This window comes from Flavonifractor porci, assembly GCF_037572415.1.
GTDB lineage: Bacteria > Bacillota > Clostridia > Oscillospirales > Oscillospiraceae > Flavonifractor > Flavonifractor porci.
This window is the reverse complement of sequence record NZ_JBBHLB010000001.1, coordinates 1-114,703: the sequence shown is the minus strand read 5'-3', so window position 1 is coordinate 114,703 and position 114,703 is coordinate 1. Positions and strand designations below refer to the sequence as shown.

Annotated in this window: 110 protein-coding genes, 1 tRNA gene and 4 pseudogenes (1 of these 115 cut by a window edge); 29 read left to right on the top strand and 86 right to left on the bottom strand. The window is 57.6% G+C overall.

Translation table 11 applies throughout. From position 1 onward, the window contains the following. A protein-coding gene (locus WHJ28_RS00570) for an RNA polymerase sigma factor sigma-70 region 4 domain-containing protein (protein ID WP_154473831.1) crosses the window boundary here: on the top strand, positions 1-17 show its final stretch. The gene continues 439 nt to the left of window position 1, outside the view; only the last 17 of its 456 coding nucleotides appear in the window; its start codon lies off the left edge, out of view; the stop codon is at positions 15-17. 584 nt (positions 18-601) lie between these two features. Here WHJ28_RS00570 and WHJ28_RS16460 read toward each other — a convergent pair. Further along, positions 602-793, bottom strand: a complete 192-nt coding sequence (locus WHJ28_RS16460) for a hypothetical protein (RefSeq protein ID WP_412454493.1) — start codon at positions 791-793, stop codon at positions 602-604. A gap of 73 nt (positions 794-866) precedes the next feature. On the opposite strand from WHJ28_RS16460, the gene WHJ28_RS00560 reads away from it, so the two are divergent. Both WHJ28_RS00560 and WHJ28_RS00555 read left to right on the top strand, forming a co-directional pair. After that, positions 867-2,561, top strand: a complete 1,695-nt coding sequence (locus tag WHJ28_RS00560; protein ID WP_340039129.1) for a recombinase family protein — start codon at positions 867-869, stop codon at positions 2,559-2,561. Then, positions 2,545-4,185 (top strand): recombinase family protein, encoded by a 1,641-nt coding sequence (locus tag WHJ28_RS00555; protein ID WP_340039128.1) that lies wholly within the window; start codon positions 2,545-2,547, stop codon positions 4,183-4,185. The genes WHJ28_RS00560 and WHJ28_RS00555 overlap by 17 nt, the downstream gene beginning before the upstream one ends. Positions 4,186-4,357: 172 nt before the next feature. On the opposite strand, the pseudogene WHJ28_RS00550 reads toward WHJ28_RS00555, so the two are convergent. The 9 genes and pseudogenes from WHJ28_RS00550 to WHJ28_RS00510 form a co-directional block, all read right to left on the bottom strand. After that, a pseudogene (locus tag WHJ28_RS00550) lies at positions 4,358-5,839 on the bottom strand (recombinase family protein); the annotation flags it as partial. Further along, entirely contained in the window at positions 5,836-6,336 is a 501-nt protein-coding gene (locus tag WHJ28_RS00545) for a PcfB family protein (protein ID WP_169319131.1), read from the bottom strand. The gene WHJ28_RS00545 and the pseudogene WHJ28_RS00550, both read right to left, overlap by 4 nt. A 101-nt stretch (positions 6,337-6,437) precedes the next feature. Beyond that, positions 6,438-6,749, bottom strand: a complete 312-nt coding sequence (locus WHJ28_RS00540) for a DUF5720 family protein (RefSeq protein WP_087307671.1) — start codon at positions 6,747-6,749, stop codon at positions 6,438-6,440. Then, positions 6,742-7,104 (bottom strand): DUF7768 domain-containing protein, encoded by a 363-nt coding sequence (locus tag WHJ28_RS00535; protein ID WP_015537377.1) that lies wholly within the window; start codon positions 7,102-7,104, stop codon positions 6,742-6,744. The genes WHJ28_RS00540 and WHJ28_RS00535 overlap by 8 nt, the downstream gene beginning before the upstream one ends. Positions 7,105-7,152: 48 nt before the next feature. Next, positions 7,153-8,046 carry a DUF6017 domain-containing protein gene (locus WHJ28_RS00530; protein WP_169319133.1) on the bottom strand — a complete coding sequence of 298 codons (894 nt, stop codon included), beginning with the start codon at positions 8,044-8,046 and terminating at the stop codon, positions 7,153-7,155. Positions 8,047-8,115: 69 nt separating this feature from the next. Next, positions 8,116-8,313, bottom strand: a complete 198-nt coding sequence (locus WHJ28_RS00525; RefSeq protein WP_254175640.1) for a hypothetical protein — start codon at positions 8,311-8,313, stop codon at positions 8,116-8,118. A gap of 27 nt (positions 8,314-8,340) precedes the next feature. After that, the gene (locus WHJ28_RS00520; protein WP_169319135.1) at positions 8,341-8,613 is read right to left on the bottom strand and encodes a DUF5720 family protein; all 273 of its coding nucleotides are present in this window, start codon (positions 8,611-8,613) and stop codon (positions 8,341-8,343) included. Positions 8,614-8,625: 12 nt separating this feature from the next. After that, complete coding sequence (locus tag WHJ28_RS00515; protein WP_169319137.1) at positions 8,626-9,561, bottom strand: ParB/RepB/Spo0J family partition protein; 936 nt, start codon at positions 9,559-9,561, stop codon at positions 8,626-8,628. Next, on the bottom strand, positions 9,518-10,339 hold the full coding sequence (locus WHJ28_RS00510) for a ParA family protein (RefSeq protein WP_142412614.1): 822 nt from the start codon (positions 10,337-10,339) through the stop codon (positions 9,518-9,520). Before WHJ28_RS00510 ends, WHJ28_RS00515 begins: the two co-directional genes overlap by 44 nt. Positions 10,340-10,641: 302 nt before the next feature. On the opposite strand from WHJ28_RS00510, the pseudogene WHJ28_RS00505 reads away from it, so the two are divergent. Both WHJ28_RS00505 and WHJ28_RS00500 read left to right on the top strand, forming a co-directional pair. Next, positions 10,642-10,860, top strand: a pseudogene (locus tag WHJ28_RS00505) (tyrosine-type recombinase/integrase); the annotation flags it as partial. A 9-nt stretch (positions 10,861-10,869) separates the two neighbouring features. Beyond that, positions 10,870-11,466: a helix-turn-helix domain-containing protein gene (locus WHJ28_RS00500; protein ID WP_340039125.1), complete on the top strand. Its 597-nt coding sequence runs from the start codon at positions 10,870-10,872 to the stop codon at positions 11,464-11,466. A gap of 331 nt (positions 11,467-11,797) precedes the next feature. Here WHJ28_RS00500 and WHJ28_RS00495 read toward each other — a convergent pair whose 3' ends face one another. The 15 genes from WHJ28_RS00495 to WHJ28_RS00425 form a co-directional block, all read right to left on the bottom strand. Beyond that, complete coding sequence (locus WHJ28_RS00495) at positions 11,798-12,814, bottom strand: PDDEXK nuclease domain-containing protein (protein WP_340039124.1); 1,017 nt, start codon at positions 12,812-12,814, stop codon at positions 11,798-11,800. Then, positions 12,808-13,275 (bottom strand): low molecular weight protein-tyrosine-phosphatase, encoded by a 468-nt coding sequence (locus WHJ28_RS00490; protein WP_209345212.1) that lies wholly within the window; start codon positions 13,273-13,275, stop codon positions 12,808-12,810. Before WHJ28_RS00490 ends, WHJ28_RS00495 begins: the two co-directional genes overlap by 7 nt. A 263-nt stretch (positions 13,276-13,538) precedes the next feature. Next, positions 13,539-14,282, bottom strand: a complete 744-nt coding sequence (locus WHJ28_RS00485) for a metallophosphoesterase family protein (protein WP_209345214.1) — start codon at positions 14,280-14,282, stop codon at positions 13,539-13,541. Continuing rightward, positions 14,279-15,931 (bottom strand): recombinase family protein, encoded by a 1,653-nt coding sequence (locus WHJ28_RS00480; RefSeq protein ID WP_209345216.1) that lies wholly within the window; start codon positions 15,929-15,931, stop codon positions 14,279-14,281. Before WHJ28_RS00480 ends, WHJ28_RS00485 begins: the two co-directional genes overlap by 4 nt. Next, entirely contained in the window at positions 15,928-16,800 is an 873-nt protein-coding gene (locus WHJ28_RS00475) for a recombinase family protein (protein ID WP_209345218.1), read from the bottom strand. The genes WHJ28_RS00480 and WHJ28_RS00475 overlap by 4 nt, the downstream gene beginning before the upstream one ends. Continuing rightward, complete coding sequence (locus WHJ28_RS00470; RefSeq protein WP_209345220.1) at positions 16,801-18,393, bottom strand: recombinase family protein; 1,593 nt, start codon at positions 18,391-18,393, stop codon at positions 16,801-16,803. It lies immediately after the preceding gene. A gap of 123 nt (positions 18,394-18,516) precedes the next feature. Further along, on the bottom strand, positions 18,517-18,672 hold the full coding sequence (locus WHJ28_RS00465; RefSeq protein WP_209345221.1) for a hypothetical protein: 156 nt from the start codon (positions 18,670-18,672) through the stop codon (positions 18,517-18,519). A gap of 187 nt (positions 18,673-18,859) precedes the next feature. Then, the gene (locus tag WHJ28_RS00460; RefSeq protein ID WP_209345223.1) at positions 18,860-19,237 is read right to left on the bottom strand and encodes a type II toxin-antitoxin system PemK/MazF family toxin; all 378 of its coding nucleotides are present in this window, start codon (positions 19,235-19,237) and stop codon (positions 18,860-18,862) included. 523 nt (positions 19,238-19,760) lie between these two features. Continuing rightward, a complete protein-coding gene (locus WHJ28_RS00455) occupies positions 19,761-20,222 on the bottom strand; it encodes a sigma factor-like helix-turn-helix DNA-binding protein (RefSeq protein ID WP_209345225.1) in 462 nt (153 codons plus the stop codon). 716 nt (positions 20,223-20,938) lie between these two features. Further along, positions 20,939-21,346, bottom strand: coding sequence for a winged helix-turn-helix domain-containing protein (locus WHJ28_RS00450; protein WP_209345227.1), 408 nt, complete (start codon positions 21,344-21,346; stop codon positions 20,939-20,941). Positions 21,347-21,378: 32 nt separating this feature from the next. Beyond that, positions 21,379-22,482, bottom strand: a complete 1,104-nt coding sequence (gene hflK, locus WHJ28_RS00445; RefSeq protein ID WP_302643314.1) for an FtsH protease activity modulator HflK — start codon at positions 22,480-22,482, stop codon at positions 21,379-21,381. Between the two features lie 15 nt (positions 22,483-22,497). Continuing rightward, entirely contained in the window at positions 22,498-23,394 is an 897-nt protein-coding gene (hflC, locus tag WHJ28_RS00440; RefSeq protein ID WP_209345231.1) for a protease modulator HflC, read from the bottom strand. A gap of 39 nt (positions 23,395-23,433) precedes the next feature. Further along, positions 23,434-24,951, bottom strand: a complete 1,518-nt coding sequence (gene hflK / locus WHJ28_RS00435; RefSeq protein ID WP_209345233.1) for an FtsH protease activity modulator HflK — start codon at positions 24,949-24,951, stop codon at positions 23,434-23,436. A gap of 11 nt (positions 24,952-24,962) precedes the next feature. Further along, positions 24,963-25,868: a DUF1385 domain-containing protein gene (locus WHJ28_RS00430; protein ID WP_209345237.1), complete on the bottom strand. Its 906-nt coding sequence runs from the start codon at positions 25,866-25,868 to the stop codon at positions 24,963-24,965. Then, on the bottom strand, positions 25,865-28,027 hold the full coding sequence (locus WHJ28_RS00425) for a peptidylprolyl isomerase (RefSeq protein ID WP_209345241.1): 2,163 nt from the start codon (positions 28,025-28,027) through the stop codon (positions 25,865-25,867). The genes WHJ28_RS00430 and WHJ28_RS00425 overlap by 4 nt, the downstream gene beginning before the upstream one ends. 217 nt (positions 28,028-28,244) lie before the next feature. Here WHJ28_RS00425 and WHJ28_RS00420 point away from each other — a divergent pair, with 217 nt between their 5' ends. From WHJ28_RS00420 to WHJ28_RS00405, 4 genes are all read left to right on the top strand, one after another. Beyond that, complete coding sequence (locus WHJ28_RS00420) at positions 28,245-29,582, top strand: peptidoglycan DD-metalloendopeptidase family protein (RefSeq protein ID WP_340039122.1); 1,338 nt, start codon at positions 28,245-28,247, stop codon at positions 29,580-29,582. A gap of 17 nt (positions 29,583-29,599) precedes the next feature. After that, complete coding sequence (locus WHJ28_RS00415; protein WP_209345247.1) at positions 29,600-30,145, top strand: phosphatase PAP2 family protein; 546 nt, start codon at positions 29,600-29,602, stop codon at positions 30,143-30,145. A 185-nt stretch (positions 30,146-30,330) separates the two neighbouring features. Then, on the top strand, positions 30,331-30,723 hold the full coding sequence (locus tag WHJ28_RS00410) for a hypothetical protein (protein ID WP_209345249.1): 393 nt from the start codon (positions 30,331-30,333) through the stop codon (positions 30,721-30,723). An 80-nt stretch (positions 30,724-30,803) separates the two neighbouring features. Beyond that, entirely contained in the window at positions 30,804-31,943 is a 1,140-nt protein-coding gene (locus WHJ28_RS00405; protein WP_209345251.1) for a metallophosphoesterase, read from the top strand. Between the two features lie 9 nt (positions 31,944-31,952). Here WHJ28_RS00405 and WHJ28_RS16455 read toward each other — a convergent pair whose 3' ends face one another. The 3 genes from WHJ28_RS16455 to WHJ28_RS00395 form a co-directional block, all read right to left on the bottom strand. Further along, positions 31,953-32,213 (bottom strand): ArsR/SmtB family transcription factor, encoded by a 261-nt coding sequence (locus tag WHJ28_RS16455; protein WP_368076372.1) that lies wholly within the window; start codon positions 32,211-32,213, stop codon positions 31,953-31,955. Between the two features lie 112 nt (positions 32,214-32,325). Next, a complete protein-coding gene (locus tag WHJ28_RS00400) occupies positions 32,326-34,209 on the bottom strand; it encodes a heavy metal translocating P-type ATPase (RefSeq protein WP_209345255.1) in 1,884 nt (627 codons plus the stop codon). 96 nt (positions 34,210-34,305) lie between these two features. Continuing rightward, positions 34,306-34,524 (bottom strand): cation transporter, encoded by a 219-nt coding sequence (locus WHJ28_RS00395; RefSeq protein ID WP_209345257.1) that lies wholly within the window; start codon positions 34,522-34,524, stop codon positions 34,306-34,308. A 168-nt stretch (positions 34,525-34,692) separates the two neighbouring features. Between WHJ28_RS00395 and WHJ28_RS00390 the strand changes: the two genes are divergently transcribed. Together WHJ28_RS00390 and WHJ28_RS00385 are read left to right on the top strand one after the other, a co-directional pair. Then, a complete protein-coding gene (locus WHJ28_RS00390; RefSeq protein WP_209345259.1) occupies positions 34,693-35,058 on the top strand; it encodes an ArsR/SmtB family transcription factor in 366 nt (121 codons plus the stop codon). Between the two features lie 127 nt (positions 35,059-35,185). Beyond that, on the top strand, positions 35,186-36,097 hold the full coding sequence (locus WHJ28_RS00385) for a helix-turn-helix transcriptional regulator (RefSeq protein WP_340039121.1): 912 nt from the start codon (positions 35,186-35,188) through the stop codon (positions 36,095-36,097). Positions 36,098-36,137: 40 nt separating this feature from the next. On the opposite strand, the gene WHJ28_RS00380 is transcribed toward WHJ28_RS00385, so the two are convergent. The 3 genes from WHJ28_RS00380 to WHJ28_RS00370 form a co-directional block, all read right to left on the bottom strand. Next, a complete protein-coding gene (locus WHJ28_RS00380) occupies positions 36,138-37,541 on the bottom strand; it encodes an ATP-binding protein (protein ID WP_209345263.1) in 1,404 nt (467 codons plus the stop codon). 15 nt (positions 37,542-37,556) lie between these two features. Further along, positions 37,557-38,249, bottom strand: coding sequence for a response regulator transcription factor (locus tag WHJ28_RS00375; protein WP_302643299.1), 693 nt, complete (start codon positions 38,247-38,249; stop codon positions 37,557-37,559). 115 nt (positions 38,250-38,364) lie between these two features. Then, complete coding sequence (locus WHJ28_RS00370; RefSeq protein WP_209345267.1) at positions 38,365-38,919, bottom strand: SLOG family protein; 555 nt, start codon at positions 38,917-38,919, stop codon at positions 38,365-38,367. Positions 38,920-39,063: 144 nt separating this feature from the next. Between WHJ28_RS00370 and WHJ28_RS00365 the strand changes: the two genes are divergently transcribed. Beyond that, on the top strand, positions 39,064-39,414 hold the full coding sequence (locus tag WHJ28_RS00365; protein WP_209345269.1) for a helix-turn-helix transcriptional regulator: 351 nt from the start codon (positions 39,064-39,066) through the stop codon (positions 39,412-39,414). Between the two features lie 140 nt (positions 39,415-39,554). Here the strand turns inward: WHJ28_RS00365 and WHJ28_RS00360 are convergent, their stop codons facing one another. The 21 genes and pseudogenes from WHJ28_RS00360 to WHJ28_RS00260 all read right to left on the bottom strand — a co-directional run bounded on the left by WHJ28_RS00360 (position 39,555) and on the right by WHJ28_RS00260 (position 59,466). Beyond that, a complete protein-coding gene (locus tag WHJ28_RS00360) occupies positions 39,555-39,989 on the bottom strand; it encodes a YolD-like family protein (protein WP_209345270.1) in 435 nt (144 codons plus the stop codon). Next, entirely contained in the window at positions 39,986-41,509 is a 1,524-nt protein-coding gene (locus WHJ28_RS00355; protein WP_209345271.1) for a Y-family DNA polymerase, read from the bottom strand. The genes WHJ28_RS00360 and WHJ28_RS00355 overlap by 4 nt, the downstream gene beginning before the upstream one ends. Before the next feature lie 55 nt (positions 41,510-41,564). Then, entirely contained in the window at positions 41,565-42,287 is a 723-nt protein-coding gene (locus tag WHJ28_RS00350) for an AlkZ-related protein (protein ID WP_302643296.1), read from the bottom strand. Positions 42,288-42,476: 189 nt separating this feature from the next. After that, positions 42,477-42,731 carry a helix-turn-helix domain-containing protein gene (locus WHJ28_RS00345; RefSeq protein WP_209345275.1) on the bottom strand — a complete coding sequence of 85 codons (255 nt, stop codon included), beginning with the start codon at positions 42,729-42,731 and terminating at the stop codon, positions 42,477-42,479. 2 nt (positions 42,732-42,733) lie between these two features. Further along, positions 42,734-44,623: a type IV secretory system conjugative DNA transfer family protein gene (locus WHJ28_RS00340; RefSeq protein ID WP_209345277.1), complete on the bottom strand. Its 1,890-nt coding sequence runs from the start codon at positions 44,621-44,623 to the stop codon at positions 42,734-42,736. Positions 44,624-44,627: 4 nt separating this feature from the next. Beyond that, complete coding sequence (locus WHJ28_RS00335) at positions 44,628-45,551, bottom strand: DUF3991 and toprim domain-containing protein (protein ID WP_209345279.1); 924 nt, start codon at positions 45,549-45,551, stop codon at positions 44,628-44,630. A gap of 15 nt (positions 45,552-45,566) precedes the next feature. Then, positions 45,567-47,411: a MobP3 family relaxase gene (mobP3, locus tag WHJ28_RS00330; protein WP_209345281.1), complete on the bottom strand. Its 1,845-nt coding sequence runs from the start codon at positions 47,409-47,411 to the stop codon at positions 45,567-45,569. A 15-nt stretch (positions 47,412-47,426) separates the two neighbouring features. After that, the gene (locus WHJ28_RS00325) at positions 47,427-47,834 is read right to left on the bottom strand and encodes a hypothetical protein (RefSeq protein ID WP_209345283.1); all 408 of its coding nucleotides are present in this window, start codon (positions 47,832-47,834) and stop codon (positions 47,427-47,429) included. Between the two features lie 444 nt (positions 47,835-48,278). Next, complete coding sequence (locus WHJ28_RS00320) at positions 48,279-48,749, bottom strand: hypothetical protein (RefSeq protein ID WP_209345285.1); 471 nt, start codon at positions 48,747-48,749, stop codon at positions 48,279-48,281. 124 nt (positions 48,750-48,873) lie between these two features. Then, positions 48,874-49,911, bottom strand: a complete 1,038-nt coding sequence (locus WHJ28_RS00315; protein ID WP_209345287.1) for a hypothetical protein — start codon at positions 49,909-49,911, stop codon at positions 48,874-48,876. Continuing rightward, positions 49,901-50,176 (bottom strand): DUF6103 family protein, encoded by a 276-nt coding sequence (locus tag WHJ28_RS00310; protein ID WP_209345288.1) that lies wholly within the window; start codon positions 50,174-50,176, stop codon positions 49,901-49,903. The genes WHJ28_RS00315 and WHJ28_RS00310 overlap by 11 nt, the downstream gene beginning before the upstream one ends. Before the next feature lie 17 nt (positions 50,177-50,193). After that, positions 50,194-50,997, bottom strand: coding sequence for a hypothetical protein (locus WHJ28_RS00305; RefSeq protein WP_209345290.1), 804 nt, complete (start codon positions 50,995-50,997; stop codon positions 50,194-50,196). A gap of 169 nt (positions 50,998-51,166) precedes the next feature. Then, a complete protein-coding gene (locus WHJ28_RS00300; RefSeq protein ID WP_209345292.1) occupies positions 51,167-52,210 on the bottom strand; it encodes a DUF6329 domain-containing protein in 1,044 nt (347 codons plus the stop codon). A 21-nt stretch (positions 52,211-52,231) separates the two neighbouring features. After that, a complete protein-coding gene (locus WHJ28_RS00295; protein WP_209345294.1) occupies positions 52,232-53,299 on the bottom strand; it encodes a M23 family metallopeptidase in 1,068 nt (355 codons plus the stop codon). Further along, positions 53,296-54,690, bottom strand: a complete 1,395-nt coding sequence (locus WHJ28_RS00290) for an ankyrin repeat domain-containing protein (protein WP_209345296.1) — start codon at positions 54,688-54,690, stop codon at positions 53,296-53,298. Before WHJ28_RS00290 ends, WHJ28_RS00295 begins: the two co-directional genes overlap by 4 nt. An 18-nt stretch (positions 54,691-54,708) precedes the next feature. Beyond that, on the bottom strand, positions 54,709-55,497 hold the full coding sequence (locus tag WHJ28_RS00285; protein ID WP_209345298.1) for a phosphoadenosine phosphosulfate reductase domain-containing protein: 789 nt from the start codon (positions 55,495-55,497) through the stop codon (positions 54,709-54,711). A 10-nt stretch (positions 55,498-55,507) separates the two neighbouring features. After that, on the bottom strand, positions 55,508-56,608 hold the full coding sequence (locus WHJ28_RS00280; protein ID WP_340039119.1) for an S-layer homology domain-containing protein: 1,101 nt from the start codon (positions 56,606-56,608) through the stop codon (positions 55,508-55,510). A gap of 89 nt (positions 56,609-56,697) precedes the next feature. After that, positions 56,698-57,843: pseudogene (locus tag WHJ28_RS00275) on the bottom strand (TraG/VirB4 family ATPase); the annotation flags it as partial. A gap of 128 nt (positions 57,844-57,971) precedes the next feature. Beyond that, positions 57,972-58,577, bottom strand: coding sequence for a hypothetical protein (locus WHJ28_RS00270; protein ID WP_245185207.1), 606 nt, complete (start codon positions 58,575-58,577; stop codon positions 57,972-57,974). Continuing rightward, positions 58,552-58,818: a hypothetical protein gene (locus WHJ28_RS00265; RefSeq protein ID WP_209345508.1), complete on the bottom strand. Its 267-nt coding sequence runs from the start codon at positions 58,816-58,818 to the stop codon at positions 58,552-58,554. Before WHJ28_RS00265 ends, WHJ28_RS00270 begins: the two co-directional genes overlap by 26 nt. 90 nt (positions 58,819-58,908) lie before the next feature. Then, positions 58,909-59,466 carry a hypothetical protein gene (locus tag WHJ28_RS00260; RefSeq protein ID WP_209345304.1) on the bottom strand — a complete coding sequence of 186 codons (558 nt, stop codon included), beginning with the start codon at positions 59,464-59,466 and terminating at the stop codon, positions 58,909-58,911. 190 nt (positions 59,467-59,656) lie between these two features. On the opposite strand from WHJ28_RS00260, the gene WHJ28_RS00255 reads away from it, so the two are divergent. Continuing rightward, complete coding sequence (locus WHJ28_RS00255) at positions 59,657-60,211, top strand: DNA-3-methyladenine glycosylase I (RefSeq protein WP_209345306.1); 555 nt, start codon at positions 59,657-59,659, stop codon at positions 60,209-60,211. On the opposite strand, the gene WHJ28_RS00250 is transcribed toward WHJ28_RS00255, so the two are convergent. The 24 genes and pseudogenes from WHJ28_RS00250 to WHJ28_RS00135 all read right to left on the bottom strand — a co-directional run bounded on the left by WHJ28_RS00250 (position 60,205) and on the right by WHJ28_RS00135 (position 84,683). Further along, positions 60,205-61,938: a DNA cytosine methyltransferase gene (locus WHJ28_RS00250; protein WP_340039116.1), complete on the bottom strand. Its 1,734-nt coding sequence runs from the start codon at positions 61,936-61,938 to the stop codon at positions 60,205-60,207. The genes WHJ28_RS00255 and WHJ28_RS00250 overlap by 7 nt on opposite strands. A gap of 23 nt (positions 61,939-61,961) precedes the next feature. Next, positions 61,962-62,597: pseudogene (locus WHJ28_RS00245) on the bottom strand (DNA cytosine methyltransferase); the annotation flags it as partial. Positions 62,598-62,605: 8 nt separating this feature from the next. Beyond that, the gene (locus WHJ28_RS00240) at positions 62,606-63,745 is read right to left on the bottom strand and encodes a DUF7768 domain-containing protein (protein WP_235396115.1); all 1,140 of its coding nucleotides are present in this window, start codon (positions 63,743-63,745) and stop codon (positions 62,606-62,608) included. Positions 63,746-63,760: 15 nt separating this feature from the next. After that, complete coding sequence (locus WHJ28_RS00235; RefSeq protein ID WP_209345312.1) at positions 63,761-64,666, bottom strand: conjugal transfer protein TrbL family protein; 906 nt, start codon at positions 64,664-64,666, stop codon at positions 63,761-63,763. Between the two features lie 87 nt (positions 64,667-64,753). Beyond that, a complete protein-coding gene (locus WHJ28_RS00230) occupies positions 64,754-65,170 on the bottom strand; it encodes a hypothetical protein (RefSeq protein WP_209345314.1) in 417 nt (138 codons plus the stop codon). A gap of 9 nt (positions 65,171-65,179) precedes the next feature. Beyond that, positions 65,180-65,512, bottom strand: coding sequence for a DUF3852 domain-containing protein (locus WHJ28_RS00225; protein WP_209345316.1), 333 nt, complete (start codon positions 65,510-65,512; stop codon positions 65,180-65,182). 80 nt (positions 65,513-65,592) lie between these two features. After that, positions 65,593-70,800: a SpaA isopeptide-forming pilin-related protein gene (locus WHJ28_RS00220; protein WP_340039115.1), complete on the bottom strand. Its 5,208-nt coding sequence runs from the start codon at positions 70,798-70,800 to the stop codon at positions 65,593-65,595. A gap of 160 nt (positions 70,801-70,960) precedes the next feature. Continuing rightward, positions 70,961-71,779: a hypothetical protein gene (locus tag WHJ28_RS00215; protein ID WP_235396109.1), complete on the bottom strand. Its 819-nt coding sequence runs from the start codon at positions 71,777-71,779 to the stop codon at positions 70,961-70,963. Positions 71,780-71,929: 150 nt separating this feature from the next. Next, on the bottom strand, positions 71,930-72,724 hold the full coding sequence (locus tag WHJ28_RS00210; protein WP_235396107.1) for a class D sortase: 795 nt from the start codon (positions 72,722-72,724) through the stop codon (positions 71,930-71,932). Then, positions 72,721-73,635 carry a cell wall anchor protein gene (locus WHJ28_RS00205; RefSeq protein ID WP_235396106.1) on the bottom strand — a complete coding sequence of 305 codons (915 nt, stop codon included), beginning with the start codon at positions 73,633-73,635 and terminating at the stop codon, positions 72,721-72,723. Before WHJ28_RS00205 ends, WHJ28_RS00210 begins: the two co-directional genes overlap by 4 nt. 15 nt (positions 73,636-73,650) lie before the next feature. Then, positions 73,651-74,034, bottom strand: coding sequence for a SpoVG family protein (locus tag WHJ28_RS00200; protein WP_235396104.1), 384 nt, complete (start codon positions 74,032-74,034; stop codon positions 73,651-73,653). Between the two features lie 27 nt (positions 74,035-74,061). Beyond that, positions 74,062-74,415: a hypothetical protein gene (locus WHJ28_RS00195; protein ID WP_235396102.1), complete on the bottom strand. Its 354-nt coding sequence runs from the start codon at positions 74,413-74,415 to the stop codon at positions 74,062-74,064. Positions 74,416-74,427: 12 nt separating this feature from the next. Further along, complete coding sequence (locus tag WHJ28_RS00190; protein WP_235396100.1) at positions 74,428-74,931, bottom strand: hypothetical protein; 504 nt, start codon at positions 74,929-74,931, stop codon at positions 74,428-74,430. After that, complete coding sequence (locus WHJ28_RS00185) at positions 74,906-75,760, bottom strand: DNA adenine methylase (RefSeq protein ID WP_235396341.1); 855 nt, start codon at positions 75,758-75,760, stop codon at positions 74,906-74,908. The genes WHJ28_RS00190 and WHJ28_RS00185 overlap by 26 nt, the downstream gene beginning before the upstream one ends. An 8-nt stretch (positions 75,761-75,768) precedes the next feature. After that, positions 75,769-76,101 (bottom strand): hypothetical protein, encoded by a 333-nt coding sequence (locus tag WHJ28_RS00180; RefSeq protein WP_235396098.1) that lies wholly within the window; start codon positions 76,099-76,101, stop codon positions 75,769-75,771. Between the two features lie 95 nt (positions 76,102-76,196). After that, on the bottom strand, positions 76,197-77,216 hold the full coding sequence (locus WHJ28_RS00175) for a hypothetical protein (RefSeq protein WP_340039114.1): 1,020 nt from the start codon (positions 77,214-77,216) through the stop codon (positions 76,197-76,199). After that, on the bottom strand, positions 77,216-78,352 hold the full coding sequence (locus WHJ28_RS00170) for an antirestriction protein ArdA (protein WP_235396339.1): 1,137 nt from the start codon (positions 78,350-78,352) through the stop codon (positions 77,216-77,218). Before WHJ28_RS00170 ends, WHJ28_RS00175 begins: the two co-directional genes overlap by 1 nt. A gap of 1 nt (position 78,353) precedes the next feature. Beyond that, positions 78,354-79,340 carry a DUF4314 domain-containing protein gene (locus WHJ28_RS00165; protein ID WP_209345320.1) on the bottom strand — a complete coding sequence of 329 codons (987 nt, stop codon included), beginning with the start codon at positions 79,338-79,340 and terminating at the stop codon, positions 78,354-78,356. Beyond that, positions 79,337-80,356, bottom strand: coding sequence for an LPD28 domain-containing protein (locus WHJ28_RS00160; RefSeq protein ID WP_209345323.1), 1,020 nt, complete (start codon positions 80,354-80,356; stop codon positions 79,337-79,339). Before WHJ28_RS00160 ends, WHJ28_RS00165 begins: the two co-directional genes overlap by 4 nt. A gap of 179 nt (positions 80,357-80,535) precedes the next feature. Further along, positions 80,536-81,651 (bottom strand): DUF6329 domain-containing protein, encoded by a 1,116-nt coding sequence (locus WHJ28_RS00155; RefSeq protein ID WP_209345325.1) that lies wholly within the window; start codon positions 81,649-81,651, stop codon positions 80,536-80,538. Further along, complete coding sequence (locus WHJ28_RS00150) at positions 81,648-82,856, bottom strand: antirestriction protein ArdA (RefSeq protein WP_235396094.1); 1,209 nt, start codon at positions 82,854-82,856, stop codon at positions 81,648-81,650. The genes WHJ28_RS00155 and WHJ28_RS00150 overlap by 4 nt, the downstream gene beginning before the upstream one ends. Then, positions 82,856-83,566: a hypothetical protein gene (locus tag WHJ28_RS00145; RefSeq protein ID WP_209345327.1), complete on the bottom strand. Its 711-nt coding sequence runs from the start codon at positions 83,564-83,566 to the stop codon at positions 82,856-82,858. Before WHJ28_RS00145 ends, WHJ28_RS00150 begins: the two co-directional genes overlap by 1 nt. Before the next feature lie 97 nt (positions 83,567-83,663). After that, a complete protein-coding gene (locus WHJ28_RS00140; RefSeq protein WP_235396092.1) occupies positions 83,664-84,197 on the bottom strand; it encodes a hypothetical protein in 534 nt (177 codons plus the stop codon). Between the two features lie 394 nt (positions 84,198-84,591). Beyond that, positions 84,592-84,683, bottom strand: a tRNA-Ser gene (locus WHJ28_RS00135). Positions 84,684-85,217: 534 nt separating this feature from the next. On the opposite strand from WHJ28_RS00135, the gene WHJ28_RS00130 reads away from it, so the two are divergent. Both WHJ28_RS00130 and WHJ28_RS00125 read left to right on the top strand, forming a co-directional pair. Then, the gene (locus WHJ28_RS00130; RefSeq protein WP_340039110.1) at positions 85,218-85,787 is read left to right on the top strand and encodes a xanthine phosphoribosyltransferase; all 570 of its coding nucleotides are present in this window, start codon (positions 85,218-85,220) and stop codon (positions 85,785-85,787) included. A 10-nt stretch (positions 85,788-85,797) separates the two neighbouring features. Further along, complete coding sequence (locus WHJ28_RS00125; RefSeq protein WP_340039109.1) at positions 85,798-86,187, top strand: PaaI family thioesterase; 390 nt, start codon at positions 85,798-85,800, stop codon at positions 86,185-86,187. A 32-nt stretch (positions 86,188-86,219) separates the two neighbouring features. Here the strand turns inward: WHJ28_RS00125 and ytvI are convergent, their stop codons facing one another. Further along, entirely contained in the window at positions 86,220-87,302 is a 1,083-nt protein-coding gene (ytvI, locus tag WHJ28_RS00120; RefSeq protein WP_340039108.1) for a sporulation integral membrane protein YtvI, read from the bottom strand. A 174-nt stretch (positions 87,303-87,476) separates the two neighbouring features. Between ytvI and WHJ28_RS00115 the strand changes: the two genes are divergently transcribed. From WHJ28_RS00115 to WHJ28_RS00105, 3 genes are read left to right on the top strand one after another with little or no spacing between them, the layout of a single operon-like run. Then, the gene (locus WHJ28_RS00115; RefSeq protein WP_340039106.1) at positions 87,477-87,917 is read left to right on the top strand and encodes an ACT domain-containing protein; all 441 of its coding nucleotides are present in this window, start codon (positions 87,477-87,479) and stop codon (positions 87,915-87,917) included. 28 nt (positions 87,918-87,945) lie between these two features. Continuing rightward, positions 87,946-89,157 (top strand): homoserine dehydrogenase, encoded by a 1,212-nt coding sequence (locus WHJ28_RS00110; protein ID WP_340039105.1) that lies wholly within the window; start codon positions 87,946-87,948, stop codon positions 89,155-89,157. 52 nt (positions 89,158-89,209) lie between these two features. Further along, a complete protein-coding gene (locus WHJ28_RS00105) occupies positions 89,210-90,433 on the top strand; it encodes an aspartate kinase (RefSeq protein WP_340039103.1) in 1,224 nt (407 codons plus the stop codon). 52 nt (positions 90,434-90,485) lie between these two features. Here the strand turns inward: WHJ28_RS00105 and WHJ28_RS00100 are convergent, their stop codons facing one another. The 5 genes from WHJ28_RS00100 to WHJ28_RS00080 all read right to left on the bottom strand — a co-directional run bounded on the left by WHJ28_RS00100 (position 90,486) and on the right by WHJ28_RS00080 (position 96,746). After that, positions 90,486-91,826, bottom strand: coding sequence for an MATE family efflux transporter (locus WHJ28_RS00100; RefSeq protein WP_340039102.1), 1,341 nt, complete (start codon positions 91,824-91,826; stop codon positions 90,486-90,488). Between the two features lie 98 nt (positions 91,827-91,924). Then, positions 91,925-92,170, bottom strand: a complete 246-nt coding sequence (locus WHJ28_RS00095; protein ID WP_340039100.1) for a GNAT family N-acetyltransferase — start codon at positions 92,168-92,170, stop codon at positions 91,925-91,927. Positions 92,171-92,176: 6 nt separating this feature from the next. After that, a complete protein-coding gene (locus WHJ28_RS00090) occupies positions 92,177-92,488 on the bottom strand; it encodes a hypothetical protein (protein WP_340039098.1) in 312 nt (103 codons plus the stop codon). After that, positions 92,481-93,791: a 2-hydroxyglutaryl-CoA dehydratase gene (locus WHJ28_RS00085; RefSeq protein WP_340039096.1), complete on the bottom strand. Its 1,311-nt coding sequence runs from the start codon at positions 93,789-93,791 to the stop codon at positions 92,481-92,483. Before WHJ28_RS00085 ends, WHJ28_RS00090 begins: the two co-directional genes overlap by 8 nt. 18 nt (positions 93,792-93,809) lie before the next feature. Then, entirely contained in the window at positions 93,810-96,746 is a 2,937-nt protein-coding gene (locus WHJ28_RS00080) for an acyl-CoA dehydratase activase (protein ID WP_340039095.1), read from the bottom strand. 245 nt (positions 96,747-96,991) lie between these two features. Here WHJ28_RS00080 and WHJ28_RS00075 point away from each other — a divergent pair, with 245 nt between their 5' ends. Together WHJ28_RS00075 and WHJ28_RS00070 are read left to right on the top strand one after the other, a co-directional pair. Next, positions 96,992-97,318: a PadR family transcriptional regulator gene (locus tag WHJ28_RS00075; RefSeq protein WP_340039093.1), complete on the top strand. Its 327-nt coding sequence runs from the start codon at positions 96,992-96,994 to the stop codon at positions 97,316-97,318. Then, a complete protein-coding gene (locus WHJ28_RS00070; protein WP_340039091.1) occupies positions 97,311-98,303 on the top strand; it encodes an HAAS signaling domain-containing protein in 993 nt (330 codons plus the stop codon). Before WHJ28_RS00075 ends, WHJ28_RS00070 begins: the two co-directional genes overlap by 8 nt. A 52-nt stretch (positions 98,304-98,355) precedes the next feature. On the opposite strand, the gene malQ is transcribed toward WHJ28_RS00070, so the two are convergent. From malQ to WHJ28_RS00050, 4 genes are all read right to left on the bottom strand, one after another. Further along, on the bottom strand, positions 98,356-99,834 hold the full coding sequence (gene malQ / locus WHJ28_RS00065; protein ID WP_340039089.1) for a 4-alpha-glucanotransferase: 1,479 nt from the start codon (positions 99,832-99,834) through the stop codon (positions 98,356-98,358). A gap of 102 nt (positions 99,835-99,936) precedes the next feature. Then, positions 99,937-100,452 carry a DUF4358 domain-containing protein gene (locus WHJ28_RS00060; RefSeq protein ID WP_340039087.1) on the bottom strand — a complete coding sequence of 172 codons (516 nt, stop codon included), beginning with the start codon at positions 100,450-100,452 and terminating at the stop codon, positions 99,937-99,939. Then, the gene (locus tag WHJ28_RS00055) at positions 100,437-102,926 is read right to left on the bottom strand and encodes an ATP-dependent Clp protease ATP-binding subunit (protein ID WP_340039085.1); all 2,490 of its coding nucleotides are present in this window, start codon (positions 102,924-102,926) and stop codon (positions 100,437-100,439) included. The genes WHJ28_RS00060 and WHJ28_RS00055 overlap by 16 nt, the downstream gene beginning before the upstream one ends. Further along, complete coding sequence (locus WHJ28_RS00050; protein WP_340039083.1) at positions 102,919-103,110, bottom strand: hypothetical protein; 192 nt, start codon at positions 103,108-103,110, stop codon at positions 102,919-102,921. The genes WHJ28_RS00055 and WHJ28_RS00050 overlap by 8 nt, the downstream gene beginning before the upstream one ends. A gap of 144 nt (positions 103,111-103,254) precedes the next feature. Here WHJ28_RS00050 and fdxA point away from each other — a divergent pair, with 144 nt between their 5' ends. The 9 genes from fdxA to cls all read left to right on the top strand — a co-directional run bounded on the left by fdxA (position 103,255) and on the right by cls (position 114,560). Beyond that, entirely contained in the window at positions 103,255-103,425 is a 171-nt protein-coding gene (gene fdxA / locus WHJ28_RS00045; RefSeq protein WP_087189254.1) for a 4Fe-4S ferredoxin, read from the top strand. Positions 103,426-103,539: 114 nt separating this feature from the next. Then, positions 103,540-104,829, top strand: coding sequence for a branched-chain amino acid transport system II carrier protein (gene brnQ / locus WHJ28_RS00040; protein WP_340039076.1), 1,290 nt, complete (start codon positions 103,540-103,542; stop codon positions 104,827-104,829). Between the two features lie 115 nt (positions 104,830-104,944). Further along, a complete protein-coding gene (locus WHJ28_RS00035; RefSeq protein WP_340039075.1) occupies positions 104,945-105,694 on the top strand; it encodes a glycoside hydrolase family 25 protein in 750 nt (249 codons plus the stop codon). A gap of 63 nt (positions 105,695-105,757) precedes the next feature. Beyond that, the gene (gene murB / locus WHJ28_RS00030) at positions 105,758-106,672 is read left to right on the top strand and encodes a UDP-N-acetylmuramate dehydrogenase (RefSeq protein WP_340039074.1); all 915 of its coding nucleotides are present in this window, start codon (positions 105,758-105,760) and stop codon (positions 106,670-106,672) included. Positions 106,673-106,683: 11 nt separating this feature from the next. Then, a complete protein-coding gene (rapZ, locus tag WHJ28_RS00025) occupies positions 106,684-107,544 on the top strand; it encodes an RNase adapter RapZ (protein WP_340039073.1) in 861 nt (286 codons plus the stop codon). A gap of 13 nt (positions 107,545-107,557) precedes the next feature. Beyond that, the gene (locus tag WHJ28_RS00020; RefSeq protein ID WP_340039072.1) at positions 107,558-108,574 is read left to right on the top strand and encodes a gluconeogenesis factor YvcK family protein; all 1,017 of its coding nucleotides are present in this window, start codon (positions 107,558-107,560) and stop codon (positions 108,572-108,574) included. Between the two features lie 12 nt (positions 108,575-108,586). Next, entirely contained in the window at positions 108,587-109,480 is an 894-nt protein-coding gene (whiA, locus tag WHJ28_RS00015; RefSeq protein WP_340039071.1) for a DNA-binding protein WhiA, read from the top strand. Positions 109,481-109,513: 33 nt separating this feature from the next. After that, complete coding sequence (locus WHJ28_RS00010; protein WP_340039070.1) at positions 109,514-112,990, top strand: DNA polymerase III subunit alpha; 3,477 nt, start codon at positions 109,514-109,516, stop codon at positions 112,988-112,990. Between the two features lie 25 nt (positions 112,991-113,015). Continuing rightward, entirely contained in the window at positions 113,016-114,560 is a 1,545-nt protein-coding gene (cls, locus tag WHJ28_RS00005) for a cardiolipin synthase (RefSeq protein WP_340039069.1), read from the top strand. Positions 114,561-114,703 lie beyond the last annotated feature (143 nt).

Here is a 114,703-nt window from a genome sequence, read left to right as displayed (position 1 = left end):
ACATGGGAAAAGCATAGACCAAAACCACTCTCCCAACGGGGAAGTAAGTGAGAGGGTCTATCTCTCTCATGCAGCTTGACAACTGAATAGACGGCATTTCCGGTACATAACCCATGTACGAGCGAATATGAAACGCCGCGAAGATGGAGCAGTCAGGGAGGTGATGAAAGAACTGCTTCGGAGCGATCTACGATTTCATAAAACGGATTGTGGCAGATTCGGCGCGATGACTGCATGGGGGCTTAAAGATACTTCCTCACGGCCTCCTAAAGACTTGGGAGGAACCCTGCGGCGCACGAGTAAAACGACGCTGCGGAGTTATGACAGCCGCGCCAGCGGAGACCGGAATGTCCCCATCGTCAGGGGTGCGTGGCAAATGTGGCGAGCAATAACCAAACTACAATACAGCAGCCGTACCGATTAGCAGGTTCGCATATCCCCTCAACTTTATCGGTGCGGCTGCTTGTCTTTATATGAATTGAGACAACCTGTTTCCTCATATCTTATGAAGAAACAGGTTTTTTGACTGGAGGTGCGTCAATATGGATCAGAGGAATACCCCTATAACCTCCTACAAAGAGGTGAAAATCGGGAAAACCATTTACCGTGTGACCAGCTTTTTTTCGGGTGAAAAGGAACTGGGAAAGACTTTGGAGCAGCTGGCTGTCCGGCGCGCCATGTCGGAGGTTTCCACACCTGCCAGCTGCTCTGCACACACGGCTACATAGTCACACCATCCTCCCGGCTTTGCCGCATACTTGCGCGGCGATGGATTCTCCGCTACGATGTTCATACAGGGATATTCCCTGTGGAGCCATCACGCCGCACGAGGTATGGAATCTGGATAATCGGGAGGGAAAATAAAGATGGCTACAAAAACATACAACGTCGGCATCTACTGCCGTTTGAGTAACGACGATGAACGCGACGGCGAATCCGTCAGCATCGAGAACCAGAAACTGCTGCTTCAGAACTATGTGCGGCAGCGGGGCTGGAATGAAATTGATACCTATATCGACGATGGATATTCAGGTACGAATTTTGACCGTCCTGGGGTCAAGCGGCTGATTGAGGACGCCAAGGCCAAGCGGATCAATGTGATTCTGGTCAAGGACCTGTCCCGTTTTGGCCGTAACTACATTGAGTTCGGGCAATACACGGATTACTTATTCCCATCTCTGGGCTGTCGGTTTATCGCTCTGAACAACGGCATTGACACGGAAAGCACCAATGGCAGCACCGATGTCATGTGCTTTTTGAACTTATTTAACGAATTTTATAGCCGCGACACCAGTAAGAAGGTCAAAGCAGTCAAAAAAGCCTGTGCGGAAAACGGGAAATTCATGGGAACCTATCCCGCCTACGGCTATAAGCGGGACCCGGCGGATAAGCACCATCTGGTGATCGACGAGGACACCGCCCCGATTGTGCGCCGTATCTTTGAGATGCGGGCAGCCGGAACAGGGTTTCACGCCATCGCCGTCACGCTGAACGAGGAAGGCATCCCATCCCCCGGTGTGCTGTACTACCAGCGCAAAGGTCAGAGCGATCCGCGCCGGGTCAACCACAAATGGGCAGACCAGACGGTGAAAAACATTGTCCGCAGCGAGGTTTATATCGGCAACATGGTTCAGGGAAAGACCGGAACGCTGTCGTATAAATCCCGTAAACTCATCAATAAGCCGGAGGAAGAATGGATTCGTGTGGAAGGAACCCATGAACCGATTATCTCACAGCAGCTGTGGGATACCGTAGTCAGCATTGATAAAAAGAAGGTGCGGAAATCTTCTTCCGCTGACGGTTACAGGAGCATCTTCACCGGCCTTGTGTACTGTGCGGACTGCGGTTTCAAAATGAGAAATCAGGTGGAGCGATTCACCTATAAAGACGGGACGCCGGGGCGGTACAGCTCCTTTATCTGTGGGAACTACTCCCGCAGCGGCAAAGGTGCCTGTACTATCCACACCATCTATGAGAATGTGCTGACCCATCTGGTGCTGGAGGACATTCGGGAAAAGGCTCGTTTTGCGGAATATGACCCGGAACAGCTGGTCCAGCAGATTATCCGCTTAAAGGATAAGGAAGCCAAAAGCCGCCTTTCCTCCTGTGAACAGGAGCTGAAAACATACACGGCGCGGCTTTCCGAGCTGGAACGGCTGATGCAGAATCTCTATGAGGATAAATGCGCCGGAACCATCCCGCAGACCGTTTTTCAAACCCTGATGCACAAATATGAAGCAGAACGGGCAGAAAAGTCCGAAGCAATCCCGGAACTGGAACGCAAGGTCAAAAGCTACCTGGAAAACCGCACGGATGCGAACCGCTGGCTGGCTATTATCCGCCGGTACACAGAGATTACCGAGCTGGATGAATCCATTCTCTTTGAACTGGTAGACCGCATTGAGGTTGGAGAAACCAAAAAAGTGGGCGGCCAGCGGGTTTGTGACCTCCGCGTTTACTACCGCTATGTTGGAAATGTGGACGCGGCGCTGGCAAGGGATATTGCCGCAAGCGAAAATATCCCGGAAGAAAGGAGGCTGCCACTTGAAGAAGCAATATAAGGTCGGCATCTACTGCCGCCTGAGTGTGGACGATGCTTCCAATTCCGCAAAGGCAAAGAACTATATCCCCGGCGATGAATCCACCAGCATTGAAAATCAGTATGAAATCCTCTCCAGATTTGTTATGCTGAATGGCTGGATGGAGGTCAAGACTTATCGGGACGATGGGTACAGCGGTGGAAATTTTCAGCGGCCCGGATTTTTGAAAATGCTGGAGGATGCCCGCCACGGCCTGATTAACCTGATCCTGGTCAAAGACCTGTCCCGTTTGGGGCGTGACTTTGTAGAGGTAGGCCGCTATACGGATGTGATTTTCCCGTCCCTTGGCTGCCGGTTCGTGTCTGTGCTGGACTGTCTGGACAGCGAGGGCGACAACACCGATATGCTGCACTTCCGCAGTCTGATGAACGACTACCATCTGAAAGACTTGTCGGGAAAAATCAAATCAGTGCTGTACTCCAAAAAGAAAAGCGGCCAATACCTGACCGCCTATGCTCCTTACGGATACCGCAAGAGTGATGAGGACAAACACCGGCTGGTGGTGGATGAAGAAGCCGCCGCTGTGGTGCGGGAGATCTACCGGATGCGCTATTCAGGCATGGCCTACGGCAAGATTGCGGCGGTGCTGAACAAGAAAGACATCCTTTCTCCCCGCTGGCACTGGGAACTGCACTACGGAAAAAAAGGCATCTGCAAATACTCCAAACTTTGGACCTATGCCACGGTGAAAAACATCCTGAATGACACCGTTTATCTCGGCATAGTCACACAGAACCGCACCGGCTCCCGTTCCTACAAGGACAAAACCATGATACAGAAGCCGGAAACGGAATGGATTTGCCACGAGGATGCCCATGAAGCAATCATTGACCGGAAACTGTGGGAGGCGGTTCAGGAAAAGAACCGGGTAGTCAAACAGCAGGTAGCAAACCGTGCCGACCCTCTGCCTGCCCTGTTCACCGGCAAACTGGTCTGTGCTGATTGCGGGCATCCCCTGGTAGCCACCCGCGAGACCCAGCGCAGAAAAAACGGGACATCCAAGCGGTATGTTTCCTATATCTGCTCACACTTTGCCACCACCGGACACAGCGCCTGTTCCTGGCACCGGATTTATGAAATCTCTCTGAAAACGCTGGTACTGAATGAAATCCGGGCGCACAGTCAAGCGGTGGCACAGGATGAAAACGAGGTGCTGGACAAGCTGAAACAGCAGATTCTTTATGGAAGCACCGCAAAGCAGGAAGATTCCAAACTGGAAATCAGCCGACTGCGGCGGCGTATTGGAGAACTGGAACACATGACCGTCAAACTCTACGAGGATAAGGTCAGTGGCACGATCAATAGCGATACCTTTGCTATTCTGATTCAGAAAAGCGAACAGGAGCGCATACAAAAGACTGACCGCTTAGACACACTTCTGGCAGAGGAACGAAAAGCCCAGCAGGAGGTTGAAAATATCCGGCAATGGGCAGGCATCGTCCGCCGCTATCTGGATGTGCAGGAGCTTGACCGGGAAATCGTTGAGGAACTGATTGACCACATCGAGATCGGGGAACGCTCCGTTATAGACGGTCAGCGTCACCAGGACATTAAAATCTTTTACCGCTTCGTAGGTGTGGTATAATGGGAAAAAGAAAAGACCCGGCTGCGGTCCGGGCATATACCTGACAACATTCTATAAAAACGGTTTGCGATTGAACCGCATCGCTTTGTCGAAAAAGAGTGATTCAGCAGAACACCCTTCCCAAACAGCTTATGTTCTTCATAATGTTGCGGAAAGGGGTAAAATCATCGTCCCCTCTGGCACTATCCACGCCGTCATTGATGGCGATTAGTCGCACGCCACGCTGACGCAGGATTTCCATAATCTGACCGACTTTCAGATAGTCACGACCCATGCGGCTCATGTCCTTGATACACAGGTACTCCACATTTCCGGCTTCAACCTCTTTCATCATTGCCAAAAATCCGGGACGGTCAAAGCAAGTACCACTAATGCCATCGTCCGTGAAATGGACAATATTCGTAAACCCCTGCCGTGCGGCGAACTCCTCCAACATAGCCTTTTGATTGGAAATGGAATTGCTCTCACGCTGTTGGTCATCATCTTTGCCAAAGTCATCACGGCTCAGTCGTTCGTACAGAGCTGTTATTTTCTCGTTTTTTCTCATAACTTGCGCTCCTTTCTTCGGTTTTAGGTTGTGTGTTCTAAGAGACTTCTCAACCGCTTGATTAAGAAGTCTTTTAGAGCATACAACACCCGCAGCCAGCTTGTACTTTTTGTACTGGCGGACGGCGAAGTGGTTGGGCTTCTCCGCCTCCAGCGCGTCAAACATCAGGTCCACCGGGTTCTTGAACTCCTCGTCATCCTCCCGGACCTCCATCGCGTTGATGAACTCGATGAGGGTGGAGAAATTCTGTTCCTCCACCGGAGCCTCGTAGTGGATATACCCGATAAGGGCGCAGTACAGCAGCGTCTCCGCCTTGACCCAAAAATCGTCCCCGGCCTTGCCCTCTCCCTTGGTATTGGCGATCAGCGTCGTGACCAGCTTCAAAATGTCTTTCTCGCTGTGAATATACGAAAAAGGGTTGTAGTGCATACTTTTTTTGAAGTTGATGGTGTTGAGGACTTTGATCCGGTACGGCTCATAGATGACCTTGCCGCGCTTATCCTTCATGGGCTTGCCGTCCTTGCCCAGCTTGGGGGTGCCCCGCTGGAGCATCTTGCCGCACTCCACCAGGATGGTGCCTTTGGGGTCTGTCACCACATAGGAGCTGTGCATCTGCATCAGGTTCGGTTTCAGCCAGAAGCGGGTCTTGCCGGAACCGGAGCCACCGATCACCAGCACATTTTTGTTTCTGGCGGTCTTGGGGTCCTTGGGGCGGCTGTTCATGGTCAGGCTCTCGGTTTTCGTCAGAATCACATTGTTCTGGAACACCGGGTCGATGTAGGGCGCGATGTCCTCATGGGTTCCCCATCGGGCGGACCCGTACTCCATGCCGTGGCGATACTTCTTGGCGTTCTTGCTTCTGAGATAGACCGCCAGCCGCAGGCCAGCTCCGCAGCACAGGCCCACCAGCAGGTCCAGGGGGTGCAGGCTGGGCCACCAGCTGGCCAGCGCCACCGGCAGCGTGGAGAAGAACGAGAGCATTTTTGCCGAAGCGTCCGCACCCGCGGCCATCCGCCACGCTTCACCGAAGTTGGTGGCGAACAGCCCCATCAGGATATAGGGCAGGTTCAGCAAAAGGAGCTTCTTGATGTCCAGCTGCTTTTTCATCGTTCCAGCTCCTTCCGCTTGTTCCGGTCCACGACGGCGTGTTTCACCAGCTCTTTGAACTGGCTCAGCTTTGCCAGCACGGACGGGCGCTCGGATTTCTCCGCTTTTCTGACCTTTTTGCCGGTGTACTCGGTAAAGGCAGCGGTCAGGGCATCTGCGTCCCGGCCTTTGAAAAAGATCAGGTACTTGGGCGGGGAGCTGCTGCGGTCTTTTTTCACCGCATAGTCCACGCCGTACTTCCGGGCGATCCGATCAAACTCCTTGATGGAGGGGTCGGTGATCTCGATATTGGAAACGCCCTGGTTCTGCCCGATCAGCTGTTTCACGGTCTGCTTGCCGTGGGGAATCACGGGGGTATCCCGGCTTTTCTGCTTTTGCAGCTTCTTTTCCTTGCGGTGGGCAAGGTACTTGGTGATGGCGGCTTTCAACAGCCGCCCGGTGAACTTCGTTCCGCTGACTGCCAGCGTCAAAGTCCTGTTTTCCACTTCCTCCTGCATAGGTCATCGCCTCCTTTCCACGGATTTTGCAGGGGTGGCGCTTGATACTAAGGCGGGACCACCAGCCGCCGCAGCAGGTGTTTCAGCATGGCAGGCTCCTTTCAGCGCAGCTGGTCGGAGCGGTCATAGTACAGGTGGCCCTGGCGCACCTTGGCATGGCTGAGAATCTTGATGTGGCCCTTTTCCTGGTTCTCCAGGCTTTTCTGGTATCCGGCCTCCGTCAGAAACAGGCGGGTTCGTTCGCCTTTCCAGCCCACCGGGGAATCATAGGTCAGCACATCGAAAATAATCATGTGCCGGGTGTCCTCGGCAAACCGCTCCAAATCCATGTAATCATGGCCGTGATAGTTCTGCGCCCCGGCCTTGAGGCGCATTTCCTCCATCAGCTGGCCCACAGTCTTACGCTCAGGCATGGCGTGCGCCTCCTTTCCCGCGCCCCTGGCCCTTCACGGTCAAAATGCCGTCCAGGGTGGTGGCGGTGATCCGCAGGCGCTCGGCGGTGGCAATGTCATTCTTCACAGTCTCGTCGATACCGTGGCCGCAGACCACCAGCACATGGGACCGGCGCAGGTAGTCCCGCGCCATATCCAACCCGTCCTTGTGTTCCTGGGGGATTTCGTCCTTCAGAAAAGTAGGCAGGAACAGCACCGGGCAGATGGGCGAATACCCGGCGTCGTACACCTGGCGGCAGTAGGCCGCAGCGTTCTCGGCGTTCTCATACTGGCTGTTGCTCCAGGGAGCCGTAATGTAAGCAAGGGGTCGTTTCATGGCAAAATCCTTTCTCCCGGTGTGTCCGGGCAGCAGAAAAGCGACTGTTTACCAGCCGCCTGCGTACATATCGTGGTTGACTTGTGCGGTGTAGTGATTGCTGATCGTGGTCGGCGCATTGAACAGCACCGCAAGCAGATACTGCTTCATGTTGCGGATTTCGGTGGTATTGTTCCGCAGGCACTCCATGACAAACTCGATGTGGGAGCTGTCCAGCTTCAAAAACCGGGAGCGGACCACCTCATGGGGGAAGTCGCTGCCAGCGATCCGGGTGGTTTTCCGCTTGGCGCAGACGGTCTCCACCATCAGCTCAACAATCTCGTCCAGGTCCTCCCGGTAGGTGGTAAACTCCCGGCACAGGTGGTCATACTCGATGTTCTCCAGAATCAAATCCCGATAACTTTCCATCTCTGTGAGTGACATCGCATCCCTTCCTTTCCGTTCCGGCAGCTGTGCTGCCGCCGTCTCCCGGAAGGGAATGGAATCGGTACTTACTCCCTGGGTAATTGATTTTTGGGTATTTGATTTCTCTATATTTAATTCTGCGGGCTTTTCCGTATCCGGTTTATCCAGATACGGGTTTTCCGTATCTGGTGAAGCCGTATCCGGTACAGCCGTATCCGGCTGGGGCGTTTCCGGCTGCCGGGGCTGGGGCTGCTCATAGATGACATACTCGGTGTCGCTGATCCGGCCCTGCCGGTCACGCAGCTGGTGGCGCACGATGTAACCGGCGGTTTCCAGCTCCCGCAGCGCATTACCGATGGCGTCCACGCCCTCCTTGCAGATTTTCGCAAGGCCACGGGTGGTATAATTCCAGTCATCCGGCAGGGACAGCATCATGGAAAGCAGCCCCTTGGCCTTCAGCGACAATTCATGGTTCCGCAGGTGATGATTGCTCATTACCGTATAGTCGCGGGTTCTTTCAATCCGAAAGACCGCCATTGACTTCACTCCTTTCTGATCTCAGGGCATGAAAAAAGCCACAATCTTTCGTGAAAAAGACTGTGGCGTTCAGCTGTTCTTGGTTTTCGTGTTCTTCCGGGGCCGGTAGGGACGCTTGGGCAGCGGCGGCTGGTCGAACAACGATTCATGCCCCGAAAACGGGAGGGTCTGCAAAACCCGGTCAATGTCGGTGGATTCCATGTCATATTGGGACTGGCAGTTTTCTCGGATGGCATCCTTGATGCTCTGGACAGTACACATATTCATTCCTTTCCTTTCGTGGTAGTGGCAGGTTTACGGGTGGCGGCGCTTGCCCGGCTTGAAGTCGAGGACATGGCCCTCGATCACACGGGCATACCGCTTAATTTTGATTTCCCGGCGCTTCTGGCTTACGAGGGCGGCCTGATACCCGTCCTCGGTAAGAAACAGCCGCATTTCATCGCCGGGGCTGCCGTAGGAACAGGGACGCAGGATGGAAAACTCGATCATCCAACGGGTGTTGTCCTGAAAACGCTCCACGGCGAGAATATTGTGTCCTTTCAGCTCACGGGCTGAAATATCCCTCATAGGCGGCTCCTTTCATCGTTCCTGGTCTCTCTGGCGCTTTTTCTGCCACCCCTCCAGCAGCTTGATGATGGTCTCCTGCATCCGCTGGGGTGTGTAGCTCTTGGGAAAATACTTCCGCAGGATGTCAGCAGAAAGGGTCACTTTGTCGAGATCGCTTTTCTTTTCCTCGCCCATGATGACGCGCATCATATCGAGGGTCAAATGCCCCTCCTGGCTGTATTTCTTGAGCCGCTGGGCCTGGGAGAGAGAAGGGGTAGCCTGTTCGCTGTCCATCGCGTCCAGCAAGTCCCGCTGTTCCTCTTTTTTGAGGAAAGACAGCTCATAAGCCGGGTTGAGCGCAATTTTCTTTTCATCAACCATATCCAGCAGTTCGGGGATAAGCTCCGTCAGGCGGATATAGCGGAAAATCTGATTTTTACTCTGGCCGACCTGTTCAGCCAAAAGCTCGCTGGACTTCTTTCCAGCAGACTTGTTCCCAACTTGGGAACAAGTTAAATCCATGCGCTCACCTTGGTGCTTCATGGCCTCCAGCTTCATCTTGTAGGCAAAGGCCCTCTCGCTGGGGAGCAGGCTTTCCCGCTGCAAGTTGCTGTCCACCATGATGATGGTGGCGGCATCATCATCCAGATCCCGAACAATGACCGGCATGGTTTCTTTCTCGGCCAGCTCACTGGCCCGGTGCCGCCTGTGACCGGCCACCAGCTCATAGCCGCCCTCCGGGTCCGGGCGGGCAATCGCCGGAACCAGAACACCGTACTGCCGAACACTGTCGGCGGTCTCCATCATGGCCTCGTCATCCTTGACTTTGAAGGGGTGGTTCTTGAAAGGATGCAGCTCAGACAGCGGGATTTCCCGTACTTTTTCCAGCTTGGCATCCTGGCGGCTTTCCTCGGTGGAAAACAAGTCATCGTATGGAGCCAGCTCTACTTTTTTCGCGCTGCTTTTCAAGTTTTATCACCTCCTGGGTCAGATTTTTGTACCCCTCGGCCACCTTGCCATTGGGGTCATGGGCGAAAATGCTCTTGCCCTCGGCGCTGATCTCCTTGGCTCGGACAGAATGGGGAATCTCGGTGCCGAACACCTTGATTTTGCTGCCGTAGGTCTCCCGCAGCAGGGCAGCGATCTCTTTGGCAAAGTTGGTACGGTTGTCCACCATCGTCAGCAGGATGCCGTCGATCTGGAGCTTGGGATTGATCTGCCGCTTCACCTTGTTTACGGTCTGGAGCAGCTGTTCCAGGCCCTTGGCGGGCAGATACTCCGCCTGGACGGGGATTATGACCCTGTTGGCGGCGGCCAGGGCATTGACCGTGAGCATACCCAGGGAAGGCTGGCAGTCAATCAGGATATGGGAATACTGTCCCTTGAGCGTGTCCAGATACTGCCGCAGGATGGTCTCACGGCTCATGGCGTTCACCAGGGAGACCTCCATGCCGGAGAGCTGGATGTCGGCGGGCATCAGGTCAACGCCCTCCGGGTGGTGCAGGATACCCTCGCCGGGGCGCAGCGGCTCGTCCATCAGGATACGGCCCATCGCGTCGGACAGGGTAAAGGGCAGCTTGTCCGGCTGGGGGTGGCCCAGGCTGATGGTCAGGCTGCCTTGCGGGTCCCCGTCGATCAGCAGCACTTTCTTCCCGGCCTGTGCCAACCCAATCCCCAGGTTCGCGCAGGTGGTTGTCTTGCCAACGCCGCCTTTCTGGTTGGCAATGGCGATGATTTGCGTGTTCAATGACTTCACCTCATTTCTGATTGGTGTTGTCATGTGCCTGCACAGCAGTCCTGGAAATGACAAAAGCCGCCACTCGAAACAAGTGACGGCTTCGCCTAAATCCAATATTCTACTGTGCTTGAAATCAAAAGGCTTTGAGTTCCTTTCTGCTATTCATTTGTCGTTAATGAAACACCCCCTATAATTCGACTTATTTCAGTATGATTTTTCGGTTTGGAAAAGGATGAAAAAACCAGACTGAAAACCTCAAAACCCTTGATTCTACGGGGCTTTTCCGGTTTGTCGTAATTATACCGTAAGGGCATAGCTGCGCCAGTCTGCTGCTCAGTCAGGGCATCCCCATGAAGCAAATACAGGAGTGGCTGGGGCACTCTACCTTTGCCACCACCGCTGACATCTACTCCCATCTGGATTTCAACTCCAAGTTGGAATCGGCGGACGCCATCACCGCAGCCTTTGCTGAGGAGAAACCGGCAGAGGAGCAGGAAGAGGATGGCTTTGGCATGAGCCTATCTAGGTGAGGTGACGGAATGGACTATCGATATCTCCAGAGAGAATACCCTGAAACAATCTCCATGGATCAACTCTACCGGATCTGCCACATCAGCAAGCGGAAAGCCCGCTGGCTGTTGGAACATAGAGTAATTCCCTGTCAGGACTCCGGCAAACAGACACGGCGTTTTTCCATCCGCTTGGAGGATGTGATTTGCTTTCTGGAACAGCGGGATGCGGGACTGCTGGATGATGTCATTCCACAGGGGATCTTCTCCAGTGACAGCTCCCGCCCAGTCCGTCCGACCATTCCCTTGCTGGATGAGGCCGAGCTTTGCGCCTACCTGCTGGAGTGCTGGGAGGACTGGCCCGATATGTTGACAACCCGACAAGCATCGGAACTATGTGGGTACAGTGTGAATACTCTCAACCGCTGGTGGAACCTTGGGCAGATTCAGGGAGTGAAGTACCGAAATGAACTGCGGTACTCCAAGGAATCTCTGGCCTGCTGGCTGGCGTCCTCCAAAGGGCAGGCCATTGCCGTACCCTCCCAGCAGCATAAGGAATGGATGAAGGAGTTTCGGCCAGAGAAGTGGAATAGCGGCATGGAGCCAAACTCCATGCCGCTGTTATAGCGCAATATATAAATAAGCAGATGCTTCAAAAATCGTATGGGGATTCGAACCCCCGTCTACCTCTTCGCAAGGGAGGCGCTTTATCCAACTAAGCTAATACGGCTTGGGATAAATATATTATATCATGTTGGTATTGAGATTGCAAAAGAAAAAACTAAATTATCAAAAAAAGAAGGGCATTTCAATGCCCTTCTTTTTGTACCAATGCGTGAGAATTACTATTTTCTCCTAAAGCCTTGTACCACAATAGATTGGGCTTTTATAGATATATTATGTCAGACTTGCTGGTACAATGATAGAGCCGTGGGATAAATTCTGACTTATAATGCTGTCATTCTTTCGCCCCTTTGATCCGCTTCTGGATATCCTCCACGGACGGCAGTTGGTGCTCCAATTCTTCCGGCAGATTGCTGGTAATCTGATAGGCGCTGACACCGATGGGCTTGCTCATATCCTTCAGAGAATACTCTGCCACAAGGTCGTTTTTGCTCTTGCAGAGCAGCAAGCCGATTGAGGGATTATCCTGTTCTTTCTTCAGAATTCCATCTACCGCAGAGAGATAGAAGTTGAGCTGCCCAGCGTACTCCGGCTTGAACTCACCAGTCTTCAGTTCAATCACCACATAGCAGCGGAGATTCAGATTATAGAACAGCAAGTCAATGTAGAAATCATCTCCGCCCACATTGAGGTGGTACTGATTGCCGAGGAACGCAAAGCCGGTCCCCAGCTCCAGCAGTAGTTTCGTCACATCCTTGACCAGTGCCCGCTCAATGTCGCGCTCTACCATATCCTCTTTGAACGGAATGAAGTCGAAGATATACGGATCTTTCATTGTTTGCGTGGCGAGTTCGCTCTGCGGGGACGGAAGGCGGTTTTCGAAGTTAGACACTTTTTCTGCCAGCACCTGCCGTTGATATAGACCGCTCTCAATTTGATGAATCAGCACATTGCGGGACCACCCGTTCTCTGCGATTTTTCTCGCATACCAGAGGCGTTCTTCCATATCCGAGAGTTTGTCCAGCAGAGCAACATTGTGTCCCCACGGGATTTGTGCAACAGGCTGTTGCACAAATCCATCACCCGGATAAGCTGCCGCGAACTTTGCCATATATTTTAGGTTTCTCACAGAGTAGCCAGTGGCATCCGGAAAAGAAATCTTGATGTCGGCGGCAAGGTTTTCTATGAACTTGCTCCCCCATGTCTTGTGCGCGTTGATGACTTCACCGATGGAGTGGTAGAGGAGCAGCAATTCCCGATTGACGCTGACTGTCGCACGGTATTGCGCTGTGCGGATCTCCTGCTTGATCGATTCGACGATATTCAGATATTCGTTGGAATTCATCAACATTGTGTTTTCGCCTCCGTCAATTTATGCAGCAACCCCTGACACCCTTCCAGCACATCCCGCCATGTGGCCTCGAAATCGCCGGTGTACCACGGGTCGGCCACATCGCCGGGGCGCTCGGTGTATTCCATCAAGAGGTGCATCTTGTCCTCGAAGTCCCCGCCACAGATGCGATGCATATTGCGGAGATTGGCCTGATCCATGCCGATCAGGAGGTCGTATTCCTCGTAATCATCGTTCTGGAGCTGCCGGGCGGTCTTGCCGGAGCAGTCGATCCCATGCTCCGTCAGCTTGCGCCGTGCCGGGGGATAGACCGGATTGCCGATCTCCTCGGTGCTGGTCGCCGCGGACTCAATGTGGAACCAGGCTTCCAGCCCCGCCTTTTTCACCAGATCTTTCATCACGAATTCAGCCATTGGGCTGCGGCAGATATTGCCGTGGCAGATAAAAAGTATCCTCGTCATTTGTGCGCTCCTATATTGTTTCGGTAGGCTCAGTATAGCATACAGGCTCCGGATAGTCGAGGGGCATCTCAAATGTGCCATAAGGAGGCGCTGTTCCATTGACTCTGTTATCAATGCTTCCGCATAGGCTGTGGGCTTCTTGATATTCATGGGATCCTCCCTCCCGGCGCTGCCGCCTGCTTATAAAGAGAAGGCACGGCATCTGCCGTGTCTTCCCCTGCGTCAGAACCTTGATATCGTCTGGCAATCTCTCCGGTATATACTCAAAGCAGTTGGACGATTTGTTCCCAGAGCAGGATATGCCTATCATCGACAGCCTGGTTGTCATGATAGTGTCCGAAGAACCAATATTGAAACTCCAGCCGCTGGTCGACCATGTCCAGGAAGTCGTTCAGGCGGTCCGTCGTATAATCGGGGTTCAGCCTTCTGACGATCCTCGACGGGGCGCAGTGCGTGATCACACAGTCCGCCCGCCAGCCGATCCGTTCCAGAGTTGCCAGCGCGGTGAGATATTCCTCATCGGAGGGCAGCTCATCCGGCCACCAGCTATGTCCCAGGACGCGGAACCGCTGTCGGGTCCTTCGTTTCCACCAGTATTCCCGCTCAAAGTCCGGGGCGCTGGGATCAAGGATGCCGTCCTGAATGTCGTGGGAGGACGCGCCGCCCATGGTGAAGAAGGTCAGGCCGTCTATTTCATAAGCCTGCCCGCGCAGCAGCCGCAGGATATGGGGCCGTATCCGCTGCACCCGGCCATTTTTCCATTCCTCCACGGGGAGTCGCTTCAGCATATCAAAGTTTTCGTGGTTCCCATCCACCCACAGGGTCGTCCAGGGCTTGTCCTCCAGCCAGTTCAGCCAGTAGTTCTCCTCAGCCGAGCCATCCCATAAGCCGCCGAAGTCGCCTGAAATAATCATGTAGTCATCCCGGCTCATCTCCCGCTGCTGGGGGAAGTATTTGTTTCCAAACCGCTGGAATCCTCCATGGGTATCTCCCGTGATACAGATCATGACGCCCTGGCCCCTTTCTCATTCTCTATGCGCTGTTCGATCTCCGTCCCATCCTTAAACAGAATGAGCAGCTTGTCCCGTCCCAGCACCTTGATGCTGCTGATGAGTTGGCGTACCGTGACCTCGTCGAAATCCGTGAGGGCGGCGCTGGTCTGCTCCAGTTCGTGTTCGATCTGCTCCATGCGCCGGTCAAATTCGGCGGCGGTCTGCCCCTGGCGCTCCAGTTCCGCCTTCTTTGCCATGAGACGGGTCTTGGCCATGTTGATCTGCCGGATCTCCTCGTCGTATTCCACACAGTCCGCTCCGGCTCCCACCGCCAGCTGGAACAGCTCCAGCTGGCGCTCCTGCAAGGCCCGGATCTGGTTCTCCACAGCAGGGAGCGTCAATGGATCACTGCTGCCCGCCAGAGCCGCCTGGATGCTGTCTCTGAGCGTCTGCTTGGCCGTGCGCATCTGGAACATCTCGTTCATGGCGGAGAGGATGGCGGCGTGCAGGGCAGGCTCCTCCAGCGTGGGCGAGTCCTTACAGACCCGCCTGCCCTTTTCCAGCCGGTTCAGGCACCGCCACACATACCGCTTTTCGCCGTTGGGCATCCAGAGCCGCCTGCGGTACGGGCTGCCGCACTCCCCGCAGACCAATATCTCGTTCAGCGCGTATCTGCCGCTGTATTTGCCAAGCTCCGTCCTGGTCTTGGAAGAAGTCTTTTTCAGGCCGGCCCGCCGCGCCAGTTCCTCCTGCACCTTTTGAAATGTCTCCCGGTCAATGATGGCGGGGTGGCATTCGTGGACATAGTATTTGGGCAGCTCTCCAATGTTCTTCTTTTGCTGGTGGGTGAACAGGTCCGCCATGTAGGTCTTCTGGAGCAGGGCGTCCCCAATGTATTTTTCGTTCCGCAGCATACTCTGGATCACGCTGTCGTGCCAGGTCGTTTTGCCCCGTGCCGTTTTGACGCCGTCCGCCATCAGATCCTTGCAGATCCGGCAGGTGCTGTGGCCCATCAGATAGCGGGCAAAGATCCTGCGCACCACAGCGGCCTGCTCCTCATCAATTTCCGGCTGGCCGTCCGGACCTTTGCGGTATCCAAGGAAGCTGTCAAATTGATAGTACACCTTTCCATCCTTGAAATTCTTGCGGTGGCCCCACTTGACGCTGCCGCTGAGAGACTCGCTCTCCGCCTGGGCCTGTGAGAAGAAGAATGTCAGGATCATCTCATTGTCCATGTAGAGGGTGTTGACATTCTCTTTTTCAAAGTAGACGCCCACACCCAGCCGCTTCAGACGGCGGACATAGTTGAGGCCGTCCAGCGTGTTGCGTCCGAACCGGGAGACGGATTTGGTAATGACCAGATCGATCTTTCCCTTTTCACAGTCCCGAATCATTTGCAGGAACTCCTTGCGTTTCTTGGTGGAGGTGCCGGTCTTGCCCTCATCGGCGTACAGGCGGACCATGGTCCAGTCCTGGTTGCTGTCGATCTTCTCGGTATAGTATTCGATCTGCGCCTCATAGCTGGAGAGCTGCTCGTCCTTGTCCGTGGAGACACGGCAATAGGGAGCCACACGCAGATGCTGTTTCCGAAAGTCCCGGTTGACCATCTGCGGGTCAGCGGGGATGACTGTTATTTTCTTGGGTGTTTTTGGCGTGGTACTCATGCCGTTCTCTCCTCTCTGTCAGATGTGAAGATGGTCCCGTTGATCAGCTCCAGTTCCAACGCGCCGCCGTTTCCCAGGCGGATTGCTTTGACGGCTGTATCCATCAGTTCCTGAAGGACACCTTCATCTGCCGGTCCCGCATCCAGGCGCTTACGCAGACAATCCAGCCTGCAGCCGGGAGTGGGGTCCGGGATGGCGCTGTAGCTCTCCGCGGCGGCGGCAAAGATAAGCGCGCGGATCAGCTCGGCGCTTTCCGCGCCGCGGTTAAAGGCCAGATTCAGTTCATTCTGGATGCGGATGGCGTCCATGGACGGGCCGTCCTGCCGCCTGGTATCCGGCGGTATCAGCAGGGAGGGTTTCTCAGCCAGCGCCTGGAGCCGCTGCGTCAGGCTGTCCCGCAGGACAGGATCCTCCACACGGACGGTTTGAGCGCAGTCGGGATTTTCACACCGCCAACGGGGAACTCCGTAGGACTTGGTGTCTCGCGCCATCGCTGCTCCGCAGCGGGCGCATACGGCTTTCCTGCGGATGGGAGCTATATGATCCGGACAGGGGGTACCGGAGGCTTTACCAGCCCGCTGGAGACAAACCTTCATAAAAACCTCGCTGGTGATCAGGCGGGGATACATCCCCGTGCCGAGATATGTTTCATTTTCCAGCATCCGCTTGACCATGTGCTTATTCCAGCGGTCCGTGTGCTGGTGGTATTTGACGCCCTGGCGCTCCATTTCATTGGCGATCTGCTGGTAGGAGAGGCCGTCGAGATACATCTGGTAGATGCGCTTTACTGCGTCGGCCTCTACCGGGTGAAGACCGGCCTTTCCGTTCCGGATCATATAGCCGAAAGGGATCTTTCTCTGCCACGCCATTTACCGCACCGCCCTTTCCATCGTCTCCGCCAACTCCAGCCCGTTGTACAGGCGGAATTTGACTGTCTCCGCTGAGTAAACGGTGAGGCGCTGGATCAGGAACTCGAACAGCTCCTCGTCTACCGTTTCCCGCTGGAACGGTCTGCCGCTGTCCTCCAGATATTCCAGGATCGCTTCTGTGTTCTGGAGCTGCTGGTCCTCTCCGGATGCTTCCAGCGCCCGCCGGCGGAGCTTTTTCAACTCCTTCAGCTTGTGCGTGATCTCATCCTGCTGGGATAAGTAAAGAGCAGGATCCACATACCCTTTCGACTTCAGCCGAACCAGTACGAGATTCTGCTCTGATAAACGCGCAATCTCTTTGTCGATATCGGTGATCTTCCGGTTGGAGCGCAGCTCCAGTTCCCGAAGCTCCCGGAGCCGCTCCGCCATGGGGCGGAATATCCTGGCGGGATCCTGTGCCAGCTTGTGGTACAGGCGGAGTACCGCTGATGTGATCTCCGCCTCCGGCACCTGGGGCACGGGGCAGCGGCTTTTCTCCTGATCGTGCCGGTGGCATACCCAGTAGACCTTGCCGCGGATATCCTTCCTGCGGCACATGGAGCCGCACACCCCGCAGAAGACGCGCCTGCTGTATACAGACGGCCGGCGCTGCGCGTGGGAGAGGAATTGCTCCCTGCGCCGTGCCATCAGCTCCCGCACGCGCTGAAAGTCCTCCTGGCTGACAATGGCCGGATGGGAATCCTCCACGAAGTATTGGGGCTTCTGGCCCGTGTTCCTGATCTGACGGAAGGGGAAGGTATCGGTGGCGCAGGTCTTCTGCCAGATCATGTTCCCGGTATAGGAGATGTTGGTCAGAATGTAATGAATGGTGCTGGGATACCAGCGTTCCCGGCCATGACCCCTGACCACGCCCAGTTCGTTGAGTTCCTTTGCGATATCCTCCTTGCCCTGTCCGTCCAGATAGGCGCGGAAGATATACCGCACCACATCGGCCTCATCCCGGTCAATCTCCAGCTCCCGCTCGACCAAGCGGTAGCCGTAGGGCGGCGTGGGTGGTGTGAAGATGCCCTTCTCCATGCGGATACGGTTGCTGACGCGCATATTGCTGGAATGGTTGGTGGACTCCATCTGGGCGAAAGCCCCGTAGAGGTCCGCCGCCTGCTCCGAGGTCATCTTTGCGGTATCCAGATTCTCCTTCTCGAAGTAGATGGAAATGCCCAGCCGGAGCAACTCCCGCATGAACTGGATGTATTCCCCGGTGTTCCTCGCAAACCGGGAGACGGACTTGACCAGCAGCCGGTCAATTTTTCCGGCCCGGCAGTCATTGATCATGCGGTTGAAGTCGTCCCGTTTCTGGGCCTCCGTGCCTGTGAGCCCCTCGTCGGCATAGATGTCCACCATCTCCCAGTCCTCCTTGGAGGAGATGTATTTGGTGTAGAAGTCCACCTGGGCGATGTAGGAGTTGAGCTGATCCTCTGAGTCGCTGCTGACGCGGGCATAGGCCGCTACACGGAGCTTGGCCTGTTCCGGCGGCCGGGGATCGATGACTGTGATCCGGGGCGCCGCTTTCATGATGCTTTGTGCTTGTACCATAGTCATATTGACCTCCTTTCAGCAACGACAATACCACAGGTTTGGCAGGATAGCTATTCACCAAAGCCAATAAGAAACCGGCGGGAAACCCGCGCAAATTGACAAAGGGAACGGGACGGGATATTATCCAAGGATCAGGGTGGGGCGGAGCCTTCGGGCCAGCTCCCGGTGGGTCACTTCCGCCTCCTCCGTGGTCAGGAGCTCCCGCTCCACCAACTGCTCCAGCAGCTTCAGAGCAGAGAGAAAAGTCAGGTTATCCGATAATTCTTTTCCTGTCATACATAGCCCTCCTTGTCAGGAAGGCCGCCCACCGCGGGCCGGTGAACGGCCCATGATGATATGAAACGCCGGCCATCTCAACAGCAGATGGCCGGCGCTATGTATAACTATTTTCCGCCTGTTGGGTTATTAATTTCAGTTGGATACAGTTTGTAACCGACTGGTTTTTCAGCTTTGATGCGCTCATTCAACAGCTATCTGAGTTTCCAAGCCCAACGCTGATGCCCAGCGCCGCGTCGATCTGGCGCAGCTTTTCCGCGCCTACATTGCCCATGTACTCTCCCAGCCGGGACTTGTCCAGTGTCCGGAGCTGCTCCAGCAGAACGGTGGAGTCCCGGAACAGGCCGCAGGCGGATCCACGCAGTTGTACATGGGTAGGCAGATGCTGTCCCTTTCGCCGTGCTGTGATAGCCGCCGCGATCACCGTGGGGCTGTGGAGGTTGCCTGTATCATTCTGGATGATCACCACAGGCCGGATGCCGCCCTGTTCCGATCCGGTGACTGGCATGAGGTCAGCATAATAAATATCCCCACGCTGGATGGCGCGTTGTTTCTGTGATCTCAACCTTTTTGCCTCCTTACTTCTGAGCAAAAACGGGGGCCGCTCCAGTGCGTGCAAAAGTATGACTAACTCTTTGCTGGAATGCGGCCCCCGCCGCTTCTGAAATTTGTATCATTGGCCCTATTCGACACTACTTCCCAGGCCATGGGCAGTCAAGTGAACCGCAGCTGGCGCCGCGCTCCGGGAATCTCACCCCTCCGAGGATCTCTCCGAGCTGCCCCCATTGCTTGAGGCTGTGGCTGGGCAGGGGTACCATTGTGGGCGGACAAGGTCATTGCAAAACAGCTTGCCAGGGCTGCTTTCGTCTGGACGGGGACCGCTGGGCACCTTATTTGGCCGTCTTTGATGCGGGAAAGCCCGCACAGGTGGTCTTGGCGCGTCCGACTCATCGCTTTTCCTCTTTTGGAGGCTTGTCCGCTGATGTTATTCACTCGCTGGATATTCACTTTTCAAGCTGCACAGGGAGAAACGAAAGAACCCCCTCACTCTCTTTGCCGTTGAGCGAGGGGGTTGAGCGGAAATTTTTTTAATTTTCCATAAGTTTGTGCAATTTGACGAGTATCCGCCTTTTGCGGTCATGGATCGTCCGCTGCGGGATGCCGGTTCGCTTGGAGAGCTGACGCTCGCTCAGCCCCTCATAGAACAGGGCGTGGATCAGGGACGCCTCGTCATGCTCCAACTTCCCCATGGCGTTCCGAAGCCGCTGGAGCATATCCTTGTGGGCCAGTTCTTCTTCCAGGGAAGAATCATCAGAGGCAAACTGGATGTGTTCATCTTCACACAGCCGTTCAAAGGAATCCTCCCGGCTGGGCCGGAATATGATGCGGCCAGCTTTTTTGCTGTAGACGGGACGCTCCGTCTTGAGGTCTACCTCTATGTATTTCATCTTACGGTCGCTTTGCTTCAGCACGGCGAGTATCTCGGGCCGGCTCTCGATCCCAGGGTAGAGTTTCGAGTAGTCTGGGTGGTACTTATCATGCTTCGCCATACGGCGTTCCTCCATTCTTCTGAAATTTGAGAAAAATCAAATTTCAGAAGCGGAGGAGAGCGGCACCGTGGACGGTACCGTAAAACAGAAAAAGAGCGGCCGGTTTCGCGCTGATGCGCAAAATCGGCCGCTCTTACAGTCTGTGCATTAAGAAGTCCGCAGAGATTTAGCGGAGCACCACCAGGAGGAGGTTTATCTTTCTGCCTGGTATGGTGTTTATGCCCACTATGATGATGGTGGGGGCTTCTCCCTCTCTTTGTCTTAAAAGCGGTGTGTCTCGGCTGGGTCAGACGGCAGAACAGCTTAATGCGATCAATGGTGTCACCCAAATCGCACCTCTTTCCTTTGTCCGCTCACGCGGCCGGCACACAGGCGGCTACATCATCCCCTTTCTAAACTTGTGGCAGCCCGCTGCTGCCGCCTTGCCGATTCAGAATATTTAATTCATCCGTTGTTTGGTTCCTTCCTTCGCTTTCAGAATCAATGTTTGATAAGAGCTGCTCAACTCGAATTGAAAATAACGCTCATATACTCACAAAAAACAATCCATATTGCACCTCATTTCATGGTATTCGGGGAGATGCTGCCATAGATCCATTGTAACTGGTATATTTCCACTCCCCTTGGAATTACGATGAAATACGCTCAAAAAGGGGAAAACTTATCGACGCAAACCGACAGAAAATCCCCCGAAGCGGTTGCTCCGGGGGATCGACTTATTCTGGGGCTTCAAATTTGTATCCGCCGCCGATGACTGTGCGGATATATCCGCCTTTCGGATCATCCGGTGTCAGCTTGCGTCGGAGCTGGCTGATAATGTTGGCAACCGCTGTCCCGCAGTTTTCGCCGTCTTCCCGCCAGACCGCTTCGTAAATCTGTTCTGCGGTAAACACCCACTTTGGATGACGGGCAAGGTAGGACAGAGTGGCAAATTCCCGATGGGTCAGAAAGATTTCCCTGTCATCCCTGTAAACAATATGTTCGTTTAATCGGATCTCTATGCCGGGAAAGGACAGGACAGATTCCATAGGCTTAATCTTGATCAGAGGCTCCTCATCAATAGAAACCAGTACCGTTTCTGTGATTTTTCCGTCCACCTCACGCCGCATTATAATTTCTACCATTTGAAAGCATTCACTCCTGTGGGATCATCGGTTTATCCTTGTGAATTGGCCGTAATAGCCGCTCCGCTTATGCTGGGATCAAAGAGCTTCACATCCACGCTGCCGTCAGAGGAGTCCACGATATACAGCTTGACGGTAGGCAGGATCTTGTCCAGCGTTTCCAGCAGCAGACGGTACTTTGTGGTGTCCGCCGTGTAGATGGAGGAATTGCTCTGATACTCCTTCAGCATACTGAGGAATTTCTCGGTATCGCCGGTGGCGCGGGACACCTGCTCCTGCTTGTAGGCTTCCGCATTGGAGATCATGCGGTTGGCCTCTGCTCTGGCCTGGGGGATCAGGCTATTGTAATAGCCGTTTGCCTCGTTGATGGAGGTCTCCCGCTCGGACATGGCGTTGGTCACATCCAGAAAGGCGGAGGAGACGGGGTCGGGCGGCACCACATTCTGAATATTGAAGGCTGTGATCTGGATACCGGCATCGTAGCGGTCCAGCGCCTCCTGCGCCAACTCCATCACGCCGTTTTGGGCGGCCACCTTATCAGTGCTGAGGATATTATCCACCGGGACGCTGGCCATGAGCTGCACCAGCGCCGCCTCCACGCTGTACCGCACCAGCTGCTCACTGTTGCCATTCACATTGTAGAGGAACTTTGCCGCATTGCTCACCCGGTAGTGGACGATGGCCTGAGTGGTGATAATGTTTTCATCGGCGGTGAGCAGCTGGATCGCCTGGGGCTCGTCATCGGGCTGGTGGATATGCTCCGGCAGGGTCATTCCGATGTCCGCCCGGCGAACTTCAGAAACATTGACGGTCTGCACCTTGTCAATGGGCCAGGGCAGGCGGTAGTGCAGGCCCTCCGTCACCGTCTGATCCAGTACCGCTCCGAAACGGCGCACCACGGCCTGTTCACCGGGATTGACGACATAGATGCCGGAGAGCAGGTAGACCGCAATCACGCCGCCCAGCACGCCCAGGCCAGCCTTCTTGGGGTTGATATGCCGGAAAGCGTTTTTCAGATCATTTCGGACGGAACCTTCTTTCTTGCCGCCCTTTCCACTTCCCTGGGGTATGGCCGCAAGCCGCAGGAAAAAGCGGTTGACGGTTTCCCGCAGCTGGTCAAGAGAAAATTTCTTCATAGACTGTTCTCCTTGTTAGTTGCCGCTTCCACCGAGATACTTCAAAATCTCCGAGGTAGAAGGCAGGATCAGCGTCGTGTTGCCATCAATGGTCTTTTCGTAGGTTTCCAGAGTGCGGATGAACTCATAAAATTCCGGGTCCTTCTGGAACGCTTCGCCGTAAATGCGGATGGCCTCGGCATCGCCTTCGCCCATGATCTCCTGAACCTTCTGATAGGCTTCCGCCAAAATGAGCTGCTGCTCCTTTTCTGCGTTCGCACGGATGTTAGAGGCTTCCTCGCTGCCCTCGGAGCGGTAACGCTGCGCCATCTGCTCACGCTCGGCGCTCATACGGTCGTAAACGCTCTGCTTGTTAGCCTCCGGGAAGTTGAGGACCCGGATCTGGGCGTCCACCACCTCAATGCCGTACTCCGCAGCCCGCTCCTTGGCATAGGCCACGGTATCAGCGATCATGGTGTCCAGCTCCAGTTTCTCCGCATCTGTATTGACCAACTGCTCCAGCTTATACTGGCCCAACTGGACGCTCAGGCTGGAGGAGAACACATCCAGCAGTCGGGCCTCGGCGCCGATATTGTCCCGCACCGTCTGCAAAAAGAGAATGGGGTCTACGATCTTCCATGTGCCATAGTAGTCCAGAGAGACATTCAGCCGATCCAGGGTCAGCAGCTCGATGGACGAGGTCTGATAGACCTGCACCCGCTTATCCAGCCGCTGGACGGACTGAATGGGATCGGGAAGCTTTATCTTCAAGCCGGCATCCTCCACCACCCGGACAGGCTGTCCAAACTGGGTGACCACCGCATATTCCGTGCTGTCCACCTGATAGATCACGAGAGTCAGAAGCAACAGAATGATCGCCGCTCCGATACCAAAGAGAACCGTCTTCTTGGGTGCGCCTTTTGCCTTTGTCATAAAATCATTCCTCCAAATGATGAAATTGTTCGATGGTGCTTATTTGGAACCGTTGCCCAGCCAGAGTTCCGCATTGTCGACGGAGACATTGCCGCCCAGCAGGAGCTTCTGCACATTGGGCAGGACTTCCTCCATGGCCTCCATATAGAGCCGGAACCGGGTCACACGGGGATAGGAGGCGTAGGCTTCCTGCCGCTGGGAGAAGAGGTCGGCATCACCCTGGGCGGTCTTGATGGTTTCCTCCCGGTAGCCCTCGGCCTCAGCGACCTGCTGGTAGGCGTCGGCCCGCGCCTGGGGGACGATGGTGTTTTGATAGGCTGTGGCTTCGTTGATGTAGATGACGCTGTCCTGCCGGGCGGTGGCCAGATCCTCAAAGCTGGAAAGCACAGCCTCCGGCGGAGCGGCCTCCACAAGCTGGACGCTTACAATCTCCAAGCCAGTCCCGTTCCTGTCCATCGTCTCCTGCAGCGCCTGTTGGACGCTCGATTCGATCTCCGGCTTGCCGTCTGTCAAGGTATAGTCGATGGTGTTCTCTCCCACGATCTGCCGGATACTGGTGGTGGCGCTGGACTGCAGCAGGGCTTCGGAGTTGCTGACATTCAGCAGATAGTCCGCACTGTTTTCTATCTTGTAATGGACAGACAGGTTCACATTGACCAAGTTGGTATCCCCGGTCAGCAGCTCCTGCACGCCAGTCTCTACCTGGCTCACATTCTCCGCCTTCACCAGCGTCACCGTTTCGATGGGTGCGGGGAGCTTATAGTGGATGCCTGGTGTAACGGCGTCATTGACCACGCTTCCGAAACGGCGGACAATGCCGCTCTCGTCCATCTGCACCACATAGATGCCGGAGAGCAGCCAGGCGCACGCCAGTACGCCGCCTATCCCGGCATAGAGCTTTTTGCCTCCGGGGAGTCCATGATGGTGGTGGCCGTGTTCGGCGCCGGTGTCCTCCTCCGGATGGAGCAGCAGATGGAGGTTGGAAGATAGGATCTCATAACCTGCGATCATCAGCAGCACCATGGCGATAATGGCGGCGATTTTGTCCAGGCTCGGCATCCCGAACAGGGAGCCCAGCAGACCTACCAGCACCGCCACGGAACAGTACATATCCATTTTTGAGTGATAGCCGTCCGCAATCAGGCTCTGGGAGCCGGTCTGCTGGCCTACATAGATTTTATAGCGGGCCATGAAGTAGTTGATTCCGATGCCCAGAAAAGCGCCCGCTGCCGCAAAGGGAACATAGCGCAGCTCCGTTGTCTCGCCGCTCAGTGCGTCGGACAGGATCTCCAGTCCCATGTAGAAAATGAATACGGCAACAAAGATCGCCAGGATATGCTCCACCTTTTTGCTGGCCAGCCGCAGTTTTTCCGCACCGTACCGGGCTATCATCAGGCCGATGAACACCACGCTGGTCACGAAGGCGTCGGTCATGGAGTGCCATGCGTTGGCGGCCAGTCCAACACTCCCGGACAGATCAGCCAGGAAAAAGCGCAGAGCGATCAAAATCACATTGGCAATGATCGTAATGAGCAGAGTTTTTTCTTTTCGTCCCATATGGGCCTCCTTCATTGATTTTCAAGCGAATTGCGCAAAGCCGTAATCGCCACCTCCAGCTGTTCCAGCGAAGGCTCTCTGGTGGTGATGTGCTGCAGCCACAGCCCCGGCGCAGTCAATATACGCAGCAGGAGATTGCCGGGATGTCTCCCGGAGAATCGGATGATCTCATAGCCGACACCGGAAATCACAGGGAAAAAGAGCAGTTTCGTCAGTACCCGCTCCCAAACACTGTTCCATGAAAAGATTGGGAGCGAGTAAAACAGGATACCGACAAAGATCATCATAAACAGAAAGCTGGTGCCGCAGCGGGGATGGAACCGGGTATGCCGGGCGGCGTTTTCCGGCGTCAATGGCTCTCCCGCCTCGTAGCAGGCCACCGATTTGTGTTCCGCCCCATGGTATTCAAATGTCCGGCGCATATCGGGCATCAGAGAGGTCAGGAGCAGATAGGTCAGCAGGACGCATATCCGAACCAGTCCCTCCACGATGTTTTTCAGCCAAACGCTGTCCAAAGGCAGCAACCGGCCTCCCAGCTTGACGACCGATGCGGGCAAAAGCATAAAAAGCCCCACGCTCAGCACAACGGCAAATATCCAGACAGCGGCAGTGAACAGCCGTTCCGATACGTGAGAAGCTGTTTGCTCCGGCTCCGGGTCGGTCAATACAACTGAAATGGAAAGGACGCGCTGGCCCAAGGCAAGCATTTGACAAAAGTTGATAAAGCCCCGGATGAGCGGAAGTCCTAAAATGGGGTGCCGCTTTCCCAACGGCTGGAACAGAACGAGCTCCGTCTGGATGCTCCCGTCCGGGCAGCGCACAGAAACTGCGCAGCGGCCCTCCGCTTTCATCATCACGCCGTCCAGTACGGCTTGACCGCCCACGGCTCCCAGCCTCGGATTTTGCGGATTGCTCACGATGCCGCCCCCTGTTCCGTCTCCTTGACCAGCCGCCGCAGGGTTTTGTCGTAGATCACCAGATTGGCCCGCTCCAGCAGGGTGTTTTGCATATCCGCCTCCAGCTGCTCATGCTGCTGGGCCTGCAAATGGGCCTTGATGGTATCGGCTACTTCCTCAAAGGTCTGCTGGCGTTCTTCGGTGCGATCCCGCACCTGAATGATATAGTAACCGCCGTCGTACTCTACAATGGGACTGGTCTCACCAGCGGCCAGCGGCTCAATGGCCTGCGCCAGCGGCTCGACCAGATCCTCCGCGTGGAAGGAACCGGAGATCTGCCCGCCGTTGGAGGCGGCGGAGGAGTCATCGGAATACTGCCGCGCAACCGCGGCAAAGTCCATGCCGCCCGTCAGAGCGTCCAGGGCGCTGTTTGCCTTGGTGCGGGCATCCTCCTTCTTCTCTCCGTTTGTTCCCTGGTCGATCCAGATCAGATTTAACTGGAAGGTAGCGGGAACGACCATGTCTGCCTGGTTTTCCTCATAGAATTGGCGGACTTCCTCCTCTGTCGGCTCGATCAACTGGTCGTCCACCTCGTCTTGATGCAGGATCTGAGCCAGATAGCGGATACGAAGTTCCTCCATGCTGTGATCCTCTCCTGTGTCGGAGCCGTCGCCGCTTTTCTCCAAAAGCAGTTCCTGTGCGATAATCTGCTCCAAAAGCTGCTGTTTCATCTCAAAGCTGGAGAACTGCCGCTGGTAGGCCGGAGACAGCTCCTGAAACTCGGTATAGAAGTCTCCCAGTGTGTAACGGCGGCTGTGGATGCTGAACAGAGTCTCGGTCTTTCGCGTCTCATATTCACGCGCCGTATTCTCCGATAACAGCGTCCATGTGATCTCTTCCTGGACTTCGGACAGGGGCCGCACTCCCGCGCTGGACAACTCCTGCAGCTCCAAAATACTCCAAGTCCCATCGCCGTTGTCAATGGGGTCACTGGTTTGACCGGCTTTCAACCGCCATAAGGCGGTTTCCTTTGCCTGCGGACCGGCCCCCTTTTCTATGGAGCCGTCAACCGCACCGCCGTTGGAGGCGGCCACACTGTCAAAGCTCTCGCCGGAGCGCAGCTTGCGGCCGGCTGCGGTGGCCTGGGATCCAGCATCATCGCCGGAAAATTTGATCTCACGGAATTTTGCGGCAGGGGCCGTTTCATAAGAGGACTGATTGGCCTGGTAGTAGGCGTCGATCTCCGCCTGTGTAGGCTGGGCCACTTTCAGCAGATCAAAGTTTACCTGCAAGCCCGCCGTTTTCTTCAGCTCATCCAGATATTCGGCAAAAAAGTCCTCGTCCTTCTGCGCTGCCAGCGTCTGCCGGATCTCGTTCTCCACCTCCGACAGCGTCTTTCCGGCGTATTCGCTCTGATTGCTGTCGTAGTATTTCTGCACCTCCCAGCTGGAAATGGACTCTGGGGAGATGTTCTCCTCATGGAGCTGGGAGACATATTGGGTGACCATGGCGTCGTTAAGCAGGTCAGACATCCCATGCCGCACATCGGAACGCTGGGTGATCCCGCTGCTCTCTGCCCAGGAAACGATCATCTGCTCCGTGGCCAGCCTGGAAACCATCTCCCGATAGCCCTCCAAGGTGTGGACGGGGTGGGCCTCGCACTCCTCGTCCGGCGTACATTTTGAATGGTCATAGCCGTGGGTGGGGCAGATGATATGCTCCCGCTCTTTGGCGTTTTCCACTGCGATAAAGGCGTTTAGTTCATCCACCGTGATGATCTTTCCATCATAGGAGGCCACCACATCGGGGCTGGGTGGTTCCGGCTCCCGCGTGAAAAGGAATCCGGTCCCCACAACGGCCACCGCCGCAACGCCAATCATGGGGAATATCCAGCGCCGCTTTTTTCTGGGGGGTGGCGGGCTTTTTTTAGGTGAGATCTCTGCGGGAACACTGCTCAGTTCATCGGGTTGTTCCGCCCGGCCCCACTCTGATTCTCTGACTTCCCGCTCCAGTTGAGTTTCTCCATCTGGAGAAACATCCTCCTCTGTTCCGTCCCGAATGTTCTCCTGCTTGCCGGCACGCTGAGATTTCGATTTGAAGCCCAGCGCCCCCAGCATATCGGACAGCGCGGAGGGCTGTTCCTCCTCCTGGGGCTGCCGAGGTCTGTTTTTTTCTTCCATATTGCTCCTCCAAATCCTGGTGGCTTTCTACCAGAAAGTTTAAGGAACAAATGTGGGGATTTTATGAGGATGAAAAATCTTCATAAAATCCCCACATTTCGCGGGTAAACTTCAAACCGTACATCCAGGAAGGGGCGCCCCGCCTCCAGACTGGTATTTTTCTTACAGGTTGATTGTTACCGTTTTGTAACTATTGAAAGGAGGACTTCTCTCGCATATGCCCTTCAAGAAAAAGAAATTGATGATCTCGGCAGCTTCCATTGCATCGTTTGCGCTTATAATGACTTTGACCTTCGGACTTCTCTATACGCCTGCCTATGCGGTCAGCATGGATGGCGAACAGTTGGGCGTTGTATCCGACACGGAGACTGCACAACGGGCTGTGGAATCCGCACAGGCCGAGGTGGAAAATGCCATAGGCGTGTCCGCTGTCATTACGGATGACATCTCCATCGGCTGGACAATGGCCAGCAAAAATGATCTTGTTTCGGAAGAAGAACTGACCGAGCGCCTGTTGGAGCAGGTGGAGGAGATCCGGGAGGGCTATGTCCTCTCTGTAGGTGGACAAGCGGTAGGATTTTCCCCAGACCGGGAAACTTTAGATTCCATGCTGGACGAGTTCTCCGCCCCATATCAGAATGAAAGTACCAAGGAGGTGCGCTTCGAGCCAGAGGTTTCCATTGAATATGGTCACGCATCCACTGAAATTCCCGATGACCCGGAGCAGATTTATGCGGCGCTTACCGCAAACTCTGTGGAGGCGGCCTCTTATACTGTAGCGGCCGGAGACACCTTTTCGGAGATCGCCGCAGGTCTGGATATGCGGCAGAGGGAGTTGTCCGAACTGAATCCATCCGTTGACCCGGATGTGCTGATGATCGGGGATGTGCTGAATATCCGGCGGGCAGTCCCGTTCCTCGCCGTTGTTACAGTGGATGAGGTCACCTATACGGAGCCGATCCCGGCTCCGGTAGAGTATGTGGAGGACGATTCCCTCTATGAAGGCGACTCCAATGTACTGTCTGAGGGCGAGGAAGGCGAGAACTGGATCCGTGCCGAGGTGACTTATCAGAATGGCACGGAGATCGCACGGACGGTTTTGGAGGCCGTGGTCCAGAAAGAGCCGGAAAAGAAAGTGGTAGCCACTGGGACAAAGGAGCGGCCTGCCACGGCATCCAAAGGCACCTACATCTGGCCGGTAGACGGTACCGTCACCTCGTCCCCTGGCAGTCGGACTCTGTTTGGAAGCACGAATTATCACTCCGGACTGGACATTGCCGTTCCTTATGGCACGAAGGTCAAGGCCGCTGACGGCGGAACCGTCAGCTTTGCCGGCTGGAAAGGGGACTACGGCAATCTGGTCATCATTACCCATGACGATGGAACTCAGACCTACTACGCCCACAACTCCAACCTGTTGGTTTCCGAGGGCGATTCTGTTTATCAGGGACAAGCCATTGCGGAGGCGGGTTCTACCGGGCGCTCCACCGGGAGCCATTGTCATTTTGAGGTGCGGGTGAACGGAGAGGTGCAAAATCCCTATGATTATCTCTGAATGTGAGATGAACAAAAATGGTTTCCTTTGAACTGTCCATTTTGGACTGGATACAGACATCCCTGCGCTCCGGCTTTGGCGATGTGTTTTTCCCAATCATCACAACTTTTGCGGATGAGGGGATCGGCTGGGTGCTTTTGTGCGGTATCCTGATATTGATCCCGAAAACGAAAAAGCTGGGCGGTGTCATGTTTCTTGCCATTATCATAGAGGTGCTGGCCTGCAATATCATTCTCAAGCCTCTGGTGGCAAGGCCCCGCCCCTTTATGTTGAACTCGGCTGTTCAGCTGCTCATTCCCGCTCCAGAGGACTATTCTTTCCCCTCCGGACATACGGCGGTTTCCTTTGCTGCGGCATCTGTGCTGCTGTTTCAAAAAAGCAAGGGGTGGCTGCCTGCGCTTCTGATGGCCGGACTGATCGCCTTCTCCCGGCTGTACCTCTATGTCCATTTTCCCACAGATGTCATTGCCGGTGCGGTGATCGGGATCGCGGCCGGGGCGCTGGCCTGCCGGCTGTGGGCATTCTGTGAAAAGCGATTGTCGAAAAAAGTGCAAAGGCGGTGATTTTTTGTAATGATGAAGATGCTGTAAGCTGGACATTGACATACCGATCCCTACACATCATCTGTTTTGGAAATACTTTTTTCCCTTTTGGAAAGAAGGCATCGTGAAGGATTGACTTCTTTCCATAAATCCATCATACTGAAAAGGGTTTTAGCCTTTTCAAGAATAATTAGGAGGTCCTTTCCATGAAACATAACATCCGGAAGCTTGTGGTGGTTCCCGCAGCATTGCTTATGACGGCGGCACTTTCTGTCGGTGCTTTTGCAGCAGACGCATCTGCCGGCTACTGCACACAGGATCACGACCACAGTATCCACAGCAGCTGTACCTTGGATCACGACCATGCGGCCGATGCCATCTGTACGCTGGAGCATGACCACGCTGTTGACGCCGCCTGCACCTTAAATCATGATCATGCGGTGGACGCAAGCTGCTCTGCGGTCCATGACCACGCCACCCATGCGACCTGCACCAAGACACATGACCACAGCGGAGATGGAACGACATCCGGGCATCATGGCTCCTCTCACGGAACGAAAACCGGTGGAAGCAGCAGACACGGTGGTTCCCACCACTAAGGGAAAACAAACAGGCGGGCAGCACTGCCCGCCTGTTTTCGTATCAATTATGTTTCATCCAACGAATGTGAGGAGTTTCCATGAAGTGTTTTAGACGGCTGTTGTCATGGGACAGTTTCTTTGCGGTCTATTTTCTGGGCTATCTGGCCGCACTATTTTATGTGAGTATTCGCATGGAAAGAGTTTTGGAAGGCTTGTGGGATCTGGGAAGCGTCTGGCCCATATTTGGCGCACAGCTTATATTTACCGCCTTTTATGCCTCTCAGATGAAACGAGTGGACACAAGCCGGATTGCCAGAGCCGTATCAATGGCTGGATACCTTTATTTCTGCTTCTTGCTGTATTCCGTTTGCCTGCTGCTCTGCGCTGATCTTTTGAACTTGCTTGCCGGAGCGTTACTCTCCTGCCTTATCGACATCCATGTGTTCCTATGGAGCATAGCTTTTATAATTGCCGCAGGCGTAACGCTCTATGGCAGCCTCCACGCTCGGCAGTTCCGCCATGTGTCCTACACAATACCTTGTGGAGCCCGCTTAGACAACTCTTGCAGGATCGTGCTGTTGAGCGACCTCCACATCGGACTATTTGTGGGAACCCGGCATATTGCAAAAATGGTGGATGAAGTCAATGGATTGCACCCGGAGCTGGTCGTGATCGCCGGGGACATTTTCAATAATGGCTCTGTCGGGGAGTGCTGGGAACTGGAGAGCATCTGCGGCAGTCTTCAAAACCTCCGGACAACACAGGGCGTATTTGCCGTTCTGGGAAATCATGATCCATCTCCAGCGGACAAGCAGCTTCAAGCATTTTTCAAAAACGCCGGGATCCATTTACTTCTGGATGACAGCGTGGAATTACCGGAGATCTGTCTCGTTGGGCGGGATGATCTCTTGCGGAGCGGCGGGAAGCGTTTGCCGCTGGCTGAACTGCTGGCCTCTGTCACAGGAGATAAACCGGTGGTCGTTATGGATCACAGTCCAGACGGCTTTGAGGAAGCGGCTCAGTGTGGAGCCAGCATGGTTTTGAGTGGCCACACCCACCGGGGCCAGTTTTTCCCCGTGACCTTGCTCACAAAGCTGTTTCATCCGCCAGGGCATTTCTATGGGCATACCCAGTTGAGAAACACACATGGCATTATCTCAGCCGGAACTGGTTATTTTCAACTGCCCATCCGTGTCGGAACAGACAGTGAAATCGTCACAATAGAACTAATACCATAATTCTATCCACTATTTCTCCGCAAGATGGGACAACCCTGTTTCAATGATCGGCCATATATTCTGCTCAGGCAGAGAATAGAATATCTGTCTGCCAACCCTGCGCTGTGCCACTATTTTGTGGGCCTTCAAAATGTTCAGCTGGTGGGAAACCGCCGATTGCGTCATCCGTAACCGCTCTGCAAGCTCCGTCACGCAAGTTTCCTGCTCATGGAGGATAGCAATCAGTCGGATGCGGGTGGGGTCGCCCAACACACGGAAAAAATCTGCCATCGCCGGCACAAACTTAGGATCGCAAGGGCAGTGATGTTCCTTCTGATGATTCATTTGATGGTTGATGGAAAGGGCGCGGCCAAAGTAGTGGCCCGCGCCCTTTCTCTCCTTTTTACAGATTATGAACCCGCAGGGCTCTAATCGCATTCAAGACCGCGATCACGGTGACGCCCACATCGGCAAAAATCGCCATCCACATATTGGCCCGGCCTATCGCACCCAGAGCAAGGCAGATAAACTTGACCACCAGAGCCAGAGTGATGTTCTGATAGACGATGGAGATGCACTTCCGGGAGATCTTGATGCCCTTTGCGATTTTCATGGGGTCATCATCCATCAGAACCACATCCGCCGCCTCAATAGCCGCATCAGAGCCCATAGCGCCCATGGCGATGCCGATGTCCGCCCGCCCCAGCACGGGGGCGTCGTTGATGCCGTCGCCCACAAAGGCCAGCTTCGCCTTCGGCGGCTTTGCGGCCAGCAGCTTCTCCACTTGGGTCACCTTGTCGCCGGGGAGCAACTCGCTGTGAACCTCGTCCACGCCCAAATCGGCTGCCACACGGTCCGCCACCCGCTTGGCATCGCCGGTGAGCATGACGGTCTTTTCCACTCCGGCCTTTTTCAGTGCGGAGATAGCTGCCTTGGAGTTGGGCTTCTCGATGTCGGAGATCAGGATGTGTCCGGCGTATTCGCCGTTGATGGCCACATGGATGATGGTGCCAACCGAGCTGCAATCCGCATAGGGGATGGCCAGACGCTGCATCAGCTTCGCATTGCCGGCGGCAACCTCAACGCCGTCCACCTTGGCGATCAGTCCATGACCGCTGATCTCCTCGATATCGGTCACACGGCTGCGGTCGATTTCTTTCCCGTAGGCTCTCTGCAGGCTCTTGCTGATGGGATGGGAGGAGGAACACTCGGCCAACGCCGCGTATTCCAGCAGCTTTTCTTCCTCCATGGTGTTGTGGTGGATGCCGTTGACCTCAAACACGCCCTGAGTCAGAGTGCCGGTCTTGTCAAACACCACCACCTTGGTCTGGGACAGGGTCTCCATATAGTTGGAGCCCTTGATCAGAACGCCCTCCTTGCTGGCGCCGCCAATACCGGCGAAGAAGCTGAGGGGAACGCTGACCACCAGAGCGCAGGGGCAGCTGATGACCAGGAAGGTCAGGGCGCTATAGATCCAGTTAGCCCAGTTAGCGGGATTGCCCATCAGCATATTTCCGATGGGGGGCAGCACCGCCAACAGCAACGCGGCGATACAGACCAACGGCGTGTAGACCTTGGCGAACTTGGAGATAAAGTCCTCCGACTTGGATTTCCGGGAGCTGGATTCCTCTACCAGTTCCAGAATCTTGGATACAGTAGACTCACCAAACTCCTTGGTGGTTCGGATCTTCAGAACACCGGTCATATTGATGCAGCCGCTGATGACCTCGTCATCCACAGCGGCCTCACGGGGCAGACTTTCACCAGTCAGTGCGGAGGTGTTCAAGGCGGAATTACCCTCAATGATGATGCCGTCAATGGGGACTTTTTCGCCGGGCTGCACCACGATCACAGTGCCGATCTCCACTTCGTCCGGATCTACCTTTTCCAGCTGTCCGTTCCGCTCAATATTGGCGTAGTCCGGTCGAATGTCCATGAGAGCGGTAATGTTTCTACGGCTCTTTCCTACGGCATAGCTCTGGAACAGCTCACCCACCTGATAGAACAGCATGACGGCGATGGCCTCGTTGTAGTCGCCGCTCTTTTCATAGATGGCCAGTGCGATGGCGCCGATGGTGGCCACCGCCATCAGAAAGTTTTCGTCAAACACCTGGCCGTTCAGGATGCCCTTCACGGCCTTCCTCAAAATGTCATAGCCGATAATTAGGTAAGCGGCCATATAAAGCGCCGTTGAGAGTCCCATGGGCAGCGCCAGGAAATTCAACGCAATCATCATTGCCGCCGCAATCAAGATGCGTACCAGCATGATCGTTTGCTTTTTTGTCACGGTATAACCCCCTTTAATTTATTGATTGCTCAATCATTTAATACTTTCTGTGAAAGACGCGCCCCTTTCGCCTGATGCGTCCGGGGCGCTTGCGGGTCAAAGTTCAATCTCGCAGTCAGGCTCCACCTTCTTGCAGGCTTTCAGGACTGCCTGCATGACCTCCTTCGGCTCCTGGCCATCCTGAAACTCCACGATCATCTTCTGGGTCATGAAGTTAACGGTGGCGGCGGCGACGCCGGGGGTCTTTCTGGCGGCGTCCTCCATCAGATTGGCGCAGTTGGCGCAGTCAACTTCGATCTTATAGGTCTTTTTCATCGGAATAGCTCCTCTCGAAATTGTTGGATTTATCAATCAAGCACTTGTTTAATTGATGTGATTGTAGTATGATGGATTCGCGGCGGGAAGTCAATGCCTTACGCTGCCTTTCTTCCAAACCGGCAAAAAGCATTTCCAAAACGGACAATTTTCAAGGAGGGATATGTGATGTCTGACTTGCAGCTCCCCCATCACCACGGCGAGGGACAGAATACGGAGTTTTTGAAGGCGCAGTTGGCAAAGCCGGAAACATTCCAGACCGTTGCCGGGACATTCAAGCTTTTGGATGATTCCAGCCGGCTGCGGATCTTCTGGCTGCTGTGTCACTGCGAGGAGTGCGTCATCAACATCTCCGCTATGGTGGAGATGACAAGCCCTGCTGTGTCCCACCATCTGCGGCAGTTAAAAGACCGTGGATTGATTGTCAGTCGCCGTGAGGGGAAAGAGGTCTACTATAAAGCGGCGGAGACGGAGCAGAGCGTTTTGCTCCATCAGGTCATCGAGAAGATCATGAAGATATCCTGCCCGGATTAGGCAGGAGGAAAACGGAGGGATCGGCTTGTATCATCAGCATCTTCCAAAAATTCAAACTGCATTGGCTGATGTTCCGGACGGCCTGCTTCTGGAGGAGCATCATCCCGTTGCAGACGGGAAAGGTGGTGTGAGGCACACGGAGGCCATTCCAGGAGGAAAAGGACAAAAAACCTCTTGGGAAGTATTCCCCGGCTGTACCCTTGTTTTTCAGGACTTTCTGGCGGGGCAGGTTTCCTGCCAGCATGGAGCGGAGCGCGACCTTCTGGAGATCAACTACTGCCGCTACGGGCGTGTTGGCTGGAACATGAAAGACGGCAGTTCGATTTACCTTGGCCCCGGCGATTTTTCCCTGCACACCAGACAGCTCTGCGCCGGTTCGGTCATGACATTCCCAGTGGGGCACTATGAGGGGCTGGCCATCTGGCTGGATCTGTCCAAATTTGATATGGCTCTGCCTGACTTCCTTGGCGGAACAGGCGTGACCGCACAGGCATTGGCAGAAAAGTTCTGTGCCGGAGGGACATCTGCGACGCTTACGGGAAACGAGAAAACAGAGCCTATTTTCGGCGGTTTCTATGGGCAGCCGGAACCGCTTCAGCAGGCGTATTTCCGTTTGAAGGTCATGGAACTGCTGCTCCATCTCAGTGCGGTTTCTTTATCACCCAAACGGGAAGCGGACAAATACCAGACGGAGCAGGTGGAGATCGCCCGCAGCGTCCACGATTATATTTTGCAGCACATGGAGCAGCGGGTCACCATTCAGGAGCTGTCTCAGCGGTATCTGATCAACCCCACCACATTGAAAGCTGTGTTCAAGGCGGTTTATGGCGATTCCCTTGCCGCCCACATGAATGAACACCGAATGGAGAAAGCGGCCCTGCTGCTGACGCAGACCAAGGATAGTATCGCCCAAATTGCCCAAGCTGTGGGCTACGAGAGCCAGAGCCGCTTTTCCGTGGTATTCCGGGAAACCTATGAGATGTCACCCCTGGAATATCGGAAATTGCATGGGAAAAGCCGAATCGATGGGAACAAATAAAGAAGCGGCGGGCCAGTTCAAAACCGGCCTGCCGCTCTCGTTATACGCTTTGCAGCGGAATGCAAATGGTAAACTTTGAGCCTTTCCCGATGACGCTCTCTGCCGTGATGGTTCCCCCATGTGCCTCAACGATGGACTTTGTAATAGCCAGCCCGATCCCCATGCCGCCGGTCTGCTGGCTTCTGGATGGGTCTACCCGGTAAAACCGCTCGAACAGCTGAGAAAGGTGCTCCTCTGGAATGCCTTCGCCCGTATCCGACACAGATAACTGGATCAAGTCTTTTTCCTGCCGGCCTTCCAGCCGGACGATCCCGCTCTCCGGCGTGGCCCGCAGCGCATTGGAGACAAGGTTGGTCAAACATTGCTTGATGCGATCCTGATCGCATACCATGGCAAGTCCTTCTGGAGTGGTATCTAACTCAAAGGCGACCCCTTTGTTCTGAAATCTGGCAAGAAAATCAAGGCGAATGTCCTCTAACAATTCCGCAACAGACATTGGTTCCAGATGTAGTATGATCTGTCCGCTTTCCAGATTGGACAATTCCTGAAGCTGCTCCACCAGCCGTGTCAGCCGCAAAATCTCCTCCCGATAGCCCTGAAACAGCTCCGGGGACGGCTCCCATATCCCGTCGATGACCGCCTCCACATGGCTTTGCAGATTGGTTAGTGGTGTTCTCAGCTCATGGGCCACATCCGCAGTCATCCGGCGCTTTTGCTGTTCCCTCAGTTTTAGCGTTTCAGACATCTCGTTGACCGACTGCATGAGGGACGCCAGCTCTTTGGTTTTCGTCTTTGTTTCAATTTTTCGCCCATAGTCCCCCTCCGCGATACTGCGGGTCACCTCGACTGTCGCCGAGATCGGTCGGGCGATGCGTCTGGCCGCAAAGAAGGCAAGCACCATGGCCACAAGCAGAAAAGCAATACCCAGCCCCAGCGTTACTCGATTGAGCGTATTCAGTAATATCAATGCGTCATCGTCCAACGCATAGGGACCGTAATATCCAACCGTCAGATAGCCCGTCAGCGTTCCATCGCTGGAGAGATCGTATGTGGTTTCTGAATAAGCACCGTTAAAAGAGGGATAGCGGCTGTGCATATTCTCCTCTGCATGCTGCAGTGCGATTTGGCACTCTTGTGCTTTATGTATGGAGATATCCCAGTCCACCTCTCCGTTGCGCGTCTGCACATGGACAATCAGGCCGTTTTGCAGCGCCGCATTACCGATCACCTCTACTGCGTCAATGTTATAGCTTTGGCTTTCTGGCAGGTACTGCTCCTCGACCTGCTCAATGATCTGCTGTATCTGGCGCTGGCGTTGGTCGTTGGCATAGTGCGCAAACAGGTTGTCCAGAGTCAGGTTAAACAGGAGCGTCATTGCGCCAAGAGAGAATATTAGCAGGGCGGAGAAGTAAACAGTCAACTTCGCCTTCAGGGAATGTACCATTTGCTCTCCCTCCCATCAGCCTTGGAACTGATAGCCCACACCATGCACAGTGACAATAAACTCCGGGTCATGTCTGTCTGGTTCGATTTTGCTGCGGAGGCTTTTAATGTAGGTATCAACACTTCGGTTATAGCCGTCGTAATCATCTCCCAGCGCATAGGAGATCAGCTGTTCTCTGGTAAAGATCCGTTTCGGCGCTTTGGCAAGTGTCCGCAGTATTTGATACTCCGATGGCGTCAGGTGGATGGGCGCCCCTTCCTTCAAAACGGTTTTGTTCTGAAAGTCGATCACCAGATATCCGTCCCGATAGGAGACTGGAACGCTCAACAACTCGTCGCTCTCCGTCCTCCGCAATACCGCTCCCACTTTGGCTACCACAACACGGGGGCTGAATGGCTTTGTCAGATAATCGTCCGCACCGACCTCTAAACCATCCAGAATGTCCTGCTCCTGGCTCTTGGCTGTAAGCATGATGATGGGGATGCGGTACTGTGCGCGGATCTGCCCGCATAATGTCTCTCCCGGTATATCCGGCAGCATTAAGTCCAGCAGGATCAGATTGACCGGATGAAGCCGCAGCAACTCCAGCGCGGTTTCCCCGTCATGGGCCGACATGGTTCGATATCCCGCCTTTTCCAGATAGGCGGCCAGGACTTGTGTGATCTTGACTTCATCATCCACAAGGAGAATCAGTTTCTGTGTTTGCATGGCAGTTTTGTTCCAATCTACGAGTTGTAAATGCAAAGGCTTTCTTGCTTTTGACCACGATCATTATACTACATGGATGGCAGTGCTTCAACTACGAGAAGTAAAGCCAAGGACACTATGACTCAGCAGAGGCATCCATAGAAACCCTTGCGTTGTCTGGATGGATCAATATGACAGACACCCCCTTTTTTCTGGCATAGTTGACCGTCATGCCTGTTCCGCTGCGGATTGAGCGGTCATTGTCATACACGGCCAGAAGTATATCGGCGTGATCCACCATGTAGTAATTACGCCGCTTATAGCAGACCGCAAGCACCTCTGCCTTTGTCCCAATTACCACGGTTTCCGTGCTGTGTTGAATTAAGACCTTTAGACGGCCCCGGCTGCGGCTGTCCCAGTCAGCATCATGCCCCTCAAAGGGCAGGGCGATAAACAACTCAATATCGTTGTACTCTGGTTGTTCCTTCAGTTGGAGCAGTATTTCCCCGGCCCACATATCCACACCTAATGCACCGCCAACATAAAAGCGGCGGACTCCCTGCTCATAGAGCGCCACGATCTGATCCCGCAGCCGTTTTTTCAACCGCTTGCAGCCGGTGTTATTCTCCTTGTATTTCCACTTGAACCGGGCAGGGCGATGGCCAGTGATGGCACATGATTTTATACTCATGATGAACTCCATTTCATTGGGTGAATTGAATTTATCCGGTTTTTGTAATATGCCTATAAGGTCTATTGCGCTTTTAGATTATTATAACATGGCCAGATTGCACATACAATACAAGTATCAAGGCTGGCGGAGGATACTTGCAGTATGGTCGATTATAAAACGCTCGGCTCCCGGATCAGGGCAGTTCGTTTGGAAAAGAAAATGACACAAGAGCAGTTGGCAGAGGCGGTCGGAGTGGGCGTTACCCACATCAGCCACATCGAGACCGGCAACAGTATCCCAAGCCTTCAGGTCATGCTGGATATTATCAATGCTTTGGGGTGTTCAGCGGATGAGCTTTTCTGTATGGAGATCGATCAAGCCCGTCCGCTGATGAACAGCTGGCTGAGTGAGCTTGTGGCGGATTGCAGCAATATGGAGATCAAGCTGATCACCGATATGGTGCTTTCCCTGAAGAGTTCACTGCGCCGTTTGCGGCTTGACGATCCAACCTGACAGCTATCCTGACAAACAAAAACGAGACGCAGCCCATCCTGTATGTGGTGCGTCTCGCTTTTTGATATGTATAATACGATTTTTTATGTACGGCGCTGTGGTTATATCCACGGCGCCGTATTCCGTTCCCAGAGCGATTTTCAGAATTCATCCCGAAACGCACCTGGGAGCTGTTTGCTTTCGATACCGACGATGTCATCCAGCGGGATCCTTGTGCCGTCCGTCAGGAGCATAACACGCTCAACGCCGTCCGTCCTTTTCAATTTTCCCGTAACAGTAACATAGCTGCCGCCATCCTTGCGCTCATCCGGTTGGAACCATGTGACCGTGACCTCCGGCTGCTGGCCGATGATCTCCTCTAGATACCGTTGTTTCTCGTCCAGGACGGCCCTGCTGTCCTCGTCCAGTTCGATCTTCCGGTCAGTCAGCCGGGCCGTCTCCACGATGGCCGCTCCGTGGCCTGTCAGTGCGGCGAAGGGGCTGAAAATGGCGGCCCGATCACTGAGAGGCATCCTGGGATGCTTGGCCGAGGTCGGATGGGGCAGGCCAATGATGTCGTTATATCTGTTCGTCATTCATGGTGGCCCCCAATCGTCTTATTCCGCTCCCTGGCGGTAGCGCCCTCCTCCAGATTCATGCCTTTGAGGATGGCGTTTTTGCCGAATTTCTTCTTGATGCCCAGCATGGCCTCCTGCACCTTCCGCTCACGGACCAGGGCAGCGTCCTCCTTTTTCCGGCGTTCCTCCTGGGCGGCGTAGTCAGTGAACAAGTCCAACTGCTCCGCCGCAGGCTCTTTGGGCGCGTCTGCCTCGCAAATCAGACGGTTGGCGGAAATGCTCAGCCGCCGCACCAGCAGGTTTTTGTCCACGATGCGGTCAAACAGCTCCAGCACCGCCCGAATGATCTCGTTGGTGGAGGAGCTGTACCTGTCCAGATTGATGGTGCCGGTGGCGTGCTTGGGAACCTTTCGGCCATAGCGGTCTGTGGTGACCGGGCCTTTGTAGCTTTTGCTCCGCTGGGGATCGTCCAGATTCTCCCGGTCATAGCCAACTGTCAGTACAAGCTGGTTGGTCACCAGCCCCTTATCCACCAGATCAAGGGCCAGTGCGTCCGCCATTTCCCGCATTACCAGCTTTGCCTTTTCAAACTGATATGGGCATTGCAGGACCTGCCCGGAAACGATGCTCTTATTTTCTGGCTTGTACGCTTTCACGTCCGCGATAGTGCAAGGTTCCCAGCCCCAGGCGTGATCCACTAAGATTTCCGCATTGACGCCGAACAGCTTGTAGAGCAGCTCCTCGTTATAATAATCGGTTTCCTTGCCGATGGAGCAGCGGGCGATGTCGCCCATGGTGTAGAGCCCATTGGCCTCCAGCTTCCGGGCATAGCCGGGGCCTACCCGCCAGAAATCCGTCAGCGGACGGTGATCCCACAGCAGACGGCGGTAGGTCATCTCGTCCAGCTTGGCGATCCGCACGCCGTCCTTGTCCGGATGGATATGCTTGGACACAATATCCATGGCGATCTTGGCAAGGTACAAATTGCTACCCATCCCCGCCGTGGCGGTGATGCCAGTAGTCTCCAGCACATCCAGAATGATCTTTCGAGCCAGCTCACGGGCCGTCAGATGATAGGTGTCCAGATAGTTCGTCACATCCATGAACACCTCGTCGATGCTGTACGGAAATATATCCTCCGGGGCCAGATACTTCAAATAGACGCTGTATATCCGGGTGCTCCACTCAATATAATGGGCCATCCGGGGCGGGGCCACAATGTAGTCCAGCTCCATCTCAGGATGATTTTTCAGTTCCGGATCGTTCCATGAGGAACCGGTAAACTGCCCACTGGGGGCATTGCGCCGCCGCTGGGCGTTGACTTCCTTCACCCTCTGGACAACTTCAAACAGTCTTGCCCGACCGGAGATGCCATGGGCTTTGAGGGAAGGAGACACGGCGAGGCAGATGGTCTTTTCCGTGCGGCTCTCGTCCGCCACCACCAGATTGGTGGTCATGGGGTCAAGCCCCCGCTCCACGCACTCCACCGAGGCGTAAAACGATTTCAGATCCACGCAGAGATAAGTCCTGTTTTTCATACCCCGGTCGCCTCCTTGCCTTAGTATGCCTGGTACCAGTGGAAATTATGGGTGGTCAGCCCAGCACTACATCCAGCTCTATTTTCCCCGTCTCCGGGAAGTTCTTCTGTACCTGCTGGCGAATCAGTTCCCTTGACTCTGCTGGTTCAGCAGAATAGGCGGAGGCGATGTGCTCATAGCCCCACAGGGCCTCCGGCGTGGAGTAGACGGAGATGGGCCAGCCATACTCCAAGCCCTTCTTATTGATGCGCCTGCGGAAGTCCCGGATCAGCAGATAGCTCTGCATCTGGAGGTCTGTCACCGTCCCCTCAAAGTTCTTCTCTCCATCCTTGCCGAAACCGGCTAACCGTTTCAGCTCGAAGGAAAACAGCTCGTCCTTGCTTTCAAACTGGTCCATGATCCGTTTGCAGCGCATACTGGCCAGTTCTTCATCCCAACGGCTGTCGAAGTCATAGCCGTCCCGCCGGTAGTTGGCAAAGTGGGGAAACCACTCTCTGGAGATAAAGCCCGCCTTTTTGCCGAAGAATTTGCCATAGGCCACCTGGCCGCTCCGGGCGATCAGTTCCCGCCACTCCCACGGGTCCTGCTCCTCGTCCCCAGTCCACCAGTACAGGTCGGAGGTATGTTCCTCCACTGAGAAACCGGGAATCTCATTTTTGAACAGCGGGAGAAAGCCGACCTCATTGATCCAGCCAATTAACTCCTCCCAGCTTCGGATGCGGCTGGGATCGTCCCAGTCCAGTCCCCGCATGATCCATTCGCCGTTCTCGATCGCCATACTGACACCTCCCGCCTATGGCTTTGTGTTATTATAACACAGTGGATCCCAAGATTCTATCAGGATGAATGTTCTTTCTCTGCTCTAAACTTTCTTGGAGTGGGTCCTTCTGGATGGTTCATCATGGACCGAGGCTCGGTTCACAAAATGCGCGGACTCTCCCCTTGGCGGGAGAGTCCGTTTCTATGCTCAGAGGAGCCGGTACAGATTGGAACTGAGGCTTCCGTTCTCCCGCCAGCGCGGGCTTTTGGCAATCAGTCCCGCTTTGCATAGATCGTCCAGCGCCCGTTTGACAGTGCTTCTGGAGAGTTTCAGTTCGGCGGCAATAGTCCTGATTCCCGGCCAGCACTGGCCGTCCTTGTCAGCATGGTCCTTCAGGTACATATAGACCGCCCGCGCCCGGTGAGAAAGCTCGGAGCGGTAGATCATCTCAAAATATCCCACGGCTATTTTCCCTCCATGCCGGTACGTAAATCTGGGTTTCGCTGCGGCCTGCCGTGGGGCCGTCTGTCCCGCGCCTGTGCCATGCCGCCAGCGGGTGGCGTGTTCTGCGGGACCGGGGGCGGCGCATCCTCGACGATCTGTGTGTAGTGGTGTTCCAGGATGGCCCGCTCCAACTCCTGCTTGCTGGCATAGGCCACAGAACGGGCGGCCTTCTCCGGGATGGTATATGGCTCCTCAAAGGTGATGCCCCAATCCAGAAACAGCCGCAGCCGGGTCTGCATGGGATGGGAGCCGGTCTTCATGACGATAAACTGCCCCTTGGGGATAGACTTCAGCTCGTCGGCGGTCATGAGGGGCCGCTCGATCATCTGCAAGCTCTGGCTGGGGTCGTTCTTTCCTTTGCTGATGGAGCCAGATAGGACGGTGCGGCTGCCCAGGGCCTTGGAGAGTACCTCGGCAGTCTGGCTGTTGGGGGCAAAGCCGCCGAAGATCGTGTCCTGCACATTGTCCTGGATGATCTCCGCGCCCTCTTTGCCGTAGTTCTTTTCAAGCTGCGCCAGCGACTGGATAATCGGCACCAGCGTCAGTTTGCGGGAGCGCCCCGCGCTGAACAGGGGCAGGATGTCAAAGGCGGGCATGGTGCCCAACTCATCACAGAACAGCACCACCCGGTTCTTCAGCTTGCCGCCGTTCTCGTCGGCCACGGCAAACAGCTCGCGGGAGAGGGTCTGGATCATGAGTCCAGCCATGAAGTTCTTGCTGGGATCTTCTTCCGGGAGGATCAGGAAGATGGCGGACTTCCGGGAGGCGAAGGTCTCCGCGTCGATGGCGCTGTCGAAGCACAGCACCTGCTCCAGTTCTGAGTCCAGGAAAGCGTTGAGCCGGGAGAGTACGGTGGACATGACGGAGGCCATGGCCTGATCCGCGCTGTTGAGGGCAGCGCCGGCAAACCACCGGGCCTTGTGCGTTTCCGGCAGGCGGTTCATCAACATCTGAAACCCATTCTTGCCCTTGACGGTCTTGCTGGGGGCCAGCAGATCCTGCACCAGCTTGAACACGCTGACGATGTGCCGCTTCTCCCGCTTGTCCCGGTCATTCGGCGGCAGATACTCCGCCAGCAGGAGGATGACGGCGGTGAGCAGTCCCTCCGCGGCGTCGTAAAAAAACGCGTTCTGCCCGTAGTTGGAGGCGTCCCCCTCCGGGTTGACGATGGTCTTGGAGAGGATCTTGGCATACTTCTCCGCCTTGGCGCGGGCAGCGAGGTTTTTCTCATCCTCCCGGCAGATATCCATGTAGTGGTTGATGAGGGTCAGCAGATTGTAGCCGTCCGAGCGGGTGGGGTTACGCAGGTCGATGACCGCCACCTGATAGCCGTAGTACCTGGACGCTATCGTGCCGTAATTCCGCGCCAGATCCCCCTTGGTATCCAGCGCCAGGAAGCTCATGCCGCTGGCACAGGCATATTCCAAGTTTGGGTAAAGGAAGAAGGCGGTCTTGCCCACACCGGACGCGCCGATCATGAGGCAATGGATATCGTCTGTGTCCACGATGGCCTTGAGGGGGTGGCGCTCCTTCTTCGATTTCGATTTGGGCGGCTTCTTGTTTTTCCTGGGCTTTTTCGGAAAGCTGCCGCCCTCGCAGCCCAGCACCAGCCCCTGGGCCTGGGGCAGCTCTTTGCCAGAGCGCCACTGGGAAGGCTGGAACGGGATATGCCGGTAGGTCTGCTCGATCTCCTTTTTGGTTGCCCACCGGGCCGTTCCGTGCTGGCCATCGCCCACGGTCTTGGACTTGATGTTGTTCAGGGAGCCCTGACCGGAGAAGTGTGTGGCGGCGGCCACGATCAGGAGCATCCCGCCCGCCAGCGCAAGAAGTAAAATCGTTTGGATCGGCATAGGCTCACCCCATCTGCTGTGTGACCGGAGCAAGTGCCTGTGCCTCTGTGATCTCGGCCAGATCATCGTTCCAGTCCTTGTTCTGTGGGATCAGCCGGTCTGAGGCGATCCCGAACTGTTCCGCAACTCTCTCCGCGATCCGCAGGCAGGCGGTGTGTCCGGCCTTGTCGTTGTCCAGACACAGGAACACCTCGCGCAGTGCGGGATTCTGCTCCATCATCTGGAGCACAGGCTGGCTGGATGTTCCGCAGCAGGCCACATAGCTGTGCTCCTGCCAGCCCTCCGGGTACAGTGTTACAAAAGACAGCAGGTCAATAGGGGCCTCGAACACATACAGCCGGTTGCTGGTACCGGTCCAGTGGAAGCTGTACCGAGGGTCGCTGCCCGCCACATTGATGCGGAAGGTCTTGCCCAGATCGTTGGTGCTTCGCTTATGGGCATGACGGACAACGCCGTGTTCGTCTTTTCCGACAAACACGGCGTTGTGATATTCTGCGTCCTCATAGATGAGTCCTGCTCGGACGAAGGTATTCAGCACCTCCCGGTCGATGTGCCGTTTCTTCAGCAGGTATGCATAGAGACGGCGCATCGAATGGTTGGCGGGCGGCTGGATGAATTCTCTTATGGGTTCTTCCTTCGGCTTTTGCGCCGGTGCATACGGCTGCCCCTGTTCGCCATCCAGCAGGCGGGTGACCGCCTCCGGGTAACTGAGATGATAGAAATTCTGAACGAAGGAGACGGGGCCACCGCCTTCCCCGGTGGCGTGGTCGTACCACTCATTGCCCCGGACAGTGACGCTGTGGTCGCTGGTCATGCGATACTCCGGGCCGGAGCGGATGAGTTTCTCTCCCTGGCGGCGCAGGAACTCAACGAGGTCAACAGAGCCAGCCCGGAGCTTCTGCTCCTCGGTAAAATGAATATAGGGCATTTTATCTCACCTCCACTAAATTTGCTGCATTCGTTCTTCGTAATCGTCCGCCTTATGGCCCATGGCAATCTTCTTTTCCCTAATCCGCTGGCGCAGCTTTTTATCCGTAAACGAGATCGTTCTGGCAGGTCCCTTTGGCGTCTGCTCCTGAAAGATCCGGCTCATGTGGCGCAGGAGCCGGGTGGCACAGGAGAACAGGGATGGCCCCCGAAAGTCATCCATGTGGTCAAGGAAATATTGAGCATACTCGCTGCCCTGCGCCGCCGCCAGCGTGAACCAGCGGACGGCGGCGTCCCCGTCCTTCGGAATCTCCTTGCCCAGCAGATAGAGCTTGCCCAGGGCATACTGGGCGTATTGGTTCCCCCGTTCAGCGGAGGCGGTCAGCCAGCGGACGCCCTCGGCGGTATCCTTTGAGACATTCTCTCCTTGGAGCAGGAGTTTACCCAGCCGATACTGAGAAAATTGGTTTCCAGCTTCCGCAGACTGTTTGAGCCACTCCACAGCGGCAGGAATATCCCGCCGCAGACCGTCGCCGCCGTTGAGGAGCAGCTTGGCCAGAGCGTATGCGGCGGAGTCATTTCCCCGCGCAGCGGCCTTTTGAAACAATGCCGCAGCCATCAGTGCGTCCTGCTCCACGCCATGGCCGTCCCGGTAGGCTTTGCCGAGGGCGTATTGCTTGTCGGAATCCAACTCAGGTTCATCTGTTTCTTCCGGCTCGGGCGGCGCGAACACAGCGGACAGCTCGCCCAGCCGCACCGCCTCCTGGATGACCAGATTCTTGATCCGCTTGAACTCTTTCTGCTGGGATAGCGGAAGGCGTGGCGGCAGATCGTCCTTGTAGGTGTGGAGTACTTCTTCCCGTAACTCATACCATAGGTCATACGCCTGCGCGACGCGCCCGTCCTTTGCCAGCTCGTCCACGATCTCGTCCACCACCGACTTCAGCGGCGCTTTCAGATAGCCGTACTGCTTTTTGCCGGAGATGGTTTGCAGTTTCCCGGCCAGCTGCTCCATGAGCTGCTCGATACGCGGGTTGTCCAGCGTACTATCTTTCATCTGCTCCGTAAGCTGGCGCATGACCTCGCTGGCCTCCTGAGTGAGCGCGTCCCGCCGCTGGGTCTGCCGCTCATAGAGCGACACAAGGTCCTGCTGGAAGATCCGCTTGGCCAGCCCGGACTTGATCTGGGCGATGCCCGTTTTGGTCAGGTAGCCGGACTTGCCGTCCGCGCTGTAGCAGACCATGTGCAGATGCGGGTGGTGGGCCTCATCGTGAAAGGCGGCGTACCAGCGAAACTGCTCCCACGGGATCTTCATGGCCGCCGCCATCTCCACCGCATAGCTGTTGAGCAGTTCCCTCCACCGTGCCGCGTCCTCATAGCCCAGCCGGGCGGCGTCCTCCCGCCGCAGGGAGATGATGGGCAGCCACACATTGCCGGGATGGTGCGCCACCTCGTCCGCGATCTGGGACAGCGTCAGCGGATCGTCCGAGCCGGTGAACAGAGCGTGCGCCCCGGTGCGCTGGGCACGGGGACGGCTGGCGATGTAGCTGATGTAGTTTTCCTTTTTCGCCAGCGAGTCGTAGTTGTCCTCCAGCGCACGGGTGATGAACTCCGAGGCGTTGCCGCGGGTGGGCGAGGCCAGATAGTCCTCGTACTCGAACAGTCCCCGGCTCAGCGGGAAGTCTCGGATGAGCTGCTCCACCATCTCCCGCTGTTTTTTCGTGGCGGGCAGTCCCGCCGCGTCAGGGGCGATGCGCTGCGCACCCTTGCGGGTGGCCATGTAGCGGACGTAGTTTCCCAGGTGTGCGGCCTGCGCCGCGCCGCCCTTGAGATAGGGGCACTTGAAGATGACGCGAGGCATGAAGCGTCACCGCCGTCAGTCCGCGCCGCGCTGATACGCCACCGCGTTCTCCAGCGTGATGCCGCCGTTGGTCTTTTTCACATTTTGGACGCACCGGCCCCGCAGTTCCCGCAGCTGCTCCTCCGGAATTTCCATGCCCGCGGCCAGGATGTTCATCATCATGTCCATCTCCACCGCCAGCTTGAACAGGATGCGGCAGATATGTGTCTCGCTGCTCTGCACGGTGGCACGGATGGCGGACACCAGCATGGGCGGCAGTACGGAGAAGCAATCCTGGGAGGCCAGGTAGTCGCAGTAGAACCGTAAGGCGTTCTCCACGAACTCGTTTTGACTGCGGACATTTGCCAGCGGCATGGCTGTTTTAATCTTGCGGTCAGTATCAGAATCGATCCGCATCAGAAATTTTACTTTTTCTTCTGTCATTCAGAATACCTCCGATATAAACTGAAAATAGCTGTGATAGCATTTTTGAAACTGCAAACACCGCTGGAACTGTCGGGATTTTTGGCAGGTTCATATCAGATTTGATAGCATCGGCAAAGAAGTGATAACACTGGGTTTAGCAAAAAGGTACCGAAAAACTGTCGTGACCAGCCTAAAAAGCGTATCTCCGACCCGCATTGCGGGGCGGTGTGATACAGGGTGATTGCACCCTTTTATCCAGCACTTTTTTCGTCCCCCCGCAAAGCGGCCATTTGTGCCTTCCCGTTTCCCGCCACACGCTGGCAACACGGCGCTTTGCCGCGCCAGTGGGCTGGGACGCTGCCCACCCCCGCAAAGCGGCACACAGGGCGGGACAGGGGCAACGGCGGGGAGAACAGTAGGGGCGCTCCATCGCAATGGAGCGCCCCCTGTTTGGGCTGCCAATCAGCCGGCTGTGATCTCAGGTAACTCCCGCTCCGCGGGCGTCTTCTCGATCCAGTCCAGCAGGTTCTGGCACTCCGCCAGTTCATCGGCCAGCTTGAACATCGCTGCGCGCTGCTCCCAGTTGTCCAGCCGGACGGCGGTTTCGAACAGGTCCCACACGTTGTCCAGTGTTTCCATCCCGCTGGCGTTCATGGGCAGTTCTTCTTCCGGCAGGATATGGTTGACATTCTCGCCGGCCGCGATCCTGCGGAGGACATCCTTCTCCCTCTGGATGAGGCCGAGGTTCTCAGCGGTGGCCTCAGCGGGGAGGCCCCACGCCTTACCAATCAGGGTGACGGCCTCCTCGTAGTGGGCCAGGCTGATGTCCTCCTCACTGGGGGCGTCGCTGACGCTCTCACCGTGGATGATCATCAAAGCCAGAGCCTCCTCGGTGATCCTCATTTGAAATTCCTGCGCTCTCTCAGTTGTCATATCGTTGTTCCTCCTGTTGTTATTTTGTGCCGCTCCTGGCGGCTTGCAAACACAATGGCACACCTTCGCCGGAAAAGCTATTCAGCAAAGCCAACGAAAAATAGCACCAGCAGATTGACATAGATCACATTGCAGGGCCGATGGGCGGCGCCATATCCTCCGCCATGCACTGTGCGCTGTAGTCAGCAAGGCTCATGCCCGTCTGCTGCTGGCAGTAGTCCTCCATCTTCGGAAGGAGGAGCGCCTGCTCCTCCTCGCTGAGACAGTACTTGTAGTCCTGCTCGCTGCCATCGCCATGCACCAGGAACACTTCCAGCGTGTCGCAGACGCGGCGGTGCTCCATATCGTAGTTGGCATAGATGTTCAGCCAGTCATCATTCTCATCGGTGCAGACGTGTGTGCCGAATACTTTGTCGACGTCGAAAGCGGTATCCAGATAGAACTCCAGCAGGTTTTCGTTCTGCTCGATGTCCCCGCTGAAGGAGATGTCCCCGGTTCGGAGCATCCGGCTGCCGGTGAGATATCCAGGCTCAATTTCCTGGGTGAGCTGTTTTCCATCGAGATGGTTGAGGAACACCTTCCACCGCTCCTCCAACGACGTATAGGCTCTCTTATTTGCATAGTAGGCGGCGCTGCTGACATCCCTGATTCGGAAACACTGCCAGCCGTCCATGATATGGAGCGCGTTGAAGCGGCCGGAGTCCAGGTCGATGTCGAATGCCCCGGTCACCCGTCCGGTGTTCTCCAGCCGCTCCGACACATAGTCATTGAACTGCTCACGGGAGATCTTCTCCCCGCGGGAAAACATTCCGGTGAACCGTGCGGGAGAGTTCTCAGGGGGCTTGCGGAGATAGCTGCGCAGCCGGGCGGCCACCTGGAGCATCTCCAGATTCTCCTCGGCCACGAAGTAGGTATCGCCGCCGTCCTCCGTCACATGGAACACGGCGAAGCGGCGGGCGGCTTCCTGCGCCTGCTTGTTCTCCTGCTCCTCCTGCCAGATCTCCTGGCTGATGCGGCTGTACTCCGTGTCCGGGATCAGGGCGTTGATGAGCTCGTCCAGGTGCTCATTGAGCTTGTCCTCCACTGTCTCACCTTTCAGCTGGCGGCTCAGCGCGTCGTACCATCGCCCGTCGAGCCATAGGGTGATTTCTCTACTGTTCATTGCGTGCATCCTCCTTCTGCGCAAGTGGTGCAACAGGACGCGGTTCCTGCTTCGGCTGGCTTGGCCGCGTCGGACGCTTGGGACGAACTGGCGCGGCTTTTCTGTCCAGAAACTCCCGCACCGGTTCAGGTACAGCCTGTTCATAGAGCTGCCGCAGGGCCTCCTCCATGCGTTTCTGGACGCTGGAATGCTCCTTCCCCAAATAGAACTCCAGCGCCTCCAGCCGCTCACAGTCGAAGCTGATTGTGATTTCACTTTTTTCCATGGTGACAGCCTCCAATCTTATTGCATCGTCATTGTCATGGCGGGGCTGTCCGCGACCCGCATTTCGTAGGGACCTCCAGCCCAGCGGATCCCAGGCAAATTCAGAAAGCAGTCGCCGGCCTCGTTCATGATCGCCAGATCGAACTCTGACGCGTCCACCACACCCATGGGGTTATCCAGCCCAGCGCCGTTGTAGACCACGCAGAGCGCGGGCCAATCGGTTACCTCTGGATACCGCTCAGAGAGTTTCCTGAACAGCAGTGTATCCGTGACTTCTTCCGGCGTGGTCACCGCGCCGGATACATAGGCGCTCTCGCAGGGGCCGGTCTCCCAGCCCAGAAGGATACGGGTGAACCGAATGGGCATCCGGGCGGTCATGTGGCGGAGCATGGACGCCGACTGGTCATAGGCGTCGTGCAGCCCATTTGACACGCCGGCCCACGGCAGATGGGAGGCCATGTCCTCCAGCAAATCCCGGACAACGGCAATCTGCCGCCTGCGGTCATCGCCGGCTGCTTCCACCGCAGAGAGGTAGCATTGCAGTTCCCGGATCGTCTCTTTCTGCGATTGAACTGTGGCAGGCTCTGCGGCAAAGCTGCCGCGGGCCTGTGCCAGCCGCTGGTCGAACCGCTCCATCTGCTTTGGGTCAGGCCGCACTCCATCCAGCCGGGCCATGCCCTGAAGGATCGCGTCGATCCAGAACCGGCGTGTTTCCGACCAGGGCGGTTCGTCCTGCCGTTGGTGACGCTCGATTCCATTCTGCCGTTCTATGGCATAGGCGGTGAGGCCCTCTTCTGCAAGAGCAATATTAAAACTTGACATGGTCATCTCTCCTTCATCGTTATCTGGGGAGCATCTGTCTGCGCCTCCGCCTGCTGGGTGTTCCAGCTTGCCTCGACCTCCCGCAGATAGGCCGGCCAAGTCCTGGTTCTCACCAAACAGGGGGCGCACATGGGGGAAGCCATAACTGTCCATGAGTCTGCCGCCCCCTTTATTGAATGAATTTCATGCTCTGAGCCTCCGGCTTATAGGCATCGAGGACAGAGCGGAACTGCTCCAGCCGTTCCGGCTTCACGCCGTCAATCACGATCTCCGTGCCGTCCTCCCCGGCGCGGGTCTCCAGAACGCGGGCGTCCAGCACATCGGAGAAGCGTTTTCGCTCCGCACGGGTCAGTTCCTCCTCCTGTTCAAGGAATATCGGTTCTCCACCCTGGGTGTGGACGAGAGACAGATCCTCGGCCAGCTCGTACTGGAGAATGTCCCGCAGAGAGATATCAGAGTTTTCCGGCAGGGCTATGACGGCACCCGCGGCCAGCATGGCCTCGACGGTGAGGTATCCGCGTGCCAGGATCTCCTCATTCGGCATTTGCAGGCCGTCGTGAAGAGTGGAGTAGATACCTTCACTTTCAAAAAGCTCACAGAACACCTCTACCGCGTCATAGAAAAGCCGGGTCTTCTGTTCCTCCGGAAGTTTGGCGAAGTAGCACGGTTTCTGGCCTTGAATCCTGGGACAGAAACTGGGGTGGTACGCTATGTCGAGCCCTGTATCGGTCAGTACCGCCGAGGCTATCTCTCTGCGGCGTGTGAGCACATCCAGCAGCATCCCGTCCAGGCCGTTTCCTCTGCGGATCGTGATCCCGGTCCGCTTCTCCAGCTCCTCGAAACTGACGCCCCAGTTCCCGTTCTCTGTGGCCTCCGTACCCTGCCGGACGATGAAGTCCGCCGCCCGCTCCAGTCTGGCGTTGAGGATATCCCGCATCCCCGGCAGATAGGCGGCGAGGCGTGGGTAATCATAGCCGTCGGAATAGACCAGCACACCGTCCTCGCTGCCCTGGCCCAGCGCCAGCAGGCAGTGGATGGCTCTGTTGTCGACGAACATCCGGCTTTTGTTCTCCGCAATGAACGGCTGATTTGTGAGCGGTGTGATCACCAGCGCGGAAAACTCCGCCGTTGATAACTCCACCACCTTCTCGATTTGACAATCATCCATCTGAAAATTGTTGGGTCTGTTCAAGAGATTTGCTTTGATTTTCATCACATTTTCCTTTCCTCTGCCCTATGGCAGATAGCTGCGCGGGTTCGTCCGCTCCCCGTTGACCCGCACCTCGAAGTGGAGGTGCGGACCGGTGGACCGTCCGGTGGAGCCGGACAGGGCGACCACATCCCCTGCCTCCACCGTCCGGCCCGCCGAGGCCAGCAGTTGGGAACAGTGGCCGTATAGAGTGGACAGGCCATCGCCGTGGTCGATGATGATATAGTAGCCGTACCCGCCCTGGTTGTAGGCGGAGACTGTCACCGTCCCCGGCAGGGCGGCGCGGATCGGCGTGCCGGTGGGTACCGCCAGGTCCATGCCGGTATGTCCCCGGCGCTCTCCCGTGATGGGGTCGATACGATTGCCGAACTCCGAGGTGACCACGCTCCGCCAGTTCTCCCCGATGGGAGAGCAGAAGCCGTCCGCCCCGATGAACGGCACATCCGAACCGGAAAAGCCGCTGCCGCTCCCGGTGTAGCCATAGCGGATCAGACTGTAGACGCTGTCCGCATTGGCTTGTTGATCATCGGTGGACTCTGTGCCCAGCACGGCGTAGATGTTCTTGTAGACCTGTGCCAGATCCTCGATAGGTACTGCCACGGTATAGGTTTCTTCTTCCTCTGTGGTAGTTCCATCTTCATTCGCTATGATTACGGTGCGGGTGCGCTCCTCATAGGTGACGAAGCAGTCCGCAAACGCCCGGCAGTCCTGGCGGCTGGGACTTTCCGCGCCGAAGTACAGAGCATAAAAGATGGCCTTGACACGGATACCGTCAAGGCCATTTTCATCCTCTGCCTGTGCGTTGATTTCAGCGATGGCTCCATCCAGCAAAGCGAAACAGGTCTGCATCTCTCCGATATAGGCACGGTACTCGTCCGGGAGTTCCGCAGGAATCGTCCCGCCGTAGAAGCACAGCTCCACCACAGAGAGGTTGTGGGAGGCGGAGCCCGAACCCAGAGAGCATAAAAAGGCGATGAGCAGGATCACCGGAGAGAGGATGGCCACCAGCACCCAGCCCAGCTTCTTCCGGGTATTTTCATCCGAGAGGGCGGCGATGGCCGCTTTGACTACCGCGGCGGCTGTGGCGCTCATAGACTCATGCCGCCCATGGCTGGGCCGTCCTGCTGTGGGCCGCTTTGCAGTTCTGACCAGTATTCGGACAGCGCATCCATGGTTTCCGCATGGCCGTCGCTCCTGCCGTAGGCCGCATCCCACAGGCGGTACTGCTCCAGATCCATGCCGCGATCCAGCAGCAGCTTGGCCGTATCCACCGCGTCATTTTGAATGCAGGCAGAGAGGGCGGCATAATCATCCAGTTCCACCGGCATCCCTGCTTTCAAAAGCCGCTCTGCCATCCATTCCAGATGACCAGAGAGCAAAGGACGGAGCACCTGGGAAATGTGACGGTCCGGCTGCGCCCCCTTTTCCACCAGCACCATGGCAGTTTGGAAATCCTGCCGCATGGCGGCCATGGGCAGCAGGCTTGGCGGTGCGGCGGCAATCTGCTCCGGGGTGCATCGCCGGAGCAGGTCTTTGGCGATCTCCTGATGATCGTGTCCATAGGCGTACTGGATGACCTCGCCGGGGAGCGTGGGACGCGGCTCTGAGAGCCGGCTTTTCATCTGCTCCACCAGAGTCTGCACCCGCTGGCTGTCTCCCGTATCCACCGCCCGCTTGCAGGCGGTGAGGTAGGCTTCCGGCGAAATACTCCTTGCGTCGGCCAGCAATGTCAGAACCATCTTCCGTCCAACTATCCCCGGCCGTCCAGCCGCCTCCGCCAGCAGACTGTCCGCCTGATTCGGCACCTTGGGGTAAAACTGCTTGAATGTTTCCAACTCGCCGTCCCGGATGGCCAGTACTGTTTTGTCATAGTCGCTCATGCGCAGGGGCCGCTGACCAGCCGTGTCCATATAGGCGGTGATGCTCCCGGTCATGCGCCGTAGAAGCTGCTCGGTCTGGGACATGGCAGCCTCCTGTCGTTCCCGCTGCTCTGCCAGCGCCTGGATGATGGTACGCTGTTCCGCGGGATCCAGGTGGACGATCATGTCCTCTGGCTCCGGTCGTTCCCCCAACCGCATATACCGGGCATAGGTGCCGCCATCCCCGTGGAACGCCTTGGTGATGGCGGAGGAGATGAGAAACATCCGGTCAAGGTCCGCGCCGGTATCGCCCAGGGTCTTGCCGGTGATGAAGCTCCTGGTGACCGGCTGGCCGTTTTCATACCACTTCAGGTACACATCCAGATAGACGCCCTCGCTGCCGCCATAGTCGGTGGTACAGAAGATGTCTGCGTCCTGGGGGATCTCCCGGCCATTTTCCCACTCCTGAGCCAGCAGAAAATACTCGTCCGGCAGATAGCCCATGCCCTCCAGCCGGTATTTCAGTTCCTCGAAAACCTCCTGGGCTGTGCGCTGTCCGGCACACTTCAGCTTGCGGGGGTCTTCCTCGGAAGGCTCCCATTTGTCCAATTCAATGGTTTTCATCTGATCAATACTCCTTTCCTATCCTCCGTCATAGCAGCCGCAGGGCATATCATGTTCCGGGAACATCCAGCACATGGCCATCTGATTTTTATCCGCCTCCACAAAGTCCCGCCAGGACCAGTTCCGCCCCAGGCCCTTGACACTGATGAGGTTGGGCTGGGCGTTGTCCTCGATGGCGATGGCCCGGTCAAAGAGATCCCGGTGGTTGTGGTAGAGGGTGCGGATCTCATGGTGCTTCATCGCGGGGCAGAAAAAGCAGGAGGACTTGCCGGGCAGCGGCAGGCCCTCCTGCTGGATGGCGGCAACGCAGTCCTCCCGCCCCCAGCCCCAGTCGATCAGGGGATATTCCATCTGGTATTTCTTATCCTGTATATCATAGACATAGGCGTGGGTCCTGCGCTGCTCCTCGTCGGCGTCATAGCCAATGAACTTGACTACCTTCTCGCCTCTGGCCCACACCTCCCGGCAGGGCGGATAGTTGTTGCAGAATTTTTCTTGCGGACCGGCCTTGTGCTTCAGGGAACACCTCTTGTAGCCATAGGCCAGAGCGGGGAGGGTGCCGGAACGGAGGCACTCCTGCTCCAGTGTCAGGCGGTCCCCATTCATGTCCATGTATTCTACCACTGTGATCTTCGGCATCCCGTGATTTATCAGCCACTGGTCCATGACGGACAGGTACTCATAGGTGTGGGGCTGCTCGCAGCCTGTATCCGCAAAGAGAATGAGGTCGGCGGGGATATTTTTGTGGTACATTCCAATCAGCATAGCGGTACTGTTTGTGCCGCCGCCATAAGAGATGACATTCATAGCTGGCTCCCTATTGCGCATTTGCGTTCTCAGGCCAGCCGAGTTCTTCGAGCTTCAGAAAGTATGCAAAGGTTTCCGGCGCGGCATCTGCCAGAGGGCGCATCCTATCCTCGTTTTCACTCCAATCGATCCAATACTCAAAAAACTCCGCAAAATACTCCCGCGAATTGACTGTTGAGTAGTCTCCCAGTACAGCACGCGCGGATCCCGACTCCTTCTCATAGAGCTTTTCCGTGGTGGATGGAAAGCCAATTACCTGATGATAGAAGTGCCCGAACTCATGAACGGTACAAGACGGCTCACGGGCATAGATCGTTTTTTGACGATAACTGGTCGCACCGGCGCACTGCATATTCAACTGCTCACTTAAATCGTCCAGATACTGACTGTCCAGATCAAACGACCAGCCGTGCGCTGTATATTCATCCAGAATAGCCGCGGGAATCTTTTTCATCTCGACAAGATAGGAGCCGAGATATACCTGATCAACATTATTGATGTTCAACCGCTCCACCATCTCGGGGGGATCGACGTGCAGCCCTTTGGTACGGACCAGATAGATGATCTGTGCCGCTTCGCCGCGTGTGATACGTTCCAGTGGATCGGTATTTTCCGCGCACAATCCATTTTCACAGGCGATACGAACATAATTATCAGCGTCGCTCATGTATTCTCCGTCTTCATACAGCTCATAACAGTAAACGGGAATCCCCTCTGCCGCAAAAGCACTGGCATAAATTGCGCTGCGGCACATCTCCGTGTCTGGTTCCAGTACCGCACTCATATTGAGCCATCCCTCTTTGTACGCAAGCTCGAGCTGGGCCTGCCCGAAGGGAATACCAGGAGTTTCGGGAACCTCCTTATCATAGGCACGGCAGATCATGACTGCCCACTGGCGGGTGGTGATGACAGCGTCGGGCGAAAAGTTATTGTCCCCGGTCCCACAGGTGATCCCGTTTTCAGCCGCAAAGGAAATGCCCTCATACCAAGGGGATTCCGCGCTGACATCCCGGAATCCCGGATCATTGGCCGCAGATGCTGGGGCGGTCAGCTGCATACACAGGGCTGCGGTCAGCATGAAAAAAGATAATATGGTATAGATTCGTTTCATTGATGTTCCTTTCCAAAAAGAAAACAGCCTGGAAGCCGCTTGGCAATTTCCAGGCCATTGGTTCGGAATGAGCTCACTAACTTACGGGTTCACCGTCCGCCCGCCTTTCCAAACAGCTTTTCCTTATAGGGCGGTGCATGGACCTCCAGCAGATACCGCTCGTTACCGCACTTGTAGAGGCAGACGCCCCTCTGGGGATAGCGGATGAGTTCGAACTCAGCAGGCTCCAGTTGGAGGTTGTCCATATAGAACTTCTTGTTCACGCTGCCTGCGTTGAACAGGAACTGGTGGGTGGGGATGGCGAACAGGGGCCGGGTCAGCTCCCGAATACCGTCCACATCAAAGTCCTCCAGATTCTGGCTGGCCAGGATCATGGAGGACTCCTTCTTCCGCACCCGCTTGAGGCTGTTACGGATATATTCGATGGTGGTCAGGTTGCTCAGCCAGATGTACAGCTCGTCCAGCGTGGCCACGGTATTTCCCTCGGTGAGCAGCTTGTCGCTGAGATAGGAGAGGATATTGAACAGCATGGCGTTCTTCACATTCCGGCTGGCCTGGAGGAGCCCCTTGACGCCGAAGACCAGGAAGCGGGAACTGGTGATGTTGGTGTGGCCGTTGAAAAACTTGCTCTCCGCGCCGCGGCACATGGAGTGGAGGCCCAGCAGGACCTCCCGCAGCAATTCCCTGGTGTAGAGGGGGAATTCCTCCTGGTCATAATTCTGATACGCATCCTCAATGATACGGTAGAGGTCGGAGAGAACGGGGTAATCCGTGGGGGTCAGGGACAAAAAGTCCGTGTTGTCATCCATGCCCCACTGGGCGTACAGCCGCTCCAGCATCAGCTCGATGGTGTCGATGTGCTTGTCCGCGAAGTCCTCCTTGTAGGAGCGGAAGAAGTCCTTCAGGAAGGAGATATGCTGGCTCAGCCGGGTCTTCTGGCGAAAGGCCGCGGGAGCGTCCGGGTCATCTTCGCCGCTGACATCCCACAGCTTGGGCTGGAGGGGGTTGATCCGGTATATACCGCTCATGAGGTCAAGAAAGCAGCCGCCCAGGTTGACGCACAGGTCAGTCAGCTCATGCTCCGGGTCCAGGCAGATGGCGCGTTGCCCGCTCTCCAGGATGTTGCACAACAGGAGCTTGAGCAGATAGCTCTTGCCCTGGCCGCTGTTGCCCAGGATGAGGACGCTGGCGGTGGTCTTGTCGTCGGCACGGCGGTTCAGATCCACGATGATATGCCCCGCCGCAGATGGCGTGGTCGGTGTTGAACTTCACCGCCGTGGGCGCGATGAGGTCCAGGAAGTCCTTGACGCGGGGTTCGGCAGGCTTGGCCGGAGCCTTTGCTTTCTTTTTCTTCTGCGCTTTTTTAGGCATCCTGTGTCACCCACCTCCCGCCGTCACAGTCTTCGAAGTGTTCTGTGGTCACATCCTGCTGGTAGTAGACCGCCAGCAGGCGCTTGATGTCCTGCTCACCGGCCAGACGGACATGGAAGCCCTGGTCCCGGATGCGCTTTTCCGTCTGGCGCAGGCGGCTCTCGGCGGTCTCGCCGTTTTGCTGCTCCGGGCGGCAGACGAAGGCAAATTCCCGTGCCGAAGCGGTGGCGGACTGGATCTCGTCCAGGTGGGCGCTGTCCTGCCGCAGCAGTTCCCGCAGGGCGGGCAGCTCCTCGTCCTCCAATCGCTGGCGGTACCAGTCCTTGTTGTGCCGGAAGGACTCACGGGAGTCCAGAGCCAGCATCCGCAGCTCCGGCATGGCGCACAGCAGGCGGGTCAGGGCCAGCATCCGGCCTCGGATGCCCTCGTCCGAGAGGACGGACAGGTTGTCCGGCTTGATAAGAAAAAAGGCCAGTTCTCCATCGGCGGTCTTGAGGCCGTGATCGGTGAGCTGGCTGATGCCCATGAGCTGCCGGGTGGTCTGCCGCTGGCGCAGCTCCTTTTTCTGTTTCCTATTCAGTATTCTCACTCCATTCATAGTACTGCTGTTTCAAAAATAAAAAGCAAACGGCATAGCGCAGGAAGTCCAGAATGCTGGCGTCCTCCACGCGGATGCTCAGGAAGGCGAAGAGGACGGTAACCACCAGCGGGGGCAGGAAGCCGCTCTGTGCCAAGGCCAGGACAGAGAGCAAAAGCCCGATCCCGATGATGGCCACATCCCGCAGCGTCCACAGCCAGAGCATCGCCTTGGCTTTCAGATTATCAGGGTAGATATATATGGTCAGATTCCTCCTAACGAAAAGGACGGGAAGTAACGCCTCCCGTCCTTGGCCTATTTCTGGATAGTGGTGATATAGGGCGCGGTTCCCTCATGCAACAGAGTCCTTCGCTGCGGGCTTTTCCTCCTCACTCAACTCGGGCAGGACTTCCACGACAGGGATCCCGTCCTTCTCCTGGCAAGTCTCCCAGCCGGAGACGGCATTTTCGATCAGGGTGACCACGAATTCCTTTTGGGAGAGCTTCTTGTGGGCGGACAGGTAGGCTTTGATCTGCTGGAACAGCTCCTCCGTGACGGTGAACGCCAGTGTCCGCTCTCCTTTCTGGGATTTGTACCCCTCCAGGGGCTTAAGGGTCTTACCCTGTTTCCACAGGGCGAGGCCCTGCTCCACCAGACCAACCACGAAGTCCCGCTGGGACTGGTCTCCGTGGGCCGCCAGATACTGCTTGACCCGCTGGAACAGCTCCTCCGATACCGAGAACGCCATCGTCCTGCCGCCCTCTGCCCTGGGGCGCGGTTTGGGCCTTTCGTAATGCTCCCGGAGGATCCGTTCCATAAGGATGCCGGTGGTCAGAGCCTCGTCCGCCGCCACATCCTCCCGGATCTTCTGGTGGAGTTCCTCACATAAATTGATGGTCAGTTTGCCCATTTTGTGCGCTCCTTTCCTTTTGGTAGGGCAAGTATGTCCCAAGCCATGGCCAAAAGCTATTCACCAAACCCAACGAAGAACAGGGCATGAAACGAAGCACAAGCGACAAGCCCTTTCGCGGAACTTTTGGTGGCCATTTGGTGCAATGGCGTGTATAATCAAGACAGCTTGATTGTGGGAGGGTCTTGAGATGAAACGGTGCCGCTGGGCGGATCCAAGCTCGGAATTATACACCGCCTATCATGATAATGAATGGGGGCGGCCGGAGCATGACGACCGCAAACTCTTTGAGATGCTTATTCTGGAAGGGTTTCAGGCTGGTCTCTCCTGGCTGACGATCCTGAAAAAGCGGGAGGCGTTTCGGGCCGCGTTTGACAACTTTGAGCCAGCCGTGGTCGCCCAATACGGCCCGGAGAAGGTGGAGGCTCTGATGTCGGATGCGGGAATTGTGCGCAACCGGCGCAAGATCATGGCCGCAACTCAAAACGCCAGGGTGTTTCTCACCATTCAGGCGGAGTTCGGCTCCTTTGACCGCTACCTTTGGGGCTTTACCGGGGGCAAGGTCATCTTGAACACAGATGATGAAATGCGCGCCCGCACGGAGCTGTCCGACCGCATCTCCAAAGACCTGAAGCGCCGGGGGATGAGCTTTGTAGGCAGCACGATTATCTATTCCTTTCTTCAGGCCACAGGAGTGGTGAATGACCACGAAACCTGCTGCTTCTGCTATCCGGGAAATCAATAGCCTGCGGCCATGGCAATGCCGCGCATGATGAACTCCACACAGGGGATTGCCACGCTGTTGCCCAGCGCCTTATAGCGGGCCGAGTCCGACGCGCCGGGCAGGTCCGTCCAACCGTCCGGGAAGCCCTGGAGCCGTTCACATTCCAGGGGCGTCAGGCGGCGGATGAGCAGGGGGCCGTCTACGACCAGCTTATCCTGCCCTACATACTGGCTGTTGGGTCCTTTCCGGTCGCTGCTGGTCAGGGCACCCACCGTCTCCTGATACACCAGATCGGTGGCGTCCTTGTGCTGGCGGGCGCTTTCAGTGGAAGCTACTGCGTCATCTTTGAATACATCCACCCGCTGACGGGAGAAGACCGCATGGTGATCCGTGGCGGTCAGGGTATAGGCGATGTTCTCCTGATACCCGATCCCGTTGCCGCCGTTTTGGGGCTGGCGGTCGATGGCATTGCCCGTAATGCAGAAACAGGGAGCGTCCGTCACCAAGGGCAGGTTGTTTCCGCCGGTCCCCGCTCTTGCGGATAGTGTGGGAGATATAGGGTGCGGGCCGGTATAACGGGCATCAACGCCGTGATTCTCATAGACCAGCGGCTGGTGTCCATGCTCCTGTGCCCGCAGGGTGCCGGAGACATCCTTGCTGCACCCCATGGCCGCGCCGCCCTGGTCATTCAGGCAGAGGACGGACGGCACCATGTTCGTTCCACTCTCAGCGGCTTTCAATGTGGGCGCGATCTCCTCCTGATATCCGATCCCGCCCGCTGTAGGCGCGGCTCCGGCACAGAAACCTGCGGTCAGTACACAGGGATAGCCCTGGCCGGGCATACCGCCCCCGCCGCTTATGGACGTATGCCGTTCCGGGCTGAGATAGCACTCGCCGTTTCCCTTGGTCACCACGCCTGCGGCAAACAGCAGCCCGCCGGGAATCCGCCCGCCTCCGCCGTCCGCGCCGGCCAGGGTTGGAGCTTTTCCCTCTGGGGTAAACACACGGGCCTGCTGCGTATCCCATGGGTTGAGACAATTTTCAGCAATAAAAGCCTGCTGTTTCATTCCCGGCTGTGCGCCCAAAGCCCCCGCTACATCGTGGATATCCCGCACCTCGCGCCCCAGGGCGGCTTCTCTTGCCGCTTTGCGGCAATTCACCTTCTCCCGCTGATTGGCCGCAAAAGCTGTTGGTGCGATCACTCCGTTACGCCCAGTAGACATGCCGCAATTGGTGCCAAGTGTTGCGGAGACCTGATCGGTGATATCTCCATAGTAGCCATCGAAGCCGACAGGCTCTGTTGCGGTATGATATGGTTGTCCCGGCCTGAGAATCAGTCCCGCCTGCGCCATCAGCGCCGCCTTGAGCTGTGCCGGCAGCTCTTTGCCCCGTTCCTCCGCCCGCCGCAGGATACCCAGGCAGGCCGTCCTGCTCAGATAGTATTTTCTCCGGGGGCTGGTTTCCAGGATATCGGACAAAGCACACTTGACAGGCTCCCGCGGAGCCGGTCCGGTGTTGAGCGGCGGACCATTTTCCCGCCACGGGGAGCGGAGTTCCCAATAATGGCACCCAAACAGATCCACATGGCCCCTGGACAGGTCCAGGTGGAAATAGGGGATGGAGATCAGCACGGACAGGGACACGGCTTTGCTTTTTTGTTTTGGCTGGCTCTCGAATATATCATCTACATCATCAGGCTCATCCAGAGAGAACAGCATCATCTGGCCGTTGCTGTCGTAGTTCTGCATGGTCAAACCTCCGTGTTTAAACTATCAAACAGGAGCAGGGGCGCGAGAGGGCCGGCGAAGTCCGCCACCAGAAAAATGCGCTTTCTCCGCTGAGCGACGCCCCAGAACTGTGCGTCCAGACAGCGCCACGCCAGTGAGAAGCCGGTCTCTATCGCGATATCTCCCGCGTCCGGCCACGAATAGGGATAGGACCGTGGAACCTCCGCGCCGGCGTCATGGATCCGAATGATCTCCTCCAGCACGATGCGAAAGTCCTCACCCTTGGGCGATCCGCTGCTGAACGCGCCAGGCACATTCTCCCAGCATAGCCAGCGGGGACGGATGTCGGCTGCCGTGCGGCCCCGTTCTCTCTCCGCCGTCCGCATCTCCTTGACGATGCGGATCTGCTCCATAAAAAGACCGGAGCGGGCGCCAGACAATCCGGCGCGCGCCCCGGCCACTGAGAGATCCTGACACGGGCTGCCCCCGCAGATGATGTCCACAGGGAACAGCAGCCTGCCGCTCAACTTTGTAATGTCGCCCTTATGGGCCATGCTCGGGAACCGCTGTTCTGTGACCTTCATGGGGAACGGCTCGATCTCGCTGGCCCAAAGCGTTCTGATACCATGCCGCTCCGCCGCAAGGGGAAATCCGCCGATGCCGTCGAAGAGACTCCCCATCGTCAGGGTCACCCCATGGCCATCCCCATCCCCTCTGTATGCGAGAGCTCCGTGGACTGGATCTCCTCCGTGCTGACGCTCCGCACGGGGATGCCGAAACGCTCCGCCAGTTCTTTTTCTCCCGTCATGCCGGGGCTGATCCGGTCCCCGCACAGCCAAAGCTCGTCGCACCGTTTCAGCATCCGGTTTCCCATGGCAATGCCGAGCTGCCGTTCCTCCGGGGCGCTGTCATCCAGCATCTGGGTGTAGAGCAAACGTGGCGCAAAGGGCGTTACGCCTTGGGAGATGGCATACCGGCACGCCTGCCGGGCAAACTGGAGGTTCTGTTCCACATCCCCGGACAAGGGGGAAGCGATGTAGACCACCGCGCCAGGGGCATTTTCCTGTGTCTCTGAGCGGAAGAGATAGGCCGGGTCGTTGACCACCACACCCTCTCTGCCGAATTCCACCGCGTGTTCATTTGCCGCGGCCCAGTCCAGATATTCCGGATCGGCGGCCTGGCGGTACACCTCCGGCAGCCATTTTGCCGGGATCCTGAGCAGTCCGGAGGTGTGTTCCAGCTCCTTGTCCATGGTGTAGGCGACAGCTTCCCGAACAGCGGGGAGCAGAGGGCCCAAGTCCTCCGGGGTGTGATCCCAGAAGCTGATCTCCCGCAGGACCACATCCTCATACCGCTCCCAGCTCCCGCTGTCATCCTCGTTCCACACATAGTCGGCTGAGGTGATGGTCACACCCTCATCATTGCAGTTGATCCAAATAGTCTTATCCAGTTCCGGGAGCCGCACGGCCAGCGTCCCCACCATGCATCCGCCTCCGGTGTTGCCATAGATACGGTCTATGACTGCATACCGCATGACTCCGGGGTCTGGCGTTGTATCAAGAGCCTTGATCAATTCAGCCTGAACACTCCGCTCTATATCATGGCCGCCTGGATACTCCACACATTGGTACTTTACAGCGGGATGACGGTTGAGACGGAGCGCCTCCATATCCCAAAGCTTCTGTTTCGCGCTCCCACACTCAGTAAAGAACAGGCGCTGGCCGTTCTCAGATAAAAAGCCGGAGAGCCCCGCCATGGGACTCTCCGGCCTCGCTTCCACCCAGATCGCGTAGATTTTAGGTGGACGGTTTTCTTTTCCTTCTGTCATATACAACGCTCCTCCTTATTTCGGCGCCACCGCCTGCACAACGGTGCGGGTGGTGTTGACGGCGGCCTGTGCGGTGTAGACTGCGCTCATGATATTGGCCCTTGTCGTGGTGTCCAGCCCGAAGGTCCCGGCAATCCGGGGCACTTCTCCCGCGGAGAGCATGAGGCCCAGCCCCAGCAGGGCGTGGTCCTTGAAGACCATAAGCCCAGCCACAAGGATGGTGGATTGCAGGAAGGCCGTCAGGCACAGGCCGATGACCTGCTTGATCCACTGGGTGAACCCGTCCACATATCCGCGGGGGATGCTGAACATATAGAGACTCCCCACGGCGATCTGGATGAGCAGGATGCCGCCCCGCTTCAGATTGGCGAAGAACACCTTGATCACCGCGTAGGCCATGAGGATGATGCAGAACAGGAGCATGATGGGGCTGGTGATCAGGCCGATGCCGAAGTCCAGCGTCACCTGCGTCATATCCGCGATGCTCTCCACGCTGTTCAGGTCCGTGATGATCTGCTGCCCCACATCCCCGATGCTGGTCCCATAGCCGGTGATCCCGGCGCTGAGCCGCCCTTGCAGCGATACGGAAAGGGCATAGAGCCGGATGGGTACCGTCGTGAACAGGCTGACCGCCAGGAAGCCCTTGATGGCGTTGAGGGCGGTGTGCTGGAGATTGGCCCGGCCGGTGGTGTACTCGATGCCGAACTCAAAGGCGCATACCACCAGGCTCACGCCAAACAGCGCCCAGCCAAGCTGGGAAAAGAACAGCACGATGGCCTGCACCCACTCCAGCTCGAACAGCTCCACGCCCATGTTGCCCATGGCCGAGAAGAAGTTGCCGAGAAAGCCCACCACCTGGCCATAGAACCAGTCGATGAGGTTGTCCATGATGGTGGCGGCTACAAAGTCCCAGATGAACAATGAATGACTCACCTCGTTTCAAAGGCCGTATCATCCGTTTCTGGGACAGTCAAGGGGCCGCACAGATGGTACGGCCCCTTCGTTTGTTTACATGGTCTGCTGCCACTGCTGGGCGGCGGTCTGCTCCTGGAATACTTCCAGATAGCTGGAGACTGCGTTGGTCAGCGTTTCATAGTCCGCCGCTGTAGGGCGGTAGGCGTACCAGTCGGTCTGCCCATTATCCGTCCATGCGTAGGGACCGCTCCGCCGAATGTAGGGGTTATCCGTCTGCCCCTTGCCCCAGAGGTCCGCAAAGCGCAGGCGCAGGGCGTCCACCTGCCCGTCGTTGCGGTTCAGGATGGTCATCTGGATCGCCTCATAGCGATCCGCCATGCCGCAGGTGACGAACTGCAGCTTGGCCCGGTTCATCTCGCTCAGGCGGACATAGCAGGCCCGGCCCACAAATACCGCGTCGGGATAGATGGGCTGCACGATCTTTCGCAGCTCCCGTTCAAAAAAGGTCATATGCATGCCTCAGATCCCGATGATGCCCCAGATGTAGAGGGGCGCGGTGAGGGTAAAGACCAGACAGGCGAACAGGATCACCGGGCCGGTCCACTCGAACTGGCCATGCTTTCTATAGTCGAAGTACGCCATGGCCAGTTTGGTGAAGAACGCAATGGCGAGGATCATATCCAGCGCCGGGAAGACCACATTGTCCACCACGGTCTTGATCTGCGCCGCCGCGTCCTTCCAGGTGCTCTCCACGGCGGAGGCCACATCCCCCGCGGCAAAGGCGGGGACGCAGCAGACCAGCGTCAGGGCAAGAACAAGGGTCAGGGCGCGGATGATTTTCTTGTGCTTCATCTTGAAAACCTCCTGTGCGTTTATAAAGTGGGAGCGCCGCCTTGTTAGGACGGCGCTCCTGGTGAAATGAGATGGAACGATCAATAGCCGGTGCGGGGCAGGGGCTTGGAGGGCTTATAGACCCTGGTCACCCAGCGGGTGGTTGCCATGATCCACTGGCCGTCGTAAACGCCGCCCGCGTCCGCCTGGTTGGTGAACTGGGTACCGCCGGTGAGCCAGGAAACCACATTGCAGTACACCTTGGGTGCCTCCACCTGCCGGAAGTTGGCGGGGACAACGCCGAAGGAGACCATGAACTCCGTCACATACTCGTTGGAGGCCAGCCCCAGCGCGGCGGGAGAGGCGTCCAGCATATAGTTCTGCATGGTGCTCAGGTTGTCGTACATGGTGCGGTACTCGCCGTTCAGGTTGGTCTTGAAGACTACCTTGTAATTGCCCTGCACATTGTAGGTGCCGGTGACGATCTTATCCAGCCGCACTGCCTGCACGGGCAGGGTATCCCTCCAATAAAAACTGGTCAGGCTGGTGGTGGAGTTGTTGGCGATGCCGGAAAAGTCATAGCGGATGGACTGGCCGGGCATGACCTCGGTGTAGCCTGTTTTCTTGATGCTGACATTGGTATACAGGCTCTTGTTGGTCATGGCCGCCTTAACGATCTGGCCGGCGAACTCGATCTCCACATCAATGGGCGTCTGATCCAGGCCATAGAAGTCCGCACTCTGGGATTCGATCACCTGGTAGCGGCCCAAGGGGAGGGGCTTGCTGACGGCAACGCCGTTTTTCCCTGTTTTGATCGTGTCCACCAGCTTGCCCGTCCTGTAGTTATAGATTTCAAAGATGGTGTTGGGGATGGGCGTCCCAGCAGGCCAGCCGTTCATACTGTTGTAGTCCGCGGAGGTCTTGGTCACTTGGATTTGGCCGGTGATAGGTGTATTCTCCCATTCGATTTCCGTGGTCGTCCCCGCGGTGACATAGACGGTCTTGAGCTGCGTATCCGGGACATATCCCTCATTTTCCAGCTCCCGCAGGTAAAACCGCCCGGAGCCGGGGAGATCATCGATATAGACATAGCCGTCCTGGTCACTGGTGTACTGGCCGATGGGGTTCTTGTTCGCATCGTAGAGCAGGAAGGTCACGCCATAGATCCCGGAGCCGTCCGCCGTTGAGACCTTGTGGATCAAAATACCGGAAATAGGCGCGTTGGTCACGGTCAGCGGTGGACAGCTCCCGTCCTTCACGGTGAAATAGTGGGGTGTGGAATCCAGTTTGAAGCCCTCGGCGCTCTCGGTCTCTACCGCATAGTAGCTGTCATCCGGTAGTGTCACAAAGACGCTGCCGGTTTTCCCGGTGGTCACGGTGTCCACCAGAGCGTCATCCGATACCCTGCGAATTTCAAAGGTGGTGTTGGGGATGCGCTCGGTCTTGTCCGCTGAACTGATCTTGATGATCTCCACGCCGCCCACTGCGTTGTTGTAAAAACGGATAGTCTGGGTGTCGTTGGGATTCACGGTAACGGTTTGGCTGCGGCTGTTCTCGTCAATGGTATAGCCAGACACACTTTCCAGTTCAGTCACGACCACCGTGCCTGTAATTCCGGGGAGGATGATCTGCCCGCTGGCATTGGTATAGTAGATGCCTTTGGAGGAAAGAGTGCCGCCGGCGGCGTCCACATAGCGGCCATCCGCGTATTTGATCTCGAACTTCACGCCCTCCAGGGGAACGGTCTTTGTGCTATTCCGCCCCAGTTTCTCAATGATTAGATTTCCCAGAGGCTGGTTGCGGAACTCCACGGTGACGGTCTGGCCCGCCTTGACCTGAACGGTCTGGGGGGTGTCATCCAGCAGGAACCCCGATTTTCCTCTGGTCTCCTTGATGACCATCGTGGTGCCGGGATCGACATTCTCCACCAGAAAAGTCCCGGCGCTGTCGGTCACGAACTTGCCGTTGGCGTCGCCCACCACGGCCCCGTCCGAGGTCGTTACCAAGAACTCCACATCGCTCAAAGGCGTATTGTCGGCGCTGGACACCTTTTTTACCAGAACGGCCCCCTTGGGACTGTTGCCGAAGTAGACGGGAACGACCTCCTGCTCCTGGCCGGAGAGGTACACTGTCTGGGGCGGGGTGTCGATCACATGGGAGCCATCGCTGGAGAGCTCCTCGATGATATAAGTGCCAGCCTTGCAATTTGTGACCGTGAAAGAGCCGTTGGCCGAGGTGCGGTAGGTGCCGATGACAGTGCCCCCTGTGCCGCTGGTATTGCCGCTCAAATAACGGACTTGGAACCAGCAGTCAGATAAGGCGGCCCCGGTCTTGGAGTCATATTTCCATACACAGATAGCGGAGAGAGGTGTGTTCTCAAACAAGAAGGTGTGGCCCTTGCCCGCCTGAACAAATGCCTCCTGGGTATCGCTGTCCTTGATGGAGAACCCGGTGGGCGGTGCCAACTCCTTCACCCGGAACCACCCGTCCCGCAGGCCATTAGCCGGGCCGGTCAGCTCAATGCGGCCATTCTCGTCCGTTGTGAAGATGCCCAGGTCGTTGAACTCCCCGGTGCTGGTGTTGTTGCTGGCATACCAAACCTGGAACCGCACATTAGAGAGTCGGTCATGGGTGACGGAATTTTCCTTGATGATCTCGATAGACGGACGCTTGAAATTCTCGAAATAGACGTCACGGTCCCGGTTGGGGTACATCGTTACAAGCTGCGACTCCTCTGCCAGCAGGTAAGGCTCCGGGACGGATTTCTCGATGACCTCCACCACCGAGGGCAGGAGGTTGGGCACCACGGCAACGCCGTTCTCGTCCGTCTCCACCTCCGCGATGGAGTGGCCGTCCGCGCCTCTGACCAAATAGACCGTTCCGGGGATCGGTTCGCTGGTATCGCCGTCCCGTTTATGGATATACAAATTGGAGCGGCGGTCATTGGTCAGCACCTTGGTGCTGGTCTTGCCAGGAAACAGCTCGATGTGGTATTCTCTGAGGTCGAGGATGTGATCCGATCTTGTGGAAATTTCAGACAGGGAATAGACGCCGGGTTCCAGGCCCTCCCAGAGAATTTCTCCTGTCGGGCCAGAGGTGCGGTCCAGATAATAGCTGCCGTCCTCGATCTTAGCCAGCCGGAAGGAAATGCCCTCCAGCGGTGTGCCGTCAGAGCTCTGCTTGATGAGCAGCAGCGAGGGCAGCCTGGAGTTGGTGAACACATACTCGGCGTCCACATTGGGGCCAAGGTAGACGATGCGCTGGGCGTCGTCCACCACATAGCCGGCACAGGACTTCTCCGTGACCACATAAGAGCCCGCGGGGAGGTTCTCGTTGGTCAGGTCGATCTCGCCCTTGGCGTTGGTTCGGAACTCCTCCGGGCCGTAGCTGCCGTCCACGGCCTTGATCTCGAAGACCGCGTTGGGAATGACTTTAGAGGGATCGGCGGAATCCACCTTGGTGAGCCGCAAGCCGGGTGTCCGGTCATTGAAGAACAGCAGCTCCCGGATACCGTCCCCGGCTTGGAGCTCCACCTCCTGGGGCGTGGCGTCCAGGATCAGGCCGGGATCCCCTGTGTCCACCTCCACGGCCCGGTAAGTGCCCGGTTCCTGATCGGTGAGTAGGATCTCCCCAAATTCATCGGTGCGGAACCTGCCCAGGGATACGCCGTCCCGGAAAATCTCGAAGGTGACGTCGGGCATAGCCACCTTGTTTTTTCGATCATACTTGATGATCCGGATCCCCGGCAGCTCTCGGTTGATCAGCAGGAAATCGGAGACCTCCCCGGCCACAACGGTGGTATTGTAGGTGGCATCGTCCTTCAGCCAGCCCACCGGGGCGGTCCGCTCCAAAATTTCGTATGCACCCGGCTTGATCCGGTCGAAGAAAGCGCAGCCCGCGAAGTTCGTTTCCTGTACATAGGTGGTGCCGCTCTCGATGTGCCTGATCTGCACCACCGCGCCGGGCAGCAGGTCGCCGGTATCGCTGCGCTTCTCCACCCGGAGGGAGCCGTAGGCGTCGTTGTAAAAGGTGACCTCAGCCACCTTCCCGTACTCCACGTTGACATTCTGCACATCCGGGGTGCTGATCAGGTGATCCGGGGCAGGTTCCCGTTCAATGACCGTATAATTTCCACAGAGGGTCAGGTCGAGGAGCACCTCGCCGGAGCTGTTGGAGGAGAAGGTGCCCACGCTGGCGCCGTTGGGGTCGATGACCTCGAACAGGGCCCCGCTGAGCCGCTTTTCGCTCCCCGTCTCCTTTTTGATGATGCGCAGCCCGGTGTCCGGGGTGTCCTCCGGTTCATCGCTGTAATTGCTCTGGGCAGACAGACGGATGGGGGTGGTGGGGTCGGTGTCGCAGATGTAGTTCTGGAGCTCCCCGTACTTGCCCTGCTCCGCGCAGACCGCGTAATAGATGGCGTACTGGTACACATTGCAGGAGAAGGCCAGCTGGACGCTGCCGCTCTTGCCCTCCACGCTGCCGGCCGGGTACAGCACCTTTACCTGCCCGGCATAGCCGTCCCCGGTGCCGCTGGTGGTGATGGCGGTAATGTCATTGTTGTTCGTATCCACCAGCCGGGTACCCTCCGGCACCTCGTCGGGGTTGGCGAAGGACACATTGATATCGTAATCGCAGACCCAGGTATCGCTTTTGATGGTGAATACCTGCTGGAGATACTTCGTCCCGTTGATGGTGACGGGATAGGCTGTGTCCTGATCCACCGTGCTGGTCAGCCTGGGGGACTGGGTGCGGCTCCACGCGGTGCCGCGGACATAGATGTTCTTGGCGGCAGCCAGGATCGCCTGCGCCCGCTGCAGCTCCACGCCCGTCAGGTTGGGATTGACCTTGAGGTTGTTAATGTCCCAATTGGGGAGCAGATAGCACCAGAGGGCCATCTTGGTGGCGTAGTAGGCGTGATATTTGTTCTCCAGCTTGAGCTCACTAAGCCCTCTGGTGGGGTAGCCGTTAGCCACGATGCCCATGACCTTGGGGTCACTGGTCTTCTCCTCGGCCAGATACTCGATGCTCTCGCCGGGGGCCACCGTCTGAGGGACGCCCTTGGTGTTGGGATTGACGCAGTAAGCCGGGATCTCTTTCACCTGCCCGGTGCTGGAAACATAATTATAATAGGTATAGATCTGCTCCCTGATCCGCCCGTTGATGGACAGATAGGACATTGCCGTGCCGCCGTTGAAGATGTTCACCTCACCGAGCGCCTCCTCCTCGGAGCTGGCGGCGGAGGCGAAGCCGGTGCAGAGGCTCAGGAGCGTCACGAGGCAGAGGAGCAGGGATAGGAATCGTTTTTTCATGATTACCTCCTGTAGGGGCCGTGACAGGAGGGTCATTCAAATCATGTATTTTAGGTCGTGACTACACCTGGCACGGCCTGATGATCGGTTGTTTTTGAAAAATGGGCGCAAAAAAAGAGGCGGCAGTATGGGTGTCATACTGCCGCCGTCCCGCTGGGGGTCAGATGGCGTGGAGCTTGTACTCGGTGTACATGTACACGCCGTTGCGGAACACATCCCAGGCTTCCATGGAGTAGGTCCCCGGAGGACAGGAATTGAAGAGGTCCTCCAGCTCGCTTTCCCGCCAGGGCCAGAAGGAGTGCGCCGTCAGGCTGGGGTCTATGGTCAGCCGGATACGGACGGCGGGGGTACCCTTGGCGCCGTATTTCAGCTGACCGTTCTGGCTGGTGTCTGGATGGTTCCCCGCCAGGTTTTGGAGGGTGTACTGCATCCTGCGGGTCTCATAGAGGTTGCGGATAAAGAGGTAGTCGCCTGCTTCCAGATTGAAGTGGCGGGCCTCCGGCTCCGGCAGCTCCACCTCCGGGAAACTGCTCCAGTCGCAGGTGGGCGCGGGCAGTTCCCCCAGCGGGCCGCTGGCGAACAGGCTCTTGTCGTACCGGCTGACGTCGGTGATGGTGTAGTCCGTGCCGTCGTTGCAGCGGATCACATCGCCCGCCTGGGGGATGTAGCGGGAGCCATCCGCGGGGAGCTGGACGGTCCCATCCGCCTGGGCCTGTCCGGTGGAGATATGGACGGAGTTGTCGCTGGCCCGGTAGGTCACCGTGACGCCCAGCAGTTCGCCCAGCTCCACAAGCTGGATGTAGTTACGCCCGTTGATGGCATACGCCTCCAGCGCCACCTGCGCTCCGTCCAGATAGAAGCTCTGGGCGCTGGGCAGAGCTTTGAGGTACTCCGCCGCGGCATGGGCGGCGGGGCCGGTCATGGTGACGCCGGCCAGGATACCCGCCGTGACCAGCAGCATATTTTTCTTTCTGCTCATATCGTTGTCCTCCTCATTTTCAGATATTGTGGGGCTTTTGCAAGCAACACAATACCGTAAGGATGGCACAAAGTCGAGCGGAAAGAAGCGGGAAAGATGGAGAAATCAAAGGGTGTAAACGAAGCAGAATGGACAAGCCGGGGCTTGTGCTTATTTCTCCACGGCCTGGACGCACCAGCGGTACTCCCGCTGGTCACGGACGCAGGTATACAGGGTGAGCATATTCTCCGTGGAGGAGGCGAGGGCGCTGCGGTCTGTCTCAGACACCTTGGACACAGAGATCACCTTGTAGGTGCGGGTACCCAGCTTGGTGGTCAGGGTGATAGTATCACCCACCTCCAGCGTATGGATCTGACCGAAGTAGGCGTTGACGCCCCGGTTGTGGGCCGCCAAGGCCACATTTCCATCCCAGATGGAAGTTTCCTCAAAGTGGCCCGCGCCCTTTTTCAGCGTGGAACTTCCGGTACCCTCATAGATCTTGACGGTCAGGTCGATGGCCGGGATCTTCAGGGTGCCAAGATGCCCGCCGCTGTAGTAGAGGTCGTCCGTCACCTCGGTGTAGCCCGTGGAGGTGACTGTGCCGGAAGAAGTGCCGGGCATCGTGCTGCCGGGGACCACCACAGGAGAGCCGGTCCCGTTGATTACCGTACCAGTGGCGGCCATACCGCTGGGGGCCAGGTTGGGCGTCAGGTAAGTTCCCGTCCCCTTGGTGTCCGCACTGGGGCTGCCGAAGGCAGGCGGGATGAGGGCGGCGTTCTTGCTGACATCCTCATTCTTCCTGGCCCCGCCGTCCACCGTATGCACCACTTCGACAGAGGTGGGCGTGCCATAGTCCGGGCCGTCCGGCGCGTCGATGGTATATTCCAGCGGCTCCGCCGCGCTGGCGCCCACCGTGAGGGAGGCGGTCAGGCACAGGAGCAGGACAGCCGTTCTCAGCTTTTTCATTCAGCGTCACCTCCGCTTTCATCAGACTCACGGCGGCGTTTGAGGAACAGGGCGATGCCGACGCCGCCGCCAGCCGCCGCGACAACGCCCAGCGGGACCAGCACATAGGCCCAGTTGAACTGCTTCGGAGCTTCCAATACATCGGGCAGTTCCACGGCAGGCTCCACCGGGACGATGGCAGTCCCCTCAAAGATGGCCACATACCGGGTCTTGTTCAGGGCGATGCGGCTGACGGTGCCGGTGTAGTCGGCGGTAACGGTGTAGCCCTTCACATAGCTGCTGGTGGCGCTGCCCGTATAGGTGGCGACAGCGGTAAAGCGGTCCCCCAGGGCATAGCCGTCCGTGCTGGCGGTGTTGTCCGTCTGCCAGTCGATGCTCTGGAGCGTCAGGGTGCGGCCATTGTCCTCAATGGTCTTGGGGATGTACTGGGTGTCCTGTCCGGCCAGGTTGGGATAGCTCCGGGTGGCCTGGACTTCCTTTGTGGAACTGCCGTACCCGGCCACCTCCACCTGCACGGTATCCAGCTGGAGCGTCAGGGTCCCTGTCAGGCCATCATCGGTGATGAACTCCCGTTCCTGGGGCAGCAGGGCCAGCACCGAGGCCATGTCCTTGCTCTTGCTTTCCAGGGACACCGTCTCCGTGTGCTGCCGCTCCTCATATTCGGGGAGCTCCTGCTTGAGCAGGTCCGTCAGGGTGTAACGGAACCCGTCCTGCTCGAAGTCCGACCGGGGGATGCCCGCGGGATCGTCCGTGGGAGACAGGTCATAGATCTTCCTAATCTCACCCCCATCCTCGCTGCGGGTGATGGAGGTGGGATAGCACACCGCCACCGTTTCCGCGGCGGCAGCCTGGACGGGAAGGGCCATGGCCAGCGTCAGCGCCATGGCGCAAAGGGCAAATACTCGTTTCATGGGGTCTTCCTCCTCTTACATCGTCATGCCCATGTCCTGGGCGGGGGTAGCCTGCGCGGTCTGCTGCCGCTGGGGGAGCTGGGTCAGGGCCTGCTGGTAGGCGTCCAGCACCGCCTGATGGAACTGCTGGTGGAACTCCTGGGTGCAAGGGAAACAGATATCCCTGTACTCACCGCCTGACTTGTAGCTGGGCATGGAGACGAAGGGCCCTTTCTCGCTGTCTATCACCTTCACGCCCCGGATGGCGAAGCAGCCGTTGAGATTGACCGAGGCGTTGGCCAGGACCGGGCCGTCCGTGCGCAGGGTGTTGATCTTCACATCCACCTTCATGGGGAGCTGCTCCCGCTGGGCAGGCTGGCCCTGCGCGGAAACAGGGGCGGGTGCGCTTGCTTTTTTCATGCTGGGTTCCTCCTCATCATATAGAATTCAACGCGGATAAGCCGCCATGGGAACGGGGCGGTCATGGATGTGCAGAACCGAGACACAGGCGCTGGCGGCTTCCGCTGCCGCCCTGACCTCCCTCCAGAGTGGAAACGCCCGGTAGTCCGATGCCAGCACATCCATTCCCGCTTTTTCGTCCTGCGGAGGGATATGCCGCACCAGCTCCAGCACATGAACGCCGTCTGTCAGGCCAAAGGCTTTGACCCCGGAATCCGGCAAGGAGCGGTAGTGCTCCAATGCGTCGGCCAGGGATAAGAACCGGGACAGCCGCCAGCCGGTCACGCCTCTGGGGTCGCGGCCCAGCCGGAGATCGTCGATGGTATAATAGGAACACCTCATTTTTTGTCACCCTTACCCGCCATAGACGGTATCCCCCACGATCAGCCGCTCCTCCAGCTCCCCGACACAGATTCCGGTCGCTCTGAACATTTCCAGCACCTCCTCGGGCACATCCCGCAGGTCATGGTCATAGTCCGCCTCGGAGATGGTCACCGTGTGCTCCTCATCGTCTACCCAGGCGCACAGCTTGGCGTCCGCGGGGATACCGGCTTCCTCCCGCAGGTACTCCGGCAGGCCGATCTCGTCCTCATCCCGCGTCTCAAAGGGGCATTCCCCCTCGCAGCCGTCACAGGGGCCGCAGACCTTTGCCAGATGGGTGTGCAGTTCCACGGCCATCTGCTGGAGGGACTGGGCGGCGCGGAGCAGTTCCATAGCGGTCATCCGGCCCTTCAGCGCCACCAGCGCGTTCTCAGCCGTGTGGAGCTCCACCTTTTCTCCCGCCTCAAAGCCGCAGAGGTTCAGGGCCGCTCTGGGGATGTGGAGGCCCTTGTCAGTAGGTTCCTTCAAAAATTTCATCGTCATCTTCCTCCTTTTCATAGTCAAACAGGTTTAACTGGACCGAGGCCCGCTCACGCTCATGCATATCGTAGTTGGCAATGAGCAGCTCGGAAAATTGACAGTTGGGATCGTACCGCTGCCGGATATTGTTCAGCCGGGTCACCGGCTCGATCCGGATGCCGGGCGCGTCGTACAGCTCCCGGATGAATTCGTCATCGTTGTAGGACAGCAGGAACTTCCCCTGCATGGACAGCAGCGTGTCCCGCAGGCGGATGTGGTCTTTCTCTGTAAAGCCGTCCTCTCCAATGTTCTGGTAATACCCCTCCGTGGCGTGGTAGGGCGGGTCGCAGTAGAACAGGCTCACAGGCCGGTCATACTGGCGGACGAGCTTTTCAAAGTCTTTGTTCTCCACCACCACTCTGGCAAGCCGCCGGTGGGCCTGCTCGATCAGCGGGAAGTTGGCCCGCATATCGTGGGGCTGGCTGCCATAGCTGGTGAGGGCCGAGGCGTAGCTGTACCGGATGATCTGATAGAACAAGGCCGCTTTCCGCACGGCGTCCATGGGACTGTCGCGGGCGAGGGCGGTCCTGGCCCGCTCAAAGTCCTCACGGGAATTGAGGACATACCGCAGGGCGGCGATCAGCTCCTCCGGCTTGTCCCGGACGCAGCGGTACAGATTGACGAGCAGGCTGTTGAAATCGTTGTAGACCTCAAAATCGTTGCCGGGATCTTTATGGAACAGCACCCAGCCGCCACCGCCGAACACCTCGATGTACCGCTCATAGTAGATGGGGAACCGCCGCACCACCTCCTCCCGCAGCGCCTTCTTGCCGCCCACCCAGCTCATGAAGCTGTTCACGGGCCGCCGCCTCCCTCCAGTGGGAGCCTGGTCTGGGCAGTGTCGAACCGCTCCAGCGACCGGGACAGGCCCCGGATCGCCGCGGCGATGCCGCTGATGCGGTGGGTCATGTGGGCGATGGTGGCCCGCACCTCCTGCTCCGTGGCGGCGTAGAAGTAGCCGTTTCCGTTGCTGGCAATGGGGACGCCCTGCCGCCGCAGGCCGTTCACCGCGTCCCGCAGGTCCTTGCCCCGGACGCCGAAGGCACACTCCAGCTCCCAGCTGGTGGCGGCGTTAGCGGCGCCCAGGTGATACCGTTCCAGGTACTCCGCCAGCCGTTCTTTCTCCATTTGCGCTCCTTTCCGGGGCCATTTTCCCGAAAAAGGGCGCAAAAAAAGAAGGGGCCGTTGTCCCTTTCGGAAAAACGGCCCCAATTCTCGATTTTTTACTGCTGTTCCATCGTCATCCCCGCCTCCTCCGGGGCGCTGCGCTCATAGATAAACTCCCGGCTGTTCCGGGAGATGTAGGCGCTTTCAGCGGCGGTCAGCACATAGCCCGCTTCCTCCAGCAGATCCGCCGCGTACCCCTCCAGATCGATGCAGCCGGAGGAGAGCAGTTCCTCAGCCACCCCCGCCTCCAGCAGCTTTCGCCTGCCAAATTCCTTCAGGCTGTCACAGGGGATCCACTCATAGCAGTGGAGATTCTGGATGATGTCCAGGGCAAAGCGCAGGTCATGGCAGTTCTCAAATTCCAGGGCAGCGGCAAACCTCTCCAGAAAGCGGGGCGTTCCCTGGCCCTGTTCCTCCAGCGCATAGCCCAGGTCGCTGCCGTCGTTGACCAGCTCCAGAGCGTCTGCATATTGCTCCATCAGGTCCCCCAACTGGGGCCGGCCGCACCGGGCGTCCATCAGGACACAGTCCTCCAGACTTCGGACATTCAGCTCGTCCAGGGCCAGGGCCACCTCGTCCGGCTGGCCGCTTACGGCGGAGTGATCCGGCAGGCGCAGCCATACCCCCTCCGGTATTGTGGGGGAGGCCAGCTTCACCTTGACGCTCCAGCCGTCATCCTCCGGAATGAGCCCCTGGCCGGTGTAGCGGAGAGGGACGGGGCCGGACGGATAGGCCACATAGCAGCTCCCGATGAACAGGCCGGGGTGTCGGTCCTCATACATCATGCCGATCCGTTCCAGATCCGCGTAGTACATAGTGCGTTCCGGCAGATGGGCTTCGTGCCGGAGATAAAAGCTCCCCAGCTGTGCGTAGCTTCCCGCGGGAAAGCACACCCCATAGTCCTCCATGGAGAGCAGCTGATTGATGGCCTCCGCCATGGATTCCGGTCGCGCGCTGATGACAATGGCGCTGACAATGTGCTTTTCCTTCTTGCTCAATGTGGACAACCGCTCCGCCAGCCAGTCCCGTTCCTGTTCTGTTCCCGGAAGTATCATCAGTTCCTCAAATTCCCACATTACATCATCTCCATTCCGCCCCGCTGGGGCTGTTCTGCCATGACCTGGCCGTCCCGCCTCTCTACCAGGCCGTACTCAGTCACTGTACTGCCGTACTTCTGGAGCAGAGCCTCCCCATACCGCCAAAGGGTCACATGGGGGAGCAGAAGCTCCGCCGCTTCGTCACCAAGGATGATCCGAAGTTCATTCTCCGCCACCTCCGGCATGGTGCGCACATCCGGCTCCACCATATATTCGTCCAGCTGTCCGGCCAGCCGGGACGCCTCATTGATATCTGAGGGATCCTCTGCTATGAGGATTGCTTTGTACTTTGTCAGTTCCTCCGGTCCAAGCCGCGCCAGATGCTGCGCCAGCCGGTTGACATGGGTGATGCTGACGGCCTCGTCCACCAGATCCTTCAGGGCGGGTGCCGCGCAGTCCAGACAGCGGAATCGGATATTCTGCCACGCTTCCGCTCCAATGGACTTTAGCTTGTTATCAATCATCAGGTGTGACGCTGGCAGCGGCAGCGAAACATTGTGTTCGCCATTTGTCAGTTCCATCAGAACCGCATAGTCCGGCCTGCGGAGGCGGAGGTCAAGGGTATCATAGACCTGCTCCAAGTCTGAGTCCTGCGTCACATAACCATGGCTGGTGAATACGCCGCCCTCATCCATGCGGGCCTTTCTGCCCAGCATTTCAAAATCCAGCATTTGAAACACGCTGTCAGGGATGGCGTCAAGCTCCGGCATAAAACCGTTTTCCGCATAAAACCTGCCGAGCTGGGAGTCGTTCTGCACCTCACTCAGCACATGGCAGCAGTCCGTGCTGTAGGCCAGGTCGATGATCGTGGATATCTGGATCGGACCATACTTTTTGGAGACCTCCACCTGGAACAGCCCCTCGAACGCGGCTTTCTGCCGTTCATCCAGCCGCGCCAGCCTGTCTGCCAGTGCATTGAGCTGAAATAGATCGCATTCATCCGTCAGATGAATATGGAGATACGGAAAGTCGTTATACTCGAGGATATCCCAGTCCGGCTTGCCGTCCATGGGCATTTGCAGCCGCTCCAGCGCGTCCAGCAGTTCATAGGGGGCGGCGGGAAGCTCCAGTTCGCAGTAACAGCCGTTGCCTCCAGACAGTTCTACCCGAAACACCTTATTCAAGCGTCAACCCTCCTGTCTTCGGCTGAAAATCTTCCAGATACTTGGCAGGGTCAGCACCGGGACATCCCCAGCCGCACATACTGCCCACCTCCATGGCCTTGCGCTGCCACATGGTCACGCCAAGCTGCTCATTGAGCTGGTCCGCCAGCTCCACATTCCGTTCCTTGTCACCGGTGTCCCAGTCGGAGGGGTAGTAACCGGTCTCGCCCCGCTTGATGCAGATCAATTCGCCGGTGGTCAGGATGGTGGAGAAGCACAGCTCCGGCAATCCCTCCGCAATTTTAGGACTGAACCGCTCCTCCTCGGTCTGGATGCTCCAGTTGTTCCAATTCCAGAGATGGACATACAACTCACCGCCATCTGCCTCGATCTCCCGCTGCTCAAAGCCCTCACCCCAGCCGTCTGAAGCCTGTCCGGAGACATACTCCTTGAGCGTGTCCAGTTCTTCCGGGGTGAGGGTGCCGACCACCCGACACTCCGCCACGCCCCAAAGCTGGCCGTTCCGCTCCTCAGCAGTGAATACCACAGACCTGACCTTGTCATCCACACTGTCATTTTTGCCGTACCAGTGCATGATCCCGCGCTCGGTTTCCTCCGGCATCCGGTTCTTCACCAATGCGGCAAGGATATCCCCTTCATAGGTCCGCAGCTCCCTGCCGTCCAACGGAGTACCTTCCTCCTCCATATCGCCCCATTCGTTCCGCTCATAGAGGTCAGCGGTCAGGGGCATATAGAGTTTCATGGTGGTGGGTTCGGGCGGCAGGACGGTAAAGCTGTCCTCACCAATGACCAGCGACAATGTTCTTCCGTTGTCCCACCTCATGTGGAAGTGGCCGGCGTCGTCGATGAAGTCCAGCGTTCCCATGGCTCCAGAAGAAATTGGATCTGGATCGGTTTTCATCTCTCTGAGCTTGATTCGGCTGCCCGCGGGGTACTGCTCCCGCAGGAAAGCCAGCCACTCTTTCGGAATACTGTTCATGACAATCCCCCCATCGTCATGCCCTCATCGGGCGTATTTTGATAGTCCTCCAACAGGCGGGGGTTTTCCTCGCCGTAGAGGTCGTACAGGATATCGTCCACCTGCTTGCGGACTGTGGGGTCATCGGTCAGCGTTTCATACCGGAAGCCGGTGGCCGGATGGTCTGGCAGCTCCTCCCGGATGCACTGGAGATATGCCTCCGCATCCGTGTACTCCACCTGTTCGCCGCTGGCAAAGGTCACCCGCCCCACCACCGGCTTATCTGTCATATTCTGTCTCTGGACACGGAGGTCAAAGGCGGTCAGATAGGCTTGATACTCACCGGCTACGGGGTTGCACCGCAGGCAGTAGCGATAGTTCTCTGTCTCCACGATATAACCGTAGTTCTGTACCCAGCCGCCGCTGATCTCTCCGCCATGGCCCCGGCAGTAGCCAGCCATGGCGGAGAAGTTCTTCAGGACGTTATTTCGCAGCTCATCCACCACATCCTGCAATTCGGACTTGAATTCCGGGGAGTTCAGCTCCTCCGGGCCTCTCGGCCACCAGGTGTGCCAGAACTCCGTGCCGCTCCGTCCGAAATCCATGCGGACATAGCCGACGCAGCCGAATTTCGCATCTTCCTCCGGACTCATGGCGTAGAAAAAGCCCGCTTCCTCGGGTGAAGCGGGCCGAATGGCAAATGTTTGATTGTGAAAGGGATATTCCAGGCTGTTGTTCCGGCAGTAGTCTCGCAGTGTCATGGTCTCTCCAAGCAGGAGGAACTGCCTGTTCACTCTGCGGGATATTGTGTCGGCCCGTTTCAGGGGAACGGGGGAAAGGACAGAGCCAATGGGATTTATACGGGCGCGGTCTGACAGTGCGATGGGCTTTTTGGCATTGCGGACGCTGCCTCTCAGTTCGTAGTAATACCAGCCTTCCGGGACATCCTCCCGCGGGATACGCTGGGGAGTGAACAGTACCGGCCTGCCGAACAATATGGCTGATCGCAGGGGATCGGTTTTGATATTGATACTCATAGCGTGCCTCCTTCGCTTTTTGGTAACGGGAACAATACCACGCTGATTCTCGAAAGTCCATACTTATTTTCCTTAACACTAACTGCGGCGGAAACCCACCAGGACCTGCCGAGCTATAATTCTGCACCCAGCGGCTTGGCTCATTTCCTGCAAGGGCAATTTTGACCTCCTATTATAGACTACATGCTTTGCTGGGACTGCGTCTGATTTGGAAAGGGCGTACTGATGCGTCGCACAAAGCCAAATTCGGTTTGCTGGACATCGTCCTCCTCCATGTAAGCCTCACCGAGCCGCTCGAAATCCGTGTAGAGTTCAAGAATATCGAGAACGTCTTCATCGACGCCGAATCGCCGCAGAACCTGCTTTCCATATTCCTCCTGGTCGTCAGGGACACGCTCATAATCGTCCAGCTCCAGCGCCAGATCCAGAGCGGCGGGAAAGTCCTCCGGCTGCTCCGCTGACAGGACGGCAAGGTATTTCAGCAGCTCGCCGTCTGTCTGTCCCATCTCCCGCACGGCCATCGCCAGCTCGTTGGCGGACTCCACGCTGACGCAGTCCACAGGAATATGTTCTTCCAGATAAGGGACGAGAAATTCAACCGCTTCGATCCTGGCCTCCGCGAAGTCCGTGATCCCAAGCTGTGCTTTTGCGGCGTCCAACTCTGTTTCCTCTGCGGGAAGATGCAGAACGCAGACTGTCCCGGTGGTTTCCAGCTGGAGCCGGATCACCGAATCCTCCTTTTGTTCAGGCTCTGCTGACTGTTTGCGCAGGACATAGCCGCTGTAGGTATAAGCGCCGCCTCGGTCGGCATAATACTCTGCGCCGATCTTGGCAAAATCCAAATACGGCCATGCTTTTTCCGGAAACCGGGGATCGCCGTGGAGCAGTCCGGCAGCAGCCACATATTTACCAAGATCGGTATCCGAGCTCACATTGGGGATGATGGTATATTCCTCCAGCGACTCTGAGACACGAAGCACATCATCCAGCCCGTTGACGCTTTCGGCATCCAACGCTCCGGCGAAGATATCCCGCTGACGCTTGCTCATCCCGCCGATCCTTTCGGCCAGCGTGTTGAGCTTTTGCATGTCCTCTCTGCTGTTCAGGTCCGCATAGCGGACATACTGCCCGATATTGGCAACCGGGCTTTTGACATCCAGGATTCTGACATCCCCGGCATAGCGGCTGACTGTATCCAGCAGGGCGAACGCCTCGCCGATCTCCGCGGGTGTTGTGGGAAAGCGCAGGCGGACGCCCTCCTGGTTATCCCCGCGGGTCAGATGCAGTTCGATCATGACAAGCCTCCCATCTGCGGGCCCTGCTCCATCTGCTCTGTTGGGATGTTCCGGGCCACAATCTCGCTGATCTCCTGCGCTGTCCCCAGGTAGGCCACATAGCCCCGGTCTCCAAAAAGCCCGCCCTCCTCCCGGATACGGCGCTCTCCGTAGCTCTGGTAGTTGATATAGTCCTCCAGATTTGGGTCCACCTCAAAATGGCCGGACTCCTGGATCATATAACGCCCATATTCCTCCGCGGTGCTGATGTCCGGCACCACCGTAAACTCGTGAAGATTTTCCGCCAGGGCCAGGATCTCCTCCGGCGTCTGGGGCCAGACTGTATCGAAAACAGTATGGAAGTTCTCCATTGCCTGCCCGTCGAACTTTCGCAGGTGCCGGGTCAGGGCGTTCAGGGCAGCCAGATGCTCATTCAGAGGATATTCACGCTCAAAGACGCTCCGGACCGCGTCGCTGAGTTCGGCGGTATCCAAGACTGCAATACACTGCTCCGGCCTGTCCGCGCCCAGCCGCCGCACCGCGCGGGCGATCTTGCTCTCCGCGCAGGGGAAATAGAGCGTTTCCTGCTGCTCCGGCTTTCCGATCACCGAAAGCGTTACAGAGGCCGCGCAGTCCTCGTAGAAAAACTCCGGGAGATGGCGGCCGTCATAGATACTGGACAGCCGCATGCCGTTGTCATACACCACGCCATAGGGTGTGACTGTCCCGCCTCCGCCCTCAATGAGCAGCAGCGCAGTCTCATATCCGTCCAGAGCGTCCAGTTCTTCCGTCCTGGCGCAGCCGCCATGCAGGTTCATGTAGTGGTCACGGCCTATGGCCTCCAGATCGGAGAAGTCCGTGATCACCGTGGCCTGCTGGCAGCAGAAGGTCAGGTTGATAAAGTCTGTCATATCCCGAAGATCCAGCTTTTCCGCCATGGCCTGAAACTGCGCGGCCTCACCAACATCAAAGCTGTCCAGCCGCTTTGCCAGGTAGTCCAGCTCGTCCAGATTGACGGTGAGCATCTCCATTCGCTTTAACACGGGAAAACTGCTGCTGATCTCCATGACCTGACAATCCCGGTGGACGGGATCGCCGATCTCCAGTGCGGATAGAAGCTCAACACAGTGGTCATATTCCTCGTTGGGGATGGGGAATGGGATGGTGGCCACGCCATATTCAGGATGCTCCTGATTGGCCAACACCGCCTGCACCAAGGGAGCCATCAGACCTCACCTCCCGTTCCGCCGATGGTGAACATGGCCTTGCCGTAGTGGGCGATCAGCATCGCGTCCAGGATCAGCGTCAGGGCGGTATCATCCACCAGCTCTCGGTCGCATAGTTCCTGGAATGAGATGTACTGGTGGTTTTGATAGAGCCCCTTTGCCGCCTGATAGAGCACATATTCCTGCTCACTCATCGCCCGCACGGTGTCCCACCCGCTGAGGCGGATGCTCCAGAGGCCAAAGATATTCGGTACGGCGCGGCAGAGCGATTCTGTGGCGGTCAGCAGGTACATGGTAGCCAGACGGCGCCGGCCTGTGTCATCGCCATGATGACGGAGCAGATAGGGATAATAGAACAGGAAGCGGGAGGTGTGGGCGGCGTCATAGTAGGCGACTGCTTTCTTGTTGGAGAGCAGCTCCGCGATCCGCTCTCCCAGCCTGCCGCTCTGCCAGTTCCGATAATAGTCAGCCGCCAGGGAGGAATAGGTGACCGCCCCCGCCTCCGCACGCTCCTCGATCCAAGGGCATACCGGCATGGTGCATTGCTTTCTTCTGTATTTGGTGCAGTGCTTGCAGGCCACATCCTCGGGCCGGTAGCGAAACCGGCAGAGGATCATTTGGCCTCCGCCGCGAGGGGAGAAGTGGGGCGGCGTCATCATCTGCCGCTCCAGCCCCGCCAGAGGGGTGTCTCGCAGGAAGTATTTCGTCACGTGCTGTCCTTTCCGGATGGGACCTTTATCCCGAAAGGGCGGCAAAAAAGGCCGGCGTCCCAAACGGGATACGGCCTTGTCCTGTGTTGATGATGATTTAGAATTGCTGGGTCATGCCCTGATATTCCGTATCTTCTGCTGCCTCCAATTCCTTCTGATTTGACTGGCTGACCAGCTCTGCCAGGGCAGGAACCGCACATTCGATCTGCGCCGCCACGCCCTCCAGCAGCTTTTGGCGTTCCGCGGTGATGGGATAATGATTCTCCAGCGTTTCGTGGACGCAGCGGTAGACCTCCGCAAGCTGCTCCTTAGAAAAAAGCTGGTGCTTGTCCAGCAGGCCGGAGCGGATGGCAAAGTCCCGCTTTGCCGCCTGATAGTCATTTCCAGCATAATGACCTTGCCACAGGCTGGTACGCTCATTGATCCACGCCCAGGTGGTGAATTGAACGCCGTGTTTGCCGGGGAGGGCGGCAAGCACAACATCATTGAACTCCGCCAGTACTTGATATGGTTCGTGCAGGCTGTCCGCTTTCAGCAATGGGGCTTTATCCAGGAGAGTCATGTACTCCCTGACCGTGGCGGCGATATCCGCGGCCCGGTCACAGGCCAGCTCGGTATCTGAGTCGGTCATATCCTCCTGTCGGTATCGGATGCCGCCTGTGCTGGCGACTCGGCACAGAGGCTGGTCGTTCCACTCTACCGGGAGAAAACCATCCTGTTCTGGCAGGACCACAAAGCCCGTTTGCCGGAGGCGGAGGGCCAGTTCGGAAAAATAAGATTTATTTGCTGTCGTTTCTGTTTTCATACGCATTCCTTTCAAAAATTAAAGCCGAAGCTGTTGAACAACTTCGGCTGGGCATATTGCTGTATCTTGTACGGCTGGAGGCGGGTTCGAGTCTGATCTGTATTCGTTTTTCCTCGGCAAATAGTCAAAGTTCAAGGCCCTTTAGCATTCGAGCTAAAGGGCCTTGAAAGGCTTGAAAACTCTTGCTTTTTCTGCAAATAGTCTTTTTCGCCTATTGGTTTGGCGGAGGTGAAGAGATTCGAACTCTTGCGCCGGCGAAGCCGACCTACCGGATTTCGAATCCGGACCCTTCAACCACTTGGGTACACCTCCATTTATTGAAAATCGGTCGCCCGATTTACAACCTGTTTATTCACTTTTCGGGAAAACTGTTAGCATTCTGTTAGCGTTTTGCGTTTTTTGCACTTTTTCTAAATCCTGCAATCCCTTGCGGCACAAGGATTTGCGGTTTTCCGCCGTGCCTTCATGAGTGACGATTTCGAGTGCGGACCCTTCAACCACTTGGGTACATCTCCAAATCGGTTACTTCCACAGGAACTCCATACTCATTCAGGAGAAAACTACGCGCGGATAAGTGAGCAAAATCACCGGAAACAATCGAAAACCAATCACTTCTCGCAAACAAAGCGACCAAATGCCCCATCCATTTCAAGCCAGCCCCATCCAGCCCGGTTATGACCACTTCAATACCACTACATTTTAATGAATTCTACGACACCATCCGCTTGGTGCCGTAATGTATAAGATACCTCATTTTCGTTTACTTGTCAATATTGCAGCCAGGCATGAAATAAGATATAATTAAGTTCATATATAAGTAACCTGACATATATGCAGGAGGAGATCATGGAAGAACTAAAACGACGCATACTCAGCGAAGCGATCGTGGGTGAAGGCGATATCATCCACGTTGATATGTTCCTCAACCACTGCATGGATATGGAATTGATGGAACGAATGGGCGCCGCCCTTGCCAAGCGATACCGGGGCCAGCGCATCTCAAAAGTGCTGACTGCGGAAAGTTCCGGCATCGCGCTCGCCTGCTTTACCGCCCGGGCACTTGGTGTACCGGTGATTTACGCCAAAAAATTTCAAACCGGATACATTGATCCCGATGTCTATTCCGCAGACACCCATTCCTTTTCTCTGGACAAGTCCTACACGCTGCGGGTGTCCAAGAAATACCTGACCGAAGAGGATCAAATCCTGTTGGTTGATGATATTCTGTCCAACGGTCAAACGATGCTCAGTCTTTTAGAGTTGGTGTCCAAGGCCGGCGGAGAAGTCGCTGGTGTAGGCGTTGCCATTGAAAAATCCATGCGGGAGGGCGGTCGGGTCCTGCGCCGGATGGGTATCCGGGTAGAGGCACTAACTACCGTGCAGGCCATTGAACATGGTCAAATTATTTTGGCATAAGGAGACCCCTATGGAAAACACCACCCAAGCCCTATTGCCCAACGCTTTTGCCATTTTTAACGGCATTCGAACCAGTTCTTCCGCTCCCAACCATGGAGAGGCCGTGCTCACCCTGGGCCCTGATAGTCTGAATCCTTATGGTCTGCTGCATGGCGGCGCTTACTACACTATGGCTGACAGCGCCTGTGGAACCGCCTGCCGCACCGATGGAAGAAACTACGTCACCTTGCACGGCGGTTTGAATTTCATCCGTTCCGCCCGCAGCGGCACCGTGACCGCCCGGGCAGTAATCCGTCATCGAGGCCGCAGCACCTGTCAGGCCGATGTGGAAATCACAGATGAAAGCGGAAACCTGTTGGCCACCGGCAACTTCACCTTCTTTTGCATTGGCCGGCATTGAGCCCTTTATAACAGGGCATTCGAGGGATGGCTTCAATGCCGTCCCTCTTTCTTTCCCGCCACTTCATCCCGGTCCAACCAGATCTGCCAGCCGATCATGGTCAGTACCGGCATCAGGATCATGCCTGCCACGCCAAAGATCTGAAATCCCACATACATACTGACCAGAGATACCAGAGGCGGCAGCCCGACGCGCTTTCCTAGCAAACGAGGTTCCAAGCCCCCCCGAACCAGCGTAACCACCCCATAAAGCACCATCAGGCCCAATCCCAATGGCATCCTCCCTGCCAGCAGAGAAACCAGACTCCAGGGCAGCAGTACCGCACCACTTCCGAAAATGGGCAGTGCATCTACCAAGGCAATCACCCCAGCTAACAGCAGTGCCGCCTCCACCCGCAGCACCAAAAGGCCTACAGAGAGTTCTACAAAGGTAAAGAGAATCAGAATTCCCTGGGCCCGCAGCCAACTGCCTGCCGCCCCGGATGCTGCCCGCTGCCAGCGTTTTATCCGCTCCTGCCACGCCGGCGGCAGCTGTTGGGCAGCAGCTTGCAGCCCAGGACGACCAGCCATTATGAAATAGGAGGCCAGGAAGGTTGTAAACAGAAACAACCCCGCCGCCGGCAGTGCGGTCAGAAGTCCTCCCACGCCTCCCGCCAGATTCTCCCCTGCCCAGGACGGAAACGCCAGAATACCCCGAACCGTCTCTTCTGCCACCTGTCTGGCTGGCTCACGCAGTTCCGCAGGCAGCGCCACAAAGAGGCGGTATAGCCACATCTCTGCCCGTTCCGCCCAAACATTCAGCTCTGTCAACAGCCCAGGAAGCCGCCCCAGCAGCGCTATTAGTTCATACCACAGCCTCCAGGCCAGCAGTGCCGCCAGACCGCCTGCCAGACCTGCCGCCCCCAGCAAACACGAGGCTGCCGCCCACCGGCGGGGCAGCCTCAGGGAGCGGATAAGCCAACCTACAACCGGTTCCAGCAGCCATGCCAGCACCGCAGCCGCCAAAAAGGGCGCTAACCAGGGCAACACCCACCGTGCACCTGCCCAAGCCCCCACCAAAACCAGTCCGATCCACAGCAAGCGGACCACTCGCTCCAGATACCTGTCTTTCCCCATTCCGGCGCCCCCTTTCTATATTATGTATAAAATGACGAAATTTGCGTCAGAAACTCAGAAGATATCGGCACGCCAGAAAAACTTGGCCCTTGCGGCACAGACTTTATTGTGCTAAAATAGGCTCCAATACAAGAACAAATGCTTTTCTAGCATGGACAAGAGGAGGTCCATAGAATGGGCAAGGCACCAGCCTATTTCATTATTGAGGCCAGCGCGCTGCCTGAAGTATTTCTAAAGGTGGCAGAAGCCAAGCGTCTGCTGGAGACCGGCGAGGCCGGAGCCGTCAATCAGGCGGTCCGCCGGGTAGGGATCAGCCGCAGCGCCTTTTATAAATATAAGGATGCGGTCCGACCCTTCAACGATATGCTTCATGGACGGATCGTCACCTTCCAGATCGTGTTGAAGGATGAGCCGGGCGTATTGTCCGCGGTCTTGAATATCTTTGCCATCACCGGCGGAAATATTCTGACCATCAACCAGGCTATCCCGGTCAGCGGCTGCGCGGCAGTGACCATTGGGGCGGAGACTTCCGGTCTTCAGATTTCTATGGAGGAACTGCTGGAGCGGCTGTTGAAGGTAGAGGGCGTCCTGCGCAGTGAGGTAATATCAGGGTAACACCCTTTTGGAGTAAGGAGGCATTGTAATGGTGAACGTAGCGATTCTGGGTTTCGGCGTGGTAGGCTCGGGTGTGGCGGAGGTCCTGGCCACCAACGGCCCTCACATTGATAAAAAGGTGGACGATCTGATTCGCCTGAAGTATATTCTGGACGTACGGGACTTCCCCGACAGTCCCTTTGCCGACAAGGTCATCCACGATTTCAGCATCATCGAGAACGACCCCGAGGTCAACATTGTAGTGGAGACCATCGGCGGTGCCAAGGTAGCCCTGGACTTCACCCGCCGGGCTCTGGCCGCCGGAAAGAGCGTGGTCACCTCCAACAAGGAACTGGTGGCCGAGCACGGCTGCGAGCTGCTCAAGCTGGCCCAAGAGAAGGACGTCAGCTATCTGTTTGAGGCCAGCGTAGGCGGCGGAATCCCCATTATCCGCCCCCTGAACCAGTGCCTGGCCGCCAATGAGATCGAGGAGATCGCCGGCATTCTCAACGGCACCACCAACTATATCCTGACCCGGATGATTCGGGCTGGTCTCAGCTTTGATGCTGCCCTGAAGGAAGCCCAGCAGAACGGCTACGCCGAACAGGACCCCACTGCCGACATCGAGGGTCACGACGCCTGCCGCAAGATCTGCATCCTCTCCTCCCTGTCTTTTGGCCGGCACGTCTATCCCAGCCAGGTGCCTACCGAGGGCATTACCGGCGTCACGCTGGCCGACGTGGCCTATGCCGATGCCTGCGGCAAGAAAATCAAACTGCTGGGCCGGGCTATCCACCGACCCGACGGGAAGGTGTGCGCCTTTGTGGCGCCCCATCTGGTGGATGTGGAGAACCCCCTGGCCGGCGTAGAGGATGTGTTTAACGCTATCGCTGTCAAGGGCAACGCCATCGGCGATGTGATGTTCTACGGCCGGGGCGCCGGTAAACTCCCCACCGCCTCCGCCGTGGTGGCCGACGTCATTGATGCCGCCCGCCATAAGGACGCCAAAAAACGGATGGTATGGGCCGAGGGCGGCGACGATGTGGCCGTCCCCCCCACCGACCTGGAGAGCGTCTGGTATGTCCGGGCTGAGGGCACGCTGGAGGCCGTGAAGGCCGCCTTCCCCGACTGTGCTCTGCTGCCCCGTGCCGGAGCGCCGGAAAATGAATTTGCCTTCCTGACGCCGTCCATGAGCCGTCCTACGCTGGACGGCAAGCTGGCCGGGCTTAAGCCCTGCTCCGTGTTCCGTGTGCTCGACTGAGCGCATAGGATATCGTAAGAGATTTCACCTGATTTAGGGGGTACAAACGCCAATGGGACTCATTGTACAAAAATTCGGCGGCAGCTCCGTGGCTGATGCAGACCGCATCCGCAACGTGGCTCGCATCATCACCGAAACCTACCGCCGGGGCCACAATGTTGTGGCTGTGCTTTCCGCCCAGGGAGATACCACCGACGACCTGATCGCCAAGGCCGCCGAGATCAACCCCAACGGCTCCAAGCGAGAGATGGATATGCTCCTCTCCACCGGCGAGCAGATCTCCTGCTCTTTGTGCGCCATGGCCATCGAGGCCATGGGCTACCCTGTCATCTCCCTGACTGGCTGGCAGGCCGGATTCCGCACCAACTCCGTATACGGCGACGCCCGCATCAAGCGGCTGGACACTGAGCGGGTCCTGGCGGAACTGGATAAAAAGTGTATCGTCATCGTCACCGGTTTCCAGGGTCTGAACAAGTACGACGACATCACCACCTTGGGCCGAGGCGGCTCCGACACCTCCGCTGTGGCTCTGGCCGCCGCCCTCCGGGCGGACCTGTGCCAGATCTACACCGATGTGGACGGCGTGTTTACCGCCGATCCCCGCCATGTGACCGGCGCCTTCCAGCTGGAAGAGATCACCTACGATGAAATGCTGGAGCTGGCTACTCTTGGCGCCCAGGTCCTGCACAATCGTTCGGTGGAAATGGCCAAACGCTACAGCGTCAATCTGGAGGTTCTCTCCAGCTTCTCCGGCAAGCCCGGCACCAAAGTCAAGGAGGTTGCAAAAACCATGGAAAAAATGCACGTCAGCGGGGTGGCCTGCGACAAGAACGTGGCCCGTCTGGCCGTTGTGGGGCTGGCCGACCAACCCGGCATCGCCTTTAAGATCTTCTCTCTGCTGGCAAGAGAGAAGGTGAACGTGGATATCATCCTTCAGTCCATCGGCCGCAACAACACCAAGGACATCAGCTTTACCGTGGGCAAGCATGATATGGACCGCTCCAAAGAGATTCTGGAGGCCCACAAAGGTGCGCTGGGCTTTGACCACATTGACGTGAACGATTCCATTGCCAAGGTGTCCATCGTGGGCGCCGGCATGATCCATAATCCCGGCGTAGCCGCCAAGATGTTCGAGGCCCTGTACAATGCCGGCATCAACATCAACATGATCGCCACCAGCGAGATCAAGGTATCGGTCCTGGTGGATCTGCCTGAGGCGGATCGTGCCGTACAGGTCATTCACGACCGTTTCTTCCATGAGTTTGGCGGCAACTGATCGCTCCTGCCATCACAAAAAACCGGCCCGCGCAGCAACGCGGGCCGGTTTTTTATTGCAGCAGAGATACTTTTTTGTGATAGACCATCCGATAGAGCAGCAAGGCCACGCCACAGGAGATGACTTCCGCCACCAGGAAGGACAGCCATACCAGATCCGCCCCCAACCAGCCGAAGGTCAGTGCCGCCGGGAAGAGCAGGATCACCTGCCGCAGCAGAGAGATCAGCAGGCTGGCATTGGCAGACCCAAGGGCCTGCAGCGCAGAGCACAGGATAATGGAAACGCCTGCAAACAGAAAAGACAGGGCGATCATACGAAGAGCCGCCGTGCCGGCTGCAAGCAGCTCACCGTTGGCGTCAAACAGAGTCAGCAGCGGCCCGGCCAAAACCAGCAAAAACAGGGTGCCAGCGCCCATAATGACTACCGTCAGCACCATGGAAAAACGCACTGTACCGGTGATGCGCTCCTTGCTCCTGGCACCATAGTTAAAGCTGATGATGGGCACCAGCGCATTGTTCATGCCGTAGAGCGGCATGAAGATGAAGGACTGGATCTTGTAATAGGCGCCCAGAATAAAAACGCCAAAGGAGGTAAACAGGGGCAGGATCAGATTCATGCCCACGGTCATCACACTGGACAGGGACTGCATCAAAATGGCCGGAAAGCCCACCCGGAACATGGTACGGATGATCTCCCCGTTGGGGCGAAAGCCCCGGAAGGAGAGCTTGACCAGCTTGCTGCGCCGCACCATCCAGAAGCTGGCCACCAGACCCACGATCTGCCCCAGAACGGTAGCCAGCGCCGCTCCCGCCACCTCCAGCCGCGGGAAGGGACCAATACCGAAAATGAGCAGCGGGTCCAGGATCAGGTTGACCACCGCACCGATCCCCTGAATGATCATGGGACCTACCGTGTCCCCTGTAGCCTGCAAGGTGCGCTCGCCTGCAAACTGCATACATATGCCAATGGAGAGGCCGGTAACAATAGAGAGGTACTGCACGCCGTAGTCGATCTGCCGGGGCGCCTCGGAAAAAAGGCACAGGAAGGGCCGGGCAAAGGCCACGCCCAGTACCATAAAGATCAGCCAGCAAACCACATAAACAAAATAGCCATTGGCCGCTACCTGATCCGCCTCCTGCTGCCGCCGTTCGCCCAGGCGGCGGGCCAGCAGTGCGTTGAAGCCCACACCCACACCTACGCAGACTGAGATCATCAGCATCTGAACTGGATAGACCAGCGCCAACGCCTCAAAGCCGTCCCGGCTCAATTTGGCTACAAAGAGGCTGTCCACCAGATTGTACAGCGCCTGGATCAGCATGGACAGCATCATGGGCCAGGACATATTAAGCAGCAGCCGGCGTACCGGCATCACCGCCATCTTGTTTTCTTCCACCCAAATTCCTCCTATCATTCTCTTTCTGTAAAAATCGGGGCGTGCTGACGCACGCCCCGATCTGTTCCTTCCCAGCGGCGTGGCAGCCCGCTGGGCGCTTATAAACTTCTGATGTAGCGCAGGTCGTTACAAACCATATTGTGGGGAAAAGGCACCTTCTGCACAGTGCCATCCCAAGTAAAGCCGTGCCGTTCATAGAACCGGCGGGCCCCTTCATTCTCCTTCAGAACAAACAGGGCACAGCCTGGATAGCCAGTCTCGCTCAGGCGGCGGACCGCCTCCTCCAAGAGCAGCCCTCCATACCCGTAACCGGTTCTGGCAGGCTCAACGTAAAGGGAAATCACCTCACCTCATCCGCTGTAATTGGAGGACTTGATCACCAATTCCTCACTTTGTCGGGGACTGGGACCGCTGCGGATGGGACCGTAGTTACAGCACCCTATAGAAACGCCATTTTCGTAAAGCAAAAGCCCTTTGCACCTCTTGGCAGCATAGTCTTCCCGAAAAAACGGAATCCAACGTTCCTCCGTGATGACCTCTCTCAAGTAGTCCTCTGGTACAAAGCCCGGATAAGCTGCCCGCCACCCTCTGCAATGGATGGCGCTCATAGCAGCAAAATGCTCTTCCGAGCAGGCATCCACAAAGCGCAGGTGATCAGACATGGACCTCTTCCCCTACCGTCTCAGCCTCCTGCTGAGCCGCCTGCCGGGCCAGAGCCCGGGCGTTGGCCAGCATCAGCTTGATACGGTTTTCCTGGTTGATCTTGGTGGCGCCGGGGTCATAGTCGATAGCCACAATGTTGGAGTTGGGATAGTCATCCTTCAGCTTGCGGATCATACCCTTGCCCACGATGTGGTTGGGCAGGCAGCCAAAGGGCTGGGTGCACACGATATTAGGCGTACCAGTGTGGATGAGTTCCAGCATCTCGGCGGTGAGCAGCCAGCCCTCACCCATTTTGTTACCCTCGCCCAGGTAGCCCTTGATGAGCCGGCGCAGATCCTGGAAGGTGCCGGGAGCCCGGAAGCCACCCCGCTTCATGGCGTCGATCATGGCCCGCTGGCACTTCTCTACATAGTGGCGCAGGGCGGCACAGGCGGTCTTTTTGGCCCACTTTCCGCCATAAATGTCCACGTCCACTTCCCGATTGTAGATCTTGAAGATGATAAAGTCGGTAAGGCCGGGCACTACCGGCTCCGCCCCCTCAGAGAGAAGGAACTGCTCCAGGTTGTTATTGCCCAGCGGGGAGTATTTGATGTAGATCTCGCCCACCACGCCTACCCGCACCTTGGATTCTCCCTGCACCGGGATAGCCTTGAAGGCTGCCACAATGTGGTCAAAGTTCTCCACCATGCTCTTGAAGGACAGGCCCTTGCCTTTGCTCATCTCCTCCAGCAGGTGGCTCTGCACCGCCTCGATGGTACGCTCGGTCTGCCCCTCCTCCACCTCGTAGGGGCGGACCTGGTTGGCCGACTGGACGATGATATCGCCGTACATCAAGCCAAAGATAGCCTTACGGATGATGTCCAGGTTCAGTTTAAAGCCGGGATTCTGCTCCAGGCCCGACAGGTTGAGGGAGATGACGGGAATATACTCCAGTCCCGCCTTCACCAAAGCCTTGCGCAGCAGGTGAATGTAGTTGGAGGCCCGGCAGCCGCCGCCGGTCTGTGTGATAAGCAGGGCCACCTTATGGGGATCATATTTACCGCTCTTTACCGCATCAATGAGCTGCCCAATGACCAGCAAAGCGGGATAGCAGGTGTCGTTATGGACATACTTCAGGCCCTCATCCACGATGTTGCGGTGGTTGGTGGTCAGCATCTCCAGTTTATAGCCCTCCTGCTCCAAAACGCGGGCAATCAGGCCAAAGTGGACGGGCAGCATGGTGGGAAAGAGGATGGTGTACTCTTCCTTCATCTCCTTGGTGAACAGCAGCCGCCCCGTCTTATCGTAAATCAGTTCAGCCATAGTAACATGGTTCCTTTCTCAGTCCTGGTGCTTACGGGCGTCCATAGCCGCCATCAGAGAGCGAACGCGGATGGTGACGGCTCCCAGATTGCTGATGTCGTCGATCTTCAGCTGGGTGTACAGCTTGCCGCCGTTTTCCAGAATGTCCCGCAGCTCATCTGTGGTGATGGCATCGGTACCGCAGCCAAAGCTGACCAGCTGCACTACCTGCATATCAGGCTGAGTACAAACATAGCGGGCGGCGTTGTACATCCGGGACTGGAAGGTCCACTGATTGAGCACCTTGCGGGGGGCGTAGCCCTCCAAATAACTGAGGGCGTCCTCGGTGACCAGCACAAAACCAAAAGAGGTAATGAGATCATTGATTCCGTGGTTGATCTCCGGGTCAATGTGGTAGGGACGACCGCAGGCCACAATGATGGGCATATCATGGGCCCGGGCGTACTCAACATAGCGCTTGCCCGTCTCCCGCACATCGTGGAGATAGGTGTCATAGGCCGTGTAGGCCGCCTTGGCAGCCGCCTCAGTCTCCCGCTTGGGGATGTTGAATTCCTTCTCCATAATTGTGGCAATGCGTTTGGAAAAATCCTTATGCCGCCACAGGCCCACATAGGGATCCAGGAATTTGGTCTGTTTAAGCATAGGCACGTTGGCGGCCAGCAGCTCGGGATAATAGGCCACCACCGGACAGTTGTAGTGGTTATCGCCGATGCCCTCATCGTTGTTGTAGGACATACAGGGATACCAGATGGCGTCCACGCCCTCCTCCACCAGGGCCTCCACGTGGCCGTGGAGCAGCTTGGCGGGATAGCACACCGTGTCCGACGGGATGGTATGCTGGCCCTTCAGATAGAGTTTACGGGAGGACTCAGGGGACAGCACCACCTCAAAGTTGAGGCGGGTAAAGAACTCAAACCAGAAAGGCAGGTTTTCGTACATATTCAGGCCGAAGGGGATGCCCATCCGGCCCCGGACGCCGTTGCCGGCCCCCTTGCCCTGAAGGGCCCGCAGCCGCTTGTACTTATAGTGCATCAGGTCGGGGTTCTCTGTGCGCTCCTTGCCCAGGGGGCGGGAGCAGCGGTTACCCGAGATGAACCGCCGCCCGCCGTCAAAGGTGTTGACGGTGAGGGAGCAGTGGTTGGTACACAGGTTGCAGGTTACGGGCTTGGCCGTGTGGGAGAAGGACTTCAGGTCCTCCGCCGTCAGGATGGCACTCTTGTCCAGATGGAGGTCCCGGGCAGCCAGTGCCGCACCGAAGGCGCCCATGATACCAGCGATGGTGGGCCGGGTCACATTGCGGCCCAGTTCCAGCTCAAAGGCCCGCAGCACCGCATCGTTGTGGAAGGTACCGCCCTGGACTACGATATGCTTGCCAAGATCATCGGCGTTGGCAGCACGAATGACCTTGTACACGGCATTTTTCACGATGGAGATGGACAGGCCGGCAGAGATATCTTCCACACTGGCCCCGTCCTTCTGGGCCTGCTTCACCGAGGAATTCATAAACACGGTGCAGCGGGAGCCCAGGTTTACCGGGTGCTGGGCCAGCAGGCCCAGCTTGGAGAAGTCAGCGATGTTGTAGCCCAACGCCTTGGCAAAGGTCTCAATGAAGGAACCGCAGCCGGAGGAGCAGGCCTCATTGAGCATGATGGAGTCCACCGCACCGTTGCGGATCTTGAAGCACTTCATATCCTGGCCGCCAATGTCGATAATGAAATCCACGTCAGGATTAAAGTGACGGGCGGCATTGTAGTGGGCCACCGTCTCCACCAAACCGGCGTCGCAGGAAAAGGCGTTCTTAATGAGTTCCTCGCCGTAGCCGGTGACCGCCGCTCCCTTGATGGCAATGCGGTCACCGCACAGGCGGTAGATCTCCTTTAACTGATCCAGCACGATGGCCACCGGGTTACCCAAATTGGAGTGGTAATAGGTGTAAAGCAGGCCGCCGTCGGCAGTGATGAGAACCATCTTGGTGGTGGTAGAGCCGGCGTCAATCCCCAGCCAGGCATCGCCGGAATAGGTGTTAATGTCCACCTCCGGGGGATGCATGGCGTTGTGGCGGGTCAGGAAGGCGTCGTACTCAGCCTGGTCGTGGAACAGAGGCGGCATGGTATCCACCAATCCCACATTGTCCACGCTTTTCTCCAGCCGGTCCAGCATCTGGTCAAAGGAACATTCGGCGAAATCGGTGGCGCACAGAGCCGCACCGATGCCGGCAAAACAATCTCCGTCCTCAGGGAAAATGGCGTGGGCCTCGTCCAGCTTCAGGGTCTCCACAAACCGCTGCCGCAGGCCCTGGAGGAAGTGGAGAGGGCCGCCCAGAAAGACGATCTTGCCCTTGAGCTCGCGGCCCTGGGTCAGACCGGCCACGGTCTGATCCACCACCGCCTGGAAGATGGAGGCCGCCACGTCCTCTTTCCGGCCGCCCTGGTTCAGAATGGGCTGGATATCACTCTTGGCAAATACGCCGCAGCGGGAAGCAATGGGATAGATCTTCTCATGCTTCAGGGACAGTGCGTCCAGTTCATTCACCGTCACATTCATCAGAGTGGCCATCTGGTCGATGAAAGCGCCGGTACCGCCGGCGCAGGAGCCATTCATCCGTTCCTCCAGCGCACCGCCAAAGAAGATGATCTTGGCGTCCTCGCCGCCCAGTTCGATGACGGCATCGGTATCCGGTATGTAGGTGTTGACAGCAGCGGCGGTGGCATACACCTCCTGTACAAAGTCGATGTCCGCCGCCTTGGCCACGCCCAGACCGGCGGAGCCGGTGATGGCGATGCGCACTTGTCTGCCCCGCAGCTTCTCTTCAATGGAACGCAGGGTCTCTGCTGCCCGCTCTCTGGCCTTGGAGTAGTGCCGTTCATAAGAGCGGAAGAGCAGCTTGTTCTCCTCGTCCAATACCACCACTTTTACTGTGGTGGAACCAATGTCAATTCCAATCCGCAGACTCATAGATTCACCTGGTATCCTTATTATAAAGAATTTCGTAGCCTTCATAATATAACAAAAAAATTTTTTTTACAAGAGCAAACCTTCAAAATACAGGAAGTTCCGTATTCGGAAAGAATTGTGCCCAAAAATTTTCTTCCACACCCCGGCTACCGGCGCACTTTTCACAAGGCCATTTGTTATACATCATTGTTGACAAACAATATTATACGTCATATAATATTGCCAAACAGAAAGGGGGTCTGGCCATGATCTTTCCACTGGGCGCTCCCCTGCTGGACGCCTGTGTGCTGGCAGTACTGGCTGAGGGAGACACCTACGGCTACCGTCTGACCCAGCGCATGAAGGAGCAGGTGGAGTTGTCGGAGTCCACGCTCTATCCCGTTTTGAGGCGTCTGCAGCAGAGCGGCTGCCTCACCGTCTATGATAAACCCTTTCAGGGCCGGAACCGGCGCTACTACGCCATCACACCTGCCGGCCAGGCGCTGTTGTCCGGTTATCGAGAGGAGTGGATACGCTACCGGAGCCAGATCGAGGCGCTTCTGCTGGAGAAAAAGGAGGAGGACCATGAATAAGGCAGAATTTTCAAAAGAACTGCGTGACATTCTGGCGGGCAAGCTGCCGCCGGAGGAACTGGACGACGTGCTCTCCTACTATGAAGCCTATTTTGCCGATTCCGAAGAGGATGAGGAGACCGTTGCAGAGCGTCTGGGCTCCCCCGCCTCGGTGGCGGAGCAGGTGCTGAAAGATCGGAACGAGCCGCCCAAAGAGATACCCACGCCCCAACCCGGCAGGCAAAAAAGCCAGATTTTTCTGCCAGTCCTGGTGATTGTTGGAGCCGCCATTCTAGCCCTTCTCCTCTACGCTCTCTTGTTCCGCCCGCAGACCTCCGTTCCGGTCCTTCTGCCCGGCCAAACGGGAAGCGCCGTCCAAACTCCTGCCGTTCAGGAGGATTGGGAGGGCGAAGTGGAACCCTTCTCAAAGCTGGACATTGCGATCGGCCTGGGCAACATTCAGGTGGAGGAAGGCGACCAGTGGCATCTGCGTCTGATCAACCGGGGGTGGGACAGCCGGTATGACGCCTCTCAGGAATTGAAGTACAGTCAGGACGGCGATACCCTTTCTGTCTGGAGTACATCGGACAACATCGCCTCCGGCGAAAGTTCTCCCGATGTGCGGGTCCTGGTCACCGTTCCCACCGGAACGATCCTGGAGCGGGCCGACCTGTCGCTGGGCATGGGCAATCTCACCTGGGACGACTGTGCCGTAAAAGGCCGTCTGCGGGCTGAGTGCGGCATGGGCAATCTATCCGTGTCCGCTCCGGTGGAGGAAACCGCGCTGACCACCGGCATGGGTAACATAACCCTGGATCTGGCCGGCAGCCAGGAGGATTACACCTGGGATCTGACCGCCAGCAGCGGCACCATCCGGCTTAACGGGGAAACGACCCAACCCTACACTGTCAGCGGCGGCGAAGGAAAACACAAGCTGTCCCTGACCAGCGGTATGGGCAACGTCAGCCTGCAGTTCAGCCGGATCCCCACCGCCCAGGCCAAATAGCGCGATAACAAACAGCCCGCCCCGCCGCATCTGCGGCAGGGCGGGCTGTCGTTTATCTCCGGTAAGTACGGGTAATTCTGGCCAGTTTTCCGGATACTGTGGGGTTAAGCGCGTCTGCACGCACCCGCCAGGACCAGTTCTGGTCCCCCAGGGTGCCGGGGGCGTTGACCCGGGCGTCCCCGCCCAGGCCCAGCAGATCCTGGAAGGGAGCGATGGCCAGACGGCAGGGGGACATCCAGGCCCCGCACACCGCACCCCAGCCGAAGCCCTCATCCTCCCGCAGGCGCAGGTAATCGAAGGCGTACTGCCGCTCGTCCGGGTTGGCCTCGGTAAATAGCCACTGGACAAAGGTGGGAGTGTCGTGGGTGCCGGTATACATCACCGCGTCCCGGGGGCAGTTGTGGGGCAGATAGGCGCTCTCCCCCACCGGATCAAAGGCGTAGACCAGCACCTTCATGCCGGGCAGGCCGCTCTGGGCGATATAAGCCAGGGCGTCGGCATCCAGGTCCCCCAGATCCTCAGCAATGAGGGCCAGGCCGGGCACGTTTTTCAGCACGTCCAGCAGGTCGTTGCCCGGCCCCTTCTCCCAGTGCCCCTCCCGGGCGTCCTTGGCACCCTCGGGGATGGACCAGTAGGTATGGAAGGCCCGGAAATGATCGATACGCACCACGTCGTACAGTCTGGCCATATGGGCTCCACGGCGCTTCCACCAGGCAAAACCAGTCTTTTTATGGTAATCCCAGTCATACAGGGGGTTGCCCCAGTGCTGGCCCTTGTCGGAGAAGGCATCCGGCGGCACACCGGCCACGCCGGAGGGGCGCATATCCTTTTTCAGCTGGAAGAGCTCCGGATTGCCCCATACTTCGGCGCTGTCGGGGGAAACATAGATGGGCAGATCTCCGATGATGGAGATGCCTTTGGCATTGGCGTAGGTTTTGACCGCCCTCCACTGCCGGAAAAACAGATACTGCAGAAAAACCTGGAAAGCACACTCCTCCGCCAGCTCTTCCCGGCATTGAGCCATTGCAGCAGGCTGACGCAGACGAACTTCGTCAGGCCAATCGGCCAGTTCCTTACCACCAAAGTACTCCTTCAGTGCCATAAAGAGGGCGTAGTCGGGCAGCCAGTCCGCCTCCTGAGCTTCAAACTGCTCCAGTTGGGGAGCATACTTCGCCCTACCCCGCTCAAAGGCCTTCCGCAGAAGGGGAAGCCGCGTCTCATGGAGCCAGGCATAATCCACCCGGTCCGGGTTGTCCCGGCAGGCGGAGCGCAGTTCATCCTGGGTCAGCAAAGCTTTCTCCGCCAGCTCATCCAGATCCAGAAACAGGGGATTACCGGCAAAAGAAGAGGGAGACATATAGGGAGAATTACCCCCGCCCGGCGGCACAAGGGGCAGGATCTGCCAGAATTTCTGGCCTCCGGCCTCCAAAAAGTCAATAAACTGCCGGGCCGGCTTGCCCAGCGTGCCGATGCCGTAAGGCCCCGGCAGGGAGAATACGGGAAGCAGGATCCCGCTGGCTCTTGCTTGCATAAACAGGCCTCCACTTCATTGATTACGGACGCTCCTATTATATTACATCCCCGAAAAAGCCGCAACCCTTGAAAGCCGTGGCTTTCAAGGGCTGCTCGCTGATCAGGTGCCGGCTTCTATGGCCGTTTTGATATTCTTCAGCACCTGGTCCGAATCCTCACACATAACCATCAGAACCGTGCCGTCCTCCAGGGTCTCCAGCCCGGCCTTTTCCGCAATGGCATACTGGTCGGCCAGGTAAGTCTGGAAGTTGCTCTTCTGCCGGTCGATAAAAGCCTGCAGTCCGTCCACCACCGCAGCCTCCCGTCCTTCAGCGGGCAGGATGGCCGCAATACCATAGGCCTTCACGTTCATGGGCGATACCGCGATGGCATAGGCGGTCATGTCCTCCTCAGTGACTCCAATCAGGCCAAAGATGGCGGGGGCCAGTTCCTCCTCTCCCGAGGTTACCACCGGCACGGCCTCGTTCATTTCCGCATCCCGGGCGTTTTCAATCGCGGTCTGATAGAGTTCTGTTCGCTCCTCCGCTGTCAGCATCTTTGGCTCCTTCATCTTCTCTCCGCAGCCAGCCAGCAGAAGCAGCAAAATCGCCAGAGGGAGCATCAGTTGTTTTCGCATGGTTTCTTCTCCTTTTCCATTTCTTGTTTCCGCAGCGTCAGCGTCTCTCCCGCCCGGTCCACTACCAGGGTATCGCCCCGGACCGCCTTACCTCCCAGCAGCAGCTCCGCCGCGGGGTCCTCTACCCGGGCGCGGATGGTCCTGCGCAGAGGCCGTGCTCCGTAGTCCGGGTCGAACCCCAGCTGTGCCAGAACATCCAGGGCCTCGTCGGTCCAAGTCAGGGTAACTCCAAGAGCCTTAAGCCGCTCCCCCACCCGGGAGAGCAGGCGGCGGGCAATGGCTTTGATCTCACTGCGGCCCAGCTGGGTAAAGACAATGGTCTCGTCCAGACGGTTGAGAAATTCCGGCCGAAACACCTTTTTCAAATCCTCCAGCACCGCGCTGCGCAGCTCTTCCGGCGTCCGGGTCTCCCCGTCCCGGTGCTCGGCGGCGGAAAAGCCCAGTTTGCTGCCTTTCGTGGTAATCTTGGCCGCACCTACGTTGGAGGTGAGCACCACCACAGCGTTGCGGAAGTCGGCTTTACGGCCCTGAGAGTCGGTCACCACTCCATCCTCCATGATCTGGAGCAGGATGCCCCACACATCGGGATGCGCCTTCTCGATCTCATCAAAGAGCACCACACAGTAGGGCCGCCGCCGCACCTTCTCCGTGAGTTGTCCCCCCTCCTCATGGCCCACATAGCCCGGCGGGGAGCCGATGAGCCGGGAGATAGCGTGCTTCTCCATATATTCCGACATATCAAATCGGAACAGGGCTTCCTCGCTTCCAAAGAGAGCCCCTGCCAGGGCACGGCTCAGCTCGGTCTTGCCCACGCCGGTGGGGCCCAGGAACAGAAAGCAGCCGGTGGGCCGCTCTGGCTCCTTCAAGCCCACCCGCCCCCGGCGTACCGCCCGGGCCACCGCCTTGACGGCCTCCTCCTGTCCCACCACCCGGCGGTGGAGGTCCTCCTCCAGCCTGAGCAAGCGATCGCTCTCAGCCTGGGTCAGAGTAGTGACCGGGATGCCAGTCCACCCCGACACCACCGCCGCCACATCCTCGGCGCTCACAGCGCCGGTATTCTGGCCTGCCCGCCACAGGGCCTTCTGTTGGTCCAGCTCCCGGCGGAAATCCTCCTCCGCATCCCGCAGCATGGCGGCCTTCTCAAAGTCCTGGCTGCGGATGGCCTCCTCCTTCTCCCCCCTGGCCCGGGCCACCTTGTTCTCCAGCTCCCGCAGATCGGGGGGCGCTGCCAGCCGGTCCAGCCGTACCCGGGCCGCCGCTTCATCCATCAGGTCGATGGCCTTGTCAGGCAGGCGGCGATCCCCGATATACCGGCTGGACAGGGCCACGGCAGCGGTGATGGCCCCGTCGCTGATGGTGATACGATGATGGGCCTCGTAGCGGTCCCGCAGGCCAAAAAGGATGGCCTCAGCCGTCTCCTGATCAGGTTCGCCCACTACCACTGGTTGAAACCGCCGCTCCAGCGCGGCGTCCTTCTCAATATATTTGCGGTACTCCTCGGTTGTGGTGGCGCCGATGACCTGGATCTCCCCCCGGCCCAGAGCGGGCTTGATGATATTGGCCGCGTCGATGGCGCCCTCGGCTGAGCCCGCGCCCACGATATTATGGAGCTCGTCAATGAAGAGGATCACATCCCCCACCCGCCGCACTTCGGACATAACGTTTTTGACCCGTTCCTCAAACTCACCCCGGTATTTGGTACCTGCCACCATGGCGGACAGGTCCAGGGAGATGAGCCGCTTACGCTGCAATTCCTCCGGCACCTCTCCGGCAGCCATCATCCGGGCCAGCCCTTCCGCCACCGCCGTCTTGCCCACGCCGGGCTCCCCGATGAGGGCAGGGTTGTTCTTCTGCCGCCGGGACAGGATCTGGATCACCCGCCGGATCTCCTTGTCCCGCCCCACCACCGGGTCCAACTGGCCGCCGGCGGCCATTCGGGTCAGATCCCGGGCAAACTGCTCCAGCACCTTGGATTCTCCTGGGTAGTCCCGCTCGGTACGGGGTTTGCCGCTCCCCCGAAAGGCGGGCGGAGGGGCCTCCCCTCCCATAGCAGAGGACAGGTCGCTCCGCAGCCGGCGGGGTTCCACCCCAGCGGCGTCCAGCACCCGCACCGCCACGCCGTCCCCCTCCCGCAGGATGCCCAGCAGCAGGTGCTCCGTGCCCACATACTGGTGGCCCAGCCGCACCGCCTCGGTGAGGGAGAGCTCAATGATCTTTTTGCATCGCGGGGTAAGCCCCTGGGATGGGGCGCCCCCCGGCGTACCCACCCCCACCAGCTGGGCCACCATCTCCTTCAGATTCTCCGACTCCAAACCAGCGGCCTGGAGCACTTTGGAAGCCACTCCTCTGCCCTCTCTGGCCAGACCCAGCAGCAGATGCTCGCTGCCCACATAACCGTGGCCCAGTTCCGCCGCGCTCTCCTGAGCCAGCCGGAGAGCAGCCTGAGCACGCTGGGTAAACCGGGTCTCATTCATGCCGGCGCTTCGCCATCCCTTTCTCCAGGGAAAAAGCCTGTGCTTCTTCTTGACGGGCTTCATTCTTTGTGCCACGCCCCTTTTCCTTTGTTCTGTGCGGATGAGCCCCGCTGCACGGAGCCCCGTTCAGCTCAGGGGTCAAGTCCCCTGCCGCTTCCATGCGGAACATCGATGTCTTTTCCATCCGATCGCTCCCTTCCGGCTGCGTATCGCAGTTATCATTTTTCCCGCCAGAAAAAAATATACCCATGGTACGCACATTTTAGCATTGCAATTTTGAAAAGTTATGATACAATATCGTTAGCTTTGAAGTTTGGAGGTGTATCCAATGGCCTATGTCATCAGCGACGCTTGCGTGAGCTGCGGCGCTTGCGAGGGCGCTTGCCCCGTCGGTGCTATTGCTCAGGGCGATGACCACTACGTGATCGACGCCGGTTCCTGCATCGATTGCGGTACTTGTGCCGACACCTGCCCCACGGGTGCTATTTCCCAGGGCTAATTGACGCACTGCGAAAGAAAAACAGCGGCATACCACTGGTATGCCGCTGTTTTTACTTCCATGCCAAACCAACACCCGGGCTGTCAGCCCGTTTATTCAGAAAGAGAGGATTTTATGCAGCTTAAGGGCAAGAGCCTGCTTCTCGTGGGCCTCACACTGTTCTCCATGTTTTTCGGAGCAGGTAATCTGATTTTCCCGCCCGGCATTGCCGCCCAGGCAGGCACCGCTACCTGGCCCGCATTTCTGGGTCTGGCCGTCAGCGCCGTGGGTCTGCCGGTGCTGGGCGTGGTGGCAGTGGCCCGCGCCGGAGGTCTGGATACCCTGTGCAGCCGGGTCCACCCTCTCTTTTCCAAGGCCTTTACCATCGCCGCCTATCTGGCCATCGGCCCCTGCCTGGCCATCCCTCGCACCGCCACCACCTCCTTTGAGATGGCTGTGCCTCCCTTTGCGGGACCGGACGCTCCTCTGTCCCTCTTCCGGCTGATCTATTCCCTGGTGTTCTTTGCCGCCGCTCTGGTCATTGCCCTGCGGCCGGAAAAGCTCACCGACCGGCTGGGCAAGATCCTCTGCCCCATTCTGGTGGTCCTCATCGTGGTCACCTTTGCAGGCTGTCTGGTCAACCCTCTGTCCGGCTATGGAGCCGCCTCCGGCGACTATGTGACCCACCCGGTGGTCAAGGGTTTCCTGGAGGGCTACCAGACCATGGATACCATTGCCGCGCTGGCCTTTGGTATTGTGATCGCAGTCAATATCCAGGCCAGGGGAGTCAGCGAGGACAAAGCCGTAATCAAGGGCACCATCCGTTCCGGCTTTATCGCCGGGGCCATGCTGCTGGTGGTCTATGCCATGCTGTCTCACATCGGTGCTCTGTCCGGCGGCGCAGTCCCCAACCCCACCGACGGCGCCGCCGCCCTCACCAATGTGGTGGGCCTGCTGTTTGGCCCTCTGGGCAACGCCCTGCTGGCCGCCATCTTCATCATCGCCTGCTTCAATGTGTGCGTTGGCCTGATCAGCTCCTGCGGCGAGTTCTTCCACAAGCTCTTCCCCCGTCTCAGCTACCGGGGCTGGGCGATTCTGTTCGCTGTGGTCAGCATGGTGATCTCCAATGCCGGTCTGGCTCAGATCATTTCCGTGTCGGCTCCTGTTCTGGGGGTACTCTACCCTATGGCTATCGTGCTCATCGCCCTGTCCTTCTTCCAGCGCTGGCTGGAAGGGCGGCGGATGGTCTATCCGGTGGCCATTCTCTTTGCCGGCGTGGCCAGCCTGTTCTATGCCCTCCAGGGCATCGGCCTTCCCCTCTCCTTCCTGACCTATGTGCCTCTGGCCTCCATGGGTCTTGGCTGGGTGCTCCCCGCCGTTGTGGGCATCCTGCTTGGTCTGCTCCTATCCATCAAAAAGCGCTGATTCTACTCCAGCGGGATACTGCATAGGCGGTATCCCGCTGGTTTTTGCTTGCCTTTTCCCCCGCATCCGGGTATCATATTGTCTATTGAATCCCTATCCTGTTTGGTGATGCTTTTTGAGACGAGTTTTCCGCATCCTGCGGCGTACAATATTGATCCTTCTTCTGGTGGGAGCAATCCTCCTGCTGGGCTTTTTCTTCCTGCGCTGGCGCGGGCTGATTCTGTACTCCCACGAATCCAATCCGGACCAGTGGGAGGTATTTGGTGTGGACGTATCCTCCTATCAGGGGACGGTGGACTGGCACGCCCTGGCACGCCAGGGTGTGGATTTTGCCTTTATCAAGGCTACGGAAGGCTCCCTCCTTCAGGACAAGCAGTTTGCCTCCAACTGGAACGGTTCCCTGAAGGCCGGAGTCCGGCCCGGCGCCTACCACTTCCTCAGCTATGACAGTCCCGGCGAGACCCAGGCTGACAACTTTATTTCCATGGTCCCGGTCACCGAGGGGACATTGCCTCCGGTGGTGGATATTGAATTTTACGGTGAATACCTGGAGAATCCGCCGGAGAAGGCCCAGGTCCAGAGCATTCTGGACCCTCTGCTGGCACGGCTGGAGGCGCACTATGGGGTCAAGCCCATTCTCTATGTGACCTACCGCTCCTACTACAGCTACCTCACCGACGCCAAATACGCCGATTATCCGGTATGGTGTTCCAGTCCCACAGTGTTCCCGCTGGTGCCCCGGTGGCATTTTTGGCAGTACTCCCATTCCGCAAAACTGGAGGGCTACACCGGCGCTCAGCCCCTCATTGATCTAAACGTATTTCGAGGCAGCAAGGAGCAATTTGAAGCTTTCGGTCTGGGATAAGAACTTCTAATTTCCCCCTGTTTTTGATATAATACCAGTACGCAACACTGTAAGGAGGCCCCTATGGACCGTTTTGATACTCTGATCCAGGAACTGCGCCGCCGCATCCCTCAGCTGGAACTGCGGGAGCAGGAGCCTATGTCGTCCTATACCACCTTCCGCATCGGCGGTCCAGCCCGACTGATCGCTCTGCCCAGAAGCCGGAAGGAGGCTATTGCCGCAGTCCAGGCGGCCAGAGAACTGGACATCACCCCCTTCTTTCTGGGCAACGGCAGCGACCTGCTGGTGTCCGATCAGGGGTATGACGGTTTTGTCCTGAAAACCTCCGGACTGGATGATGTACGGGAGGTAAACCGTCGTCTGCGGGCGGAGAGCGGCATTCCTCTAGCCCGGCTGGCCATGGCGGCCCTGGGCAGAGACCTGACCGGCCTGGAGTTTGCCCACGGCATCCCCGGCACCCTGGGAGGCGGCGTCACCATGAATGCCGGCGCCTACGGCGGCGAGCTGGTCCAGGTGCTCACCTCCGTCACCTTCCTCAACGAGGCCGGCGACGTGATCACTCTGCCTGTGGAGGAGTGCGCCCTCACCTACCGGCACAGCCTGTTTACCGACCATCCGGAATGGCTCATTCTGGAGGCCGAGTTTGCCCTCACCCCCGGAGACCCCGCTGCAATCAAAGCCAAAATGGACGAGTTGGCCCAGAAGCGCCGTTCCAAGCAGCCCCTGGACCTGCCCAGCGCGGGCAGCACCTTCAAACGCCCCGAGGGCCACTTTGCCGCCGCTCTCATTGAGCAGTGCGGCCTGAAAGGCGTGGGCGTGGGGGGGGCTCAGGTATCGGAAAAGCACGCCGGCTTTGTGGTCAACTGCGGTGGGGCCACCGCCGACGATGTGCGCCGGCTGATGGAGCTGATCCAGAACACCGTACTCCGCGAGACCGGCATTACTTTGGAACCAGAAGTGAAGTTTTTGGGTTTTTGAGGTGAGTTCCTATGGATTTTATTATTATTTCCGGTCTGTCCGGCGCAGGCAAGAGTAAAACCGCCTCCTTCCTGGAGGATATCGGCTTTTATGTGGTCGACAATATGCCCGCCCCCCTGATCCCCAAATTTGCTGAGCTGTGCATGGCAAATCCCTCCCGGTATGACCGGGTGGCTCTGGTCACCGACATCCGGGGCGGTCAGACCTTCGACGGGCTGTTCTCCGCTCTGGACGCTCTCCAGGAGATGGGTTGTGAGTACAAGATCCTCTTCGTGGAGGCCAGCGTGGAGACCATCATCAAGCGGTACAAAGAGACCCGCCGCAGCCATCCCCTGGCCGGCTCAGCACACTCTTTGGATGAGGCCGCCCGGCTGGAGCGCACCGTCCTCTCCCCTGTCCGCCAGCGGGCGGAGTACATCATCGATACCTCCGCCCTCTCCACCGCCAAGCTGCGGGGGGAGGTGCTGCGCCTCTTCAGCCACGGCGGCGATACCCCGGAGATGAGCGTCAGCGTCACCTCCTTCGGCTTCAAGTACGGCATCCCCATCGAGGCCGACCTGGTGTTTGACGTGCGCTTTCTGCCCAATCCCTATTACATCGCCGAGCTGCGCCACCAGACCGGACTGGACGACGGGGTATACGACTTTGTATTCGGCTATCGTCAGACCACTGAATTTATGAACTATCTGGAGAATCTCATCGGTTTCCTCCTTCCCCTCTATGTGGCAGAGGGCAAGGCGGCCCTGGTCATCGCCGTGGGCTGTACCGGCGGACAGCACCGCTCGGTAGCCATTACCCACGCTCTGGCTGAGTTCATCAAGCAAAAGGGCTATCAGGCCACCGAAAATCACCGGGACATGACCCGGGCGTAAAGGAGGCGCCGCCGTGTATCAGTCCTTTTATGAGCGCCGCTGGGCCCAGGGACCCAAGGTCGTCGCCATCGGCGGCGGCACCGGTCTGTCCACCATGCTCCGCGGTTTGAAAAACCACACCAAGAACCTGACCGCCATCGTCACCGTGGCCGACGATGGCGGCAGCTCCGGTATGCTGCGGCAGGATCTGGGGATGCCCCCTCCGGGAGACATCCGCCACTGCATGGAGGCCCTGGCCAACGCCGAGCCTTTGATGCAGCAGCTGCTCACCTACCGCTTCCCCCAGGGCTCCGGCAACCTCACCGGCCAGTCCTTCGGCAATCTGATCCTGGCCGCCCTTAACGGGATCTCCGGCTCCTTTGACGAGGCGGTATCCAAAATGAGCCAGGTTCTGGCCATCACCGGCCGGGTACTGCCTGTGACCAACGCCGACGTGGTGCTGGAGGCCACCTTTGAGAATGGCACCAGAGTCCAGGGCGAATCCAAGATCAGCGACTTTAAAAAGGCCCAGGACTGCCGCATCCAGGGTGTGCGTCTGCTCCCCGAGCATCCCAAAGCCCTGCCCGAGGCCATCCGGGCTATCCAGGAGGCCGACCTGATCCTGCTGGGGCCCGGCTCCCTGTACACCAGCGTCATTCCCAATCTGCTGGTGGACGGCATTTCCGAAGCGGTATGCGCCTCCAAGGCTCTGAAGATCTACATCTGCAATATTATGACTCAGGATGGCGAGACCGAGGGTATGACCGCCTCCGACCATGTGAAAGCACTGCTGCGCCACTCCGGTCCCTGCCTCATTGATATCTGTCTGTGCAACTCCGCCCCGGTGCGCCCCGGCCTGCTGGAGCGGTACAAGGAGGAGGACTCTGCCCCCATCATCGTGGACAAAGACGCCATTGAGGCTCTGGGGGTAGAGCTGGTCACCCGTCCTTTGGCCTCTGAAACCCTGGACTACGCCCGCCACTCCTTTGCCCGGCTGTCCGCCGCGGTGATGGATCTGTACCAGGAGCGGGCCTCCACTCGGATTCTGTAAGGAGGGCGTATCATGTCCTTTTCCACCCAGGTCAAGGCGGAACTGTGCCGCGCCTCCCTCAACCGAAAATGCTGCGCCCAGGCGGAGGCTTACGGGGTACTGCTCTACTGCTCCCTGTCCACCCCCACCGAGGTCCGCATCACCACCGAGTCGCCGGAGTTTGCCGACCGGCTGCCCCAGCTTTTTCAAAAGGCCTTTCAGGTGCGCTTTGACCGTCTGCCCGCAGAGGGGGCGGGCAAGCGCATCTTTTCCATCACGGATCCGGACAAGCTGTCCGCCCTCTGGTCTGTTTTTGGACATGATCCGGCGGAGGCGCTGGTCCATCACATCAATTACGCCGTTTTGGAGGAAGATCACTGCCGTACCGCCTTCCTCCGGGGCGCCTTTCTGGCGGGCGGCTCAGTGACTGACCCGGCCAAGCGCTACCATCTGGAACTGGCCACCTCCCATCTGTCGGTGAGCCGGGAACTCCATGCCCTGCTGCTGGAGATGGGCTTCTCCCCCAAGGAAAGCCACCGCAAGGCCAACGCCATCACCTATTTCAAGCAGAGCAACGCCATTGAGGACTTTCTCACCGCCATGGGAGCCCCGTTGGCCGCTATGGATCTGATGAACGCCAAGGCGGAGAAGGACCTGCGGGGCAGCATCAACCGCCGGGTCAACTGTGACGCCGCCAACCTGGACAAGGCGGTGGACGCCGCCCAGGGCCAGATCGAGGCCATCTACAAACTGGAGGAGCGGGGGATGCTGGAAGATCTGCCGGACAAGCTGAAAGAGGCTGTGGACCTGCGGATGGCCCACCCGGAGCTCACCCTGTCCCAGCTGGCCGAGCTGTGCGATCCGCCGGTCAGCAAATCCGCGTTCAATCACCGACTGCGCAAGCTGGTGGAACTTTCCAAACAATAACCCCCATTTTCATATTCCCAAGGAGGTATCCCCATGTCCTTTGTCCACCTTCACGTCCATACCGAGTTCTCCCTGCTGGACGGCGCCTGCCGCATTCCCCTGCTGGTCAAGCGGGTGAAGGAGCTGGGTCAGCCTGCCGTGGCCATCACCGACCACGGGGTTATGTACGGCGTGGTGGACTTCTACAAGGCCTGCAAGGCGGAGGGCATCAAGCCCATCATCGGCTGCGAGGTCTATGTGGCCCCCCGGGGCCGTACCGACCGGGTCCACGAGCTGGACGCCGCCATGAACCACCTGATCCTGCTCTGCCGCAACGAGGAGGGCTACCGCAACCTTTGCTACCTGGACTCCTGCGCCTTTACTGAGGGCTTTTATATCCGCCCCCGCATCGACAAGGAGCTGCTGCGGCAGCACTGCGCCGGACTCATCGCCCTGTCGGCCTGCCAGTCCGGCGAGGTGCCCCGGCGCATTCTGGCCGGAGACTACGGGGGAGCCAAGGCCATCGCCCTTGAAATGCGGGCGCTCTTTGGGGAGGACGGCTACTATCTGGAGCTTCAGGACCACAACCTGCCCAATGACCCCGCCATCAACCAGGGGCTGATCCGCATCCACCAGGAGACCGGCATCCCCCTGGTGGTGACCAACGACGCCCACTACCTCCGCCGGGAGGATGCCCAGATGCAGGACACCCTCATGTGTATCCAGATGGGCAAGACGGTGGACGACCCCAACCGCCTGAAGATGGAGACCAGCGAACTCTATGTAAAATCCACCGAGGAAATGGCCGCCCTCTTCCCGGACTGGCCGGAGGCAGTGGAAAACACCCTGAAGATCGCCGATCTGTGCAACATGGACTTCCAGTTCGGCACCTATCACCTGCCGGAATTCAAGCTGCCCGAGGGCTACACCGACGGGGACGCCTATTTTGAGAAGCTGTGCCGGGAGGGGTACGCCCGCCGCTACCCTGACGATCCCGAGGGGTACCAGGACCGTCTGGCCTACGAGATGGGAGTCATTCGTCAGATGGGCTTTGTGGACTACTTCCTTATCGTTTCTGATTTTATTGGGTATGCTAAAAGCCAGGGCATCTCGGTGGGCCCCGGCCGTGGCTCGGCGGCAGGCTCCATGGTGGCCTACTGCATGAACATCACCGATGTGGACCCCATGAAGTACTCCCTCTACTTCGAGCGCTTCCTCAACCCCGAGCGTGTCACCATGCCCGATATTGATATCGACTTCTGTATCCGCCGGCGGCAGGAGGTCATCGAGTACGTCCAGCGCAAGTACGGCGAGGACCACGTGGCTCAGATCGTCACCTTTGGTACCATGGCTGCCCGAGGGGCCATCCGGGACGTGGGCCGGGCTCTGAATATCCCCTACGCCGACGTGGACACGGTGGCCAAACAGGTGCCCAGCGGCCCCGGCGCCCTCCACATCACCCTGGATCAGGCCCTCCAACTGTCCAAGCCTCTGAAGGATCTCTACGAGGGGGACGGGCGGGTAAAGGAACTCATCGACACCGCCAAGGCCATCGAGGGAATGCCCCGCCACGCCTCCACCCACGCCGCCGGCGTGGTCATCACCCGCAAGCCGGTGATGGACTATGTGCCCCTGGCCAAAAACGACGAATCGGTGGTCACCCAGTATGTCATGACCACACTGGAAGAGCTTGGCCTCCTGAAAATGGACTTTTTGGGCCTGCGGAACCTGACCATCCTGGACGACACGGTGAAGCTGGTGGCTCAGAAGCACCCCGGCTTCTCTCTAGCCAACATCCCGGACAACGATCCGGAGGTGTTCCAGATGCTGTCCGACGGCAAGACCTCCGGCGTGTTCCAGATGGAATCGGCTGGCATGACCGGGGTATGCGTGGGTCTGAAGCCCCACAACATCGAGGATATCACCGCTATCATCGCCCTCTACCGCCCCGGCCCCATGGACTCCATCCCCCGGTTCATCGCCTGCAAGCACAATCCGGACAAGGTGAAGTACAAGCACCCCGCCCTGGAGCCCATCCTGTCAGTGACCTACGGCTGCATCGTGTACCAGGAGCAGGTCATTGAGATCTTCCGCCGTCTGGCGGGATACACCATGGGCCAGGCCGACATGGTGCGCCGGGCCATCTCCAAAAAGAAGAAGGCCCAGATCGAGAAGGAGCGACACACCTTTGTCCACGGCGACCCCGAGCGGAACATCGCCGGCTGCATGGCAAACGGCATCCCCCAGCAGACCGCCGAGGATATCTATGACGAGATCGAGGCCTTCGCTCAGTATGCCTTCAACAAGGCCCACGCGGTGAGCTACGCCATCGTGGCCTACCACACCGCCTGGTTCAAGTGCCACTATACCAAGGAATACATGGCCGCCCTCCTCACCTCAGTGCTGGACTCCAGCGAAAAGGTGGCCGAATATATTGCCGAATGCAAGGACTGCGGCATTCCACTCCTCCCCCCCGACATCAACGAATCCGGGGCCGACTTCACCGTGTCCGGCGACCACATCCGCTTCGGTCTGGTGGCCGTCAAGGGCGTGGGCCGTGGCTTCATCAATGATGTACTGACCGAACGAAAGAAGGGCGCTTTCACTTCCTTCCCCGACTTCTGCCAGCGGATGTTTGACTCCGACCTGAACAAGCGGGTGCTGGAAAGTCTCATCAAGTGCGGCGCCTTTGACAGCATGGGAATCTTCCGCTCCCAGCTGCTGGACGCCTATGAGTCTCTGGTAGACTCCATCGCCCAGAACAAGCGCAAGAATCTGGAGGGGCAGTTCGATCTCTTCGGCGGCGGCGGGGACGAGCCCCAATCCGCTCCCCAGCTCAACCTGAAACATATTCCCGAGTTCTCCCGCCGGGAGCTGATGACCATGGAGAAGGAGACCACCGGTCTCTATCTGTCCGGCCACCCCATGGACGAGTACCGGGACCTGGTGAAAAAACGGAAGGTGGCCTCCATCGGCGCCATTCTCTCCGACTTTGCCCAGGAGGGCGGTCCCACCACCTTCCGGGACGAGCAGCGGGTGACCATTGCCGGCGTGGTGTCCGCCTCCCGTACCCGCACCACCCGCAACAATACGCTGATGGCCTATGTCACCCTGGAGGACGACACCGGCTCCATGGAGATGCTGGTGTTTGCCCGTGCTCTGGGCGAGTGCGGCCCCTATCTGAAGGAAAATGTGCCGCTGCTGGCCGAGGGGCGCATCTCGGTGCGGGACGAAAAGGCCCCTCAGCTTATGTGCGACCGGGTACAGCCCTTGGACCACCTGCGGGACGGCTGCGAGGAGCCGGACCAGCCTGCGGTGAAGATCAAAAAGCTATACATCCGCATCCCCAGCCTGGAGGACCCCTACTGGCGCCGGATCAAGCTGGTACTCACCATGTTCCCCGGCACGGAACAGCTGGTGATCCGCTGCGCCGACACCGGCAAGCTGCTGTCTGCCCCCTGTGTGATCCATCCAGCCCTCGTGGAAGAACTGAAGGAACTGCTGGGCGGGGAAAATGTGGTGGTGAAGTAACCGTCATGCGGTAAGGAGTGACCCAGTGAACGTTAAAAAGCTATCTTCCTTTCTCTTTCAGCGCTCGGTCATCGTGGCGGTGCTGATCCTCTTGCAAGCTGCGGTGCTGTTGGTACCTATGATATGGGCCTGGAGTTACTATGTCTATGTGTACTGGGCCTGTGTGGTACTGTCTCTGCTGGCTGTGCTGGTCATTGTTCGGCGGCAGACCGATCCGGGCTACAAAATCGCCTGGATCATCCCCATTCTGCTGTTCCCCATGTTCGGCTGGCTGGTCTACCTGCTGTGCGGCGGCAACAAGCTGTCCGCCCGGATGCGCCGGAAGATGCAGGGTATGGATCGCACCATGCTGGAGCAGCTGGAGGATGACTATAAGGCTAAAAAGCTCTCCGTGCTGAGCCAGGATGCGGTGAATCAGGCCCGCTATCTGGAGCGGTACGCCCGCTGCCCGGTATATACCAACACCTGGACACGGTACTTTGCTCTGGGAGACGACGCCTTCCCCGCCATGCTGGAGGAATTGAAAAAGGCCAAGCGCTATATTTTCCTGGAGTATTTTATCCTGGCCCCCGGTGTATTCTGGGACTCCATCGTGGAGGTTTTGAAGGAAAAGTACGCCGCCGGCGTGGACGTGCGGGTGATCTATGACGATGTGGGTTCCCTTGGCACCCTGCCCGCCAATTACGCCGAAAAATTCGAGCAGGAAACCGGTATCCCCTGCTGCTGCTTTAACCGCTTTAAACCGGTCATTTCGATCCGTATGAACAACCGTGACCACCGGAAGCTGTGCATCATCGACGGCCACACCGCCTTTACCGGCGGCATCAATCTGGCGGATGAGTATATCAACCAAAAGCTGCGCTACGGCCACTGGAAGGACAGCGCCATCCTGGTAAAGGGCGAGGCGGCCTGGAGCATGACGGTGATGTTTCTCACCATGTGGGAATATATCCGGGAGGTCAAGGTGGACTATGCCGCCCTGCGGCCCACCTCCCTGCCTCCCGAGGCCGCTCTGGGATCGGATTGCTTTGTGCAGCCCTATGCCGACAATCCCCTGGACAACGAGCCGGTGGGTGAAACAGTGTATCTCAACTTGATCTCCAAAGCCAAGCGGTATATCTATATCATGACACCCTATCTCATCGTCAGTGACAGCGTCAATACCGCTCTGTGCAACGCCGCCAAATCCGGGGTGGATGTGCGCATCATCACCCCCCACATCCCGGACAAAAAGCTGGTCTTTGAGCTGACCCGCTCCCACTACCAGCCTCTGCTGGAAGCGGGGGTACAGATTTTTGAGTACACCCCCGGCTTTGTCCACGCCAAAAATGTGGTATCCGACGACGTGTGCGGAGTGGTGGGCACCATCAACATGGATTACCGCAGTATGTTCCTGCACTTTGAGGACGCGGTCCTTCTCTACCAGGACCCCACGGTGCTGGATATCAAGGCCGACTTTCTGGCCACCCAGCTGGCCAGCCAGAAAATCACCCTGGAGCAGTGCCTGGAGCGGTCCTGGCCCCGTCGTCTGTTCCGATCCATCCTGCGGGTACTGGCGCCCCTGGTATAAACGAACACAGCCCCCGCGGCAAGATGATATGCTCCCCCTATAGGAGACAGTGAAATAAAACACTGCTTCTATAGGGGGAGATATTTATGTCCAGAAGTAAGGTGGCATACGAGAAGAAAATAGAGATTGTAAGGGATTATCTG

Bases quoted from the DNA above. Each gene is read 5' to 3' on its own strand.
- WHJ28_RS16460 (WP_412454493.1), bottom strand. From the start codon at position 793: ATGAACATCGTAGCGGAGAATCCATCGCCGCGCAAGTATGCGGCAAAG.
- WHJ28_RS00560 (WP_340039129.1), top strand. From the start codon at position 867: ATGGCTACAAAAACATACAACGTCGGCATCTACTGCCGTTTGAGTAAC.
- WHJ28_RS00545 (WP_169319131.1), bottom strand. From the start codon at position 6,336: ATGCAGGAGGAAGTGGAAAACAGGACTTTGACGCTGGCAGTCAGCGGA.
- WHJ28_RS00540 (WP_087307671.1), bottom strand. From the start codon at position 6,749: ATGCCTGAGCGTAAGACTGTGGGCCAGCTGATGGAGGAAATGCGCCTC.
- WHJ28_RS00535 (WP_015537377.1), bottom strand. From the start codon at position 7,104: ATGAAACGACCCCTTGCTTACATTACGGCTCCCTGGAGCAACAGCCAG.
- WHJ28_RS00530 (WP_169319133.1), bottom strand. From the start codon at position 8,046: ATGGCGGTCTTTCGGATTGAAAGAACCCGCGACTATACGGTAATGAGC.
- WHJ28_RS00525 (WP_254175640.1), bottom strand. From the start codon at position 8,313: ATGAATATGTGTACTGTCCAGAGCATCAAGGATGCCATCCGAGAAAAC.
- WHJ28_RS00520 (WP_169319135.1), bottom strand. From the start codon at position 8,613: ATGAGGGATATTTCAGCCCGTGAGCTGAAAGGACACAATATTCTCGCC.
- WHJ28_RS00500 (WP_340039125.1), top strand. From the start codon at position 10,870: ATGGACTATCGATATCTCCAGAGAGAATACCCTGAAACAATCTCCATG.
- WHJ28_RS00495 (WP_340039124.1), bottom strand. From the start codon at position 12,814: ATGTTGATGAATTCCAACGAATATCTGAATATCGTCGAATCGATCAAG.
- WHJ28_RS00490 (WP_209345212.1), bottom strand. From the start codon at position 13,275: ATGACGAGGATACTTTTTATCTGCCACGGCAATATCTGCCGCAGCCCA.
- WHJ28_RS00485 (WP_209345214.1), bottom strand. From the start codon at position 14,282: ATGATCTGTATCACGGGAGATACCCATGGAGGATTCCAGCGGTTTGGA.
- WHJ28_RS00480 (WP_209345216.1), bottom strand. From the start codon at position 15,931: ATGAGTACCACGCCAAAAACACCCAAGAAAATAACAGTCATCCCCGCT.
- WHJ28_RS00475 (WP_209345218.1), bottom strand. From the start codon at position 16,800: ATGGCGTGGCAGAGAAAGATCCCTTTCGGCTATATGATCCGGAACGGA.
- WHJ28_RS00470 (WP_209345220.1), bottom strand. From the start codon at position 18,393: ATGGTACAAGCACAAAGCATCATGAAAGCGGCGCCCCGGATCACAGTC.
- WHJ28_RS00465 (WP_209345221.1), bottom strand. From the start codon at position 18,672: ATGACAGGAAAAGAATTATCGGATAACCTGACTTTTCTCTCTGCTCTG.
- WHJ28_RS00455 (WP_209345225.1), bottom strand. From the start codon at position 20,222: ATGGCGAAGCATGATAAGTACCACCCAGACTACTCGAAACTCTACCCT.
- WHJ28_RS00450 (WP_209345227.1), bottom strand. From the start codon at position 21,346: ATGGTAGAAATTATAATGCGGCGTGAGGTGGACGGAAAAATCACAGAA.
- hflK (WP_302643314.1), bottom strand. From the start codon at position 22,482: ATGAAGAAATTTTCTCTTGACCAGCTGCGGGAAACCGTCAACCGCTTT.
- hflC (WP_209345231.1), bottom strand. From the start codon at position 23,394: ATGACAAAGGCAAAAGGCGCACCCAAGAAGACGGTTCTCTTTGGTATC.
- hflK (WP_209345233.1), bottom strand. From the start codon at position 24,951: ATGGGACGAAAAGAAAAAACTCTGCTCATTACGATCATTGCCAATGTG.
- WHJ28_RS00425 (WP_209345241.1), bottom strand. From the start codon at position 28,027: ATGGAAGAAAAAAACAGACCTCGGCAGCCCCAGGAGGAGGAACAGCCC.
- WHJ28_RS00420 (WP_340039122.1), top strand. From the start codon at position 28,245: ATGCCCTTCAAGAAAAAGAAATTGATGATCTCGGCAGCTTCCATTGCA.
- WHJ28_RS00415 (WP_209345247.1), top strand. From the start codon at position 29,600: ATGGTTTCCTTTGAACTGTCCATTTTGGACTGGATACAGACATCCCTG.
- WHJ28_RS00410 (WP_209345249.1), top strand. From the start codon at position 30,331: ATGAAACATAACATCCGGAAGCTTGTGGTGGTTCCCGCAGCATTGCTT.
- WHJ28_RS00405 (WP_209345251.1), top strand. From the start codon at position 30,804: ATGAAGTGTTTTAGACGGCTGTTGTCATGGGACAGTTTCTTTGCGGTC.
- WHJ28_RS16455 (WP_368076372.1), bottom strand. From the start codon at position 32,213: ATGGCAGATTTTTTCCGTGTGTTGGGCGACCCCACCCGCATCCGACTG.
- WHJ28_RS00395 (WP_209345257.1), bottom strand. From the start codon at position 34,524: ATGAAAAAGACCTATAAGATCGAAGTTGACTGCGCCAACTGCGCCAAT.
- WHJ28_RS00390 (WP_209345259.1), top strand. From the start codon at position 34,693: ATGTCTGACTTGCAGCTCCCCCATCACCACGGCGAGGGACAGAATACG.
- WHJ28_RS00380 (WP_209345263.1), bottom strand. From the start codon at position 37,541: ATGGTACATTCCCTGAAGGCGAAGTTGACTGTTTACTTCTCCGCCCTG.
- WHJ28_RS00375 (WP_302643299.1), bottom strand. From the start codon at position 38,249: ATGCAAACACAGAAACTGATTCTCCTTGTGGATGATGAAGTCAAGATC.
- WHJ28_RS00370 (WP_209345267.1), bottom strand. From the start codon at position 38,919: ATGAGTATAAAATCATGTGCCATCACTGGCCATCGCCCTGCCCGGTTC.
- WHJ28_RS00365 (WP_209345269.1), top strand. From the start codon at position 39,064: ATGGTCGATTATAAAACGCTCGGCTCCCGGATCAGGGCAGTTCGTTTG.
- WHJ28_RS00360 (WP_209345270.1), bottom strand. From the start codon at position 39,989: ATGACGAACAGATATAACGACATCATTGGCCTGCCCCATCCGACCTCG.
- WHJ28_RS00355 (WP_209345271.1), bottom strand. From the start codon at position 41,509: ATGAAAAACAGGACTTATCTCTGCGTGGATCTGAAATCGTTTTACGCC.
- WHJ28_RS00350 (WP_302643296.1), bottom strand. From the start codon at position 42,287: ATGGCGATCGAGAACGGCGAATGGATCATGCGGGGACTGGACTGGGAC.
- WHJ28_RS00340 (WP_209345277.1), bottom strand. From the start codon at position 44,623: ATGCCGATCCAAACGATTTTACTTCTTGCGCTGGCGGGCGGGATGCTC.
- WHJ28_RS00335 (WP_209345279.1), bottom strand. From the start codon at position 45,551: ATGCCCTATATTCATTTTACCGAGGAGCAGAAGCTCCGGGCTGGCTCT.
- mobP3 (WP_209345281.1), bottom strand. From the start codon at position 47,411: ATGCCTCGCGTCATCTTCAAGTGCCCCTATCTCAAGGGCGGCGCGGCG.
- WHJ28_RS00325 (WP_209345283.1), bottom strand. From the start codon at position 47,834: ATGACAGAAGAAAAAGTAAAATTTCTGATGCGGATCGATTCTGATACT.
- WHJ28_RS00320 (WP_209345285.1), bottom strand. From the start codon at position 48,749: ATGACAACTGAGAGAGCGCAGGAATTTCAAATGAGGATCACCGAGGAG.
- WHJ28_RS00315 (WP_209345287.1), bottom strand. From the start codon at position 49,911: ATGAACAGTAGAGAAATCACCCTATGGCTCGACGGGCGATGGTACGAC.
- WHJ28_RS00310 (WP_209345288.1), bottom strand. From the start codon at position 50,176: ATGGAAAAAAGTGAAATCACAATCAGCTTCGACTGTGAGCGGCTGGAG.
- WHJ28_RS00305 (WP_209345290.1), bottom strand. From the start codon at position 50,997: ATGTCAAGTTTTAATATTGCTCTTGCAGAAGAGGGCCTCACCGCCTAT.
- WHJ28_RS00300 (WP_209345292.1), bottom strand. From the start codon at position 52,210: ATGAAAATCAAAGCAAATCTCTTGAACAGACCCAACAATTTTCAGATG.
- WHJ28_RS00295 (WP_209345294.1), bottom strand. From the start codon at position 53,299: ATGAGCGCCACAGCCGCCGCGGTAGTCAAAGCGGCCATCGCCGCCCTC.
- WHJ28_RS00290 (WP_209345296.1), bottom strand. From the start codon at position 54,690: ATGAAAACCATTGAATTGGACAAATGGGAGCCTTCCGAGGAAGACCCC.
- WHJ28_RS00285 (WP_209345298.1), bottom strand. From the start codon at position 55,497: ATGAATGTCATCTCTTATGGCGGCGGCACAAACAGTACCGCTATGCTG.
- WHJ28_RS00280 (WP_340039119.1), bottom strand. From the start codon at position 56,608: ATGAAACGAATCTATACCATATTATCTTTTTTCATGCTGACCGCAGCC.
- WHJ28_RS00270 (WP_245185207.1), bottom strand. From the start codon at position 58,577: ATGAATGGAGTGAGAATACTGAATAGGAAACAGAAAAAGGAGCTGCGC.
- WHJ28_RS00260 (WP_209345304.1), bottom strand. From the start codon at position 59,466: ATGGGCAAACTGACCATCAATTTATGTGAGGAACTCCACCAGAAGATC.
- WHJ28_RS00255 (WP_209345306.1), top strand. From the start codon at position 59,657: ATGAAACGGTGCCGCTGGGCGGATCCAAGCTCGGAATTATACACCGCC.
- WHJ28_RS00250 (WP_340039116.1), bottom strand. From the start codon at position 61,938: ATGCAGAACTACGACAGCAACGGCCAGATGATGCTGTTCTCTCTGGAT.
- WHJ28_RS00240 (WP_235396115.1), bottom strand. From the start codon at position 63,745: ATGACAGAAGGAAAAGAAAACCGTCCACCTAAAATCTACGCGATCTGG.
- WHJ28_RS00230 (WP_209345314.1), bottom strand. From the start codon at position 65,170: ATGACCTTTTTTGAACGGGAGCTGCGAAAGATCGTGCAGCCCATCTAT.
- WHJ28_RS00225 (WP_209345316.1), bottom strand. From the start codon at position 65,512: ATGAAGCACAAGAAAATCATCCGCGCCCTGACCCTTGTTCTTGCCCTG.
- WHJ28_RS00220 (WP_340039115.1), bottom strand. From the start codon at position 70,800: ATGAAAAAACGATTCCTATCCCTGCTCCTCTGCCTCGTGACGCTCCTG.
- WHJ28_RS00215 (WP_235396109.1), bottom strand. From the start codon at position 71,779: ATGAGCAGAAAGAAAAATATGCTGCTGGTCACGGCGGGTATCCTGGCC.
- WHJ28_RS00210 (WP_235396107.1), bottom strand. From the start codon at position 72,724: ATGAAAAAGCTGAGAACGGCTGTCCTGCTCCTGTGCCTGACCGCCTCC.
- WHJ28_RS00205 (WP_235396106.1), bottom strand. From the start codon at position 73,635: ATGAAACGAGTATTTGCCCTTTGCGCCATGGCGCTGACGCTGGCCATG.
- WHJ28_RS00200 (WP_235396104.1), bottom strand. From the start codon at position 74,034: ATGAAAAAAGCAAGCGCACCCGCCCCTGTTTCCGCGCAGGGCCAGCCT.
- WHJ28_RS00195 (WP_235396102.1), bottom strand. From the start codon at position 74,415: ATGAGGTGTTCCTATTATACCATCGACGATCTCCGGCTGGGCCGCGAC.
- WHJ28_RS00190 (WP_235396100.1), bottom strand. From the start codon at position 74,931: ATGAAATTTTTGAAGGAACCTACTGACAAGGGCCTCCACATCCCCAGA.
- WHJ28_RS00185 (WP_235396341.1), bottom strand. From the start codon at position 75,760: ATGAGCTGGGTGGGCGGCAAGAAGGCGCTGCGGGAGGAGGTGGTGCGG.
- WHJ28_RS00180 (WP_235396098.1), bottom strand. From the start codon at position 76,101: ATGGAGAAAGAACGGCTGGCGGAGTACCTGGAACGGTATCACCTGGGC.
- WHJ28_RS00175 (WP_340039114.1), bottom strand. From the start codon at position 77,216: ATGTGGGAATTTGAGGAACTGATGATACTTCCGGGAACAGAACAGGAA.
- WHJ28_RS00165 (WP_209345320.1), bottom strand. From the start codon at position 79,340: ATGAACAGTATTCCGAAAGAGTGGCTGGCTTTCCTGCGGGAGCAGTAC.
- WHJ28_RS00160 (WP_209345323.1), bottom strand. From the start codon at position 80,356: ATGAGTATCAATATCAAAACCGATCCCCTGCGATCAGCCATATTGTTC.
- WHJ28_RS00155 (WP_209345325.1), bottom strand. From the start codon at position 81,651: ATGATCGAACTGCATCTGACCCGCGGGGATAACCAGGAGGGCGTCCGC.
- WHJ28_RS00150 (WP_235396094.1), bottom strand. From the start codon at position 82,856: ATGGCTCCCTTGGTGCAGGCGGTGTTGGCCAATCAGGAGCATCCTGAA.
- WHJ28_RS00140 (WP_235396092.1), bottom strand. From the start codon at position 84,197: ATGACCGACTCAGATACCGAGCTGGCCTGTGACCGGGCCGCGGATATC.
- WHJ28_RS00130 (WP_340039110.1), top strand. From the start codon at position 85,218: ATGGAAGAACTAAAACGACGCATACTCAGCGAAGCGATCGTGGGTGAA.
- WHJ28_RS00125 (WP_340039109.1), top strand. From the start codon at position 85,798: ATGGAAAACACCACCCAAGCCCTATTGCCCAACGCTTTTGCCATTTTT.
- ytvI (WP_340039108.1), bottom strand. From the start codon at position 87,302: ATGGGGAAAGACAGGTATCTGGAGCGAGTGGTCCGCTTGCTGTGGATC.
- WHJ28_RS00115 (WP_340039106.1), top strand. From the start codon at position 87,477: ATGGGCAAGGCACCAGCCTATTTCATTATTGAGGCCAGCGCGCTGCCT.
- WHJ28_RS00110 (WP_340039105.1), top strand. From the start codon at position 87,946: ATGGTGAACGTAGCGATTCTGGGTTTCGGCGTGGTAGGCTCGGGTGTG.
- WHJ28_RS00105 (WP_340039103.1), top strand. From the start codon at position 89,210: ATGGGACTCATTGTACAAAAATTCGGCGGCAGCTCCGTGGCTGATGCA.
- WHJ28_RS00090 (WP_340039098.1), bottom strand. From the start codon at position 92,488: ATGTCTGATCACCTGCGCTTTGTGGATGCCTGCTCGGAAGAGCATTTT.
- WHJ28_RS00085 (WP_340039096.1), bottom strand. From the start codon at position 93,791: ATGGCTGAACTGATTTACGATAAGACGGGGCGGCTGCTGTTCACCAAG.
- WHJ28_RS00080 (WP_340039095.1), bottom strand. From the start codon at position 96,746: ATGAGTCTGCGGATTGGAATTGACATTGGTTCCACCACAGTAAAAGTG.
- WHJ28_RS00075 (WP_340039093.1), top strand. From the start codon at position 96,992: ATGATCTTTCCACTGGGCGCTCCCCTGCTGGACGCCTGTGTGCTGGCA.
- WHJ28_RS00070 (WP_340039091.1), top strand. From the start codon at position 97,311: ATGAATAAGGCAGAATTTTCAAAAGAACTGCGTGACATTCTGGCGGGC.
- malQ (WP_340039089.1), bottom strand. From the start codon at position 99,834: ATGCAAGCAAGAGCCAGCGGGATCCTGCTTCCCGTATTCTCCCTGCCG.
- WHJ28_RS00060 (WP_340039087.1), bottom strand. From the start codon at position 100,452: ATGCGAAAACAACTGATGCTCCCTCTGGCGATTTTGCTGCTTCTGCTG.
- WHJ28_RS00055 (WP_340039085.1), bottom strand. From the start codon at position 102,926: ATGAATGAGACCCGGTTTACCCAGCGTGCTCAGGCTGCTCTCCGGCTG.
- WHJ28_RS00050 (WP_340039083.1), bottom strand. From the start codon at position 103,110: ATGGAAAAGACATCGATGTTCCGCATGGAAGCGGCAGGGGACTTGACC.
- fdxA (WP_087189254.1), top strand. From the start codon at position 103,255: ATGGCCTATGTCATCAGCGACGCTTGCGTGAGCTGCGGCGCTTGCGAG.
- brnQ (WP_340039076.1), top strand. From the start codon at position 103,540: ATGCAGCTTAAGGGCAAGAGCCTGCTTCTCGTGGGCCTCACACTGTTC.
- murB (WP_340039074.1), top strand. From the start codon at position 105,758: ATGGACCGTTTTGATACTCTGATCCAGGAACTGCGCCGCCGCATCCCT.
- rapZ (WP_340039073.1), top strand. From the start codon at position 106,684: ATGGATTTTATTATTATTTCCGGTCTGTCCGGCGCAGGCAAGAGTAAA.
- whiA (WP_340039071.1), top strand. From the start codon at position 108,587: ATGTCCTTTTCCACCCAGGTCAAGGCGGAACTGTGCCGCGCCTCCCTC.
- WHJ28_RS00010 (WP_340039070.1), top strand. From the start codon at position 109,514: ATGTCCTTTGTCCACCTTCACGTCCATACCGAGTTCTCCCTGCTGGAC.